Annotated in this window: 97 protein-coding genes (1 of these 97 cut by a window edge); 77 read left to right on the top strand and 20 right to left on the bottom strand. The window is 69.6% G+C overall.

Translation table 11 applies throughout. The features are described from left to right. Positions 1–143: 143 nt before the first annotated feature. Positions 144–1,421: a hypothetical protein gene (locus ABTW65_RS16585; RefSeq protein ID WP_350661924.1), complete on the bottom strand. Its 1,278-nt coding sequence runs from the start codon at positions 1,419–1,421 to the stop codon at positions 144–146. Between the two features lie 163 nt (positions 1,422–1,584). Here ABTW65_RS16585 and ABTW65_RS16580 point away from each other — a divergent pair, with 163 nt between their 5' ends. Continuing rightward, positions 1,585–2,250, top strand: coding sequence for a hypothetical protein (locus ABTW65_RS16580; RefSeq protein WP_350661922.1), 666 nt, complete (start codon positions 1,585–1,587; stop codon positions 2,248–2,250). Here the strand turns inward: ABTW65_RS16580 and cofC are convergent. After that, positions 2,247–2,888, bottom strand: a complete 642-nt coding sequence (gene cofC, locus ABTW65_RS16575) for a 2-phospho-L-lactate guanylyltransferase (protein ID WP_350661920.1) — start codon at positions 2,886–2,888, stop codon at positions 2,247–2,249. The genes ABTW65_RS16580 and cofC overlap by 4 nt on opposite strands. A 61-nt stretch (positions 2,889–2,949) precedes the next feature. On the opposite strand from cofC, the gene ABTW65_RS16570 reads away from it, so the two are divergent. Both ABTW65_RS16570 and ABTW65_RS16565 read left to right on the top strand, forming a co-directional pair. Further along, positions 2,950–3,714, top strand: coding sequence for a lysophospholipid acyltransferase family protein (locus tag ABTW65_RS16570; protein ID WP_350661918.1), 765 nt, complete (start codon positions 2,950–2,952; stop codon positions 3,712–3,714). After that, positions 3,711–4,715 carry an NAD(P)H-dependent glycerol-3-phosphate dehydrogenase gene (locus ABTW65_RS16565; RefSeq protein ID WP_350661916.1) on the top strand — a complete coding sequence of 335 codons (1,005 nt, stop codon included), beginning with the start codon at positions 3,711–3,713 and terminating at the stop codon, positions 4,713–4,715. The genes ABTW65_RS16570 and ABTW65_RS16565 overlap by 4 nt, the downstream gene beginning before the upstream one ends. Before the next feature lie 100 nt (positions 4,716–4,815). On the opposite strand, the gene ABTW65_RS16560 is transcribed toward ABTW65_RS16565, so the two are convergent. Then, positions 4,816–6,462, bottom strand: coding sequence for a glycosyl hydrolase family 18 protein (locus tag ABTW65_RS16560; protein ID WP_350661914.1), 1,647 nt, complete (start codon positions 6,460–6,462; stop codon positions 4,816–4,818). 175 nt (positions 6,463–6,637) lie between these two features. Between ABTW65_RS16560 and ggt the strand changes: the two genes are divergently transcribed. Beyond that, positions 6,638–8,455, top strand: coding sequence for a gamma-glutamyltransferase (gene ggt, locus ABTW65_RS16555; protein ID WP_350661912.1), 1,818 nt, complete (start codon positions 6,638–6,640; stop codon positions 8,453–8,455). Between the two features lie 7 nt (positions 8,456–8,462). Here ggt and ABTW65_RS16550 read toward each other — a convergent pair whose 3' ends face one another. Continuing rightward, complete coding sequence (locus ABTW65_RS16550; protein ID WP_350661910.1) at positions 8,463–9,530, bottom strand: trans-sulfuration enzyme family protein; 1,068 nt, start codon at positions 9,528–9,530, stop codon at positions 8,463–8,465. Between the two features lie 87 nt (positions 9,531–9,617). Between ABTW65_RS16550 and ABTW65_RS16545 the strand changes: the two genes are divergently transcribed. The 3 genes from ABTW65_RS16545 to ABTW65_RS16535 are packed head-to-tail and all read left to right on the top strand — an operon-like array spanning position 9,618 to position 13,005. Further along, entirely contained in the window at positions 9,618–10,355 is a 738-nt protein-coding gene (locus ABTW65_RS16545) for an alpha/beta fold hydrolase (RefSeq protein WP_350661908.1), read from the top strand. A gap of 23 nt (positions 10,356–10,378) precedes the next feature. Next, the gene (locus ABTW65_RS16540; RefSeq protein WP_350661906.1) at positions 10,379–11,869 is read left to right on the top strand and encodes a Mur ligase family protein; all 1,491 of its coding nucleotides are present in this window, start codon (positions 10,379–10,381) and stop codon (positions 11,867–11,869) included. Between the two features lie 20 nt (positions 11,870–11,889). After that, on the top strand, positions 11,890–13,005 hold the full coding sequence (locus tag ABTW65_RS16535) for a D-alanine--D-alanine ligase family protein (RefSeq protein WP_350661904.1): 1,116 nt from the start codon (positions 11,890–11,892) through the stop codon (positions 13,003–13,005). A 128-nt stretch (positions 13,006–13,133) separates the two neighbouring features. Here ABTW65_RS16535 and ABTW65_RS16530 read toward each other — a convergent pair whose 3' ends face one another. Together ABTW65_RS16530 and ABTW65_RS16525 are read right to left on the bottom strand one after the other, a co-directional pair. Beyond that, a complete protein-coding gene (locus ABTW65_RS16530) occupies positions 13,134–14,090 on the bottom strand; it encodes a D-alanine--D-alanine ligase family protein (protein WP_350661902.1) in 957 nt (318 codons plus the stop codon). Positions 14,091–14,127: 37 nt separating this feature from the next. After that, entirely contained in the window at positions 14,128–14,364 is a 237-nt protein-coding gene (locus ABTW65_RS16525; protein WP_091049571.1) for an Lrp/AsnC family transcriptional regulator, read from the bottom strand. A gap of 233 nt (positions 14,365–14,597) precedes the next feature. Here ABTW65_RS16525 and ABTW65_RS16520 point away from each other — a divergent pair, with 233 nt between their 5' ends. Further along, entirely contained in the window at positions 14,598–15,554 is a 957-nt protein-coding gene (locus tag ABTW65_RS16520; protein ID WP_350661900.1) for a thiamine-phosphate kinase, read from the top strand. Positions 15,555–15,743: 189 nt separating this feature from the next. On the opposite strand, the gene rpmB is transcribed toward ABTW65_RS16520, so the two are convergent. After that, on the bottom strand, positions 15,744–15,929 hold the full coding sequence (gene rpmB / locus ABTW65_RS16515; RefSeq protein WP_045550407.1) for a 50S ribosomal protein L28: 186 nt from the start codon (positions 15,927–15,929) through the stop codon (positions 15,744–15,746). 125 nt (positions 15,930–16,054) lie between these two features. Further along, on the bottom strand, positions 16,055–17,083 hold the full coding sequence (locus tag ABTW65_RS16510; protein WP_350661898.1) for a class I SAM-dependent methyltransferase: 1,029 nt from the start codon (positions 17,081–17,083) through the stop codon (positions 16,055–16,057). A gap of 238 nt (positions 17,084–17,321) precedes the next feature. On the opposite strand from ABTW65_RS16510, the gene ABTW65_RS16505 reads away from it, so the two are divergent. The 10 genes from ABTW65_RS16505 to ABTW65_RS16460 all read left to right on the top strand — a co-directional run bounded on the left by ABTW65_RS16505 (position 17,322) and on the right by ABTW65_RS16460 (position 29,356). Beyond that, positions 17,322–18,956, top strand: coding sequence for a DAK2 domain-containing protein (locus tag ABTW65_RS16505; RefSeq protein ID WP_350661895.1), 1,635 nt, complete (start codon positions 17,322–17,324; stop codon positions 18,954–18,956). Between the two features lie 13 nt (positions 18,957–18,969). After that, the gene (locus tag ABTW65_RS16500; RefSeq protein ID WP_350661893.1) at positions 18,970–21,234 is read left to right on the top strand and encodes an ATP-dependent DNA helicase RecG; all 2,265 of its coding nucleotides are present in this window, start codon (positions 18,970–18,972) and stop codon (positions 21,232–21,234) included. A gap of 9 nt (positions 21,235–21,243) precedes the next feature. Continuing rightward, the gene (gene rsmD / locus ABTW65_RS16495; RefSeq protein WP_350661891.1) at positions 21,244–21,807 is read left to right on the top strand and encodes a 16S rRNA (guanine(966)-N(2))-methyltransferase RsmD; all 564 of its coding nucleotides are present in this window, start codon (positions 21,244–21,246) and stop codon (positions 21,805–21,807) included. A gap of 35 nt (positions 21,808–21,842) precedes the next feature. Beyond that, positions 21,843–22,334, top strand: a complete 492-nt coding sequence (gene coaD / locus ABTW65_RS16490; RefSeq protein WP_350661889.1) for a pantetheine-phosphate adenylyltransferase — start codon at positions 21,843–21,845, stop codon at positions 22,332–22,334. Between the two features lie 60 nt (positions 22,335–22,394). Further along, positions 22,395–23,123 carry a class I SAM-dependent methyltransferase gene (locus ABTW65_RS16485; RefSeq protein WP_350661887.1) on the top strand — a complete coding sequence of 243 codons (729 nt, stop codon included), beginning with the start codon at positions 22,395–22,397 and terminating at the stop codon, positions 23,121–23,123. 108 nt (positions 23,124–23,231) lie between these two features. After that, complete coding sequence (locus tag ABTW65_RS16480; RefSeq protein WP_350661885.1) at positions 23,232–24,953, top strand: hypothetical protein; 1,722 nt, start codon at positions 23,232–23,234, stop codon at positions 24,951–24,953. Between the two features lie 45 nt (positions 24,954–24,998). Continuing rightward, positions 24,999–25,619 (top strand): helix-turn-helix domain-containing protein, encoded by a 621-nt coding sequence (locus ABTW65_RS16475; RefSeq protein ID WP_350661883.1) that lies wholly within the window; start codon positions 24,999–25,001, stop codon positions 25,617–25,619. Next, the gene (locus ABTW65_RS16470) at positions 25,616–25,840 is read left to right on the top strand and encodes a hypothetical protein (RefSeq protein ID WP_350661881.1); all 225 of its coding nucleotides are present in this window, start codon (positions 25,616–25,618) and stop codon (positions 25,838–25,840) included. Before ABTW65_RS16475 ends, ABTW65_RS16470 begins: the two co-directional genes overlap by 4 nt. A gap of 94 nt (positions 25,841–25,934) precedes the next feature. Then, positions 25,935–27,689 carry a hypothetical protein gene (locus tag ABTW65_RS16465; protein ID WP_350661878.1) on the top strand — a complete coding sequence of 585 codons (1,755 nt, stop codon included), beginning with the start codon at positions 25,935–25,937 and terminating at the stop codon, positions 27,687–27,689. Positions 27,690–27,811: 122 nt separating this feature from the next. After that, positions 27,812–29,356 carry a phospholipid carrier-dependent glycosyltransferase gene (locus ABTW65_RS16460; RefSeq protein ID WP_350661876.1) on the top strand — a complete coding sequence of 515 codons (1,545 nt, stop codon included), beginning with the start codon at positions 27,812–27,814 and terminating at the stop codon, positions 29,354–29,356. Here ABTW65_RS16460 and ABTW65_RS16455 read toward each other — a convergent pair. The 7 genes from ABTW65_RS16455 to ABTW65_RS16425 form a co-directional block, all read right to left on the bottom strand. Beyond that, the gene (locus tag ABTW65_RS16455; RefSeq protein ID WP_350661874.1) at positions 29,265–30,221 is read right to left on the bottom strand and encodes a hypothetical protein; all 957 of its coding nucleotides are present in this window, start codon (positions 30,219–30,221) and stop codon (positions 29,265–29,267) included. The two genes, ABTW65_RS16460 and ABTW65_RS16455, sit on opposite strands and share 92 nt — an antisense overlap. Next, complete coding sequence (locus ABTW65_RS16450; protein WP_350661872.1) at positions 30,218–31,276, bottom strand: glycosyltransferase family 2 protein; 1,059 nt, start codon at positions 31,274–31,276, stop codon at positions 30,218–30,220. Before ABTW65_RS16450 ends, ABTW65_RS16455 begins: the two co-directional genes overlap by 4 nt. A 201-nt stretch (positions 31,277–31,477) precedes the next feature. After that, positions 31,478–32,302: an enoyl-CoA hydratase gene (locus ABTW65_RS16445; RefSeq protein WP_350661870.1), complete on the bottom strand. Its 825-nt coding sequence runs from the start codon at positions 32,300–32,302 to the stop codon at positions 31,478–31,480. Positions 32,303–32,304: 2 nt separating this feature from the next. Then, complete coding sequence (locus ABTW65_RS16440; protein ID WP_350661868.1) at positions 32,305–33,918, bottom strand: acyl-CoA synthetase; 1,614 nt, start codon at positions 33,916–33,918, stop codon at positions 32,305–32,307. Positions 33,919–33,983: 65 nt separating this feature from the next. Beyond that, positions 33,984–36,764 (bottom strand): YfhO family protein, encoded by a 2,781-nt coding sequence (locus ABTW65_RS16435; protein ID WP_350661866.1) that lies wholly within the window; start codon positions 36,762–36,764, stop codon positions 33,984–33,986. An 89-nt stretch (positions 36,765–36,853) separates the two neighbouring features. Then, complete coding sequence (locus ABTW65_RS16430) at positions 36,854–37,636, bottom strand: class I SAM-dependent methyltransferase (protein ID WP_350661864.1); 783 nt, start codon at positions 37,634–37,636, stop codon at positions 36,854–36,856. Continuing rightward, positions 37,633–38,739: a glycosyltransferase family protein gene (locus tag ABTW65_RS16425; protein WP_350661862.1), complete on the bottom strand. Its 1,107-nt coding sequence runs from the start codon at positions 38,737–38,739 to the stop codon at positions 37,633–37,635. The genes ABTW65_RS16430 and ABTW65_RS16425 overlap by 4 nt, the downstream gene beginning before the upstream one ends. A gap of 94 nt (positions 38,740–38,833) precedes the next feature. Between ABTW65_RS16425 and ABTW65_RS16420 the strand changes: the two genes are divergently transcribed. The 16 genes from ABTW65_RS16420 (at position 38,834) to ABTW65_RS16345 (ending at position 60,948) form a co-directional block, all read left to right on the top strand. After that, positions 38,834–39,838 carry a lysylphosphatidylglycerol synthase domain-containing protein gene (locus tag ABTW65_RS16420; RefSeq protein WP_350661860.1) on the top strand — a complete coding sequence of 335 codons (1,005 nt, stop codon included), beginning with the start codon at positions 38,834–38,836 and terminating at the stop codon, positions 39,836–39,838. Continuing rightward, entirely contained in the window at positions 39,790–41,169 is a 1,380-nt protein-coding gene (locus ABTW65_RS16415; RefSeq protein ID WP_350661858.1) for an ArnT family glycosyltransferase, read from the top strand. Before ABTW65_RS16420 ends, ABTW65_RS16415 begins: the two co-directional genes overlap by 49 nt. A gap of 41 nt (positions 41,170–41,210) precedes the next feature. Then, positions 41,211–41,765: a YceD family protein gene (locus ABTW65_RS16410; RefSeq protein ID WP_350661856.1), complete on the top strand. Its 555-nt coding sequence runs from the start codon at positions 41,211–41,213 to the stop codon at positions 41,763–41,765. A 66-nt stretch (positions 41,766–41,831) separates the two neighbouring features. Beyond that, complete coding sequence (gene rpmF / locus ABTW65_RS16405; protein ID WP_008358292.1) at positions 41,832–42,017, top strand: 50S ribosomal protein L32; 186 nt, start codon at positions 41,832–41,834, stop codon at positions 42,015–42,017. A gap of 20 nt (positions 42,018–42,037) precedes the next feature. Then, the gene (gene rnc, locus ABTW65_RS16400) at positions 42,038–42,736 is read left to right on the top strand and encodes a ribonuclease III (RefSeq protein ID WP_350661940.1); all 699 of its coding nucleotides are present in this window, start codon (positions 42,038–42,040) and stop codon (positions 42,734–42,736) included. A 12-nt stretch (positions 42,737–42,748) separates the two neighbouring features. Then, the gene (mutM, locus tag ABTW65_RS16395; RefSeq protein ID WP_350661853.1) at positions 42,749–43,615 is read left to right on the top strand and encodes a bifunctional DNA-formamidopyrimidine glycosylase/DNA-(apurinic or apyrimidinic site) lyase; all 867 of its coding nucleotides are present in this window, start codon (positions 42,749–42,751) and stop codon (positions 43,613–43,615) included. Positions 43,616–43,943: 328 nt separating this feature from the next. Next, on the top strand, positions 43,944–45,140 hold the full coding sequence (locus ABTW65_RS16390) for a glycosyltransferase family 8 protein (protein ID WP_350661851.1): 1,197 nt from the start codon (positions 43,944–43,946) through the stop codon (positions 45,138–45,140). Between the two features lie 105 nt (positions 45,141–45,245). Next, on the top strand, positions 45,246–49,382 hold the full coding sequence (locus tag ABTW65_RS16385; RefSeq protein WP_350661849.1) for a glycosyltransferase: 4,137 nt from the start codon (positions 45,246–45,248) through the stop codon (positions 49,380–49,382). A gap of 34 nt (positions 49,383–49,416) precedes the next feature. Beyond that, positions 49,417–51,528 carry an acyltransferase family protein gene (locus ABTW65_RS16380; RefSeq protein WP_350661848.1) on the top strand — a complete coding sequence of 704 codons (2,112 nt, stop codon included), beginning with the start codon at positions 49,417–49,419 and terminating at the stop codon, positions 51,526–51,528. Positions 51,529–51,619: 91 nt separating this feature from the next. After that, positions 51,620–52,438: an FkbM family methyltransferase gene (locus tag ABTW65_RS16375; RefSeq protein ID WP_350661846.1), complete on the top strand. Its 819-nt coding sequence runs from the start codon at positions 51,620–51,622 to the stop codon at positions 52,436–52,438. Between the two features lie 38 nt (positions 52,439–52,476). Further along, a complete protein-coding gene (locus tag ABTW65_RS16370) occupies positions 52,477–53,676 on the top strand; it encodes a glycosyltransferase family 2 protein (protein ID WP_350661844.1) in 1,200 nt (399 codons plus the stop codon). Between the two features lie 84 nt (positions 53,677–53,760). Beyond that, positions 53,761–54,564, top strand: a complete 804-nt coding sequence (locus ABTW65_RS16365; RefSeq protein ID WP_350661842.1) for a DUF6576 domain-containing protein — start codon at positions 53,761–53,763, stop codon at positions 54,562–54,564. A 182-nt stretch (positions 54,565–54,746) separates the two neighbouring features. Next, positions 54,747–54,944, top strand: coding sequence for a hypothetical protein (locus ABTW65_RS16360; RefSeq protein ID WP_141803713.1), 198 nt, complete (start codon positions 54,747–54,749; stop codon positions 54,942–54,944). Between the two features lie 261 nt (positions 54,945–55,205). Continuing rightward, positions 55,206–56,321, top strand: coding sequence for a polysaccharide pyruvyl transferase family protein (locus ABTW65_RS16355; RefSeq protein WP_350661840.1), 1,116 nt, complete (start codon positions 55,206–55,208; stop codon positions 56,319–56,321). Positions 56,322–56,493: 172 nt separating this feature from the next. Beyond that, positions 56,494–60,033 carry a chromosome segregation protein SMC gene (smc, locus tag ABTW65_RS16350; protein WP_350661838.1) on the top strand — a complete coding sequence of 1,180 codons (3,540 nt, stop codon included), beginning with the start codon at positions 56,494–56,496 and terminating at the stop codon, positions 60,031–60,033. 222 nt (positions 60,034–60,255) lie between these two features. Further along, on the top strand, positions 60,256–60,948 hold the full coding sequence (locus ABTW65_RS16345) for a hypothetical protein (protein ID WP_350661836.1): 693 nt from the start codon (positions 60,256–60,258) through the stop codon (positions 60,946–60,948). Positions 60,949–60,967: 19 nt separating this feature from the next. Here the strand turns inward: ABTW65_RS16345 and ABTW65_RS16340 are convergent, their stop codons facing one another. Beyond that, complete coding sequence (locus tag ABTW65_RS16340; protein WP_350661834.1) at positions 60,968–61,162, bottom strand: hypothetical protein; 195 nt, start codon at positions 61,160–61,162, stop codon at positions 60,968–60,970. A gap of 26 nt (positions 61,163–61,188) precedes the next feature. Here ABTW65_RS16340 and ABTW65_RS16335 point away from each other — a divergent pair, with 26 nt between their 5' ends. Together ABTW65_RS16335 and ABTW65_RS16330 are read left to right on the top strand one after the other, a co-directional pair. Beyond that, on the top strand, positions 61,189–61,737 hold the full coding sequence (locus ABTW65_RS16335; RefSeq protein ID WP_350661831.1) for a CGNR zinc finger domain-containing protein: 549 nt from the start codon (positions 61,189–61,191) through the stop codon (positions 61,735–61,737). Between the two features lie 60 nt (positions 61,738–61,797). Further along, positions 61,798–62,754, top strand: coding sequence for an ATP-binding protein (locus tag ABTW65_RS16330; protein ID WP_350661829.1), 957 nt, complete (start codon positions 61,798–61,800; stop codon positions 62,752–62,754). On the opposite strand, the gene ABTW65_RS16325 is transcribed toward ABTW65_RS16330, so the two are convergent. Continuing rightward, complete coding sequence (locus tag ABTW65_RS16325) at positions 62,755–63,429, bottom strand: hypothetical protein (RefSeq protein WP_350661827.1); 675 nt, start codon at positions 63,427–63,429, stop codon at positions 62,755–62,757. It lies immediately after the preceding gene. A gap of 126 nt (positions 63,430–63,555) precedes the next feature. Between ABTW65_RS16325 and ABTW65_RS16320 the strand changes: the two genes are divergently transcribed. The 8 genes from ABTW65_RS16320 (at position 63,556) to ABTW65_RS16285 (ending at position 74,657) form a co-directional block, all read left to right on the top strand. Continuing rightward, positions 63,556–64,086: a COG4315 family predicted lipoprotein gene (locus ABTW65_RS16320; RefSeq protein WP_350661825.1), complete on the top strand. Its 531-nt coding sequence runs from the start codon at positions 63,556–63,558 to the stop codon at positions 64,084–64,086. 226 nt (positions 64,087–64,312) lie between these two features. Continuing rightward, complete coding sequence (locus ABTW65_RS16315; protein WP_350661823.1) at positions 64,313–65,389, top strand: glycosyltransferase; 1,077 nt, start codon at positions 64,313–64,315, stop codon at positions 65,387–65,389. After that, complete coding sequence (locus ABTW65_RS16310) at positions 65,386–67,122, top strand: glycosyltransferase family 2 protein (protein ID WP_350661821.1); 1,737 nt, start codon at positions 65,386–65,388, stop codon at positions 67,120–67,122. Before ABTW65_RS16315 ends, ABTW65_RS16310 begins: the two co-directional genes overlap by 4 nt. Beyond that, a complete protein-coding gene (locus tag ABTW65_RS16305) occupies positions 67,119–69,188 on the top strand; it encodes an acyltransferase family protein (RefSeq protein WP_350661819.1) in 2,070 nt (689 codons plus the stop codon). The genes ABTW65_RS16310 and ABTW65_RS16305 overlap by 4 nt, the downstream gene beginning before the upstream one ends. An 18-nt stretch (positions 69,189–69,206) precedes the next feature. Continuing rightward, positions 69,207–69,659, top strand: a complete 453-nt coding sequence (locus ABTW65_RS16300) for an acyl-CoA thioesterase (protein WP_350661817.1) — start codon at positions 69,207–69,209, stop codon at positions 69,657–69,659. A 118-nt stretch (positions 69,660–69,777) separates the two neighbouring features. Beyond that, entirely contained in the window at positions 69,778–72,924 is a 3,147-nt protein-coding gene (locus ABTW65_RS16295; protein ID WP_350661815.1) for a glycosyltransferase, read from the top strand. 20 nt (positions 72,925–72,944) lie between these two features. Further along, a complete protein-coding gene (locus ABTW65_RS16290; protein WP_350661813.1) occupies positions 72,945–73,565 on the top strand; it encodes a maleylpyruvate isomerase family mycothiol-dependent enzyme in 621 nt (206 codons plus the stop codon). A gap of 81 nt (positions 73,566–73,646) precedes the next feature. Then, the gene (locus ABTW65_RS16285) at positions 73,647–74,657 is read left to right on the top strand and encodes an FUSC family protein (RefSeq protein ID WP_350661811.1); all 1,011 of its coding nucleotides are present in this window, start codon (positions 73,647–73,649) and stop codon (positions 74,655–74,657) included. 273 nt (positions 74,658–74,930) lie between these two features. Here the strand turns inward: ABTW65_RS16285 and ABTW65_RS16280 are convergent, their stop codons facing one another. Continuing rightward, positions 74,931–75,974 (bottom strand): methyltransferase domain-containing protein, encoded by a 1,044-nt coding sequence (locus ABTW65_RS16280; protein WP_350661809.1) that lies wholly within the window; start codon positions 75,972–75,974, stop codon positions 74,931–74,933. 25 nt (positions 75,975–75,999) lie between these two features. Beyond that, the gene (locus tag ABTW65_RS16275) at positions 76,000–76,992 is read right to left on the bottom strand and encodes a glycosyltransferase family 2 protein (RefSeq protein WP_350661807.1); all 993 of its coding nucleotides are present in this window, start codon (positions 76,990–76,992) and stop codon (positions 76,000–76,002) included. 165 nt (positions 76,993–77,157) lie between these two features. On the opposite strand from ABTW65_RS16275, the gene ABTW65_RS16270 reads away from it, so the two are divergent. From ABTW65_RS16270 to ABTW65_RS16175, 20 genes are all read left to right on the top strand, one after another. Beyond that, positions 77,158–77,409, top strand: coding sequence for a hypothetical protein (locus tag ABTW65_RS16270; protein WP_350661805.1), 252 nt, complete (start codon positions 77,158–77,160; stop codon positions 77,407–77,409). 179 nt (positions 77,410–77,588) lie between these two features. Further along, a complete protein-coding gene (gene ftsY, locus ABTW65_RS16265) occupies positions 77,589–78,722 on the top strand; it encodes a signal recognition particle-docking protein FtsY (RefSeq protein WP_502890596.1) in 1,134 nt (377 codons plus the stop codon). 30 nt (positions 78,723–78,752) lie between these two features. Next, positions 78,753–79,958 (top strand): ROK family transcriptional regulator, encoded by a 1,206-nt coding sequence (locus ABTW65_RS16260; RefSeq protein ID WP_350661803.1) that lies wholly within the window; start codon positions 78,753–78,755, stop codon positions 79,956–79,958. A gap of 156 nt (positions 79,959–80,114) precedes the next feature. Continuing rightward, complete coding sequence (locus ABTW65_RS16255) at positions 80,115–82,244, top strand: PQQ-dependent sugar dehydrogenase (protein WP_350661801.1); 2,130 nt, start codon at positions 80,115–80,117, stop codon at positions 82,242–82,244. A 231-nt stretch (positions 82,245–82,475) separates the two neighbouring features. Then, entirely contained in the window at positions 82,476–83,738 is a 1,263-nt protein-coding gene (locus ABTW65_RS16250) for an ROK family transcriptional regulator (RefSeq protein ID WP_350661799.1), read from the top strand. Next, positions 83,735–85,294 carry a sugar ABC transporter ATP-binding protein gene (locus tag ABTW65_RS16245; RefSeq protein ID WP_350661797.1) on the top strand — a complete coding sequence of 520 codons (1,560 nt, stop codon included), beginning with the start codon at positions 83,735–83,737 and terminating at the stop codon, positions 85,292–85,294. The genes ABTW65_RS16250 and ABTW65_RS16245 overlap by 4 nt, the downstream gene beginning before the upstream one ends. Further along, the gene (locus tag ABTW65_RS16240) at positions 85,291–86,340 is read left to right on the top strand and encodes an ABC transporter permease (RefSeq protein WP_350661795.1); all 1,050 of its coding nucleotides are present in this window, start codon (positions 85,291–85,293) and stop codon (positions 86,338–86,340) included. The genes ABTW65_RS16245 and ABTW65_RS16240 overlap by 4 nt, the downstream gene beginning before the upstream one ends. Positions 86,341–86,420: 80 nt before the next feature. Next, entirely contained in the window at positions 86,421–87,458 is a 1,038-nt protein-coding gene (locus tag ABTW65_RS16235; RefSeq protein ID WP_350661792.1) for a substrate-binding domain-containing protein, read from the top strand. 82 nt (positions 87,459–87,540) lie between these two features. Next, positions 87,541–88,716 (top strand): Gfo/Idh/MocA family protein, encoded by a 1,176-nt coding sequence (locus ABTW65_RS16230; protein WP_350661790.1) that lies wholly within the window; start codon positions 87,541–87,543, stop codon positions 88,714–88,716. Positions 88,717–88,811: 95 nt separating this feature from the next. Next, positions 88,812–89,603: a ThuA domain-containing protein gene (locus tag ABTW65_RS16225; RefSeq protein WP_350661788.1), complete on the top strand. Its 792-nt coding sequence runs from the start codon at positions 88,812–88,814 to the stop codon at positions 89,601–89,603. Beyond that, a complete protein-coding gene (locus tag ABTW65_RS16220; RefSeq protein WP_350661786.1) occupies positions 89,600–90,766 on the top strand; it encodes an inositol-3-phosphate synthase in 1,167 nt (388 codons plus the stop codon). The genes ABTW65_RS16225 and ABTW65_RS16220 overlap by 4 nt, the downstream gene beginning before the upstream one ends. Next, entirely contained in the window at positions 90,763–91,611 is an 849-nt protein-coding gene (locus ABTW65_RS16215) for an SCO3242 family prenyltransferase (RefSeq protein ID WP_350661784.1), read from the top strand. Before ABTW65_RS16220 ends, ABTW65_RS16215 begins: the two co-directional genes overlap by 4 nt. Further along, positions 91,608–92,486, top strand: a complete 879-nt coding sequence (locus ABTW65_RS16210; RefSeq protein ID WP_350661782.1) for a sugar phosphate isomerase/epimerase family protein — start codon at positions 91,608–91,610, stop codon at positions 92,484–92,486. Before ABTW65_RS16215 ends, ABTW65_RS16210 begins: the two co-directional genes overlap by 4 nt. Continuing rightward, the gene (locus ABTW65_RS16205) at positions 92,483–93,091 is read left to right on the top strand and encodes an EboA domain-containing protein (RefSeq protein WP_350661780.1); all 609 of its coding nucleotides are present in this window, start codon (positions 92,483–92,485) and stop codon (positions 93,089–93,091) included. Before ABTW65_RS16210 ends, ABTW65_RS16205 begins: the two co-directional genes overlap by 4 nt. Continuing rightward, complete coding sequence (locus ABTW65_RS16200) at positions 93,091–93,948, top strand: TatD family hydrolase (RefSeq protein ID WP_350661778.1); 858 nt, start codon at positions 93,091–93,093, stop codon at positions 93,946–93,948. The genes ABTW65_RS16205 and ABTW65_RS16200 overlap by 1 nt, the downstream gene beginning before the upstream one ends. Further along, positions 93,945–95,129, top strand: coding sequence for a metabolite traffic protein EboE (eboE, locus tag ABTW65_RS16195; RefSeq protein WP_350661776.1), 1,185 nt, complete (start codon positions 93,945–93,947; stop codon positions 95,127–95,129). The genes ABTW65_RS16200 and eboE overlap by 4 nt, the downstream gene beginning before the upstream one ends. Continuing rightward, the gene (locus tag ABTW65_RS16190) at positions 95,126–96,499 is read left to right on the top strand and encodes an alkaline phosphatase family protein (protein WP_350661773.1); all 1,374 of its coding nucleotides are present in this window, start codon (positions 95,126–95,128) and stop codon (positions 96,497–96,499) included. Before eboE ends, ABTW65_RS16190 begins: the two co-directional genes overlap by 4 nt. A 17-nt stretch (positions 96,500–96,516) precedes the next feature. Beyond that, the gene (locus ABTW65_RS16185) at positions 96,517–97,524 is read left to right on the top strand and encodes a sugar phosphate isomerase/epimerase family protein (RefSeq protein ID WP_350661771.1); all 1,008 of its coding nucleotides are present in this window, start codon (positions 96,517–96,519) and stop codon (positions 97,522–97,524) included. A 41-nt stretch (positions 97,525–97,565) separates the two neighbouring features. Next, positions 97,566–98,531: a sugar phosphate isomerase/epimerase family protein gene (locus tag ABTW65_RS16180; protein WP_350661769.1), complete on the top strand. Its 966-nt coding sequence runs from the start codon at positions 97,566–97,568 to the stop codon at positions 98,529–98,531. Between the two features lie 188 nt (positions 98,532–98,719). Continuing rightward, on the top strand, positions 98,720–100,288 hold the full coding sequence (locus tag ABTW65_RS16175) for a glycosyltransferase family 2 protein (protein WP_350661767.1): 1,569 nt from the start codon (positions 98,720–98,722) through the stop codon (positions 100,286–100,288). 114 nt (positions 100,289–100,402) lie between these two features. Here ABTW65_RS16175 and ABTW65_RS16170 read toward each other — a convergent pair whose 3' ends face one another. Continuing rightward, entirely contained in the window at positions 100,403–101,449 is a 1,047-nt protein-coding gene (locus ABTW65_RS16170; RefSeq protein WP_350661765.1) for a class I SAM-dependent methyltransferase, read from the bottom strand. A gap of 196 nt (positions 101,450–101,645) precedes the next feature. Here ABTW65_RS16170 and ABTW65_RS16165 point away from each other — a divergent pair, with 196 nt between their 5' ends. The 13 genes from ABTW65_RS16165 to ABTW65_RS16105 all read left to right on the top strand — a co-directional run. After that, positions 101,646–101,984, top strand: a complete 339-nt coding sequence (locus tag ABTW65_RS16165; RefSeq protein WP_141803747.1) for a P-II family nitrogen regulator — start codon at positions 101,646–101,648, stop codon at positions 101,982–101,984. A 50-nt stretch (positions 101,985–102,034) separates the two neighbouring features. Beyond that, entirely contained in the window at positions 102,035–102,373 is a 339-nt protein-coding gene (locus tag ABTW65_RS16160) for a P-II family nitrogen regulator (RefSeq protein WP_008363338.1), read from the top strand. Positions 102,374–102,394: 21 nt separating this feature from the next. Continuing rightward, a complete protein-coding gene (locus tag ABTW65_RS16155; RefSeq protein ID WP_350661761.1) occupies positions 102,395–104,608 on the top strand; it encodes a [protein-PII] uridylyltransferase in 2,214 nt (737 codons plus the stop codon). Positions 104,609–104,717: 109 nt separating this feature from the next. Beyond that, a complete protein-coding gene (ffh, locus tag ABTW65_RS16150) occupies positions 104,718–106,280 on the top strand; it encodes a signal recognition particle protein (RefSeq protein ID WP_350661759.1) in 1,563 nt (520 codons plus the stop codon). Positions 106,281–106,292: 12 nt separating this feature from the next. Next, positions 106,293–106,655 carry an NYN domain-containing protein gene (locus ABTW65_RS16145; protein ID WP_350661757.1) on the top strand — a complete coding sequence of 121 codons (363 nt, stop codon included), beginning with the start codon at positions 106,293–106,295 and terminating at the stop codon, positions 106,653–106,655. 130 nt (positions 106,656–106,785) lie between these two features. After that, entirely contained in the window at positions 106,786–108,783 is a 1,998-nt protein-coding gene (locus ABTW65_RS16140) for a glycoside hydrolase family 3 protein (protein WP_350661755.1), read from the top strand. Between the two features lie 78 nt (positions 108,784–108,861). Beyond that, positions 108,862–110,568: an FHA domain-containing protein gene (locus ABTW65_RS16135; protein ID WP_350661753.1), complete on the top strand. Its 1,707-nt coding sequence runs from the start codon at positions 108,862–108,864 to the stop codon at positions 110,566–110,568. Between the two features lie 21 nt (positions 110,569–110,589). Continuing rightward, complete coding sequence (locus ABTW65_RS16130; RefSeq protein ID WP_350661750.1) at positions 110,590–111,663, top strand: amidohydrolase family protein; 1,074 nt, start codon at positions 110,590–110,592, stop codon at positions 111,661–111,663. A 164-nt stretch (positions 111,664–111,827) separates the two neighbouring features. Next, a complete protein-coding gene (gene rpsP / locus ABTW65_RS16125; RefSeq protein WP_350661748.1) occupies positions 111,828–112,310 on the top strand; it encodes a 30S ribosomal protein S16 in 483 nt (160 codons plus the stop codon). Between the two features lie 5 nt (positions 112,311–112,315). Continuing rightward, the gene (locus tag ABTW65_RS16120; RefSeq protein WP_008363327.1) at positions 112,316–112,558 is read left to right on the top strand and encodes an RNA-binding protein; all 243 of its coding nucleotides are present in this window, start codon (positions 112,316–112,318) and stop codon (positions 112,556–112,558) included. A gap of 218 nt (positions 112,559–112,776) precedes the next feature. Beyond that, positions 112,777–113,337 (top strand): ribosome maturation factor RimM, encoded by a 561-nt coding sequence (gene rimM / locus ABTW65_RS16115; RefSeq protein WP_350661745.1) that lies wholly within the window; start codon positions 112,777–112,779, stop codon positions 113,335–113,337. Then, positions 113,334–114,491 carry a tRNA (guanosine(37)-N1)-methyltransferase TrmD gene (trmD, locus tag ABTW65_RS16110; protein ID WP_350661743.1) on the top strand — a complete coding sequence of 386 codons (1,158 nt, stop codon included), beginning with the start codon at positions 113,334–113,336 and terminating at the stop codon, positions 114,489–114,491. Before rimM ends, trmD begins: the two co-directional genes overlap by 4 nt. 133 nt (positions 114,492–114,624) lie before the next feature. Beyond that, positions 114,625–115,014: the beginning of an ammonium transporter gene (locus ABTW65_RS16105; protein WP_350661741.1), read on the top strand. It continues 870 nt past the right edge of the window; only the first 390 of its 1,260 coding nucleotides appear in the window; its start codon is at positions 114,625–114,627; its stop codon lies beyond the right edge, outside the window.

Genomic DNA, 115,014 nt, shown 5'->3' with positions numbered 1-115,014 from the left:
GTCGTTTTTTTGGAGTTTAATATAGTGTTCGGGTGGGGGCCCGTCGTGCTCCCCCCCCCCCCCCACAACTGCGTTTTCGGCCGACGTAACTGACGTCTCGGCGTCCACAGGTGCCCATTCGGCCGACGCGGTTGACGTTTCGGCTAGGGGAGGTGGATCTGGCGGCCGTCGGCGCCGCGCTGGGTGCCGGTGATGCGGTCGCAGGAGCCGGTGTCGACCCAGCAGCGGAGGTACCAGGAGTCGGTGGCGGTCGCGGTGTGGAGGACGACGCTGCGGTCGGACTCGAAGCCGGCGACGCGGACCTTCTCGACGGAGTCGGGTACGCGCAGGTCGATGTGCTCGGAGGTGCTCATGTTGACCGCGATGCCGCGCTCGGCGCCGTAGCTGATCATCCCGGGGTCGCTGGGGTTGCGGGCGATGGCGACGATCGAGCCGTCGGGGGAGTCGGCGACCGATCCGGGCAGCGGCGCGTGGACGCCGGGTTGGGTGAGGCTGCCGTCGGCCTCGATGGCGGCGAAGCGGGCCTCCCACTCGCCGGGGTTGTGGAGGAGTACGCCGCGCCGCAGCGGGATCAGCTGCTGGTAGCCGAGCGGCAGCGAGATCCGCTGGGTGGCCTCGCCGGGATCCCAGGCGGTCACCGGCGGCCGGGAGACGGTCAGCTCGCCGTAGTTGCCGGGCACCGGCGGCGGTGTGGGCACGATGCCGGTGCGGAAGTAGGCCCGGGTGCGGTCGGTGCCGAGCACAGCGGTGGCGGCCGGGGCGCCCTCGAGCACGAGCCGGTCGGTCTCCTCGCCCGTGGTGGTGTCCACCGCGACGAGGGCGGAGGTGGCGTCGTCGGTCTGCTGGAGCGCGAAGAGCTGGTTGCCGTCCTTGCTCAGGACCGGCTGGGTCCACAGGCCGGGGACCTGGATGGTCGACCCACGCCGCGCGATCCACACCGGACCGGGCTTGTCGGCGCGCTCGTACATCAGCACCGTCCAGCCGGCCACGCTCATCTGGGAGCCGAAGACCTTCTGCGGCTTCGCGCCGAGCTGCAGCCGGCCGGCCTGATCCACGAAGGGCAGGGTCGTCGCGGGGCCGACGGGCAGATCGGCGTACGTCGCCGGGATGGCGGGCTCGCTGTTGCGGACCGTCGGAGCGGGCGGCGCCGGCGTCGGTACGTTGGCGCCGGTGCGGCCCTCGGCGAGCCGGGTCGTGTGGACGGCCAGCCAGGCCACGGAGGCGATCAGGGCGAGGATGATGCAGGCCGAGAACAGGATCCCGGCGCGGCTGTGCCGCACCGTGGTCTGCGGCTCCTCGAGCACCACGGTGGGCTGCTCCTCGTCGATGTGCACGTCGGTGATGGTCGTACCTTCCTCGTCCTGTCTCCCGAAGGCTGCGATGTCGAAGCGGTGCTGCGGACGTGCCCCGAGTCTCTCCACGGTAACCACGTCGAGACGTCGGAATCAGGAGAGATCAGGTGAACAATCCGTTTTCACATGCCGTCGGTATGTTCGGAAGTCCCGGAGATGGCCTAAGGTCGATCGCGTGGTGAGAAAACGAGTAGCTGATGCAAGCAAACAGGCCGGAAGAGTAGTCGGCGCGGTGCGGGAGACGGCCGGGAAGCTGGTCGCCGACGTGGTGTCCGGCAAGGTCCGGGTGCCGCGGCCAGGACGCAAGGCGCCGGCCAAGGCCGCTGGGCCGGTCGTGAAGCCGCCCGCCAAGCCGGTCGCTGAGCCCGTCGCCGAACCGGTGAAGGCCGAGCCCACCGAGGCGGTTGCGGACCCGGTGGCCGAGGCGGCTGAGAAGGCCGCGCCGGCGAAGAAGACCGCCGCCAAGAAGACCACGGCCAAGAAGAGCCCCGCGAAGAAGACGACGACCGCGGCGAAGAAGACGACGGCCACGAAGGCTCCGGCGGCGAAGAAGGCGCCCGCGGCCAAGAAGACCACCGCCAAGAAGACGACCGCGAAGAAGACCCCCGCGGCCAAGAAGACCACCTCCGCTGCGGCTACCCCGGCGAAGAAGACCTCCGCCCCGGCGACCGCCGCGGAAGAGACCCCCGCCGCGTCCACCCCGGCGAAGACGACGGTCGCGAAGAAGACGGCTGCCAAGAAGACCGCAGCCAAGAAGACGACGGCCAAGAAGGCGCCCGCGAAGAAGGCTGCGGCGAAGAAGACCACCCCGGCGAAGAAGGCACCGGCGAGCGGGACCTCAACGACGAGCCCGGCCACCGGGACCGAGACGCCGTCCAGCGACTCTAAGTCGTCCTAGCCGGGACTCCCGACGCGGACCGACGCGAGAGTCGTACGCGGCCCGAGCCCCAGGCTGCGTACGTTCTCGAGATCCTCGAGGGTGTCGACGTCGTGGCGCAGCGAGTGGAGGTCGCCCTCCAGCGGATGGGCGCCGCCGTCGCGATGGGCGGCGGCGGACCCGGGCCCGAACGCGGGCCGGAACCGGTCGTGGGGCGCGGTGTAGAGGGTGGTGCCCCCGCCCGCCGCGTCCTCGACGTACGCAGCCCCGAACCCCTCCGCGGCGCTCAGCGCCGCGTCCAGGTCGACCGAGCGGAGTGCCGGCAGGTCGCCGCACAGGGCCGCGGGGCGGAGCCCCGGCCAGCGGCGCCGGGCCTCGAGCGCTCCCTGCACCAAAGTCTCGTTGAGGTCACCGCTGACCCCGTCGGGGATGACGGCGGCGCCGAGGCGGGCGACGTCGGCGGCGAAGAAGGAGTCGTCGGTGATCACCAGCACGGCGCCGACGCCGGAGGCGGCCAGACACGACTCGGCGGTGTCGAGGGCGAACGAGCGGGCGAGATCGGCCCTCTCGTGCGACTCGATTCCGACCAGCCTGGACTTGCCGCGCGCCGGAGGCTTGACGGGCAGCAGTACGACGTAACCGGGTGCAGGTACAGGCATCAGGGTAGATCCTGACAGGTATCTCACAACGTCGCGGATACGGCCCGGTAGCCTGCCCTGCGTGGGAAAGTACCGAAAGTTCCAGGAGGGCAGGCTCGGCTGGTCGTGGGTCGTGGCCGTCGGCATCGTGAAGCCCGTCCTCCTCGCCACCACCAAGCACGAGTGGGAGGGCGGCGAGAAGATCCCGGAGAGCGGGGGAGCGGTGTTCGCGCTGAACCATGTCTCCGAGATAGACCCGTTCACTGCGGCGCACATCGTGTGGGACTACGGACGTCGCCCGAGCTACCTGGCCAAGGCCGCGTTGTTCAAGGGTCCGTTGGGCAAGTTCCTCCGGGCCGCCCGGCAGATCCCCGTGGACCGGACGGCCGGCGCGTCGGCGTTCGACGCGGCCGTCAAGGCGGTCAACGACGGCAGCATCGTGGTCGTCTACGTCGAGGGCTCGATCACCAAGGACCCGACCGGCTGGCCGATGCGCGGCAAGTCGGGTGCGGCGCGGATCGCGCTCGAGACCGGCGCCCCGGTCTACCCGGTGGGACAGTGGGGCGCCCAGGAGCTGCTTCCCGCGTACTCTCTCAAGCCGCACCTCATCGGTCGCAAGATGATCCAGATGAAGATCGGTGATCCGGTGGATCTGAAGGATCTCGAGGTCCAGGAGCACACGCCGGCGGTCGTCAACGAGGCGACCGACCGGATCATGAAGGCGATCGTCGGCCTGGTGGCCGACATCCGGGAGGAGGAGCCGCCCAGCGAGCTCTTCGACCCGAAGAAGGCCGGTGTGAATGCGACCGGCGACCCCCGCAAGACGAAGAAGAAGGACAGCAATTGACTAAGAAGGTAGCGGTCTTCGGAGCGGGCTCATGGGGCACCGCGTTCTCGGTCATCCTCGCCGACGCGGGCAACGACGTGACCATGTGGGCGCGGCGTGAGGAGGTCGCAGCGGCGATCAACGACACCCACGAGAACCCCGACTACCACCCGGGCACCGAGCTGCCGCACAACATCAGCGCCACCCACGACATCGAGAAGGCCGCGCACGGAGCCGACCTGGTCGTCCTCGCGGCGCCGTCGCAGACGCTGCGCGCCAACCTCACCGACTGGGCGCCGTTCCTGCCCCAGGACGTACCGCTGGTCTCGCTGATGAAGGGTGTCGAGCTCGGCACACTCGAGCGGATGAGCGAGGTGATCGCCCACGTCACCGGTGCGGGTCCGGATCGGATCGCGGTGGTCAGCGGTCCCAACCTGTCCAAGGAGATCATCCGTCGCGAGCCCGCCGCCGGTGTGGTGGCGTGCGCCGACGAGGAGGTCGCCAAGACGATCCAGGCGCGCGTGCACTCGCCCGCGTTCCGTCCCTACACCTCGACCGACGTCGTCGGCTGCGAGATCGGCGGGGCCTACAAGAACGTGGTCGCGATCTCCACCGGGATGGCCGCCGGGATGGGGTTCGGCGACAACACCCAGGCGTCGCTGATCACGCGGGGTCTCGCCGAGACCGCGCGGCTGGCGATGCAGTTGGGCGCCAACCCGATGACCCTGATGGGCCTGGCCGGCCTGGGTGACCTGGCCGCGACCTGCTCCTCGCCGCTCTCCCGCAACCGTACGTTCGGGGAGAAGCTCGGCAAGGGCATGACCACCGCCGACATCCTCGCCTCCAGCCACCAGGTCGCCGAGGGCGCCAAGTCGTCCCACTCGCTGCGCGAGCTGGCCGCGAAGGTCGGGGTGGATGTGCCGCTGGCGCAGTACGTCGATGACGTCGTCTCCGGCGCGAAGACCGTCAGCGAGATCTTGGACGAGATGCTCGAACGGCCGACGAAGGCCGAGACCGAGTAGGTCCCTTCGTCAAGGTATGTAGCCGAAGGCCCGCTTCCCGTGCGGAACTCCGCGCGGGAAGCGGGCCTTTCTCTGCGTACCTTGATGGAGGATCAGCGGACTAGGCGGTGCCGAGGTCCTTCCACGGGCCCCACTCCTCGGTGCCAGGAGTGTTGCCCTGGGTCCACCACTTGGCCTCCCACAGGTGACCGCCGTAGGTGACGCGGTCACCGGCGACGTACACCGTGGTCGCCGACCATGCAGCCGCCCCGGCGGGCGGGTCGGTCGGCGGGTCCGTGGGCTCCTCGGTGGGCGGGTCGGTCGGGTCCGGTTCCTCGACCGGGCCGCCGGTGCCGTTGCGCATGGCGTCGGCGAAGGTGCCGATCAGCTCGCCCTGGCGGTCGCCGGAGAGCTCCCACCACATGCCTCCACCGAGGCCCTTCGAGATGGCGTACGCCGCCTTCTGGGCGATCGTGCGGGTGTTGTCGTAGCTCCACCACTGGTTGCCGTCGTAGCGCCATGCGGCGCCGGTCGCGGCGTCGTAGTGGTCGGTGCCGCGGGACTTGAGCTTGTCGTAGTCCTCGTTGCCGGCCTCGTACGTCCCCGGCGCCGCGGCGGTCGCCGGACCCCACGGGGCGGAGGAGGTCGCACCCTGCCAACCGCGGCCGTACGCAGCCATGCCCAGACCGAGCTGGGCCGGTGAGACCCCGGCGTCGAGGTACTCGCGGACCGACTCGTCCACGCTGAACCGCTTGCCGTCGGGGCGCGGGTCAGCCGGGTCGGCGTAGAGGTTGCCCTGGTGACCGGTCAGCTTCGGGTCCCAGGCTCCCCACAGGTCATAGCCCTGAATGTTGCCGAAGTCGAGGGAGTTGAAGATCGCCGGGTCGTTCCAGCCGCCGGCCTCGATGTCCTGCGGGTTGGCCGGGAGGAACGCCGAGAGCTGGTAGTCCTTGCCCGTGGTCGAGCCCAGGGCGTCCAGTTGGGAGCGGAACTCGGCCAGGAGCGCCTTGAAGTTGGCGCGGTCGTTGACCGGGTCGACGTGGTTGCCGGCATTGCCGTTGGGCGAGCCCGGCCACTCCCAGTCGATGTCGAAGCCGTCGAAGACGCCGGCGGCGGCTCCGGCGCCGCCGCGGCCGTCGATCACCGGCAGGTTGCCCTTGATGTAGAGGTCGATGCAGGAGGAGACGAACTTGCGTCGCGACTCCGGCGTGGCCGCCGCGAGGGAGAAGTTCTTCGACCAGGTCCAGCCGCCGAGCGAGAGCAGGACCTTCAGGTCGGGGTGCTTCGCCTTGAGCTGCTTGAGCTGGTTGAAGGAGCCAGCCAGGGGCTGGTCCCAGGTGTCGGCCGTGCCGGAGACGGATGCGTCGGCTGCGTACGACATCCCGTAGTCGGCGTAGGCGTCACCGGCGCCGTCGGAGCCGTTGGGCCCCTCGCCCTGGGCCTTGTTGGCCTCGAAGCAGGTCAGCGTCTGGTGGTGGATGTTGCCGAAGGCGTAGTTGAGGTGGGTGAGGTCGTCGGCGACCCCGGACGTCTCCAGCTGCTTGAGCTTGAAGGCGCGACCGTAGACACCCCACTGCACGAAGTAGCCGACGTTGCGGTAGCCGTTGATCGCGGTCGGCTCCGCGGCGGCCGTCTTCAGCGATGCGCTGGACGGGGTGCTGGTGAGGACGAGCGTGCCGGTGAGGGCGAGCGCTCCGGCGAGTGCGCCGATGAGAAGGCCGGCAATCCGGCGTGATCTTCGCTGGGAACGGGGCAAGGCGACATGCATGGTGACACCTCCGAGGTGATGGCTGGCTCGGGCACCAGGCGCCCGAATCGCCATTTGATGGTGGCAGTCGGTTTGTTTGTAAGCAACCCTTACTAATTAAGGAATTTCAGAACGTAATTCGAGGTCGGCGCGGAAGTAGTACCTTCGACGAGCCGCCAATCTCTGGGAGATCGCCATGCTTGGACGCCGCCCTGCAGTTGTCGCAACACTGACCGGAGGGGCGCTCGCGCTGGCCACCCTGGTCCCGTACGCCGGGGCGGCCGCCGCCCCGGAGGACAGGCTCGCGCCACCACCGAAGATGCCCACCGCGGTCGGGTACGGAGGCGCGGTGGCGAGCGTCGACGCCGACGCGAGCCGGGTCGGGCTCGAGGTGCTGCGCAAGGGCGGCAACGCGACCGACGCGGCGGTCGCGACGGCTGCGGCGCTCGGCGTGACCGAGCCCTACTCGGCCGGGATCGGCGGGGGCGGCTTCTTCGTGCACTACTCCGCGCGCACCGGCGAGGTCGAGACGATCGACGGTCGAGAGAAGGCGCCGGCCGCGATGCCGCACGACGCGTTCATCGATCCCGAGACCGGGAAGGAGTATCCGTTCTTCCCCGACATGGTCACCAGCGGCGCCTCCGTCGGAGTGCCCGGCACGCCGCTGACCTGGGACAAGGCGCTGCGGAAGTGGGGAACGCGCTCGCTCGGCCAGTCGCTCGAACCGGCCGCGCGGCTGGCTCGGCGCGGCTTCGTCGTCGACCAGACCTTCCGCCAGCAGACCGTCGACAACGCGGAACGTTTCGCAGCGATCGATTCCACCGCGGAACTATTTCTTCCCGGAGGATCAGCGCCAGAGGTCGGCAGCCGGTTCCGCAACCCCGACATCGCCGCGACCTACGACCTACTCGCACGCAAGGGCGTGAAGGCGTTCTACCGCGGCCCGCTGGCCGCCGAGATCGCCGCGACGGTGGCCGAGCCGCCCAAGACCGACGACACCGACCTGCCGGTCCCGGCCGGCTGGGTGACCACCGAGGACCTCGCCGCCTACACCGCCCCCGACCGCGAGCCGACCCACTCGACCTACCGGGACCTGGACGTCTACGGGATGGCGCCGCCGTCCTCGGGCGGCACCTCGGTCGGCGAGGCCCTCAACATCCTGGAGCGCTATGAGCTGGCCGGGATGACCAACACCGAGGCCTACCACCACCTGCTCGAGGCGAGCGCGATCGCCTTCGCCGACCGCGGCGCCTACCTCGGCGACCCCGACCACGTCGACGTACCCGTCGAGGCACTCCTCGACGACACCTTCGCCGCCGAGCGGGCCTGTGGGATCGACCCCGCGGCGGCCCAGCCGAAGCCGGTGGCGGCCGGGGATGCGTACGACTTCGACGGGGTCTGCGACGGAGCGGCCGGCGCCGGCGAGACCGCGAAGGACACCGAGAACCTCGAGACCACCAACCTGACCGTGGTCGACCGGTGGGGCAACGTCGTCGAATACACCCTGACCATCGAGCAGACCGGAGGATCCGGGATCACCGTGCCCGGCCGCGGCTTCATCCTCAACAACGAGCTGACCGACTTCACGACGACCTACCGGGCCGACGACCCCAACCGGATCGAGCCCAACAAGCGCCCGCGCAGCTCGATGTCACCCACGATCGTCCTCTCCGACGGCCGGCCCGTCCTGGCGGTCGGTTCGCCCGGCGGCTCGACGATCATCACCACGGTGCTCCAGATCCTCGTCGAGCGGTACGCGCGCGACCGGACCCTGCCCGAGGCGATGGCGGCGCCGCGGGTCTCCCAGCGCAACGGGGTGAACACCAGTGCCGAGCCGGCGTTCATCGAGGCGTACGGAGGACCGCTGACCTCGCTGGGCCACACCTTCGCCTCGACCGCGGAGCTCGGCGCGGCCACCGCGATCGAGATCGGCCCCGACGGCCTGCTCACCTCGACCGCCGAGCCGTGGCGACGCGGTGGCGGATCCGCGCTGGTGGTGAGCCCGGTCGACTAGCTCTCGATCAGCTCTCGATGCGGTCCAGGGCCTGGAGCAGGTCGGCCCAGAGGTCGTCGACGTCCTCGATCCCGACCGACATCCGCACCAGCCCGTCGGGCACCGTCGCCGACTCGGTCTTCCAGCGACGACGGCGCTCGAAGGTGGACTCGACGCCGCCGAGCGAGGTCGCATGGACCCACAGCGAGGTCGAATGGGTGAGGAGGTCGGCCTGCTCCGCGGTGGGGAGGACGGCCGCGAGCATGCCGCCGAACCCGGGGTAGCGGACCTCGGCGACGGCGGGGTGTGCGGGCAGGCGCTCGGCGAGGATCGCCGCGTTGGCGGAGGAGCGCTCGACGCGCAGGTGCAGCGTACGAATGCCTCGAAGCGCCAGCCACGCCTCGAATGGGCCGGGAATCGCGCCGAGGAGGTCGCGACGCGCCTTGAGTACGTCCCACAGCGTGTCGTCGGAGACGACGACCGCGCCCATGACGACGTCGGAGTGGCCGGCGATGAACTTGGTGGCCGAGTGGATGACGATGTCCGCGCCGAGCGCGAGCGGCTGCTGGAGCAGGGGAGTGGCGAAGGTGTTGTCAACCACGACCCGCGCCCCGGCCTTGTGTGCGGCGGCGATGACGGCCGGCAGGTCGGCGAGCTGCATCCCCGGGTTGGTCGGCGTCTCGACCCAGACCAGCGCGACCTCGCCGTCGAGTTTCTCGAGCAGCTTCACGACCGCAGCGGTGTCGGAGAAGTCCGCGAGGCGGGCGGTCAGTCGACCGCGCCCCTCCAGATCGGCCAGCTGGCCGATGGTCCCCAGGTAGCTCTGCTCGGTCGCCACGACCACCGAGTCGTTGACCAGATCGAGGAGCGTCGCGATCGCCGCGAGCCCGGACGCGAACGACAGCGCCCGGCCGCCCTCGAGCCTTCCAAGCGCCTCCTCGAACGCCACCCACGCGTCGTTGGTGTAGCGCCCGTACTCCTTGTCCCCACCGGCCACATACGTCGAGGCCATCGTGATCGGTACGTTGAGCGGCTGGTCGGGCTCGTGGGCCGGCCGCCCGGCGTGGACGGCGATCGTGGCGGGCTTGTGATCCATGACTTCGACCCTATTGCCCGGCCTACAACCGGGCTCACGCGCCGCGCGGTTACGGGTCAGCGCATGGTCCCGGATAAGGTTGCGGCCGTGTTGACGACCCTGCTGGATGGACGTGCCTTCGGTGAGAAGCACGGCAAGGATGCTGCCACCGTCGTGGCCCTGCACGGCTGGGCGCGCAACCGCAGCGACTGGGGCTCGACGCTCGAGGGCCTGGACGCGCTCGCGCTCGACCAGCCCGGCTTCGGCGCGACCCCGGCCCCCGAGGAGGTCTGGGGAAGCAAGGAGTACGCCGAGTGGCTGGCCCAGATCCTCGAGGGTCTCGACCGTCCGGTGCTCGTCGGCCACAGCTTCGGCGGCCGGGTGGCCGTCCAGCTCGCCGCGACCCGCCCGGAGCTCGTCCGCGGCATCGTCCTCACCGGCGTGCCGCTGTTCCGCCCGAAGACCGGCGGCAAGCCCAAGCTCGCCTACCGGATCGGCCGCTGGCTCCACTCCAAGGGGCTGATCCCCGAGGCCAGGATGGAGGCGCTGCGGGAGAAGTACGGCTCGACCGACTACCGCAACGCCAAGGGCATCATCCGCGACATCTTCGTCAAGGTCGTCAACGAGTCCTACGGTGACCAGCTGGCGGCCATCCCGAAGAACCTTCCGGTCCGCCTGATCTGGGGTGAGAACGACACCGCCGCACCGGTCTGGATGCCCGGTGAGGCCATGGAGATCCTGGGGGACAACGCAACCCTGGAGATCGTGCCCGGCTCGGCGCACCTGCTCGATGCCGGGCTGGTCAAGAGCCTGCGAGGCTCGATCGACGAACTGCGTACGTTTTGAATCTGAGGGGCTGAAGAAGAAGCATGTGGATCGTCCTGGTCACCTCCGCGCTGACCCTGGTCTCCTACTACCGCTGGCTGCGGGTCGCTCAGCGTGAGCACTACGAGCCGACGCGGCTGTTCGCGATCGAGTGGATCTGGATCAAGGCACGCCCGGTCGAGGCGATCCTGCTCGGCGCGCTCGTCGTGGTCTGTCTGGCCTCGTTCGTACTGCCCTACGGCGCGCTCGTCGGCGCTCTGCTGTTCATCGGCTGGCCGGTCGGGATGAGCTTCAGCGGCGCCAAGCGGCTGGTGTGGACCGACCGCGTCAAGCGCCTGGCCGCTGTGCTCTTCGTGCTGCACGTGATCGTGACGGCCGTGATCGCGCTGGTCGTCCCGGCCGCCGCCGGTCTGCTCCCGATCCTCGCGGTCCCGCTCGCCGAGGCGGCGCTGGCGATCATGTGGCCGATCGAGAAGGCGATGGCGAAGAAGTGGCAGGTCCAGGCGGCCGCCACGATCAAGAAGGTCAACCCGCGGATCGTCGCGATCACCGGCTCCTACGGCAAGACCTCGACGAAGAACTACGCCACCCACCTGATGCAGGGCCGCTGGTCGACGCTGGCCTCGCCGGCGAGCTTCAACAACGCGATGGGCCTCTCCCGCGCGGTCAACGACCGCCTCCAGCCCGGCACCGACATCTTCGTGGCCGAGATGGGGACGTACGGCCCCGGCGAGATCGCCGAGCTGACCGAGATCTTCCCGCCCGAGGTCGCCGCCATCACCACGATCGGCGAGGCCCACCTGGAGCGGATGAAGTCGCGCGAGACGATCGTGAAGGCCAAGTCGGAGATCCTCCCGAAGGCCGGCACCGTGGTGCTCAACATCGACGTACCCGAGCTCGCGCTCATCGCCGAGAACCTCCGCGCCAGCAAGCGCGTCATCGCCTGCTCGGCCGTGCCGGGCACCACCGCCGAGGTCGTGGTGGCCGACAGCACCCTGCAGATCAACGGCGAGAAGTACGCCGTCCAGCTGCCCGACGAGGTCGGGCACCCGATCAACGTGGCGATCGCCGTCGGCCTCGCCCTCGCGGTCGAGGTCCCGATCGAGACGATCACCCAGCGGCTGGGGTCGATCCCCGGCACCCCTCATCGGGCCGAGGCCAACAAGACGCCCGGCGGCGTCTGGGTCATCGACGACACCTTCAACTCCAACCCGACCGGAGCCGCCGCCGCGCTCGCGAAGGCCAAGCGGCTGGCGGGGGAGTCGGGCACGGTGTGGACCATCACGCCCGGTATGGTCGAGCTGGGCACCGAGCAGGCCGCGCGCAACATCGAGTTCGCGCAGGCTGCCACGGCCTCCGACAAGATGCGGCTGTGCATCGTCGGTCGCACCAACCGAAAAGCGTTGCGCTCGGGGGAGCCAGCGCGAACCACTGCGTTCGAGAGCCGCAAGGCGGCAGCGGATCATGCTCTGACCGCGGCCAAGGAGGGCGACGTGGTGCTGTACGAGAACGACCTCCCCGACCACTACGCGTAGGACCCCCAGGAGCTTTCACCATGAGCGTAACCAAGGCCACCATCGTCTTCGGCGGTCCAAGCGCCGAGCACGACATCAGCATCCTCACCGGCCTGCAGGCCGAGCGGGTCCTCTCCGGTGCCGGCGTCGAGGTGACGTGCCTCTACTGGGCGCGCTCCGACAAGTGGTTCCTGGTGCCCGCCAAGCAGGAGGCGCGTGACTTCCTCGGCGGCGAGCCGAAGGGCTCCAAGGCCATCGAGTTCCGCCTCGGGTCCGAGAAGGGCGACGGGTTCTACACCGTCGGCGGCTTCGGCGGCGGCAAGCGCCTCGAGACCGGCCCGATCCTCTCCGCCTTCCACGGCGGCGCGGGCGAGGCCGGCGGCATCCAGTGGCTCTTCGAGCTCGCCGGCCTCAAGGCGACCGGTGCGACCCCGGCCGCGGCCGCGCTCGGGATGGACAAGCTCGCCTTCGGCGCGGTCATGCTCAACGCGGGCCTCCCGTCGCTGCAGCGCGAGCTGCTCTCGCGCTACGCCGCCCCGTCCTTCGAGGGCCCCTACATCGTCAAGCCGCGCTTCGGTGGCTCCTCGATCGGCATCGAGGTCGTCGACGACTACGAGACCGGCCTGGCGCTCCTCAACACCTCCCCGCACCTGCGTGCGGGCGCGGTCGTCGAGCCGTACCGCCCCGACCTCTTCGACCTCAACGCCTCGGTGCGCACCGCGCCCGAGGTCGCGGTGAGCGACGTCGAGCGTCCGCTGCGCTCGGACGAGGCGAAGATGTACGACTACTCCGCCAAGTACGTCCACACCGACGGCCTCTCCTCCTCCCCTCGCGAGTTCCCGGCCCAGGTCGAGGAGTCGATCACCAAGCAGATCAAGGACCTGGCCGTACGCGTCGTGGAGCTCACCGGCCTGACCGGAATCCTCCGCATCGACTTCCTCTCCGACGGCAAGGGCGAGGTCTACATCAACGAGGTCAACTCGATCCCCGGCGCCCTCTCGCTCTACCTGTGGCCCGACACCCCCGCCTCCGAGGTCCTCACCAGCGCCATCGCCGAGGCCGAGAAGCACATCCCCCAGGTCACCCGGAACTTCGAGGAGGGCGTCGCCCTCAAGGCCGCCGGCGGCATCGCAGGCAAGCTCACCGGCCTGAGCTGACGCTCCGCCGCTGGTCGAGCCGCGAGCGCTAGCGAGCGTGTCGAGACCAACACAGTCGCGTAGGCGACTGTGTTGGTCTCGACACGCCTCCGCCTAGCGGCTCCGGCGGCTCGACCAGCGGGTGCGGGTCAGCGGGACAGGGCGCGCTTGAGCAGGGCGAGGGTGACCTCGCCCATGGAGGTGCCGTCGTGCTTGGCGGCGAAGGGGAAGACGCTGGTCTCGGTGGCGCCGGGGGTGATGGCGACCTCGAGGACGACGAAGCTGCCGTCGGGGGTGACCATGAAGTCGGTGCGGGAGATGTCGCGCATGCCGAGCAGCTCGTGGGCGCGTACGGCGGTCTCGCCGAGCTCGGCGAGCAGCGCGTCGGGGAGGTCGGGGCGGCCGAAACCGACGAACTCGGCGGTGTAGCGCGCCGCGAAGTCGAACTCGTGGCCCTTGCTGAAGTCGATGGCGATCGGGGTCAGCGGCTTGACCCCGTCATCGGTCTCGTGGACGACCACGGAGACGTCGATGCCGGCGTAGAAGCGCTCGATGAGCGCCTCGTCGCAGTAGGCGTAGGTCTTGACCAGGGCGGCGGGGAGGGCGGAGAGGCCGTCGACGCCGGTGACGCCGAGCGCCGAGCCGCCGCGCGAGGGCTTGACCACGACCCGCTCACCCAGCCGCGAGATGACGTGCTCCATCAGCACCGGCGCGCCCACGTCGCGGAACGTCGTGGACGACAGCGAGACCGAGTCCGGCACGGGGATTCCCCCGCGGCGCAGGAGCTCGCGGGCGGCGGTCTTGTCGAACGCGACGCGGCAGGAGGTGGAGACGGTGCCGACGTACGGGATCCCGATCAGCTCCAGGAGCGTCTGGATCTCGCCGTCCTCACCGAACTGGCCGTGCAGAGCCGGCAGCGCCACGACCGCCTTGTCGCGCTCGAGGTTGTGCAGCAGCGCCCGGTCGAAGTCGTACGCAGCCACCTCCACGCCCAGCGCCGACAGCTCACGCACGAGGTTGCGGCCAGAGGCCAGCGACACGTCGCGCTCGTGGCTCAGCCCGCCGGCGATGACGGCGACAGGACCGGAAAGAGGAGGTGTGCTCATGAGTTCGTTGTAACAGACGGCCGGGTGCAGCCGTGAATCAGATGTGGACGACCGGGCAGGTCAGGGTGCGCGTGATGCCCTCGAGGCTCTGGACGCGGGCCACGACCAGCTTCCCGAGCTCATCGACGTTGCGGGCCTCGGCCCGGACGATCACGTCGTACGGACCGGTGACGTCCTCAGCCAGGGTCACGCCCTGGATCTTGCCGATCTCGGTGGCGACCTCTGCGGCCTTGCCGACGTCGGTCTGGATGAGGATGTACGCCTGTACGACCATGGTGCTGCTCCTGTTCTCCGTGCCTTCCTTGGCACAACGTCAGGCAAGTAACCTATCGCGTTATCTATCGATCGACCTACACCGACCCTGGGGATAAGACGACCGGAGTGAGGCCGAGCGGCGAGCTTGCTCGTCCGCTCGCGCCGAACGAGGGAGTGACCGAGCGAAGCTCGGAGACACGGTGATGCGTGTCCCGGTATCTCCGCGCGTCGCGAGGAGGGTTGGATGGAGCCATGGCTTTTCCGAGGGACACGACACTCGCCGACATCGGTGAGTTCGGGCTGATCACCGAGATGACCAAGCACTTCGCCCAGGGGGAGCAGGTGCTGGTCGGCCCCGGCGACGACGCCGCGCTGGTGCGGGTCAAGCAGGGTCATGTGGTGGTCTCGACCGACCTGCTCGTCGAGGGCCGCCACTTCCGCCGAGACTGGGCCGAGGCGTCCCACATCGGCCACCGGGCAGCGGGCCAGAACCTCGCCGACATCGCCGCGATGGGTGGCGTCGCCCACTCGATGACTCTCGGGCTCGCTCTTCCCTCGGACCTTCCCGCCGAGTGGGCGGTCGACTTCGCGGAGGGGTTCGCCGCGGAGTGCTCGCTGGTCGGCGCTTCTGTCATCGGCGGTGACGTCACCGGCGCCGACCAGATCGTCATTTCCGTGACCGCCATCGGCGCGGTCGCCCAAGCACCGGTCCTGCGTTCGGGCGCGGAGCCCGGTGACGTACTCGCGCTCTGCGGCCGCCAGGGATGGGCCGCGGCCGGCCTGGCGATCCTCAAGCGAGGGTTCCGGTCACCACGGGTGCTCGTCGACGCCTACCGCCGCCCGCAACCGCCGTACGCAGCCGGCCCCGCAGCCGCGGCCGCCGGTGCCTCGGCGCTGATCGACGTCTCCGACGGTCTCCTGTCCGAGGCCCGGCACATCGCCGATGCCTCGGAGGTCTCCATCGACGTGCACACCGCTGCGCTGACCATCCCCGACGAGCTCAACGCCGTTGCTTCGGCGACCGGCGCCGACGCGCTCGCGTTCGTGCTGGGCGGGGGAGAGGACCACTCGCTGCTTGCTGCTTTTCCGCCTGACGTCGAGCTGCCGGAAGGGTGGGTCGTGATCGGGACGATCGGGGAGCCTGGTGGGGAGCCGGTCACTGTCGACGGGGAGGTCTACGAGGGGTCTACGGGGTGGACGCACTTCTGAGCGTCTAGACCCGCGTCTGGGTTCGTTTCTCGGTCCGGCTTGCGTCGGGTTTTGCGCCGACGCGGCGCAAAGGTCCCTCCCCCGCTTCGCTCCTCCGGGACATTTGCGCCGAGTCGGCGCCGTTCATGAAATAGCAGAAGGGGCCCCGCTCAGCGCTTGCGCGCTGCCGCGGGGCCCCTTCGTGCTATTTCAGCGTGAAACCTTGCCGGCCTTGATGCAGGTCGTGCAGACATTCATGCGCTTCGGGGTGCCGTTGATGACGGCGCGGACGCGCTGGATGTTGGGGTCGAAGCGGCGCCTGGTCGCCTTCTTGGACCACGGCCGGTTGTTGCCGAAGCCCGGCTTCTTGTCGCAGATGTCGCAGACGGCAGCCACCGTGAACTCCTGAGGTTGAATAGATGATCGAGGTCGATTAGATAGTGTCGGCGGGCGCGATGAACGGCTGCCCTGCCGAGACAACCGAACAAGCGTAGCCCGTCCGACTGTGCCCGGCGAAATCGTCACTCCTCCGAGCGGCGATCCCGCCACTTGTCCAGCGGTGCGGCCAGTGCGGTGGCCAGCTTCCACCGCTTCGAACCGCGCAGATCGTCGATCTCGGAGCGCTGGCCGGCGAGCTGCTTGCGCTGCGACTCGAGCCGCCGCCGCTGGTCTGCGACGACCTTGCGGAGCTTGGCGACCTCGTCGCGCAGCTCGATGCCCTGCTCGACCCAGTCCGGGATGGCGGGCACGGCGGGGAGGTCGGGGGATAGGCCGCGGCGCAGGACGACGTAGAACTCGATGTCGTTGTCGGGCACGGGCAGGAGGGACTCGACCGACCAGCCGGTCAGCCCCAGGCGGCGCAGCTCGGCGATGATCTCGGGGAACGAGCGGTCGGTGTAGGTCCACACGTGGCAGTCGACGTACTCGCCCCGGCGGGCCCGCTCGACCTGGGTCCTGGTGTAGCCGAGGTCGTGGATGCAGGTCTCGGCCTCGCTCGGGCCGCGGTGGTGGAGCCGCTTGGGATCGTGGTTGACCGCGGAGCGGTGGTGGTCGAAGACGGCGCGTACGGACGGGGTGGTGTCGCCGGTCTCGTGAGCCTGCAGGATCTGGCCCATCGTCGTCGGCGGCCGATGGGCGTCGAAGGTGTAGCGCCGGTCGGGGACGACGAGGACCAGAGCCCCTTCCGGGGCGACGACGGCCTCGACCTGCGCCAGCCAACCGACCAGGTCAGGTACGTGCTCGACGACGTGGCTGGCCAGCGCCCAGTCGAACGGGGCGCCGTCCTTGGCGGCCTCCTCGAGCGTACGCATCCGGGTGCCGTCCCACATCGGATAGTCGATCTCGGGGATGGTGTCGTGGTTCACGCGGGAATGCTCGCCGTACGACTCGTAGAGCCGGTCGCGGTCGTAGAGGTCCAGATAGGCGACCTCCGCGGCATCTCGGGGGACGAGTGGCTGGTGCAGGGGTCCGATCTCCAGGCCGTGCCCGGCCGAGAAGTCGAAGAGTTCGTTGACGCGTTTCGCGCGTGGGGTCGGGGTCGGGATCGACATCCGTGAGTCCTTCGGCGTTGGGAGATCTCCACACTAGGGATGGATCGTCACCGGCGCAGGGGATGACTCGGTAGAAGTTGTTACTCGCTCGTGTCTTTGCTGCAGCCTCGGATTTGTTCACCCGTCGTTTACCCCGTACCCAGAGACCGCCTACCCTTGGGGCCGCGATACCGGGATTTGTGCCCGGCGTCACGGTGTCTGGGTGTATGCAGGGGTGTCGAGGTGTAGGGAGGGCAGCGTGGCCGAGGTCAAGCTCGATCTGTTCCGCCGGTTCGGCGACCTGGCGACCGATGCGCTCGCGTCGCACCGCGAGGAGATCGACGCGCTCAACGTCTTCCCGGTGCCCGACAGCGACACCGGCACCAACCTCTACCTCACGATCGCCGCGGCCCGTGACCGGCTGCGCGAGTTCACCGGCACCGACTGGCGCGAGGGGCTGCGCGCCTTCTCGCGCGGCGCGCTGCTCGACGCCCGCGGCAACTCGGGCGTGATCCTGGCCGAGATGATCGGCGCCCTGTTGCGCCGTCTGAACCAGGCCACCGAGGAGGAGCGCACCGCCACGGTCTTCGCCGACGCGCTGCGCAGGGCCGCCAACGCCGCGTACGCCGCGGTGGGGGAGCCCCAGGAGGGCACCATGCTCAGCGTGCTCCGCGCCGCCGCGGACGCGGCCGAGGCGTGCGTCGAGATCGACGAGGCCGCACGCACCCGCGACGTGATGTCGGTCGCCGCCAGCGCGGCCCGCGCCGCTCTTGTCCGTACGCAGGAGCAGTTGCCCATGCTCGCCGCTGCTGGGGTCGTCGATGCCGGCGGCCGCGGGATCTGCGTGCTTCTCGACGCCTTCGAGACCGCCCTGACCGGGCGCCGGCCCAGTCCGCAGGAACCCACCGCGCACATCCCGATCCCGATCCCCGCGGCTCTGGGCGGGGCTGACGGCCACGCGCTGGAGCCCGGTGGCCCGGCGTACGAGGTGATGTATCTGCTCGACGCCGAGGACGCCGCGATCCCCGACCTCCGCAAGCGGCTCCAGCCGCTGGGCGACTCGCTGGTCGTGGTCGGTGGCGAGGGCATCTGGAACGTGCACGTCCACGTCGACGACGTCGGCGCCGCGATCGAGGCCGGGATCAACGCCGGGCGGCCCCACCGGATCCATGTGACCCACTTCGCCGAGCAGATCGCCGGACAGGCCCACCGCCGCGCGACCCGTGGTGGCCGGGCGGTGATCGCGTTCGCGGCCGGGCCGGGGCTGGCCGAGCTCTTCCGCGGTGCCGGCGCGATCGTGATCGAGGGCGGCCCGCACCGCCGCCCGACGACCTCCGAGCTGCTCGAGGCGATCACCGCCTCCGGTGCCGCCGAGGTGATCGTGCTCCCCAACGACTTCCCGACCCGGCAGTCGGCCGAGGCCGCGGCCCGCACCGCCGAGGACGACCTCGACATCAACGTCGCGGTGATCCCGACCCGCAGCCAGGTGCAGGGCCTGGCTGCGATCGCGGTCCACGAGCCCGGCCGCAAGTTCGACAAGGACGTGCTCGAGATGACCGCCACCGCGCGACACGCGCGGCATGGTGCGGTCACCATCTCGAACACCCGAGCGATTACCATGGCTGGGCCGTGTATGCCGGGCGACGCGCTCGGGGTGCTCGACGGAGACTTCGTCAAGGTCGGCCAGGACCTCGAGAAATGTGCGACCTACGTGCTCGCCCGGCTCATCGGTGGTGGCGGCGAGCTGGTGACGCTGGTCTCCGGTCTCGAGGACCCCACGGGCGAGCTCGCCGGGGCCGTCGCGGCGTGGCTGGCTGCCAACCATCCGGCCGTAGATGTGATGGTGTACGACGGAGGCCAGGAGCGTTATCCCCTCCTGATGTCGGTCGAGTAGAGGAGAAGAGACGGTGCCGATCACCCTCGAGTCCCCGATCGAGGCCGTGCTGGGAAACAGCAAGCACGCCACGAAGTTCACCAAGGGTCTCGGGCTGCGCACCGTCGGCGACCTGCTCTACCACTTCCCGCGGCGCTACCTGCGCACCGCCGACCTCAGCCAGACGCCGCAGCTGCACGAGGGCGAGATGCTCACCGTGCTCGGCGAGGTGGTCCGCAGCGTCGTACGCCAGCACACCGACCGCCGCACCGGCCGGCCCGCCTTCCGCGTCGAGACCCAGCTCAAAGCCGGCAACGCCGACCTGCAGCTCACCTTCTTCTCCAAGTCCCAGCGGATCGCCGAGTGGCGCCGCGGCGTGCTCGCGCCGGGCGTCCGCGGTGTCTTCGTCGGCAAGGCCGGATCGTTCCGCGGCGAGTGGCAGCTGGCCAACCCGCAGATGGTCGTCTTCGGCGACCCGTCCGACTCCGAGAACGCCGCCGAGGCGGCCGACAACCAGATGGCGGTCGAGGAGCTGACCGAGCTCTTCCCGATCTACCCGCTCACCGCCGGGCTCCAGCACTGGGACGTGATGCGCGCCGTGCGGTTCGCACGCCAGGTCGTCGAGGACGTCACCGACGTGCTCCCGGAGCAGCTCCGGGAGACGTACGCCGTCCCGGGGCTGCGCGACGCCTTGGACCTGATCCACGCGCCCCATGAGCCCAAGGACGTCCAGCGCGCCCTGCACCGCTTCCGATTCGAGGAGGCGCTCGGGCTGCAGCTCGTGCTGGGGCGCCGGCGACGGGCGCTCCAGGCACTGGGCACCACCGCCCGCACCGGTGGGGTCCACCAGCTGCTCGAGGCCTTCGACGAGCGGCTGCCGTTCACCCTCACCAAGGGACAGGCGGAGATCGGGGACGAGCTCGAGGCGGCGCTGGCGCAGCCCCACCCGATGAACCGCCTGCTCCAGGGCGAGGTCGGCTCCGGCAAGACGCTGGTCGCGCTGCGCGCGATGCTGCGGGTGGTCGACTCCGGGGGCCAGGCCGCGCTGCTGGCGCCGACCGAGGTCCTCGCCCAACAGCACTACCGCTCGATCACCGCGATGCTCGGCGACCTGGCCGCCAGCGGCTTGGCCGGCGGGCTCTTCGCCGGCGACCAGGAGCAGACCCATGTCGAGCTGCTCACCGGCTCGATGACCAAGACCCAGCGCAAGGGGCCGCTGAGCCGGATCGCCACCGGCGAGGCCGGGATCGTCGTCGGCACCCACGCCCTGCTCCAGGACCAGGTGATGTTCGACGACCTCGGCCTGGTGGTCGTCGACGAGCAGCACCGCTTCGGCGTCGAGCAGCGGGCCGCCCTGACCGACAAGGCAGGCACCCCACCGCATCTGCTGGTGATGACCGCGACGCCGATCCCGCGCACGGTCGCGATGACCGTCTTCGGCGACCTCGAGGTCTCCACGCTCACCGAGCTCCCGGCAGGACGCGCCGAGATCCAGACCAACCTGGTCTCGCTCGTGGAGCATCCCGCGTGGATCGCCCGGGTGTGGGAACGCGTCAAGGAAGAGGTCGAGAAGGGCCACCAGGTCTACGTCGTCGCCCCGCGGATCAGCGGCGACGAGTCGGAGCAGGGCGAGAGCGACCAGCGTGACTTCGACGCCGACGGCAACGAGGTCAAGGCCGCTCCGGCCCAGCTCTCCGCCGTCGACGAGGTCACCGAGGAGCTGACCGCCGGTCCGCTGCAGGGGCTCAGTGTCGCCAAGCTCCACGGCAAGCTCCCCGCCGAGGAGAAGGAGCGCACCATGAGCGCCTTCGCCGCCGGCGACATCGATGTGCTGATCGCCACCACCGTGATCGAGGTCGGTGTGGACGTACCCAACGCCACCACCATGGTCATCCTCGACGCCGACCGCTTCGGGGTCTCCCAGCTCCACCAGCTGCGCGGCCGGGTCGGCCGTGGCGGGCTGCACGGGCTGTGCCTGCTCGTCTCCCACGCCGAGGCCGGCACCCCGGCCAGGACCCGCCTCGACGCGGTCGCCCAGACCACCGACGGGTTCGCGTTGTCCCGGGTCGACCTCGACCAGCGCCGCGAGGGAGACGTGCTCGGTGCCTCCCAGTCGGGTCGGCGATCGAGCCTGGAGAGCCTGCGTGTGCTCCGTGACGAGGAGACCATCCTGGAGGCCCGCGAGGCGGCCGAATCGCTGCTCGAGGCCGACCCGGATCTCGCCGCCGCACCGCTCCTGGCCGAGCGGGTCACCGAGATCGAGGAGTCCGCTTCCGCCGACTACTTGGAAAAGTCCTAAGGTGTCCCAATGACTCGGATCATCGGAGGTGTCGCAGGAGGGCGACGCCTACTCGCTCCCAAGGGGGTGCGGACCCGTCCCACCACCGATCGGGTCCGCGAGGCGCTCTTCTCGGCGATCGAGTCCTCCTTCGGATCCCTGGCCGGACTGCGCTTCCTCGACCTCTACGCCGGCACCGGCGCGGTCGGGTTGGAGGCATGGTCCCGCGGCGCCGGAGTGGTGACCCTGGTCGAGTCGGACCGGCGTACGGCCGGGGTGATCCGGTCCAACGCGAAGGAGCTCGGCTTCCCGCGGGCCGACGTGGTCGCGGCCACCGTGGCGAGCACCCTGGTGACGCCGCCGGTGGCCCCCTACGACCTGGTCTTCCTCGACCCGCCCTACCCGCTCTCCGACGACGCCGTCTCCGAGGACATCGCGCTGCTGGTCAAGCACGACTGGCTGGTCCCGGCTGCCCTGGTTGTCGTCGAGCGCTCCGCCCGCAGCCCCGAGCCGGTCTGGCCCGACGGGTTCACCGACCAGAAGTCGAAGAAGTACGGCGAGACCATGCTCTGGTACGGCATCGCGCCGGACTGACCGGCTGGACCGATCGAATGGGAGAAGAAGTGACAATGACGCGTCGTGCGGTGTGCCCGGGTTCGTTCGACCCGCCCACGTTCGGCCACCTCGACATCTTCACCCGCGCCTCGGCGATGTTCGACGAGGTCGTCGTCGCCGTCGGGGTCAACCCGTCGAAGTCGAAGCGCCTGTTCACTGCCGAGGAGCGGATGGAGATGATCACCGAGGTGACCGCTCCGCTGGGCAACGTACGCGTCCAGGGGTTCACCGGTCTGGTCACCGACTTCTGTGTCGAGATCGACGCCCAGGCGATCGTGAAGGGGCTGCGCGGGGCGCCCGACCTGGAGTACGAAGCGCCGATGGCGCAGATGAACGCCCACATGACCGGCGTCGAGACCGTCTTCCTGCTCAACGACCCGCGCTGGGCTGCGGTCTCCTCCTCGCTGATCAAGGAGATGGCCCATTTCGGTGGGGATGTGTCGGCTTTCCTGCCGCCGGATGTTCTTGCACGACTCACCAAGCGTTTGGCAGAACGTTCCGAGTAAGGGGCACCGTTCGCCGGTATCGTTTCAAGAACTCCCCGACAATCCCTTCCCTGGAGATCAATGTCCACCTCAGGCCGTTCCCCGCTTTCCTTGGCCAAGCAGTCCTACGCCGCTTCCCTCAAGGCCGTCGGTCGCGGGCTGACGAAGACGGGACTCGCGAAGGAGACCGCGCCGCCGGTCGAGCAGCGTTGGCGCCACTGGGCTCACTCGCTCACCAAGGTCTACGACTCCCTGGCGATGGCGAAGCTCGACGTGCCGTGGTGGACCTACGACGCGATCGCCGCCGTCGACGCCTGGCTGAGCGAGCGTGAGCGCCCGATCCGGATCTATGAGTACGGCTCCGGCGCCTCCACCATCTGGCTCTCCCGTCGCGCCGACGAGATCCACTCCGTCGAGCACCACAAGGGTTTCGGCGAGATGATGCAGGCCGAGCTCGCCGGCGAGGAGAAGATCTCGCTGCGGGTCATCGAGCCGGTTGCCAGCGACAACCCCGTCGTCCCCTCGCAGAAGGAGGGCCACGCGGGCCTCGACTTCGAGGCGTACGTCAACTCCATCGACGACGTCGACGGCGAGTTCGACCTCGTGGTGATCGACGGGCGTGCCCGTGAGGCGTGCCTGGAGAAGGCCAAGGACCGGCTCGCTCCCGGCGGGATCATCGTCTTCGACAACAGCCGCCGCAAGCGCTACGTCGAGGCCATCGCCGCCTCGGGGATGAAGGAGACCATCCACGCCGGTCTCACCCCGACCCTGCCCTACCCCGAGCGCACGTCGGTCCTGACCAAGGGCTGATCTCGTACGTTTCGTGAGCGGCGGCGTGGATTGTCCACGCCGCCGCTTGCGCGCTCTAAGGTCTGGCGCATGGCATCACCGGGGGAGCGAAACGAACCAGTCGGAGCTGTGCGTTGGGCGACGTTCGCCGGGGTCTGCATCGCGGCGCTGGTCTGGGCGGCCTACTCGGTCGGCGCCCAGAACGGCTCGTTCCTGACCCAGGACTTCGGCGCCCAGTACCACCTGGCCAAGCTCACCGCCCACGGCGCGATCCCGCTGGTCGACTTCGAGCACGGCTGGAACGCCGGCTCGTTCTGGGTCAATGCATCGCTCTACGCCATCGCCGGCGGCAGCCCGACGATCTGGTACTTCCTCTGGGGCCGCATGCTCGGAGCCGGCCTCGGCGCGGTCCTCGCCGCTGCCATCGGACTCCGTCTGCGCCTGCACCCGGCCGTGATGATCGCAGTCGCGCTCGGGGTTCTCCTGCTGGCCACCCCGCTGCACATCAAGTACACGATCTGTCTGCTGTGGGTCTTCGTCCTGCTGCCGACCGGTTGGCTCGAGTCACGCCGGCGCCTGGCCGCGGCCGCACGGGTGCTCCTCCCGGCCCTCGTCTTCTGGCAGTACGTCGAGCTGGCCGTGCTCCTCACCGGTGCCTCGGGGCTCTTCGAGCTGTTCGCGCGGCGCTCGGCGCCCTGGCGCACCCGGATCTTCAACTGCGTCCAGCTGGCTGGTGGATTCGTACTCGGGCTGGTCGTCCAGGCGGTGGCGTACAAGGTCTTGTGGGGGCTCTCCTTCGCCGACTTCAACCGGCAGGTGATCCTCGGGCAGACCGAGACGCACGAGGGTTCGCAGTACGCCGTCTGGAGCTTCTTCGACCTGCCGACCGAGTCGGGGCGCTTCTTCATCCTGGCGCTCTACCCGTTCGCGCTGCTGATTCCGTTCGTGCCGCTGGTGTGGCAACGGATCTCGGACTCCACCCGGCTGATCGCGCTGGCCGGGCTGGTCCTCGTCGTCGTCCCGATCCGGCGCGTCGACAACCCCCACACCACCACCGTCTCCGCCCTTGTCCTCCTCGCAGTCGTCCTGGCGGTCGCCGAGCTCTACGAGCGCCGCACCACCCCGCCGTCGGTTGAGCCGGATTCGCGAGGAACGAGTGAATCCGAGTCGAAACCAATACGGTCCGTCATCGCACTACCTCTCGCCGTGCTCGGCGGAGCCTGGGCAGCTGCCACCCTCTGGATCGGCTTCGGCCTGCAGAGCATGCTCGGCGCGATTCTCCTGGTGGCGCTGGCGATCGCCGGAGCGACCCTCGGCGCAGCCTTCCTAGGACGGGCCGTTGCGGCGGTCTCCGCCGGGGCGCTGGTCGTGCTGGGCGGCGTACCCGCTCTTGCCGCCGTCGACCACCTCGACGACATGCGCGGCGACGCGAAGTCCTTCGCGGTGAGCGACTCGATCGCCCGCTGGGCGGGCCCGGAGTACGAACGCTGCAGCGGCGGCACCCGCGAGGCGCTGGTCATGCCCAACTATCTCGAGCTCTACGACGCGCTGGCGATCACCAACCCGACCCCCTACTACCTGTTTCACTACGACTTCGCGCAGTACGAGGACGTGCTGGTGCCTCAGCTCGAGGACGGCTCGATCCCGGTCATCATCGAGACGATGCCGCTGCACACTCCGCAGCCGTGGCTCACCGATGCCCTCCGCGCCAACTACGTCCCATGCTCGGTCGTCAGGATCGAGAAGCAGACCACGACTGTCACGATCTGGACCCACAAGTCCCGCGGCGAGATCGCCCAGCGCGATCTCACCGTCCGCGACGGTGAACGCATCCCGACGAAGCAGGACTGACTCCGAGCGTTATCGGATCTGATAATACCCAAGTGGTATGCTGGCATGGTGCAGCCACAGAAGCCCGACCGCGACACCCAGGAGGTCATCGACGCCCTGGGCCGATCGGTTGCGATCAGTGGGCTGTCGCAGGCCGCGTTCGCGCGCGCGGTCGGGACGTCGGCGCCGCGGATGTCGACCTATCTGAGGGGCGCCACGAGGCCGTCTGCTTGGTTCTGTGCCCGAGCGAACCGGTTGGCCAAGGCCCTCGCGGACGCCGACGAGCGGCGGCTGATGTCGGCGCCCGAGACCGCCACCGACATCCGTCGTGCTCTGCGGGCGGGGAAGCGGGCCTGGGCATGGCGGATGTTGCTCCAGGGGCGCGATCATCTCCGCCTGATGCTCACCGACACCGCCTACGCCGACCTTGACCTGACGGGTTCTTGGGAGGCTGTCCCCGGACCGACCGGAGACACCGGTTTCGACGCCCTGCTTGCTGCGCTCGCATCGCACGAGTTCGAGAAGGCTGGCCACCTCGCGCCGGAGTGGACGCAGATCGAACCGCTCGACGAGGAGTGGCAGCCTCCCCATCCTTTCCTCAGCCCGGAGCGGGTCGTCGACCGGACCCCGCTCTGGCTCCGACGCCTCCGCATCTACGTTCCCGAGCGTGACCTGGCCACGGCATGAGTATCGACCGGCGACACGAGTTCACCGCGGCCGAGATCCAGGCGTTGCTATCGGTGCTCGACGAGCGACTGCGGGACCAAGGAGTCGCGGCGTCGGTCTTCGTGGTCGGCGGCGCCGCGATTGCCGCGAGCGGGATCCGGGAGAATCGCGTCACCGTCGATGTCGATGGCATCACCCGCCAGCCGGTGGTGATCGAGGAGGCTCGCGCGCGTCGCGACTGATCAAGCATCGCGCTGAGCAGATCTGACGGGGCTTCAGGACGTAGGTCCCAGCGTTCCGCGCCCAGTTGGATGCGACAGCGCGTACTTTCGGAGCATGCTCGATGCGTCGGCCACGACAGGGGTCCCCTCGCAGGCACGTCGAGGGCGTGAACACATCGGCCCGGTCAGATGGGCGACCTTCGCGGTGATCGTCGTCGTCGCCGTCGTACATGCCGCCTACACCCTCACCGCGCAGCTGGAGCCGCTGACTGGGGACAGGGGAGCGCAGTACTACCTCGGCAAGCTCACGGCCGAGGGTGCGGTCCCGCTGGTCGACTTCCAGCACGGCTGGAACGCCGGTTCGTGGTGGGTGAACAGCCTGGTCTATCGCCTGGCCGGTGGCGATCCTCTGTGGTGGGAGTTCTTCCTGGGCCGCTTCTTCGGCGTGACCCTGGCTGCCATCCTCGTGGCCGCGATGGGGCTGCGCAGGCGCGTACATCCGGCTGCGATGGCCGCAATGGCGCTGGCCGTCCTGACGCTCGCGTCGCCCGCTCAGGTGAAGTACGTCCTCCCTGTCGTCTTCGCGTTCATCCTCCTGCCCGGCGGTCGGCTCGACTCCGGACGCTGGTCGTTGGCCGTGCGGGTGCTGGTGCCGGCGGCCCTCTTCTGGCAGCACGTCGAGCTGGCGATCCTGCTGACCGGTGCGGCGGGACTGTACGAGCTCATCGGGCGGGAGAAGGCAGCGGTGCGGGAGAGGCTGACACGATGTGTCGCCCTCGCCGCCGGACTCCTGGCCGGAGTCGTGTCGGAGGTGCTGTTCTACCGGATCGGCTACGGAATGAGCCTCGCCGAGTTCAACCGCCAGGTCGTCTTCGGTCAGGCCCAGCAGTTTCCGAACCACTTCGGCTGGCCCTTCTTCGACGTGCCGTCCGACGGGGAGGGCTACGAGATCGTCGCTGTCTATCCCTTCCTCCTGCTGCTGATGTTCGTGCCGGTCATCTGGCGTCTGTCGAGCGACCCGACGCGGTTCCTCGCGTTGTGCGCTCTTCTTCTCGCGACCGTCCCCATCCGGCGTCCCGGGCCCGGGCACGCCGAGACCGTGAGTGCCCTGGTGTTCGCGGCGCTGATCTTCGTCCTCTGCGACGTGTACGACCGCAGGGACCAGATCTCGTTACCGAGCCGGCCGAGGTCCATGTCCAGTTTGCAGGCGGTGACCGCGGTCGTGGGGTTCGCGACGGGGGCGGCGTGGGTGGGTGCGGCTCTTGCGTTCGGATTCGGTGCCCACAGCCTGATCGGTCCGCTGATCCTCGTGCTCGTCGTCAGCGTCATGATGATCGGCGCGAGGCTGCGCGCGAGGCTGGTCGCCGTCTCCGCGGGTGCCTGCCTCGTCCTGGGGCTGGTTCCGCTGGCCGCAGCCATCGAGCACGTCGACGACCTGAGCCGGGACAGTCGTCAGCTCGAGGCCGCCGAGATCTGGGGAGACGCGATACGACCCGAGATGACACGGTGCTTGAAGGGTGGCCGTACCGCTTTCGTGCTGGGCAACCAGCTGTCGCTGTATGACGCCCTCGATGTCGAGAACCCGACGCCGTTCTACCTGTTCCACTACGACTTCGGTCGCAACGAGAAGCAGCTGACGGCGATGATGGCCAGCGGAGAGGTCCCGGTGGTGCTGCAGACGACCGCGATGGCCCGCGGCGGCTGGGTGGAGACCGCGATCGAGAAGGACTACGAGCCCTGCGCCGAGATCTCGATCGCGGAAGAGCACCTGCGCTTCCGCATCTGGGCGCACCGCTCGCTCGAGCCTTTCGAGAAGCGGGCTGTCACGGTCCAGCCCGACGGCACCAGGACTTCCAGCAGGTTGCCCTAGTCGTCAGGGCACGTACGGCCGAGGACAAGAGCCAACTCAAAGGACACGCGGCCAGCTCGCGAGAGCACCGGAGAACCTGACATAGGATCTCGATCGCCCGCAAGCTCATCCGAAGGTCGTGAATGCTCCGCTCTCCCAGTGAGGACCGCGCCGAGGTACGACTCCAGAAGCGGCTGCTGGCGGCGATGGTGCTGATGGCGTTCTTCGCGCTGAGTCTGAGCAGCTACGTCGCGCTGACCCGGTCGCTCCAGTACCAGACCCGGGACGAGGGGCCGAACGCCGGCTATGCGGTGGAGCTGGCCTCGGGACGGCTGCCGACTATCGACACGCCCGTCACGACCGATGCCCGCCGCTATCCCCAGGTCGTCAAGGGCCTGGAGACCATGGCGGATGAGCCGCACCGGCACATCTGGACCGCCAACCACCCTCCGCTCTACTACCTGATGTCGCTGCCGTTCGTGACCGCGGCCGGGGCGCTCGACGCACCTCAGGTGATGATCGCCGGGATGCGGCTCATCAACGCCGTCGGCTCCGCGCTGTGCGTACTGCTGGCGGGACTGATCGCCTTCGAGGTGACCCGGCGGGCGGCGGTCGCGTTCCTGGCAACGGGGATCAGCGCCTCGTGTGCGGTGCTGGTGACCGCCGGCGGGCACATCGCCAACGACGGGGTCGCGGTCGCGGCGTCGTCGCTGACCCTGCTGGCCACGATCCGGATCCTCAACCGCGGTTTGTCCCCGAGGCGCCTGGCGCTGGTCGCGCTGGCCGGAACCGCCGCGGCGGCGGCGAAGGCGCCGGGGGTTCTGACCGTCGTCCTGTGTGGTGCGGCCATCGCGGTGGCTCTGCTCCTGAGGGACCACTCCCGTCGCGGGGTGATCCGCGCCCTGGCTGCCTCGGCCGTGGCCACCGGTGTGCCGGCGCTCGCCACCGGCTGGTTCTACGTCCGCAACATCGTCCTCTACGGCGACCCGACCGCCTCGGATGCGCTGCTGGACAAGTTCGACCGGGAGCCGAACGGGACCTGGTGGCAGATCCTGACGGACGGCTCGCTCTGGATGGACTGGTACGAGCGCCTGTGGGCACCGGTGCTGGCCGAGGGGTACGCGGCGGCGGCCGACGTGCTGGCCGTCGTCGCGGTGATCGGCCTTCTCGTGCTGCTCGTCCGCCGCAGGGCGACCGGACCGACAGACCTGCCCACCTCACGCGCTGGCTGGCTGCTGCTCACAGTCCACGCGGCCGTCATCCTGGCGAACCTGGTCGGGTTCGTCGCGGGTGGAGGGAACCCGAACGACCGCTATCTGATGCCGCTCATGCCGCTGCTGGCCACGGCGCTCGCCCTCGGCGTGATGACGCTCGTCGACCTGATCCCACTCGGCCGGCGCAAGCCTCGGGCCGACCTTGCGGCATCCGTCATCACGTTCGCGCTGGGTGGCTATGCCCTGCTGATCTTCGGCTGGTTCGTCGACTCGGTGACGTACGTCGGCCGCCTGCCGAACTCCGAGTCGCGTGGCGCCGGGCTCGTGGTCGCCGTGGGCGTGGCGTGCGGTGTGCTCGCCGTCTGCATCGCGGCCCGCCCGGCTAGGACGTACGCCGCCCGAGAATCGCTCCCAGACCAGCCAGCACCACATCGGCAAGAAGCAGGAGGACCCGCGAGGCGAGCGCGACGGTGAGCGCCTCGGGGACCCCGATGATCGGGCCGAGGGTGAGGGCGAGCAGCGCCTCGCGGATCCCCGCGCCGGCCGGGGCGGGGATGAACGCGATCCCCGCGGCCCAGGCCAGGGCCATCCCACCGGTCGCGGCCGCGACCTCGACCAGCCCGATCGAGGCGTACGACTGCATCATCACGGCCAGGTGGAGGCCGAAGGCGACCCAGGCGAGCACCGCCCAGCCGATCGCGGTGAAGAGACCCCGCGCGGTGAGGCGTACGCCGAGAGGTTCCCGGCCGAGCCGGTCGAAGAGCCAGTCGAGCACGCCCGGGACGACGCGCGGGTGCAGGCAGATGGCCAGCGGCACCAGCAGGAGCAGCAGCCACCAGTAGCGGTCGAGGCCCTCGGACGAGGACCAGGGGAGCAGGAGCGCGCCGACGCCGATGCCGCTGGCGACGACGACGCCCATGAAGAGGATGTTGGCGCCGAGCATCGTCCGGCGGGCGACGCCCCAGCGCAGCCCGAACTGCATCTGCGCGACGACCGGCCACACCGACCCGGGCAGGTATTTGCCCAGCTGGGAGACGTAGAAGACCGAGTGGGACTCACGCAGCGACGGCCGGATGCCCATGCCGTGCAGGATGGCGACCCAGATCTGGCCGATCAGCATGGTGCCGACGATCGCCAGGACCCCGGCGATCGCGACACGGCCGAGGCTCAGCTCCTGGACCGCGATGGCCAGGTCGGCGCGCTGGCGCCAGACCAGATAGGCGCCGCCGAGCACGACGACGAGGGCAAGCACGATCTTCAGCAGCCGCTTCTTCAGACTGGGCGTAGCCGACGACCCGGCCTCCGTTGCGGAGACCGGGTCGGAGTGGGTCGTTGTCACAGGCTGGTCGTCCACGTCTCGCCGGACTGGGCAGATGACTTGCTCGCGCGGGCCTGGGTGTGCGGCAGGTCGAACTCGGCGACCGAGGTCTGGTCGCGGAGCATCTCGGTGCCGGACTTGCCGAAGCGAGCCTTCTTGGTGTGCTCCAGGTCGTCCTCGATGAGCACCCGGTTGGTGCGGATCAGGTCGGAGATCACGCCGAGCATCGCGGACATGAAGGCCAGGTTGATCAGCACGCCACCGAGCAGCAGCGACTGGATGTGGTTGCCGTTGTCGCCGCTGATCCACAGCACGAGGTAGCGGAAGAACGGGATCGCCCCGAGGACGAAGAAGAAGGCGGTGAGCCAGACGAAGATGGCGTACGGCTTGTACATCATGTAGGAGCGCACGATCGCCGCGCCCGACTTCATGATGTGCTCCGGCATCGACTTGAACAGCCGCGACTCACGCGTCTTGGCGTTGGTCTCGATCGGCACCGAGGCGATCTTCATCCGCTTGTTGCCCGCCTGGATGATCGTCTCCATGCAGTAGGAGAAGCGGGTCACGGTGTTGAGCAGCATCAACGACTCGCGCGAGTAGGCGCGGAAGCCGCTGGCCGCGTCGGGCAGGTCGGTCTCGGCGGCCATGTTGACCACCTTGGAGCCGACCTTCTGCAGCTTCTTCTTCAGCCCGGAGAAGTGCTCGATCTGGTCGACCTGCCGGTCGCCGATGACGATGTCGGCCTGGCCGTGGATGATCGGCTGGACCAGGTCGGTGATGCGGTCCTGCGGGTACTGGTTGTCGCCGTCGGTGTTGACCACGATGTCGGCGCCCAGCTCGAGCGCGCGGACCACACCGTCGTGGAAGCTCCGGCCGAGACCCTGGTTGCGGGAGTGGTGCACGAACTCGCGCACGCCGTGCTCCTTGGCCACCTCGACCGTCCGGTCGGTGCACCCGTCGTCGACGATCAGGATCACGATCTCGTCGATTCCGGGGATCTGCTTCGGAATCGACTCCAGCACGGACGGGAGCGTCTCCTCCTCGTTGAGGCAGGGGACTTGTACGACAAGCTTCACAGGGACCTCAGGCAAGTAGTGGGACCGAACACGGAATTCGGGCAGATGAGGGGCTTCTGAGCCGCCACATTACCGCGTGGATTCTGCGGCCCCACGCCCCCTCGCTGGTGTCATCCGGCGTATGTGCTAGGGAAACCTGGTGTTCAACACCGGTCTATGCCGTGTCCGCTCGTTCGCCCGTGAGCCGGGCAGGTCGGTGGGCTATGGACGGGCCGGAGGTCGGGGCAGGTCGTCGCGGAAGCGTGCCGGCCGCCCCTCCTTGCGGGCGCGCGTGGCTTCCTCGAAGTTGTCGGTGAGCAGCCGCAGGTAGAGCTGGCCGATGCCCTCGATCGGCATGTAGCTCTCCATCGAACCGGCTGCGATCCCGGCATGGAGCGACTTCTTGGTCAGCTCGATGCCCGGTTGGGAGAGCTCCGCGATCCGCGTCCCGATCGCGATGGCCTCCTCGAGCACCGGGTCGGCCAGCCGCGAGACGAGCCCGATGCGGGCGGCCTCCTCAGCACTCAGGTCGCGGCCGGTGAACATCAGATCCGCCGCATGGCTGGAGCCGACCGCCCGCGGCAGCAGATAGCTGAGCCCGAGCTCGCTCGCGGTGAGGCCGTTGTTGATACCGGCTGCACGGAAGTACGCCGCGGTGGAGGCGATCCGGATGTCGCAGGCGAGAGTCAGGCAGAGCCCGCCACCGATGGCCGCACCGTTGACCGCCGCGATGACCGGTTGGTGCAGGCGGCGGATCGTTCCGATCACGTCCTCCAGGAGATCCAGCGACCGTAACGCGTAGCCCGGTCGGGCGAGCCCCTCGGTGTGCGGTGGCCGTCCCGCCGACTCTTGGTCCGCGCCGGCGCAGAACGCACGGCCGGCGCCGGTGATCACGATCGCCCGGACGCTGTTGTCGTGGCCGATCTCGACCAGCTGGTCGCGTACCGGCACCATGACGTCGAACGACATGGCGTTCATCCGCTCGGGACGGTCCAGGGTGACGACGGCGACGCCGTCGGCGGGGCAGTCGACCGTGACGTACGACATGGTCAGCTCACCTTCTCGGCGCAGAGGGCGTCAGAGATCTCCCGGGCGCGGCGATAGTCGGCCTTGCCGGTCACGTGTCGGGGCACCTTCTCGACGACGTGCACGGTGCGCGGGACCTTGTAGCCCGAGAGCCGGGTGCGCAGGTGCGCGCGGACGCCCTCGACGTCGAGTGCGACACCTGGCCGGGGCTCGATGAGGGCTGCGACCTGCTGGCCGTAGGTCGGGTCGGGGAGCGCGAAGACGAGGGTATCGAAGACTCCCGGATGCGACTTGAGAGCGACCTCGACCTCCTCGGGGAAGACCTTCTCGCCGCCGGTGTTGATACAGCCCGTCCCGCGCCCGAGCAGGGTCAGCCGATGGCCCTCCTCGATCTGGACATAGTCGCCGGGCACTGCGTACCGGATGCCGTCGATCTCGATGAACGTCCGCGCGGTCTTCTCCGGATCGCCCAGGTAGCCGATCGGGATGGTGCCCGAGCGTGCCATCAACCCGATCGCACCGACCTCGCTCGGATCGATGATCCGGTGTCGTTCGTCGACCACGGCCGTTCCCGGGCCGAGGTGCACCAGCGACCCCTTGTCCGCCAGCGTCTCGTGCTCGATCCGTCCGTTGCCGGTCATCCCGGTCTCGGACGAGCCGATGACATCGAGCACCACCGCGTCCGGGAACGCCTTGATCCACCGCTCCTTGACCTCGACGGAGAAGAGCGCGGCCGCGCTGGTCGCGGTCGTCAGCGTGCTGCCGTCGTAGGCGCCGCGCTCGAACTCCTCGATCAGCGGACGTGCCATCGCATCCCCGACCAATGAGATCGTGTTGATCCGTTCGGCCTCGAAGGTCCGCCAGATCGTCGGCGGGTCGAACTTGGGAAGAAGTACGTTGGTCTGCCCGGTGATGAACCGCATCAACATCGCCCACTGCCCGCTGGCGTGCATGATCGGCCCGAGCTGGAGCGAGACCAGTGGCGACGGATTCTCGGCCGCGGCCCGTGACGGCGCGAACTCCTCGATCGGCTCCCGGGTCGCGAAGTCGGTGCCGCCTCCCAGCGCCCGCCAGGCATCCTCCTGCCGCCACACCACGCCTTTGGGGTAACCCGTCGTCCCGCCGGTGTAGATGATCAAGACGTCATCAGCGCTGCGCTCGCCGAACCCTCTCGTCGCGGGTTCGCGATCGAGCGCCGTCCGCCAGTCGATCGACTCGTACGCCGCGCTCTCGCCGCTGCCGTCGCGGATCGACATCACATGCCGAAGGTGCTCATGCCCTGACACGACTCCCGCCAGCACCGGTGCATAGCGGTCCTCGTGGACGAGGCCGACGATCCCGGAGTTCTCGAAGAGATGGTCGAGCTCGGCCTCGAGGTAGCGGTAGTTGACGTTGATCGGCACCACCCGCGCCTTGAAGCACCCGAGCATCGCGACCACATGCTCGGCCACGTTGCGGGCCATCAGACCGACATGCTCGCCCGGCTCGATCCCGGCACCGAGCAGGTGATGAGCGAAGCGATTGGCCTCCGCGTCCAGCTCGGCGTACGTGTAGCGCACCTCGCCGGCGATCAACGCCGGTCGCTCCGGGACGACATCGACAACATGCTCGAACAGGTCGGCGATCTGAACAGCCATGAGCGAGACCTTGGTACCTCGGCGGACCGGTGTCACGCCTGCGGTGTCGCTGGGTGGAACGTGTTCTAGATATCGACATCCTTCGGGGCCAAGGAGTCGTTCCTGCTTCGCCGCCACCTGCGGAACACGGTCGGGATGAACAGGAGGGCGAGAAGAACAAGAACGCCGACCGCGGAGATCACCGCCCCAGCCCGCAGACCGGGTGCGTCATAACGGAGGGTGACGGTGTGTTCGCCGTCGGGGACCGGTACCGCGGCGAAGGCGTGGTTGCCGGCGACCAGGTCCACCGGGCGGCCGTCGACGGTCGCCGACCAGCCCGGGCGGGCGATCGAGTCGGCGACGACCAGGTAGCCGTCTCCGTCCGCGGTGACCTCGGCCGAGATCGTCTCGGCCTCGTCGCGGCGTACGTCCACCTGGGCGGTCGAGCCGGACGCGGCCGGGGTCGAGTCGTCGTCGAGGAGCACCGTGCCGGGGGCGACGCCCTCGGTCAACCGCTGCACTCGTGTGGGCCCGTCGGTCACGACCTCGCTGGTGCCGGCCCAGCGGATCCGGGGCAGCGCGCTCGCGCGCTCATAGACGACCGCGCCGGCGGAGGCGTGCACCACCCGGAGGCCGTCGCCCTTCTCCGGCCGGACCGCCGTGCAGACCGCGGACCCGTCGGCGCGGCCGGCCAGGTGGACAGGCTGCCGCTTCCCTTCGAAGGAGACGGTGACCGGCACCGGACCGGAGGTGAAGCGGTGGTCGGGGATCGCGACGCGCAGCTTCTCGCCGCGCTTGAGCGGGCGGTTGACGGCGATGGCCCGCTCGGACGTGACCTTCTCGGCGCCGGCCCCGACGCTCACCCGGACGAGCGTCGGCATCTGCGCCCGCGGCTTCAGGCCATTGGGCACGGTGACCTCGACCCCGCGCAGGCTGCCCTTCGGGACCTGGCACGTCGCCTGCTGGTCGGGCATCACGGTCAGCAATTGCCGCTGCGCGGTCGGCACGGGCGTCGGCTCGGCGGCTCCGATGTCCTCCATCGGCTGGGTCACCCAGTAGCGGACCGAGAGCTGGTCGAGCACCGGCTGACGCCCCGGCGTGGGGATGTTGGCGGGGAAGTCGCTGTAGGTCGGGGACAGCTGGGCATCAGGGCTGACCGCCGCGATCAGCGCCTTCCACTCCGGCGAGGTGAACTCATGGCCCGTCGGCGTACGCAGCCGGTAGTGGTCGGCGACGCCCGTGTGCTCCCAGCTCGAGGCGCCGTAGCGCTCCTCGCCCAGGTTCTCCTTCAGGAACTCGTGGGCCGGCGTCACCGGGTAGAACTCGTCACGGTCGGTGAGCGGCAGCACCTCGCGCGCGAACATCGTGCTCTGCGCGAGCACGGCCAGCACGAGCACCAGCGGGCCCAGCAGCCGCAGCCGGCCGCGCAGCAGCAGCGTCGCCGCCACCGCGATGACCGAGACCACTCCCAGCAGCGCGGGTACCCGCAGCTTCGCGGCGACGTCCGGGATCGGCCGCGGGGCGCCGTCGATGTAGGCGTACGCCGCAAACAGGAAGTACGCAGCCACCCCGGCGGCCGCCAGCAGCACGACCAGCGCCACCACCAGACGCGGACGCCAGGACCGACCCTCCCCATCGGAAGACTTGGACGCCTCGGCCCGCTGGACCAGACGCTCCAGCCCGATCCCGGCCAGGACCGCACACAGGAACCCGAAGATCGAGTTCGCCCGCCCGAAGCTGTTGGAGCTGTAGCCGGGCAGCTTCTGGAGCAGCTCGAGCGGCAGCCCGCCGATCCACAGCAGCCAGACGACCGCGGCCAGCACGACCGCGAGCAGGGCAGGCGTCGAGGGGCGGCGTCCGCCGGGGAGCCTGACGATCAGGGCGCACAGGACCAGGATCAGCGCCGCGACGCCGATGAATGAGATCGACTCGATCGGATTGTCCTCGCCGGCCCAGAGCCCGTCGACACAGGTGCCGTAGACGTCGGGGGCGACGGTGGTCAGCACGAGACTGGCGGGCTTGACCTGGTTGGGGACCCGCTCCTCGAGCCCGAGAGCGCTCATGTTGAGCGCGAAGGGGAGCAGCTGGACCGCGGAGAGCGCGACCCCGAGCCCGACCCCGCCGGCGGCGATGCCGCCCGCGACGAGCGTGCGGCGCGTGTCGCCGAGCGCGAGCGCCCGGACGACCACGTAGATCCCACCCAGGGTCAGCGCGAACATCGTCACCGCCGGGAACCCGCCGAGCAGCATCGCGGCGACGACCACGCCCACGGCGGCTAGATCGCGCGCACCGCGCTCCCGCACCGCACGGTCCAGCGCCCACAGCAGCAGCGGGATCAGGCAGGCGACCTTGGTGTGCGGCCAGTTGGTCCACATCATCATGAACCCGGAGGTGAAGAAGACCAGCCCGGCGACCAGCGCGATGCTGCGCCGTACCCCGAGCCGGCCGAGGAACAACACCATCCCGGCCAGCACCAGAACCAGCTCGGTCAGCTTCACCCACGCGGGCGCCAGCCACAGAGGCATCACCCAGTAGGGCCACGAGACCGGGCTCAGCACGGCGTGGTTCGGCAGCGAGGCCAGCGGCGTGCCGCCCACCTCGTAGGGCGCCCAGGTCTGCCAGTTGCCGTGGCGCGCGCCTTCGACGATGTTCTCGACGCCAGGCAGGTAGTAGTCCCAGGTGTCGCCGCGGCACCACAGCGTCCCTTGCGGGATCGGGCCGTCGGCGGCGTACGGCATCATCGCGTGCAGCCATCCGGTGTCCAGCAGCATCCCCTGACCCACGAGCGCGGGACCGAAGGTCACCGCGACGAAGAGGGCGAGGAGTGCCAGTACGACGCCCGAGCGCCACCGATCGGATGGGATCACAGCCGGAAATCTATGAGTAGTCGGGAACGGGCGCAGGTAGCGCGCGCGGTAGATCGCTCAAGTTGTCTTTCGGTCGGCCGCCCGGCGGGTCAGTCGCGCTTGGTCGCGACGGCCACCAGCCCGGTGCCGGTGTCGGGCCGTAGCCGCTGCAAGGCCATGAACGGGCTGGTCGCGAGCGCGATGGCCGCGCCCTTGAGCTGGCCGCTGGGCTGGAACGTACGCCCGGTCGCCCGGGTGAGCTCCTCGGGTGTGAGGTCGCCCACCTTCTCCAGCTTCCTGGCGTCGATCCGGTTGCGGACCGCCTCCAGGGCGTAACCGAGCGGCCAGCCGTAGACGGTGATGTCGACCTCGCCCAGACCGGCCTCCTCGAGCCGGTTGGACAGCTCCTCAGGGCTGTAGCGACGGAAGTGCCCGGCATGCCGATCCATCGGCCCGAACCGCTCCTGGAAGGCCGGCACCGAGAGCACCAGCTGCCCGCCGGGGCGGATGTGGGTGACCCACTCGGCCAGCGCCCCCTTGTCGTCCTCGATGTGCTCGAGCACCTCGAAGGCGCAGACCATGTCGTACGTCCTGCCCGACTCCAGCTCCGAGGACATCGCGTTGAGCACCGTGCCGCCCATGCACGTGATCCGCTCGTACGCCACCGCGAACGAGTCCGCGTCGGGCTCGACCCCGAGGTAGTCGGCGCGGGTGGCCAGGCGGGCGCCGAAGGCACCTTGGCCGCAGCCGATCTCCAGCGCCGTCGCCGGAGCCAGTCGGTCGATGATGCGGCTGACGACGTCGTAGCGGAGCCAGGCGCGGGGTGCGAGCGGAGGCAGCGGGCGGTCGGTGGCGTTGAGCGTCATCTGGTTCCTGGGTCGGGTTCGGTTCACGTAAGACATTCGAGGATGGGGGAGGCGACGGCCTGCGGGGTGTAGTGCTCCCGGGCCTGCTCGTAGGCGGCCTCGCGCAGGCGCTGGGCCTCGTCCGGGTCGTCGGCGAGCTTGGTCAGGGCGGAGGCGAGCTCCTCCGCGCTTCCGGGGGAGACGAGCATGGCCGCGCTCTCCAGCATCCGCCGCTGGGGCGCGGTGTCGGAGGTGACGACCACGGCGCCGGCCGCGGCGCCCTGGAACGCCTTGTTGGGCACCACTCGGCGTGCCTGCGGGACGGTGCCGAAGATGCCGAGGCTCACGTCGAACCCGGCGACGAAGTCCGGCAGCTCATCGGCGTCGACCCAGTCGACCCAGGAGACTCGTGGGTTGCCGGCGGCGAGGCGCCGGGCCTCCTCGTACTGCTGGCCCTGGCCCACCATCGTCACCTCGATCCGCTCGTCGTCGGCGAGGATGTCGAGGGCGTCGGCGATCACCGGCGCGCCGTGGGTGGGGGAGAAGAGCCCGACGAAGACTGCCTGCAGCGGCGCCTCGGTCGGCCGTTCGAGCGCCTTGGCGCCCGCGTCGAACCACTCCGTGGTTGCACCCACCGGGCACACGACCGAGTGCCGGCGTACGTCCTCGGGCAGTCCCTCCTGCTGCTCGACCGTGTCCACGATGACCACGTCGGCCTGCTTCAGCGCCATCGCGTCGATCGCCTTCATCAGGCGCAGCTTCAACCCGTCCGAGCCGGCCAGCCGCCGGTTGGTGGCGACGCCGGCCGCCGAGACCATGTGGTCGAGCAGGATGGTCGAACGCGGATGGAGGAGACGGGCCAGATGTACGTCGAAGTGGCCCAGATAGCCGACCAGGACGGCGTCGGGACGCCCGCGCCGACGCCGTCGCAGCGACTCGGCGACGAGCCCGCTCCAGCAGGTCAGCAGGCGCAGCACGAGCAGCGGAAGCCGCCACGGTTGTCGCAGGATCGCCACCCTCGCCGCGGTGTCCAGGCCAAGCGGCCGATTGACCTCGGTGACCTCCGCGCCACAGGCGCGTAAGCCCTCGATGAGTACCGCGACCCGCGGATGGGAGGCCACGTCGTAGGTGCCGAAGGCGACGATGTGCATCACCTCAACGTTAGGGTCGAGGTCAAGGAAAGATCGAGCAGCACACCCCGCATCTGAGATGTCGGCACCCGAAAAGTGCTGCCAAGGAGGACCCGTGGGCCGAGGTTGGACGAAGGCGGTGCCGCTCAAGGCGGTGGTCGTCGCGATCGTCGTCCTCGTGGCGGCGTACGCGGTCCACCGCAACTGGGACGCGCTCGTGCGGGGCTTCGAGGAGCTGCCGCTGTGGGTGCTCGGAGTCGCCTTCACGCTGACCGTGCTCGCCCAGGGCGTCGCGCTGCTGATGTGGCGGGTGGTGCTGGCCGATCTCGGCTCGCCGCTCCCGCTGGTGCCCGCGGCCAGGATCTTCTACGTCAGCCAGCTGGGGAAGTACCTGCCCGGCTCGGTGTGGACGATCGTCGGGCAGATGGAGCTCGCCCGCGCCGAGCGGGTGCCGCGGCGTACGTCCCTGACCCAGGGCGTCCTCGTGCTGGCGATCGCCGTCGGCGCCGGGGTGATGGTCTCGGTGCTGCTGATGCCGTTCCTCGGGCAGGAGACGTTCGCGCGCTACTGGTGGGCGATTCTGCTCCTGCCGCTGATTCTGGTGGCGCTGCATCCGCCGGTCTTCGCGAAGGTGGTCGACACCGGGCTGCGGCTGCTGCGACGCCAGCCGCTCGAGGTGCTGCCGACCTGGCGGGGGATCGGCACGGCGCTCGCACTGCAGGGCGTCGTCTGGCTCCTGCTCGGCCTCCAGATCTGGGTGGTCGTGGTCGGCCTGGGTGGCGATCCGCTGCCCTCGTTGCTGGCCAGCGTCGGCGGCTACGCGCTCGGGTTCAGCCTGGGCATGGCCGCGATCGGGCTCCCGGCCGGCGCCGGGCTGCGCGAGGCGGTCCTGGTCGTCGCCCTCTCCGGCGTCCTCTCGCCCGGGCTGGCGCTACTGGTCGCCCTGCTGGCCCGCGGCATCGCCGTCCTGGTCGATGTCGTCGTCGCCTTGGGCGCCGCCTTCCTGACCCGTCGCGCCGGCGACCTTCCCTCACCAGCCTCCTCACCCAACGAACCACTCGGGAGACCTCTGTGCCCACCGCACGGCCCACCGCACCACAGCTCTGGACCGCCGGCCTGATCGCCAACCTCATCACCTGTGCCGGCGTGTGTGCCGGCTACGCGCTCTCCTCGCCGCTCTACGGCACCAAGGACGAGGTCGCTCACGTCGACCACGCCTACCAGCTCTGGCACGGCACCCTGATCAGCATCGGCGACCCGATGCGGATGCCACAGATCTGGGGCTACACGCTGCCCTTCGACTGGACCGGCCAGCATCCACCGCTCTTCTACCTGCTGCTGGCACCCGCGGTCGGACCGCTCACCGACGCCGGCCACCTGCTCGCCGCCGGGATGGCTGCACGCGGCATCGCCCTCGTGATCACCTGCCTGGTCGTGGCCGCGGTGATGTGGACGACGCGCCAGATCGTCCCCAGCCGCCCCGAGGTGTCGATCGCGGCCGGGCTGGTCACCGCGCTCAGCCCGGCGCTGACCAGGCTCGGCGGCGTCGTCTTCAACGACAACCTGTTCGTGCTGTGGGCCACCCTCCTGGTCGGCCAGACCGTCTGGCTGCTCCGCAACGGGCCCCGGACCTGCGGGTTGGTGCTCTTCGGCCTGTACGCCGCAGCCGCCCTCGGCACCCGGCTCCCCGCTGTCGTCTTCATCGGCCTGTGCGCGACGACCCTCGGCCTGGTCTGGCTGTTCGGCCCGCGCCGGGACTGGGCGGGCATCCTGCGTCTGGGCGTCGCGGTGCTCCTCGCCGTCGCCGTCAACGCATGGTTCTACATTCGCAACTTCCGCGCCACCGGCAACTGGTCCGGCATGCAGACCGACCTGGTCGGCAAGCCCGGCAGCCCCCTCGAGGAACGGGAGGTACGCCCCGTGCTCGACGTCGCCACCGACCCGGACATCTGGCGCCAGCTCCTGATCCCGCCGGCTCTCCAGCAGCATGTCACCATCGGCGCCGTGCTCACCCTCGCTCCGCTCGTGCTCGGCCTGGTGGTCGGCCTCCGCGCCTTGTCCCGGCCGCGACGCGAGCCCGTACGGGTGGCGACGGCGCTGCTGCTGCTCGCCCTGACCGCGGTCATCGTCGGGATCCAGCTCAACTACGCGGCCGGTGGCGGGGGAGCGTACTGGCGCTATCTCATCCCGCTCACCGTCGTGACGAGCCTGCTCACCGCACTCGGGCTCGCCGCCACCCCACGCCTGGCGGGGCCGGCGGTCGCGGTCTGGGCCGCGGCGGCGTTCGCGGTCTTCGCCGCCCACATCGCCCCGCCGAACCCCGGCGGTGGCGACCTGGCCACCGCGCCTGTCTTCCAGTCGGCGGCCTGGGTCGCCGCGGGCGTCGCCGGTGTGGCGTGCGTGATCGGTGTGGTGACCGTCCTTTTGGTCGCCGTCGTCCGGTCCCGGTAAGATCTCATCTGATCTGTCGTGCCCTCATCCGGAAGTGAAACATGACTGCCCTGGACCCGAGAGCGCCGCTCGTGCTCGATACACGCGAGCTCGGCCGCCGCCCGGGGTCCGAGCGTCACGTAGAGCTGACGGTGCCGGCGCCGGCGGATCTTGGTATTGAAGTCCTCTCTGTCCCTGAGGGTTCGTCGGTCGAGTTCGACCTGCGGCTCGAGGCGGTCATGGAGGGTGTGCTGGTCACGGGGACGGCTTTTGCTGTCCTCGAGGGCGAGTGCGTGCGGTGCCTGGAGCCGATCGAGGATGAAGCCGAGGTCGACATCCAGGAGCTGTACGTCTACAACGACTCTCGTGACGGCCAGGCCCCTGACGAGGACGACGAGACCAGCCGGACCGAGGGCGACCTGATCGACCTCGAGCCGGTGCTCAGGGATGCGGTGGTGCTCGCACTGCCGTTCCAGCCGATGTGCCAGGACGACTGTCCGGGACTGTGCCCCGAGTGTGGGGCGCGGCTCGCGGATGATCCCGGGCACAACCACGGCGACAAGGTCGACCCGCGCTGGGCGGGGCTGGCTTCGCTGAAAGATGAGCCCAGCAACTAGAGTTCGCCAGTAACTAGGCTTCAGTAGCCGGTCGAGATCCGACCGGCCGAATAAGAGGAGAAAACAGTGGCTGTCCCGAAGCGGAAGATGTCGCGCAGCAACACCCGCCACCGCCGCTCGGCCTGGAAGGCCGTTGCGCCGACCCTGGTGACGTGCGCGAACCCCGCCTGCGGCGCCAAGCACATCCCGCACCGTGCGTGCGGCGAGTGCGGCCAGTACGGCGCTCGCGCCGAGCGTCGCCAGGTCCTCTGATCTGACACGCGGTTAGTCTCCTGACCAACTACGCCGAGCTTCGCAAAGCGCTCGGGGATCCGATCCTGGACCCCGAGCTGCTTGAGCGTTCGCTGACCCATCGGTCCTACGCCTACGAGAACGGTGGCCTGCCCACCAACGAGCGCCTGGAGTTTCTGGGCGACTCGGTGCTCGGCGTCGTTGTCACCGAGACCCTCTACCGCATCCACCCCGACCTGCCCGAGGGCAAGCTGGCCAAGCTGCGGGCGGCAGTTGTGAACGCCCGCGCCTTGGCCGAGGTCGGTCAGGCCATCGGCCTCGGCCAGCACATCAAGCTGGGCCGTGGCGAGGAGGCCACCGGTGGGCGCGAGAAGGCGTCGATCGTCTCCGACACCGTGGAAGCGGTGATCGGAGCGGTCCACCTCTCCGGTGGCATCGAGGTCTCCACGGTCCTCGTCCACCGACTCTTCGACCCCCTCATCGAGGCGGCCTCCGACCTCGGTGCCGGGCTCGACTGGAAGACCTCCCTGCAGGAGCTCGCCGCCGAGCGTGCACTCGGTGTGCCCGAATACGTCATCACCGACGAGGGCCCCGACCACATGAAGACCTTCACCGCGAAGGTCCGAGTCGGCGACCAGCTCTACGGCAACGGCGTCGGCCGCTCCAAGAAGGAGGCCGAGCAGGCCGCCGCGGAGACGGCCTACGGCGAGATCCAAGCCGCCGCCTCCTCTTCCGCCTGAGACGGACTGTCCTTGCCTGAGCTCCCCGAGGTCGAGGTCGTACGCGCCGGCCTCGAGCGCCACGTTCTCGGCGCGAGGATCGTCGCCGTCGAGGTCCTGCACCCCAGGCCCGTACGCCGCCACCTCGCCGGTGCCTCGGCCTTCGCCGAGGAGCTGAGGGGCCGCGTTCTCACCGGTGCCCGCCGCCGCGGCAAGTATCTGTGGCTGCCGCTGGACTCCGGCGACGCCCTCATGGCCCACCTGGGCATGAGCGGGCAGATGCTCGTCCAGCCGCCGGAGTCGCCCGACGAGCGGCACCTGCGCGTCCGCATCCGCCTCGACGGCGCCGCGGAGGGCCGCGAGCTCCGCTTCGTCGACCAGCGAATGTTCGGCGGCCTCTCGATCAGCCCCGGCGGAGCCGAGCTCCCGCCCGAGATCGTCCACATCGCCCCCGACCCGCTCGAGGCCGCCTTCGACGCGGAGGCGGTCGTGGCCCGCGTACGCCGCTCCTCCAGCGGCATCAAGCGCATCCTGCTCAACCAGAGCGTGATCAGCGGCGTCGGCAACATCTACGCCGACGAGGCGCTCTGGCGCGCGAAGCTGCACGGCGAACGGCCGGGGGACCGGCTGACCGGCCCGAAGGTGCGCGAGCTGCTCGGCCACGTACGCGACGTGATGACCGAGGCGCTGGCCCAGGGCGGCACGTCCTTCGACGCGCTCTACGTCAACGTGAACGGCGAGTCGGGCTACTTCGAGCGGTCGCTCGCTGCGTACGGACGTGAGGGCGAGCCCTGCGACCGGTGCGGTGCGCAGATGCGTCGCACCGCCTTCATGAACCGCTCCTCCTACTTCTGCCCCACCTGCCAGCCGGCACCTCGAGTCCGCCGAATCCAGGGGTAAATAGTCCATTTGGGCTATTGCCCACAGCCCCTTCGGATCCTCCGAATGTTGCGGCCATATGACAGTTCCGACGATCCTCAGCGTTGGTTAAGGAAACCGGATTCCAGTGGGTTAATCTCTGGTCCGTTCGTCTCCGTTCGTCCTGGGTGCAGCTCTGCTCCGGGCGGGGGAGCGGACGATGCACCGCCTTGTTCGGGCTGGCGGTTTTGCCGGGTGGCGACGTGGTCATCCGGATCTCGGGGAAGACAAACCACGGCCCACCCATACCGCACAGGCGTGAACCACACGCCCTGCCATCGGTTGGTCAACAGCTCGACAAGGACAACAGGTGGCTCCCCACAAGCTCGCCGTATCCGATCATGCGCCCACAACGCGCCCGCAGGATCTGGAACTACCGCAACCCCGCGTAGCCAACGCTCAGGCCGAGCAGACCCGAACCATCCCGGTCGCCATGGCCGCCGACCTCAACTACGCGAAGCCCATGTCGGTGGCGATCACGTCGATGTTGGAGAACTCGGGAACCGACACCAGGTACGACCTCAAGATCCTGGTGGCGGAGGAGTACCCGGCGGACGTACGCGACCAGATCCTCAGCTTCGAGAGTCGCTACCCGGGCAACACCGTTACGTTCGTCGTCGTCGAAGGCTTCGCCGACGTCAAGGTCAGCACCTCGCACCTGACGGCACCTGCGTACTTCCGGCTCAAGCTGCCCGACCTCTTTCCGGACGTCGACAAGATCATCTACCTCGACGTGGACACCATCATCGAGAACGATCTGTCGCCGCTCTACGCGCAGGACGTGCATGACGTGTACGTCGCCGCGGTGCCGGCGGCCGCGTACCACCTTCGTTCGGCCGAGGCCGCGCGAGCGATGGGCCTCCCTTCCTTCCAGCGCTACGTCAACTCCGGCGTCATGGTGATGAACCTGAAGAAGATGCGTGAGGAGGGTCTGGTCGAGAAGTTCCTCGAGCTTTCCGCCAAGGAGTTCGACTCAGACGACCAGGACATCATCAACATCGTCTGCTACGACGGCATCCGCCATCTTCCGCTCCGCTTCAACCTGATGACGAAGTACGGCCCCAAGAACGTAGAGGAGTTCTGGAGCAGGCCGGCCGTCCAGCGGGTCTGGTCCCAGGACGAGTACGACGAGGCGATGAGCTCGCCGGTCATCATCCACTTCGCGGACAAGCGCAAGCCATGGATGGATGTCTCGGCCGACTTCGCTGAGCGATGGTGGCAGTACGCGGCGATGAGCCCGATGTGCGCCGAGATCGTGGCGACGTATCTCGCCGACGCGGTCGCGGCGGCAGCCGGGGTCACCTCAGCCGTACGCAAGCGGTTGCGAAACCGTGTGGTCACCCTCGAGCAAGAGCTCCAGGGCCGTGATCGGGAGCTCGCCGACACGCGCAGGTCGGTGTCCTTCAGGATCGGGTCCTTGATGACCTCCGGACCTCGTGTCATCCGCAACTCGTTCAAGCGGGATGCCCGTTCGCCACAGCTGCGAACCCAGGTCATCGAGAAGTAGCCCGCATCGCGGCGGGCCGTGAGAGCCAGCTCGATCGAAACCAGACCCACCGCAGGCCGACTCGAAGGCCCGCACTGTCGTCACCCAGAAACACAAGGAGGAACCATGCCTGCCGGTATGGGCGAGGAACCGACCAACAAGCTCGGGCTGCGTCATCGGATGGTGCGCGTCGCAGAGGTGGACGGCGAACACAAGCTGGTGTTGTTCGGTCGTCCGACCAGCGGCGGTCCGGTCGTGTCCCGCTACACCCGGCTCCTGGACCGGCAGTCGGGTCTGAACGCGAAGATCGAGCGCCTTCGCGCGCGGCTGGGAGAGCCCGATGGCACCGAGCTGGAGAGCGGGCGGCCGTACTACCTCAAGCCCGACAGTGCTGAGCGGCTCAGCGTCGAGGAGATGGTCGAGACCCTGGCCGCGTACGACGTCGTCTCGTTCGATGTGTTCGATACGGCGCTGTACCGAGCGGTGGAGTTCCCGAAGGATGTCTTCCGGATCTTGGGGTCGAGGCTCGGCATCGACAGGTTCCCGAGTATCCGCAAGCAGGCGGAGGAGCACGCGCGTCGGGAGAACGACAACTACAAGGGGTCCCGAGAGGTCACCCTGCGTGAGATCTACGCCGTGATGGTGGAGCGATACGGCGCGGAACCGGAGTGGGAGGTGCTCGAGCGCGACCTCGAGATCGAGCTGGCCGAAGCGAACCCGTTCATCAAGGACGTCTTCGACCGGCTCCTCGCCAAGGGCAAGACTGTCGTGTTCACCTCGGACATGTACCTTTCACGGGAGGTCATCGAGGAGATGCTCGTCCGCAACGGATATGCGGGCTACGAGAAGATCTACCTGTCGAACGAGTACCTTCGCCGCAAGGGCGACGGCACGCTGCAGCAGGTCCTCCTGGAGTACTACGGCAGTGAGACGTCGATCGTCCACGTCGGCGACAACCTCGAGGCAGATGTCGAACAGTCCGAACGGGTCGGTCTTCCGGCCGTGTACAACGAGGACCAGCGACGACTCGTTCGGGAGCCGTACATGGAGACGCTGGCGGGCAGCTTCTACGGCGCGGCCGTCAACAACTCGATCGGCTCCGGCACCTGGACCGAAGGCCTGCACTACACGCACGGCTACCGCGTCGGCGGTGTCCTGGCCGCGGGGTTCTGCGAGTTCCTCGAGTCGGTCGTACGCGAGAAGGGCATCGACCGGATCCTGTTCTGCGGCCGCGACTGCGACGTGATCTCGCGCGTCTACGACCGCTTCTACGGCAGCGCAGAGGGCGTCTACATCGACATCTCCCGCTATGCGGCCGCCGGGATCACGCTCGACCTGAACTTCGACGACTTCGTCGGGCGCTCCTTCTTCCGCTGGTTCAACGAGTCCAACAACACCAAGACCATCGAGCAGCTCCTGATCGACACGGGGTTCGACTACCTGCTGCCGTACCTGGACGAAGCGGACATCGAGCGGTTCCTGTTCCCGGCCAGCGCCACGCGGCGACGTCTGGATCGGTTCTTCTGGGACCACAAGCACGTCATCGAGGAGCACAACCGCACCAGCGTCGACGCGGCGAAGGAGTACTTCAGTGCGGCCGTCGGCGATGCCAAGCGGGTGCTGATCGTCGACATCGGCTGGAGCGGCACCTGTATCACCGCCCTTCGGCATTTCTTCCGCACCGCGTTGGCTGACCGAGCTCTCGAGGTCTCCGGCGCGCTGATGTGCACGAGCCGCACCGAGCAGGTCACCGACATGGTGTCCGACGGCTTCATCAGCGCATATGCCTACTCGCCGATGGCAAACCTGGACCTGACCAGGTTCATGATGCCCAGTGGACCGAAGGCAGCACGCAAGACGGACCTGCTGCACCACCCGCTCGAGTACCTGTTCACCGAGGTCGCCTCCAGCGTTGTGGGCTACGGGTTCGAGGATGGCCGAGCTGTTGCCGTCCGCGGGAACAACGCTCCGCGCAACGTCGAGCAGATCACCGAGATGCAGCGCGGGATCGTCGACTTCGTCGAGGCGTACCTGGCCCGCTCCAAGAACTACCAGGACATCCGCCCGATCTCTCCGTATGTTGCGTTCAACCCGTTGAAGGCGGCGATCGAGAACGAGTCGTACTCCCACGAGGTCTACAAGGACTTCCTCTACGACGCCACACCGGCTCTGTTCGGCGAGGAGACGCACACCGAGCGATTCGGTGACCTGTTCGACCTCGGTGGGCCGATCCGGGCCCTCGAGCCTGCTGGCGAGTCGAAGGACTCCGCCCAGGTCTCGCGCTCGCGGCGCATCGTGTTCGTGTCCCCGGAGATGACCTACACCGGCACGCCCCGGAGCCTGCACCGGATGTGCAAGGTCGCGATGTCTCTGGGGTACGAGCCCGTGGTCTGGACCGCGAAGCCCGGCCCCTTCTCGAAGGAGTTCGCAGCTCTCGGCGTCTCCGTGAAGGTGATGCGCGCCGGCCAGCTGGGCCCGAAGCGGATCAGCAAGCTCATCGAGAGCGGCGTCGAGCTCGTCGTGTGCAACACGGTCGCGACCGACGACTACGTGCGCGCCCTGGAGGGCCGGATCCCGCTCGTCTGGTACGTGCGTGAGGCGACCAACCTGCCTGACTTCTTCGCCGCAGCCCCGGAGCGCCAGGAGACGCTGCGTCAGAGCCGCAGCATCTGCGTGGTCAGCGAGTACGCGGCTGCAGCCGTCGCGGAGCACGCCGACGGGCCCGTCGAGGTCGTGCGTAACAGCGTCGTGGACGTCTCCGAGTACGCACAGCCGTACGAGATCGCGGCCGGCGGCAAGTTCAGGTTCGTCCAGCTCGGCACCATCGAGCACCGCAAGGGATTCGACGTCTTCATCGCCGCCTACAAGGCCATGCCGGAGGAGTATCGGGCTCGCGCAGAGCTGCACTTCGCAGGTGGGTTCATCAACAGTGGTACGTCGGTCAGCTCCTACGTGTTCGGCCAGATCGCAGACGAGGAGAACATTCACTACCACGGTGTGATCTCCGACGAGCGAAAGAAGATCGAGCTCCTTTCACAGATGGACACCGTGGTCGTCGCGTCGCGCGACGAGTCGTGCTCCCTCGTCGCACTCGAGGGAGCGATGCTGTCCAAGCCCTTGATCGTGACGGAGAACGTCGGCGCCAAGTACATGGTCAGCAACGCGAACGGCCTAGTGGTCGACACCGGCGACGTGATGTCCCTCCGCGACGCCTTCATGGCCGTGATGGACAAGAAGGCCTCGACGCTCGAGAAGATGGGCAAAGCATCCCGCCGGGCGTATGACGAGCGGGCCAGCATGGACGCGTACACCAAGGACCTCGCCGGTCTGTTCGAGCGCCGGATCGCCGCCGGGGCCGGCCGCAGGATCCAGCCGGCCACGTCGAGGGCCGATCGACGCCGTGGACGAGTTCCTTCTGCCACCCGCGACGTCGTGGTCTCGCTCACCTCGATTCCTCACCGGATGCTCACCATCGGCCCGTGCATCGACTCCCTCGTGGACCAGACGAAGCGCCCCGACAAGGTGCTCCTGTGGCTCTCCACCGAGAACTTCCCCAACCGAGAGGCCGATGTCCCGAACGAGGTCCTGGAACGTCAGGACGACTGCTTCCGGATCCGCTGGGTGGACGGCGACATCGCGCCGCACAAGAAGTACTTCTACGCGGTACAGGAGTATCCCGACGCACTCGTCGTCACCGTCGACGACGACGTCGTCTACGACGAGAACCTCGTCGAGACCCTGTACGAGGGTCACCTGGCGAACCCCCACGCCATCATCTGCCAGCGTGCGAACCTGGCCATGTTCCGGCCCGAGGGCACCCTTCGTTCCTACGACGGGTGGATCTACGACTGCAACTATCTGCGTGGCAAGGCGAGCTATCAGCTCCTTCCGACAGGCATCGGAGGGGTGCTCTACCCGCCGCACTCGCTGCCCACAGCGACCTTCGACCTCGACGCGATCTCCGAGACCGCGCTGTACGCCGACGACCTGTGGCTCAAGGCGATGGCGACCGCCAACGGCTACCCGGTCTGGATGCCGCGCGAGCGGGCCGGCTACCAGCAGATCCAGGAGGCCCAGACGGTCGCTCTGTGGCGCCGCAACGCTTTCCAGGGCAACAACGACCTCGTGCTGGAGAAGGTGTTCGATCATCTCGAGCACGGCGTGGGAGTCTCCCGCGATGCCTTGCTGCAGCGCATCCGAGGTGTCGCGGACGACGGTCGCGTGATCGGCCCGGACGACGTCGACACGGCGCCGCTTCTCTGACGGCCATGACGGTGCATGTGGACGAGGGAGTTTCATGACGACCGCGACGAGCACGCGGTCGGACGATGCGCGTACGGCATCGAGTGCACAGCCGCGGCCTGGTGTGTTCCGGCCAGACATTCAAGCGCTGCGCGCGATCGCGGTCCTTTCTGTGTTCGCCTACCATCTCGCTCCGGGCCGACTGAGTGGCGGGTACGTCGGCGTGGACGTGTTCTTCGTCATCTCCGGGTTCCTCATCGGAAGTCACCTGCTCCGCGAGATGGAGACGACCGGCCGCATTCGCCTGGGCGCGTTCTGGGCCCGGCGTGCGAAACGGCTTCTACCGGCGTCGCTCCTCGTCCTGCTGGCGAGCGCCGTCGCGACGTTCATCTGGGTGCCGCGAAGTCTCTGGTCGCAGTTCCTGACGGAGATCGCCGCCTCGAGCCTGTACGTCGAGAACTGGCGGCTCGCCTGGGCGAGCGTGGACTACCTCGCCGCCGACAACAAGCCCTCTGCGGTTCAGCACTTCTGGAGCCTCTCCGTCGAGGAGCAGTTCTACGCGTTCACGCCGCTCCTGCTACTCGCCGTCGTGCTGCTGTCCCGGTCGATCGGCCCCGGCTCGTATCTCACCACCCGACGACTCGCCGGATTCCTGTTCGCGCTCATCGTCTGTGCATCTTTCACCTACGGCGTCTGGCTCACTGCGAACAGCCCAGAGGCATACTTCTCCACCTTCACCCGGGCGTGGGAGTTCGCCGCCGGAGTTCTCATCGGGTTCTTGCCGGCGATCGCGTCGAGGACGGCGCGCACTCTGTGGGTGGCCCTTGGCCTTGCCATGATCGCGACAGCAGCGACGCAGTACACCAGCGCCACGCCATTTCCAGGAGTCGCTGCCCTCGTTCCGGTGAGCGGCGCTGCCCTCGCCATCTGGCTGGGCCGCGGGACGTTCCTCGCGCGAGTCGGGTCGTGGCGACCCGTGTCCATCGTCGGAGACACCTCGTACGCCATCTACCTCTGGCATTGGCCGCTCATCATCCTGGTGCCCTACATCACCGGTGCGCCTCTGAACGTGGGGACAAAGCTGCTGATCCTCGGCGTGACGTTCCCTCTCGCATGGCTCAGTACGACCCAGTGGGAGAACCGTGTGCGTTTCTCCACGAGGCTTCTTGGCGGACGCTCTCCGGTTTCGGTCGGACTGTGGAGCGCTGCGGCAATGGTGGTCGTGCTGGCCGTCGCTGCGGCTGGACTGACGGCGCAGGCGATCAGCGCAGCTGAGTCGGAACAGAAGGCGAAGACCCTGCTCGCCCGGAACCTGCCATGTCTGGGCGCAGCCGAGCTCGCCGATCCGACGTGCGAGAACCCCGATCTGGAGGGTGTTCTCGTCCCGAACCCGTCCGACCTCGTAACGGACCAGGCGAACCGAGCCGAATGCTGGTCGAGCTCGGCCGCCAAGACCGGTGACGTCGTCATGTGCCAGCTCGGTCCGAAGACCGGCTACAGCAGGCGACTGCTTGCGGTTGGCGACTCCCACAACGACCAGATGGTCGGGGCGTACGAGGACATCGCGAACGAGTTCGGGTGGCGGATCGATGTCGCTGGTCGAGTCGGCTGTTACTGGACGGAGTCTGACCTCCAGAAGGACAGCACCGCAGACCACCGGATGTGCCAGGAGTGGCGACGTGGCATCAGCGCGTACGTCGAGAAGGCTGATGATCTGGACGCGATCCTCACCTCCAAGGCGCGAAACTCCTCTCCGATCGTGGCCGGTGACGATGTGACGACCTCGGTCGATGAGACCGCTGACGGGCTGGCCCGCGCGTGGGCGCACCGGCCGGCCCCTCGAAAGGTGCCCGTGATCGCGATCGAGGACAACCCGGCGATGCCGGAAGGAACGATGGCTTGCGTGGAGGCGCAGCGGCTTGACGCAGCTTCAGCGTGTGCGCAGCCGCGCCGGAAGGTCCTTCCGCCGTCGGGACTGGCAGAGGCCGTGGCCATCGACCCGAACGCGGTGCTGGTGGACTTGACGGATCTCTACTGCGAACCGAAGTTCTGCCGGCCGGTCGTCGGTCACGTCATCGTCTACCGTGATGACGGTGAACACCTGACCCTCACCTACACGCGCACCCTTGCGCCGTACCTGGGCCGCGCCATCGAAGACGCCTTGTGACAAACCTGGAGCGTCGCGGAACCAGTTCCGTCCCATCCTTGCGCTGCGAAAGTGATCACGAATGATTGACAGGACGACATCCCCGGCTCAGATGACGGCGATCGAGGTCGCGGGGCGGAGTTACGCGGTCTGTGTCCCGCATGCCGCAACGGACTACATCCAGTCGAACCTGGTGAAGACCGGCCGCCCTTACGAAGAACAGATGCTCGAGGCGATGGTCGCTGCTCTCGAGCCAGGAGACCTCGTGGTCGATGTCGGGGCGAACATCGGCAACCACACCCTGTACCTGGCGGTGGTCGGACGGCTCCAAATAGTGGCGTACGAGCCGAACCCCGAACTGGTCGCGGGAATCAGAGCCAGCATCGAGGCCAACGACCTCGGTGAACGTGTCGTCGTCCGTGAAGTCGGCGTCCACGCGAAGTCCGCACGCGGCACCATGGCAGACCTCGACGCGACGAACTTGGGGGCACAGTCCGTCGCGGTGGCGGACGACGAGGGCGACTTCGAGGTCGTCGCGCTCGACGACGAGCAGTTTCCGGCCCGGGTGGCGGCGCTCAAGATCGACGTCGAAGGAGCCGAGATCGATGTGCTCCATGGCGCGGCCGATCTCATCGCCCGCGACCGCCCTCTCCTGTACGTCGAGTGTGGAACGCTGGCGGGATACCAGAAGGTCTCCCCATGGATGAGCCGAATGGGCTACGCCCAGACAGGCACCTACAACCTCACACCGACCCATGTCTTCCGCCCCGCCACGGGAACACCCGAGGAAGCAGAGGTGGTTGCGGCGCTGGTCGCGGCGACCGAGGAGATCTACGGCCTCAACGCATTGAAGCGGTCGCTCCGTGACCGGATCAGCGAGTACGAGCAGCGGGACCCGCAGTTGGCCGCAGAGAAGGACCTCCCGCTGTGAGACCAGTTCGGGGGCGTTCCGTCGGAGAACGGACCGGCGTGACGGACTGGCGCCATCGGACCGAGGCCGGGGTCCGTCGGGCCAGGGGGCTGCTGCGTGGCAGGCCGACGCTCAGCGTGGTCGTACCGGTCTACAACGTGGCGGAGTACGTCGAGAAGAGCCTGCGCAGCGTCCTGGACCAGCCGCGGAGCGAGATCTCGAAGCTCGAGGTGATCGTCGTCGACGACGGCTCGACCGACGGGTCGGCGCAGATCCTGCGGCGGCTTGCCGCCGAGGAAGCCTGCGTCACCGTCATCACCCAGCCGAACTCGGGGGTGTCGCGAGCGCGTCACACCGGGATCGACGCGGCGACCGGCGAGCTGCTGACGTTCGTCGATCCCGACGACACCCTTCCGCAGGATGCGTGGTCGGCGATGGTGCGGTCGCTGCGGCGTACGGGCTCGGACTTCGCGGTCGGTGCGGCAGAGCGGGTCGCGGTCGATGACGGGGTGGAACGCAGGTTCATGACGCCGCTGATGCGTCGCAACCACGCGGAGGAGCGGCTCAGGTGCCGGATCGAGGACGCGCCGCTGATGCTCGCCGACATCTTCGTGTGGAACAAGATCTTCCGGCGGTCGTTCTGGACGGAGAACGCGATCGCGTTCCCCGAGCGCACCCGCTACCAGGACCAGGTCGCGCTCACCCAGGTGTTCCTCGCCGCCGACTCCTTCGACGTCATGACGGAGATCGTCTACGACTGGCAGGTCCGCTCCGACCGGTCCTCGGCGACGCAGAAGCGTGCGCAGATCGCGAACCTCGTCGAGCGGATCGACACCAAACGTCAGACCATCGACCTCGTTCGCGCGGCCGGTTCGGCGAAGCTCATGGAGACCCTGCTCGTCGAGGTCCTGCCGATCGACATGTGGGAGCACTTCCGCGCGGCGGTTCACCCCGACACCGAGGACCCGAGCCGCTACTGGAAGCTGCTGCGCGGCGCCGTCCTGGAGTTCTGGTACGACGCCGGGGTGCCGTTCGAGAACACGGCGGTTCCACGTGCTCAACGGCTGATGGCGTGGCTGGTCGCCCAAGACCGGGCCGAGGACCTCACCGCTCTGATCGCGATGATCGACAGGTACGGCGCCCGGGCGGCCTTCAGGCAGCATCCGTGGCGCAACGATCCGGCGCTGCCGCCTGATCTGGGCAACATCGAGAAGGTCGGTGGGAGTGCCCTGCTGACGCGGCAACCAATGCGTGGATAGGCTCGCCCCGTGCGAGAACGTTTCCGGTTGACCCCAGGCGGTCGTTACCCCCACGAGCCTTGGTTCCACATCGGTTCATTGGGGGTGACCACGACGTGGCTCGTGGTCTTCACGAGCATCGTCGGGCTGATCCTCTTCGCCGTGATGGGCAGCCAGGGTGTGTTGGCCGGGCTGGCCCTGATCCAGCCCAACCTCGCCGAGCTCAAGCTGTGGACGCTGGTCACCTGGCCGTTCGCCTACCCGCAGTTCAGCATCTTCGACGTCCTGGCGATCTTCTTCTTCTGGTACTTCGGCTCCGACCTCGAGCGCAACGAGCTCGGCAAGGTCCGGTTCGCCTGGCTGCTGGTGGCCTTCACCGCGGTGCTCTCGTTCCTGACCGTCGTCTTCGGCGCAGTGCTGGACCCGAACTACCTCCTCGCCGGCCTCGGGATGCTGGAGATGATGGTGGTGCTGCTGTGGATCGCGCAGTGGCCCGACCGGATGTTCATGTTCAACATCCCGGCCTGGCTCTTCGGTGTGATCCTGGTCGGCATCCAGCTGATCCAGTACCTCGGCTACCGCAGCTGGGTGATGCTGCTCGTCTTCGTCGTCGGCCTCGCCGTCAACGCCTTCGTGGCGCGCCAGTTCGGGCTGCTCGACCGATTCCCCTGGATCCCGCAGGTGGCCGGCAGTCCAGGCCAGCCGAAGCCGGCCAAGCCCGCCAAGGCGAAGAAGCGCAAGTCGGGCCCGACCGTTGTCACCGGCCCCTGGGAGTCCTCGACCGTCTCCAAGGACGACCAGCGGATGGACGAGCTCCTCGAGAAGATCCACGCCGAGGGCGCCGACTCGCTGACCAGCAAGGAGAAGAAGGAGCTCATGCAGCTGCGTGAGCGCCGCCGCCGCGGCTGAGCCGGAAATGAGCCGAAGTTGAGTGCGATCCACTCACATTTCGGCCGTATTCGCGGTGAATGCATGGTCGGAGGTCCCGGCTTTGGACGCGCGACGTTGACGCTTGTCGATAACGGTGTCACCCTTGTAGACGGCCCGGTATCGCGGGAACTTCTAGTGATTCCAACGAAGGAAACGTATTCATGGCGAAGGCGCTGATCGGTTACATGAGCAGCGACCTGCGGACTCCCGCCCACCTCACAGCCGAGAATGCTCGGCTTCGTGCGCGTGTGCGTGAGCTCGAGGATCTCGTTCTCACTCTGAAGACGGAGAACGACGCTCTGGTCGCGGCTCACACCGCAGACCTGGACACCTCGATGCAGGAGATGCAGCCCGCCTGACCTGCGGGCAACTCTGCAACACCACGAGCGAGAGCTATTTCGTGTTTCGCGGCTAGCTTCGTTCAGGGGGAACCGACTCTGATTCTCAGGGTCGGTTTCGACCATTTCGGGGTCTCGACCAGCTCGACCACCGGGGTAGATGGTCGCCGAGCGTTCACCTGAGGTTCGGCCGACGGGCGCCGGGGACAACCCAGCGTCGCTACGCTCGCGCGGTTCGCCACCGTCGGTGGCCCGTTTCGTGATCCCCCCAGGAGCTCTCCGTTGTCCTCGTTGCGCCATCACCCGGTCCTGCGGTCCGCGGCCCGCCGCCTTCCCGACCCGCTCAAGGAGCAGATCAGGGCGGCGCTGGCCCGCCGGGAGCGCCGCGGGCGCAAGCCGGTCATCGGGCTCGCCGGGTTCTTCGGGGCCGGCAACTACGGCGACGAGCTGTTCCTGTCGGTCTATGAGCAGTACTTCGGCGAGGAGTTCGAGCTGCGGGTGCTCGCCGACAACATGACCAAGCCCTACTACGACCGGCCGCTCGCGGAGATCGTCGACGAGGTGGACGCCATCCTCATCGGCGGCGGGGACATCCTTCAGTCGTGGCAGGCGGACCCGCGTTACTTCAACCACAAGATGCTGGCCAAGCCCGTCTTCGTGGTCGGTATCGGGGTGCCGATCTACCGCAACACCGAGATCAAGCCGCATATCATCGAGAGGCACAAGAAGTTCCTCGAGCACCCGAACGTGAAGTTCATCGGGGTCCGCGACCAGCCGACCGCCGACTGGATCCTCGAGAACATCTCCGCCGGCCTGGACATCAAGGTCGCCCCCGACATGGTCTGCGCGCTGGACCTTCCCCCGGCGACCAAGCCCGAGGGGGCGCCGATCCTCGGCGTGGTCACCCGCTACCGCCCGAACCTGGACGAGCCCGACGACTACTCACGCGTCGAGGAGATGGCCGGCAAGGCGATCGCGGAGGGGTGGCGCGTACGTCATCTCATCCTCGGCACGATGGACGTCGGCCGCCGCGACGTGGCCAACGCCGACGACCTCGACATCCCGGGCAAGGAGGTCGTCTACACCGAGGACCTCGACGAGCTCACCCGGGCGATCGGGGAGTGCACCGCGTTCGCGAGCATGAAGTTCCACGGCTCGGTGGTGGCCACGATGTACGGCGTGCCGTCGATCGTGATGATCGCGACCAACAAGAACCGCAACTTCATGAAGCGCATCGGCCTGGAGGCCAATGTCTCCGCTTTCGACGCCGCCGACCTGGCCGAGCGGTTCACCGAGCGGGTCATCCCGGATCCTGAGGCGGTCGCCGGTCTGCGTACGGCCGCGGACGCCCATCTGCAGGAGCTGCGGGCCGAGGTGAAGCAGACGCTGGGGCTCTGACTCCGGCCGTCGGTGGGGGCCGAGGTCCCCAGATCTACAGCCCCGGCGGGTTATCCTCGACCCGCTGGGGTTCCCCTGAGCAGCGGCGATTAGATTTGCTGGCTCACCTCAGCCACGCTGATGTGTTGCGAACTGTGTACGACCACGTGGTCCTGAGCCGGGGGAGAAGCCGATGTACCTCAAGCGTCTGACGCTGAAGGGTTTCAAGTCGTTCGCCTCCGCGACGACCCTCGAGCTCGAACCGGGGATCACCTGCATCGTCGGCCCCAACGGCTCGGGCAAGTCCAACGTCGTCGACGCGCTCGCCTGGGTCATGGGTGAGCAGGGCGCCAAGAGCCTGCGCGGCGGCAAGATGGAGGACGTCATCTTCGCCGGTACGGCCGGCCGCGCCCCGCTGGGCCGCGCCGAGGTCTCGCTGACGATCGACAACACCGACGGCGCGCTGCCGATCGAGTACGCCGAGGTCACCATCTCGCGCACGATGTTCCGCAACGGCGGATCGGAGTACGCCATCAACGGCAGCCCGTGCCGGCTGCTCGACGTCCAGGACCTCCTCTCTGACTCCGGCATCGGCCGCGAGATGCACGTCATCGTCGGTCAGGGCCAGCTCGACACGATCCTGCGCGCGACCCCGGAGGACCGCCGCGGCTTCATCGAGGAGGCCGCCGGCGTCCTCAAGCACCGCAAGCGCAAGGAGAAGGCGCTCCGCAAGCTCGACTCCACGCAGGTCAACCTGGACCGGCTCCAGGACCTGCTCGTCGAGATCCGCCGTCAGCTCAAGCCGCTCGGCCGCCAGGCGGAGGTCGCCCGGCAGGCGCAGACGGTGCAGATGGACGTACGCGACGCCAAGGCCCGCATCTACGCCGACGACCTGGTCACCGCGAAGACCGAGCTCGACAAGGAGCTCGCCGACGAGGGTGCGCTGCTGGCCCGGCGGGCCGAGGTCGAGGAGACCATCGCGGAGGGACGCGAGCAGGAGGCTGTGCTCGAGGCCGCGCTGCGTGAGGACCTGCCGGCGCTGGCCGCCGCACAGGAGACCTGGTTCGCGCTGAACTCCCTGCGCGAGCGGCTGCGCGGCACCCAGTCGCTGGCCTCCGAGCGGGTACGCAACGCGGCCGGCTCCGAGGACCTGGAGGTGCGCCAGGGGCGTGACCCCGAGGAACTCGAGGCCCAGGCCGAGGTGGCCCGCGAGCAGGAGGAGACGGCCGACGCCGAGGTCGAGGAGCTTCGCTACTCCCTCGAGGAGGCCGTCGAGTCTCGTAAGGAAGCTGAAGATGCCGCCGCGGAGGAGGAGCGCCGGGTCAAGGGGCTCGAGCGCGCCGCCGCGGACCGTCGCGAGGGGCTGGCCCGGTTGACCGGTCAGGTCAACGCGCTCAAGTCGCGCGCCGCTGCCGCCGATGACGAGGTCGGGCGCCTGACCGCTGCTCGTGAGGAGGCGCTGGCGCGCGCCGAGCGGGCCCAGCGCGACTTCACCGCCCTGGAGACAAAGGTCGCCGGGCTGGACGCGGGGGAGGAGGGCCTCGACGCCGAGCACGAGGCCGCTGCTGCCGCGCTCGAGGACATCGAGGAGCGTCTGGCCAAGCTGCAGGCCGAGGCTCAGCAGGCCGACCGGGACCGCTCGACCCTGGCCGCCCGCAAGGACGCCCTGGAGATGGGTCTGAACCGCAAGGACGGCGCCGGTGCGCTGCTCGGTTCGGACCTTCCGGGAGTGCTGGGGTCGGTTGCCTCCCTGCTGGCGGTGCGCTCCGGCTACGAGGCCGCGATCGCGGCGGCGCTCGGCACCGCTTCGGACGCGGTCGTCGTCGAGTCCGCTGAGCGTGCCGTCGGGGCGATCGAGCACCTCAAGACCGAGGACCTCGGACGGGCCGGGCTGCTGCTGGGCGGTTCTCCCGAGGAGACCGGTGGCTGGCCGGCGCTGCCTTCCGGCGCCGAGTACGCGCTGGACGTGGTCGAGTGCCAGCCGGTGCTGCGGCCCGCGGTGGCGCGGCTGCTCGACAAGGTCGCGGTGGTCGAGGACCTCGCCAACGCTCAGGCGCTCGTGGCGGAGGACCCCGAGGTCACCGCGGTGACCCGTGAGGGCGATCTTATCGGCGCCCACGTCGCCTCCGGCGGCTCCTCCAGCGTACCCAGCCTGATCGAGGTGCAGGCCGCGGTCGACGAGGCCACCGCCCAGCTCGCCGAGGCCCACGCGGTCTCCGAGCGGGCCACCTTCGAGACCTCCCGGCTCGAGGCCGAGCGGCTGGCCGCGCAGAAGCGGGTCGACGTCGCGCTGGCCAAGCTGCACGAGTCCGACGCGACTCTGGCCGCCGTGGCCGAAGAGCTCGGCCAGTTCGGCGCCCAGTCGCGTGCTGCTCGCGGCGAGGCCGAGCGGCTGCTGGCCGCCGTCGAGCAGGCGCAGGAGGCGCGTGAGAACGCCGTCGCCGGGCTCGCCGAGCTCGAGGAGCGCCTCGCCATGGCCGAGGAGGACCCCGAGGACGAGCCCGACCTCAGTGCCCGCGACGGGCTGGCTCAGGCCGCCCGCGACGCACGACAGCGCGAGATGGACGCGCGGTTGGCGCTGCGTACCTCCGAGGAGCGAGCCCGCGCGCTGGCCGGCCGTGCCGAGGGGCTGCTCCGCGCGGCCCGTCAGGAGCGCGAGCAGCGCGCCAAGGCGGCCGCCCGCCGTGAGCAGATGCGACGCGAGGGCGAGGCCGCGCGAGCGGTCGGGACCGCGGTGGCGTACGCGCTGGACCGTCTGGAGGTCTCGGTGCAGCAGGCTGCCCGGGCCCGCACTGAGATCGAGGAGTCCCGCGCCGGGCGCGAGCAGGCGCTGCGCGAGTGCCGCTCGCTGCTGCGCAACCTCGGCAAGGAGCTCGAGGAGCTGGTCAACTCCGTCCACCGCGACGAGATGGCCCGCGCCCAGCAGCGGATGCGCATCGAACAGCTCGAGGAGCGGATCCTCGAGGAGCTCGGCCTCGACGCCGAGGCGATCGTCAAGGACTACGGCCCCGACCAGCTGGTCCCGCAGCACCCCGACGAGGACGGCAACGAGCGCGAGCCGATCCCGTACGTCCGTGCCGAGCAGGCCAAGCGGCTCAAGATCGCCGAGAAGAACCTGCGCGCGCTGGGCAAGGTCAACCCGCTCGCGCTGGAGGAGTTCGCTGCTATGGAGGAACGCCACAAGTTCCTCACCGAGCAGCTCGAGGACCTCAAGCAGACCCGCAAGGACCTCCTCGACATCGTCAAGGAGGTCGACAACCGCGTCGAGCAGGTCTTCACCGAGGCCTGGGAGGACGTACGCGTCGCCTTCGACCACGTCTTCGCGCGGCTCTTCCCGGGCGGTGAGGGCAGGCTCGTGCTCACCGACCCGGACAACATGCTCACCACCGGCATCGAGGTCGAGGCGCGGCCGCCGGGCAAGAAGGTCAAGCGGCTCTCGCTGCTCTCCGGCGGCGAGCGGTCCCTGGTGGCCGTCGCGTTCCTGGTCTCGCTCTTCAAGGCGCGCCCCTCGCCGTTCTACATCCTCGACGAGGTCGAGGCCGCGCTCGACGACACTAACCTCGGCCGGCTCCTGGAGATCTACGAGGAGCTGCGCGAGTCCTCGCAGCTGCTCGTCATCACCCACCAGAAGCGCACCATGGAGGTCGGCGACGCCCTCTACGGCGTCACCATGCGCGGCGACGGCGTCACCACCGTCATCTCGCAGCGCCTCCGCGACGCCCAGCCTGCCTGAGTGCTCCCGCTCGTCGAGCCGCGAGCGGGGAGCGAGTACGACGCATGATCATGAAGGGCCGACCAGCGGCGACTGCGAGACCGTCCTCAACATCGAGGAGGCACGGCTGCACCGACCTCAAACGGCTGAATGGCATGCTTCCATGAGCGCGTGAAACCGGGACACCGCGGCGCACGCGCGCTCACCTCAGCCGCACTCGCCGGCTCAGGGGTTCTTGCCTACATGGCAGCGTGGCAACGCTGGTCCGGGGTGTGCCCGCGTGGCGGCTTCGACGAACCTGCCTGCCTCAAGCGGCAGGACCACCTCTACGACTACCAGTGGCCGGCCAGCCCGTGGGATTCGATCGGGCATGCGGCTGAGCTCTACGGGCTCTCGGTCCTGTTGCTGGCCGTCGCGGCGTTCGCACTGCCGTTTCTGCTGATGCCCGCCTTTCATCGCCTCATCTTGTGGCCGCTCGCCGTCATCCCGGCTGCCGTGCTCGCCGGCACCGGCGTGCTGGTCTTGGCATCTGGGATCGCGGGCAGACCGGTCACCGTTCCCCACTTCGATCTGACGGCGCTCATCGTCGTTGGCGTGCTGTGGCCCACCGCGCTGACCATTGCTGCCGCGATCGCAGCGGGTGGGTACATCCCGACTGAATGGCCCGAGGCTTCCGAAGACCGGCCGTCCATCGCACGGTCCGTGAGCATGGTGGTGACAGCGCTGCTGATCGCCGCGACGACTGTGCTGCCGACATATTTCCTCGTTGGTCCAATCGCTGCGGGCCATGTCTCCCACGACACAGCCCCCTGGTCTGAAGCTCCCGCTGGCGCGCTCCTCGTCCTTGCCGCCATAGTCATGTGGCCGGCGACGACGCGTGTCACGGCTCGGAAGTCGACCAGAGGTGCTCAGTCTGAGACGGCGCGCGTGTCTTGATTGCTGCCCGCTCCTCCGCTCACCTGTGCTCGCGGCTCAGCGCCCGCGGCGGTAGGAGCGGATGGGGCTGGAGGTCGACGCGCCGTACGCCGCAGAGTGCGCAGCGTACGTAGACGACTCGGCCCTCCGAGGTCTGATGGCTGGACTCCGTGAGCCAGCCGTGGTCGTGGGTGGCGTCCGCACGCCGGGACTCCTCTGTTGCGCTGTCGGTCATGGTCGCCACTCTGCTGTAATGGTCTTATGCATCTCAACCCTTACGGCGAGTACGCCGTGCTCCTGGCTGCCTCGCTCGCCGACGACTGGCCAGCGGACCGGGTCGGCATCGAGGCCCGGACCCGGGAGTTCGGGATGACGATGGACTTCGCCGAGTCTCCCGACGACCACGCGCGTACTCGGTACGTGATCGATGAATGGCTCCGCGTCGTCGATGCGTCGGAGCCGGGCGAACGGGCGCGGTTGCTCAACGAGCTGATGGCGCAGGCGACCGCGTACCCGAGGCTGACCGATCACGGTCGCGAAGGGTGGCACATCCACTACCGCGACGACACCAACGATTCGCTTCCCGACGTGCTGCGAGCGGTGATCAGCGTGGGCACGGCGCTGCACCTGACCACTCGGGGCATCCATCGGCTGAGCCGGTGCGAAGCCGGGAAGATGGAGGGGGACCCATGCTCCGCGGTGGTCGTAGACGTCACCCGCAACGGCCGCCAGCGCTACTGCTCGGTCCGCTGCGCCAACCGCGCTGCGGTCCGCCGGCACCGCGCCCGACACTCAATGGCTGCTCACTGATCGGCGCACTCCGAGGTTCAATCGGTGACGGCCGACGCGAACGCGAGGCACACTGACCCCATGATGTCCGTGCCCGACGATGGCCGTCCTGAGCTGCGGGTGCGCCTCGCCGCTGAGACCGCCAGCGTGCCGGGCGCGCGCAGATTCGTCACCGACGGTCTCGTGGAGTGGGGCCGTGAGCATCTCGTCGACGATGCCGCCCTGTGCATCACCGAGATGGCGGCGAACTCGGCCCTGCACAGCGGCAGCCCCTACATGCACATTCGCCTGCGTGACCTCGAGCCGGCCGTGCGGCTCAGCGTCGAGGACGACGGCGCACTGGTCCCGCTCCCCGCCGTGGCCCCGCCTCCTGTCGAGAGCCAGGGCACCACCGGGCGCGGGTTGGTGATCGTGTCGGTGCTGGCGAAGTCATGGGGGATCGAGGAACGTGTCGACGGGCGCCGGATCTGGGCCGAGCTCGCCGGCGACGGCGTCGAGCACGACGTACGGCCTCCGATGGTGGAGTACGGCGAGCAGGCGATGCCGGAACCGGCCGCCGTTCCGGCGGACTGGGTCACCGTGCGGCTTCCCGGCTGCCCGGTGCAGCTGGGGCTCCAGATCGACCAGCGCCTCGACGATCTGGTCCGTGAGCTCCAGCTCATCGACTCCGAGGACGGTCCGAACCCGCCGCGCGAGCTCGGCGAGCTCATCGAGCAGCTGGTGACTCGACCGGCCTTCGCGCGGCACATGGGCCGTCGTACCGCTCTGGACGCGGCCGCGGCGGGGCTGGAGTACGTCGACATCGAGATGACCCTTCCCCGCGAGATGGGCGCCGTGGTGCGTGAGCTGCTGGCCGCGGACAACCTGGCCGACGAGCTCGGCGAGACCCACCAGCTGCTCACCCTGCGCTCCACGCCGGAGATGGTGTCGCTGCGGACCTGGTTCACCGACAGCATCGTCGGCCAGGCTGAGAACGACGCCGACCCGGTGCCCTACGACGAGTGGGTGAGGGCGAGAGCGGCGCTGGGTGACGGTTGATCAGGCCTTTGGGACGGACGGCGCGGTCCCCGGGATCTCTCGGACTCGGGCGATCTCCGAGTCTGGCGCGGGGCAAGCCGCGATGCCGGCCTCGAGCAGAGCGCCGAGCCGTTCGTCGTGATCGGGGCTGGCGCTCGCCACGACCCCATCGACGGCGCACCGGACCATCGTCGGCGCGCAACGCCTGGCGAAGGTCTTTGGGTCGATCCGGCTTCGGATCCCAAGACGATCGACCCAGGCAACCGCGCCAGGAACCATCGCGAGCGCGAGCTGGGCCTCCCGCCGGGTGTCCGCCAGATCGGGTTCGGCATCCGCGCACAAGCGCTCAGCTTGAAGCAGGCCAGCTGCCAGCGGGCGCTGCTTCGTTTCGGGGACGTCGGAGATGGCCTGCGCCGCTACTGCAACCGCGACCGCGAGCCACGTCCGGTCGTTTCCGCGTCGGCCCACGACCGAGGGGATGAGTGGTGCCAGCTGCTGGCGTCCGTCGTCGCTGGTGTGATCGTTCACCAGCCTTGCCAGATGGGCGAGCAAGGGATGAGTGCAGGACGGATGATCGCTCCACCGCTCACCGGCGAGCACCGAGGCGAGCTCCATGAAGCATGCGCCGCGTCGTGGTGTTCGATGTCGGCCAGGTGACAGGACCGGGATGCCGTCGGGAATGCGTGAGGGCTTCATCGCAACCTCCTACTCCGAGCATGCGCCGACGTGCGACCGCGATCAACCCCGGCTCTCAGGGTCGGTTGTCACCGGCGCAGCAGGGGTTTCGATGAACCGCGGTGCGGGTTGGCCCGTATACCTGGTATGAGACCTTCTACTTTCTTCCTGGCCAGGGCCGTACTTGCGGCTGCTGCCATGGCGCTCTTCGCCGCGGGTTGCGGCAGCGACGACGGCGCAGATGGATCCGACGCCGGCGGCGGATCAGCGCTCGTCTCTGTGGCCGAGGTCGACGACACCGACGTGCTCACCGATGCCGAGGGGCACACGCTCTACACCGCAGAGGTCGAGAAGGATGGACAGATCCACTGCGTCGACACCTGCGCGGATTTCTGGGAGCCGATCGTCGCGTCCGACGCTGACGTCGACGCAGCGAACTCCACGCTTGACGGCAAGTTCGGGATGGTGGAGCGTCCCGACGGATCGTCACAGCTGACGTACGACGGCCTGCCGCTGTACACCTTCGCCGAGGAGGGCGCCGGCGAGCTCCAAGGTGACGGCTTCACGGATGATTTCCAGGGCACCCAGTTCGTGTGGGCGGCGGCGCGGACCGACGGGTCCTCGGCCCCGTCGGAATCGTCCACGCCGGATGACAACGGAGGCGGCTTTGGCTACTGACGTGTAGCCAAGGACGGACGTCCGCTCGAGGGCCACCAGGAGGGGTGGGTTCGATGAACCATCGGTGAATCCGTGATGAAGGCATGCAGGGAAGCCGTCTGAGTGGTCAAGGTGGGTTCTTTTGCCTGCCTAGAATCCAGCGGTCACCGGCCAACCGGGGCACCGGCGAGACATGGTCTCGGCGTTCGGGGGATCGTCACGGTTAAGTACTTTGAGGACCCCCCACATGCCTTCGACCCTGCTGTCGTTCCCCTACTACCGCAGCAACCCCTACCTCACGATGCTCACCGTGGCACCGCGAGCGGCGGGCTGGGACGTGGTCGAAGGAGTGCAGGGGCTGCACCGGCTCGAGGCCCGCGCCGAGCACTTGGGGCCGGGGGACGTGCTCCACGTCCACTGGACCTCGCCGGTGACCGCCGGCTGCGAGAGCGTCGAGGAGGCCTGGGCCAACGAGGCCCGGTTCGAGGACGTACTGAGCGGACTGCGCGACCGTGGCGCCGACGTCCTGTGGACTGTGCACAACTCGATCGCCCACGAGGCCGACTACGTCGATGTCGAGCTCGCGGTCGCCAAGGCGCTGGCGAGCTACGCGACCCGGATCATCCAGCTCAACCCGGCCACCGTCGAGGAGACCGCGGACTACTACGCGCTCCCGCCGGACAAGGTCGTCGACCTGCCGCACTCGTCCTACCTCGGCGTCTACCCCGACGGCGGTGACGACGCCGCCTCGCGCGAGCGCATCGGGGTCCCGCAGGGTGTCCCGACGGTCGGCTTCATCGGTCAGATCCGGGCGTACAAGGGCCTCGACGTGCTCTGCCGGGCGGTGGAGATCGCCGCTGAGCAGGTTCCCGACCTGACCTTCGTCGTGGCCGGCAAGGTGGTGCCCGCCTCCGACGTGGAGACGGTCGAGGAGATGCTCTCGGCGTCCAACATCGTCAAGCGGCTCGGGTTCGTCGAGACCGCCGACTTCTCCGACTGGATGCGGGCCAGCGACGTGGTGGCGCTGCCGTATCGCCGAATCCTCAACTCCGGCTCGCTGCTGGCCGCCGGCACCTTCGGCCGCACCGCCCTCATCCCCGAGGACACCCCGGTCGCGCGCCAGTTCGCCGACCAGGCGTGGGTGGTGACGTACGCGCCGGAGCCTGATGAGCCGGTGGCACTGGCCGCGGCGATCCTGGAGGCCCTCGACGGGCAGGAGGCGCGGCATCGGGCCGCCCATGAGTTCACCCGTGCGTACACGCCCTACGACATGTCGCGCGACTACCTGCGGCTGCTCGACGGGCTGAAGGAGGAAGCCCGATGACCACCCCTGAGCTCTCCGTCGTCGTACCGACGCACGACGTCGGCCTGTGGGTCGGCGAGCTGCTCTCCTCGATCCTCGAGGACCAGTCCACGCCTGCCGATCCGGTGGACCTGGAGGTCATCGTCGTCGACGACGCCTCGACCGACGAGACGTTCGAGATCGCCGAGGCGTACGCCGCCCGCGACCCGCGCCTGACGGTGGTCCGCTCGCCCGGGAAGGGCGGGGGACAGGCGCGCAACCACGGTGTCTCGCTGGCGCGGGGCCGCTTCCTCGCGTTCGCGGACGGCGACGACCTGGTGCCCCGCGGGGCGTACGCCGCGATGCTGCGCAAGACGCGGCAGACCGGCTCGGACATGGTCGTCGGCCGGTTCTTCAAGCTCTTCAGCGACCGGGTCTGGTGGCCGGTGCGGGCGTGGCCGGCGTTCGACGAGGAACGCACCCTGGTGACGCTGGCCGACGCGCCGTCCGCCCTGCGTAACCGGGCCTGCTGGAACCGGGTCTTCCGGCGCGACTTCTGGGACGCGGCGCAGATCACGTTCCCCGACGCCTCGCGCTCCAACGACATCGAGCCGATGGTGCACGCGCTGACCAGGGCCCGCTTCGACATCGTGACCGAGACGGTCTACGTCTACCGCGACCGGCCCGGACCGGGATCGATGACGGCGAAGTCGCACTCGCCGGCGGGGATCATCAGCTACCTGAAACAGGAGCTGCGCTGTGCCCGCCGGATCGTCGCGCTCGGCGACCCCAAGGTGCGCGCGGAGTATGCCTCGCTGATCTTCGATGCCGACGGCTGGATGGCGATCGTCCGTGCGCTGCGAGGTATGTCCGTGATCGACCCGGTGGCGCTGGAGCCGGCGCGGGCGCTGATCGCCGAGCTGGTCGCGCTCTTCGACGACGGTGTCGTCGACGACCTCGAGCGCGACAAGCGGTGGGGCTGGCGCCTGGTCGAGTCGGGCCAGTGGGCCACCGCCGCCCGGCTGATCGGCGAGGACGTCCGCTGGGGCGACCGGACGGTCGCCGACATCCTGGAGACGCTGCAGCTGGTCGCCGACAGCGGCGTGGTGCCGCTGCGTACGCTCCGGCGGCCGCTCGTCAACGCCGTCGCGACGATCTCGCTGGGCGACGAGACGCTCGTCGGCGACGACCTCGCCGACCTGGTGCTCAAGCACCGCGACCTGTTCACCGTGGTCGCCGAGGCAGTCAAGGATGGCGACGCCGGAGAGGCGCCGGGCTGGCGGCTCGGCCGGATCATGGCAGCCCTCGACGAAGGCCCGGAGCTGTTGCGCCAGGTCGTCTCGGGTGCGACCGACCCGGTGACCGCGACCTCGCTCGCGCTCGTGGACGGGCGTGCGCACCTGCACCTGACCCACACGATGGTCGGGCCCGATACGCTCCGCGTCGTGTTCCTTCACGACCGCCGGCGCCCGACGCTGGAATATGACGCCGCAGAGCTCGCCTCGGGCAGCCTCGAGGTGGCGCTGCCGACCGCTGCGCTCTCGGGTGGTCGCTGGCGGGTCCGGTTCGAGGGCCGCGACGCGCTGGGCGAGTTCGACGGGCCGGTGATCATCCACGAAGACGTCATCGGCGAGCGGATCGGCGAGCGTGCGCAGATCGTCCAGCTCGACGGTCGCCCGCGCCACGGGATCGAGATCCCGCTGACCTTCGGCGAACGGGGTGTCCGCAAGGCCCGCCGCGTCGCCGGCCGGATCGCCCGCAGGGTGCGCCGGTGACCGCTGTCGCCGTCGCGCCCGCCAAGGATGGGCAGCCCGGGCAGGCCGGGCAGCCGGTGCGGGACAAGCGGCTGGAGATCCAGGCACTGCGTACGGCTGCGGTGCTCGGCGTCGTCCTCTTCCACCTCTGGCCCGGGGCGATCCGCGGCGGGTACGCCGGCGTCGACGTCTTCTTCGTCATCTCGGGCTTCCTGATCACCTCCCACCTGGTGCGTGAGGCCGCCAAGCCCGGCGGGGTGCGGCTGGGCACCTTCTGGGCGCGCCGGATCCGGCGGCTGCTCCCCGCGGCGCTGCTGGTGCTCGTGTGCAGTGCGGGGGCGACGTACGTCCTGGTGCCGGAGGCGCTCTGGCAGCAGTTCCTGCGGGAGACGGTCGCGGCCGCGTTCTATGTGGAGAACTGGCAGCTGTCCTGGGCGGCGGTCGACTATCTCGCCGCCGAGGACCCGCCATCGCCGGCGCAGCACTACTGGTCCCTCTCGGTCGAGGAGCAGTTCTACTTCATCTGGCCGCTGCTGGTCGTCGCCGTGGCTCTCCTGACCCGGCGACGGCCGAAGGTGCGGCTGACGGTGATCCGGGCGGTCTTCCTCGCCGTCTTCGTGGTCAGCTTCGTGGCCTCGGTCTATGTCACCGCGACGGACGGCGCCGACGCCTACTTCGTCACCTACGCGCGCGCCTGGGAGTTCGCGGTCGGCGGTCTCATCGCTGTGCTGCCGCTCTCCCTCGAGCGCGTGTCCGGGCGCTGGGCGCCGTACGCAGCGGTGGCCGGCTGGCTCGGGGTGCTCGGCGCGCTGTTGCTCTTCAACGACTCGCTGCCGTTCCCGGGCTGGGTGGCGCTGCTGCCGGTCGTCGGCACCGCGCTGGTCATCTGGGCGGGCGCGCCCCGCGGCCTCGGGCTTCGGGTCGTCGGCCATCCGGTCGTGCAATGGATCGGGACGGTCTCCTACTCGCTCTATCTGTGGCACTGGCCGCTCGTGGTCGTGCTCCCCGAGACTGGCCCAGTGCTCGGCACCTGGCTCCGCGAGCCGCTGATCCTCCTGGTCACCATCGGCCTCGCGGCCCTGACCTACCGGTTCGTGGAGACGCCGTTCCGCACCGGACCGATCTTGGAGACCACCCCGCGGGCCTTCCTCTTCGGGGTGCTCGGAGCGGCCCTGGTCGCCGCCGTCGCGGTCCCCGGGATCCTGCACGGGCGCAACCTGGTCGAGGAGAGTCGCGCCCAGGCTGAGGCGCTCGCATCGGGAGACACCGAGTGCTTCGGCGCCGCCGCCCTGATGGAGGGGTGCCGGAACCCGGAGCTCGACGGCGTACTTCTCCCTGCGCCGATCGCCCGCAAGGATGACACCGGCCAGGCCTACCGGTGCTATCTCCCCGAGATCGAGACGTACGCCGCCGACGCCCGCCCCGAGGTCTGCCACCTCGGCTCCGACGACCCGGATGCGCTCCGGGTCGCGCTGGTCGGTGACTCGCACGGCGCTTCGCTGATCCCCGGCCTGACCCGGGTCGCCGAGAGCTCAGGATGGTCGGTCGACACGTTGGTCGCCAACGGCGGTGGGCTGCTCCCGGCCACCGCGGGTGACCCGCGCCGCGCCTACCGCGAGGCGCTGATCGAGCAGCTCGACCAGGAGGCGTACGACGTCGTGCTGGTCACCCAACGCCGCAATCCGAACCTCGCGGCCGGCGAGCCGAACCCGGCCGTCGACCAGCTCGCCCAGGCCTGGAAGCCGATCCTCGAGCGGGGCACGAAGATCGTCGCGCTCGCCGACAACCCGTACCTCACCCCCGAGGCGGCGACCTGCCTCGACGAGATCGAGACGCTTGCGGACGCCGGCGCGTGCGAGATGACCCGCCAGGAGGCGTACGCCACCTCTGACCCGCTCGCCGAGGCGGTTCGCCTGGCAGGGCCGGGCGCTTCGCTGATAGACCTCTCTGCGGCCTACTGCGACGAGGACCGGTGTCCCCTGGTGGTCGGCCACGTGCAGGTCTATCGCGACCGGAGCCACATCACCGCGACCTTCTCGATGACGCTGGCGCCCTATCTGGTCCGTGCGGTCGAGGACGAGCTCTAGGATCTAAGATCAGCGGCGATGAGCACTCCTGACCGCAAGACCCCGACCCGCGCCGACTACGTGCACTGGCGCACGATCACCACCCGCTGGCGCGACGACGACGCGTACGGTCACCTCAACAACGCGACCTACTACGAGTACTTCGACACCGCCGTCAACGCCTACCTCTTCGAGACGACCGGCGTGAACGTACGGAAGCTGCCCAAGATCGGGATCGTCGCGGAGACCTCGTGCCGCTACCTGCGCGAGATCGGGTTCCCCGAGCCGGTCGAGGCCGGGCTGGTCGTCGACAAGGTCGGGAGCTCGTCGGTCATCTACCGGATCGGGCTCTTCCAGGGGCCGGGCGAGGAGGCCGCGGCCGAGGGGCGGTTCGTGCACGTCTACGTCGACAACACCGACCCGTCGCGTCCGGTGACGCCGATGCCCGACGAGATCCGGGAGGCGGTCATGCCGCTGTGGCGGCAGAATTGACCTTGACAGTTGGGTGAACGTGCGTGGCGCCGTTCACCGCCACCCGGCACTGTGACAGTCTGACCCACTGCCGAAGCACGATCTAGAGCGTCTTGGGGGACCTTTAGTGGACGAAGAGTTGAAGCGCATCGCACGTGGCGGACTGCGCAGGGGGCGAGACCTTGCCCGCAAGGTCTACAACGACTCGCCCCTCTACAGCCGGGCCGACGACGTACGTCTGCTCGTCGACTGCCCGCTGTTCGACCATGAGTGGTACGCCGAGCAGGTCGGCCAGCGCCTCGACCGCAAGCGGGCCGCCCGGCACTATCTCGAGCAGGACCGCGCCAAGCCGCTGGCACAGCCCAGCCCGCTCTTCGACCCGGAGTTCTTCGTCGCGCGGCTGACCCCGCGCCTGCGCAAGCAGATGGGCGACCAGGACCCGTTCCTCTACTGGCTGCGCGCCGAGCTGTGGCTGCAGCCGACCCACCCGCTCTTCGACACCGACGGCTACACCGAACGGCGCCAGACCGAGAACTTCTACGGCGGCGCGATCGGGCACTACGTCGACCGGGGCGCCCGCAACGGACGCCGCGCCAACGACTGGCTGGAGCAGGTCGACGGCCGCTTCCCCGACCTGCGCGACTGGATCCGGGACCGGCGCGCGGAATGGCAGGCCCGGCAGGGCGTCCCGCAGACCTGGCGGCCGGCCATCGACCGCGCCCCGGCCGCCTCGGCCGGTCGTGAGCCGGTCGGAACGGTCAGCGTCATCGTCGACCTCGGCGCCTCCGACGAGCTCGCCCGGGCGACGCTCGACAGCGTCGCCGCCCAGACCGGGTTGAGCACCGAGGTCATCGTCATCGACCGCGGTCTGACCCCGTCGGCTGCCGAGGTCATCCCCGAGGTCGTCCCCGGTGCCCGGGTGGTACTCGGGGACCCGGACCGCGGTGAGCCTGGCGTCGTCGCGGCGTTCTCGCAGGTGAGCGGCGACTTCGTCGCGTACGTCGCCGGGGGAGAGGTCTGGCGGCCCGGTCGGCTCGCGCGGCTGGCCTCGGTGGCCGAGGCGGCAGGGAGGCCGCTGGTCGCCGATGTGCTGGAGCGCCCGTGGCAGGCCGAGCAGCGGTTCGCCGTCGACGTGCCTCCGGCCTCGCCCGGGCCCGACGTGCCCGGCCCGCTGATGCGGACCCTGCTTTCGCGACTGCTGATCTCGGCGCCGCTGCTGGCGGAGGTCGGTGGCCCCCGTGACGACATCGGCTTCGGCTGGGCCTACGACCTCGCGCTGCGGCTGACCTCCCGGGCGGTGGTCGAGGTCGTGCCGGAGGTCGGCGTCGAGCGCCGCCAGGGCGTCAACCCGCGCCGTCCGCGCCAGGACCGGCTCCCGCTCGACCCCAACGACTTGGAGTCGTGGGAGGACGTCGTACGCAACCGGACCTTCATCGACTGGGCCGCGCTCGGCTCGCGCGCCCCTGACCCGGACGTGGTCTCGGTGGTCATCCCGACCTACGACGACTCGCTGCTGACCGTGGGCGCGGTCGAGGCCGTGATGGAGCACGGGGCGGGCGAGAAGCGGCTCGAGATCGTGGTCTGGGACAACGGCTCCTCGGCCCGTGTCTCGGCGGTGCTCGACTCGCTGCCGCTGCGGTTCCCCGAGGTGAAGGTGGTGCACAGCACCGTCAACCACAACTTCGCGCTCGGCAACAACCTCGCCATCCCGTACGTCACCGGGGAGACCGTGGTCTTCCTCAACAACGACACCACGGCGCTGGCCGGCTGGCTGGAGCCGCTGGTCTCGGCGCTCGAGGATCCCGAGGTGCTCGCGGTCCAGCCGCTGCTGCTCTACCCGAGCGGGTCGGTGCAGTCGGCCGGGGTCGTCTTCCCGCCCTACGGCGGGCTGCCCTACAACATGCTCGCCGAGTACCCGCCCGAGGATGCTGCCGGCCTCGACGGCCACCGGTTCTCCGCGCTCACCGGCGCGGCGCTGGTGATGCGCTACCGCGACGTCGTGGCATGTGAGGGGTTCGACCCGATCTTCACCAACGGGATGGAGGACGTCGACCTGTGCCACCGGCTCGCGGCGCTGCGACCGGGATCGTTCCGGGTCGTGACCTCCTCCGAGGTCGTCCACCACGAGTCGAAGTCGAAGGGCCGCTTCGCCCGCGCCCCGCGCAACCGGCTGATCTACCTCGACCGCTGGGTCGGACGCACCGAGCCACGCGACGACTTGGCCGCCTGGGCGGCCTGCGGCTACCAGGTCGTCGGCCGGGCCACGGCCGGGAACCCGACCGGTCCTGCGAAGACGTACGCCGCGACCCGCCCGATCCTCGCCCCGATGCCACGCGCCTCGGTCGTCGAGGGCGTACCGCAGCTGCGCTGGTCGATCAAGATCTCCGCGCCCGGGGCGCCGGAGGGGGAGCGGTGGGGCGACACCCACTTCGCCCGTGCTCTGGCCCGCTCGCTGCGCAGGCTCGGCCAGTCCGCGGTCGTCGACCACCACTACGAGTGGGAGCGGCCGAGTGCGCTCGACGACGAGGTCGTGGTCACCCTGCGCGGCCTCTCGCGCTACTTCCCCGCACCCGACGGCCGGATCAACATCGGCTGGGTGATCTCCCACCCCGACGCGGTCACCCGCGCCGAGGCGGTCTCGTTCGACCGGCTGCTGGCGGCCGGGCCGATCTGGGCCGAGCGGATGTCGGCACGGTGGGGGATCCGCATCGACCCGCTGCTGCAGGCCACCGACCCCGAGCTGTTCAACCCCGACCGAGCGCTGCCCGACTCCGGTCACGCGGTCCTCTTCGTCGGCACCTCGCGCGACGTCGAGCGCCCGATCATCCACGACGCGGTCTCGGCGGGGCTGCCGCTGTCGGTCTACGGCCATGGTTGGGAGCCCTACATCCCGCGCCACTACGTCAAGGCCCAGCACATGTCCAACACCCGGCTCGGTGCCGAGTACCGGGCCGCCGGGGTCGTGCTCAACGACCACTGGGCCGACATGCGCGACTACGGCTTCATCTCCAACCGGCTCTTCGACGCCGTCGCCTCCGGTGCCCGGGTCATCTCCGACGACGTCGTCGGCCTCCGCGACGTCTTCGGTGACACCGTGCAGGTCTACGAGACCCCCGAGGACCTGGTGAAGTGGTCCTCGATGCCCGACCCCTCGGTCGTCTTCGGCACCGACGAGCACATCCGCGCCGAGGCCGCCCGCATCCACCGCGACCACGGCTTCGACGCCCGCGCCCGCTCCCTCCTCGATATTGCGCTCGAGGAGCGTGCCAAGCGCGACCGCCGCTAGCGACCTGTCAGAGTGTCCGCATGACGAAGCTGTCGGTGATCCAGCTGCGCGAGCGGGACGCGCTGGTCGATGACCTGAGGTCGCTCTCTCCCGAGCAGTGGCGCTCGGCCACCCTCTGCGGGGAGTGGGACGCGGAGGAGGTCGTGGCGCACCTCGGCGCGGCCTCACGACTATCGTTCCCGGCTTGGCTGCGCAGCATGATCGGGGCGCGGTTCGATCCGGCCGTACACAACCGCAGGCGGCTCGAGGAGTTCCGCGGATCCTCGCCGGAGGAGACGCTCGAGATGTTCGCCGGGATCGGACCCATCGGGCTGCCGCGGAAGGAGAGCGTCGGCGGGCTGGGGGAGATCATCGTGCACGGCGAGGACATCCGGCGACCCCGTGGCATCCGGCACGACCCGGATCCCGAAGGACTCTCGGCGGTCGCCAGGTTCTTCGCCACCAAGGACTTCGCGGTCAACAGCAAGTCGCTGGTCGAGGGGTTTCGGCTCCGAGCGGTCGACGCCGAGTTCGTGGCCGGCGACGGTCCCGAGGTCCATGGGCGCCTGCTCGACCTGGTCATGGCGATGGCCGGAAGGCGCGAGGTGCTCGAGGATCTCAAGGGCGACGGCGTACCCGAGCTACGACACCGGCTGGGCTGAGCACTCCGAACCATCTGGGTTCGCACAGGCGGCCGTATGGTGTCTGATGCGATGACGGCACCACGGCATGGGGGAGACGGGTTGGGCAGCGAACGGAGCCGGCTCGAGCGGTTGATGCAGGAGTCCCTCCGGATCTCACCGGCGCCAGGAAGCCACTCGCCCGCCTGGCGCGCGAGCGTCACGCTGCTCGTCGGGCTGGTGGCGCTGGCCGGCATCGGACACATCGAGCTCGCCGCGTACGCCTGTTTCGGCACCTTCGCCTCGATCTACGGCGGCCGCCAGCCGCTGCGAGGACGCTGGCGTACCCAGGCAGCGGCCGGGGCGCTGATGTCCTTCGCGGCCCTGTGCGGCGCACTCGTGGCGACCTCCTCGCACCGGGCCTGGCTCGTCATCCCCGTCGCCGCGGTCTGGGCCGCGGCCGGGTCGATGCTCTCGGACCGGTTCGTACTGCGGCCGCCGGGTCCGATGTTCCCGGTGTTCGCGGTGGCGACCTGTGCCGCGCTCCCGGTGACCCTGTCGGGGGTCGCGGTTGCCGTCGGCGTAGCGGCGGCCGCGGCCCTGATCGCGGTGTTCCTCGGCCTGCTCGAGGAGCGGCTGGCCGGCAGCGGAGCCTCGGTCGAGGCGAGCCGTGGTGAGGTACGCCTCGACCACGCGATCGCGGTCGTCGTCGCGGTCGTGGTCGCCGGGACGGTCTCGACCGCGCTCGGGCTCAGCCACACCTACTGGGCGATGGTCGCCGCGGCCGTACCGTTCGGCGTCACCGGGCTGCTGGCGCAGACGACCCGCGGGCTGCAACGCGTGGTCGGCACCTTGGTCGGCCTGGTCCTGGCCGCCGTGCTGCTCTCGGTCTCCCTCCCTGCCCTCGTCGTCGCGGTGGTCGTCGCCGCGCTCCAAGGCATCACCGAGCTCCTCATCGGGCGCCACTACGGCCTCGCCCTCATCGCCATCACGCCGCTCTCGCTGCTGATGGTCCAGCTCGGCCACCCACAGCCCGTCGATGCCCTGCTCTGGTCTCGCCTCGCCGAGACCCTCCTCGGCGTCGTCGTGGGCCTCGCCGCCGCCCTCGCCCTCCGCGAGTTCCGCCGCCGCTGACCCGCCGAGACGTCGCGTACGTCGGCCGAGACGTCGCGTACGTCGGCCGAGACGTCGCGTACGTCGGCCGAGACGTCACTTAGGTCGGGCGAGACGTCACGGCAGTGCCAAGTCGGCCGACCCAAGCGACGCTTCGGCCGTCCGGGGTGACGTCTCGGCCCACGGGGTGCTGACCTAGAGGATTGCGTGCCGAGTCGGCGCAACCGCACGCCTCGCTCGCTTCGCTTTGCTCCAAGGCGTGCAGTTGCGCCGACTCGGCTACACCAGGCTCGGCTACTTCTCGAAGACTGCCTGGTCGAGTACGCGGCGCTCGTCGTCGGCCAGGACGATGAGCTCTTCGCGGGTGAGGCCGGTGCCTTCGCCGGTGGGGGAGAGGTTGATGAAGAACTCGTGCTTGACGGTGTCGTGGAAGGAGGTCTCCCGCATCGAGATGAGGTCGAGGTCGGCGAGGTCCTGGAGCAGGAGGCGGAGGTGGTTGGGGGTGCAGACCCAGTTGTGGGTGTCGATGTAGCGCTCGCCGCGCTGGGCCTCCGCGCCGCTCGCCTTCACGGCCTCAAGGCCGTGGGCGAAGGTGTAGTCGCCCTTGTGGCGCGGGCCCCAGGCGGTGATGCCGCCGTGCTTGGCTGCGTTGAGCCGCTCCTCGATGACCGCGCCCATGGTGTGCACCGACGACGGGTAGAGCGAGGCGTCGATGACGCGCGAGAGCGAGGCGCGCTCGCGGAACCGGTCGAAGCAGTAGCGGTGGTCGGGGATGACCAGGGCGAGCACGCCGTCGGGGTTGAGCAGCTTCTCGCACTCGTTGAGGAAGTCGATCATCGACGTGGTGTGTTCGATGACGTGGGAGGCGACGACGAGGTCGAAACGCTCCGGAATCATCTCTGACCAGGGAGTTCCCGGCCGGAAGACGTAGTCGACCTCCTCGATGTCGTCAGGGTTGTACTGGGAGAAACCGGCATAGCGCTGAACCAGACCCTCGCGGTCGAGATAGTCGACGATGCGTACGTCATAGCCGTCCCGCTTGGGCAGGATCGCGTTGTGCGCGGGGCCGATCTCCAGGATCAGGGCGTCGGGCTTGACCCCGGCGAGCACCTGCTCGCGACGCAGCTCCAGCCGGTCCAGGCCGGGGATGGCCGGCACCGCGGTGGTGCGGTTTCGGTCGCCCTGCAGCCCCTCGACCTTCGTACGCAGCTTCTGGTTGCGCTGCTTGAGCTCGTCGATCCGGTCGTGCAGGCGCGCGGCCTCGGCATCGGCGGCACGGACGGTCTGCAGACCTGCGGCGGCGAGGCCGCGGCGTACGGCGCCCCTGAAGGTGGGCAAGACAGGTCCTCCTGAGAAGAGAGTTTCAGCTTTTGCGGGGTGGGATGTACGGCTCGGCGGCGAGGGCGGCCCGGCCGCGCTCGGCACCGAGGGCGTGCTCATCGTCGGGCACGGCCTTGTCGTTCTCGGGGTCGAGCACGTCACGCATGAGGTCGGGGATGAGCGAGCGGCCGAGCACGATGTGGAGGTGGTAGGTCAGCCAGTCGTCGAACGAGTAGTCGCCCGAGAACGCGCCGGCGGCGAGCTCGGCTCGGGTGGGCGTGCGCGCGAGGTAGGCGTCCTGCAGGGTGCCGTTGAGATAGCGCTGGTAGTCGCGCATCCCGTGGTGGCGCGGGCTCGGCTTCAGGTCCGGGTTGGCCTCGTAGCCCTTGCCGGCGTTGATCACCTTGCGCTCGAGCTGAGCCCAGGAGCGCCAGGGGAGGTGGAGCACCTCGAGAGCGACCTCGTCGGCCGGCTGGCCGTTGCTCATCAGCGAGACGAAGTGGTTTCCCTGGACGACCTTGATGTCCGATTCACCGCGGTGGATGGCGTTGGGCGTCGGGTGGGCGTGGAGCCCGACCGCCTCGAGGCGCTCGTCGGTACGCCGGTCGCGCCACTGGAGCCGGTTGATGCCGCCGCCCTTCCAGGCGGGCGGGCCGACGAGGTTCTCCACCTCGACGGTGAACGCGTTGAGCGAGAGGGGAGTGGCTTCGAGCGCCTGGCGTACGGTCTGGCCCTTGTCCTTCGGGACCAGGAACTCGTCGGCGTCGAGGTTGAGGACCCAGTCGGCGCGGAAGTGGGTGCGGGCACGTCGGGCCATCGAGGTGACGACCTTGCCCTGCTGCTTCTCGTGGACGGGGTCGTGGTGGAGCTCGACCCGTCCCGTGGCGGCGTAGCGCTCGAGCACCTCGGTGGTGCCGTCGACCGACGCGTTGTCCGTGACGATCAACGTGTCGACACCCTGGTCCAGGTGGTGCTCGATCATCGCGGCGACGATGTCGACTTCGTCCCGGACCATCATTGTCCCGATGATCCTCATGCCGTGAAACACTACCGGCCCGGTGTACGTTGTCGAGATCCCGCGCCGTACGACGGGACACCCCGGGCGCGCGTGCCCGCGCGTGCCGTTGTGTGCTCCGGGGTCCGGGTATGCAAGGGTGGACGCCGTCCGTGCGTATCCAGAAGGGGGCTGGCCGAGCCAGTGTTGACCATCGTTGTCATCTTCGTGGCGATGTTCCTCATCGTCGCGCTGGCCGGACTCGTGATCGTCTACACGGTCTTCCCCCACCGCGGACAGAAGATGCCGTACGCCACCAAGCTCGGCACGGCGATGGAGCGGGCCGTCGACACGGCCCCCACGCTCAGCCCGGCCACGCGCCTGCAGACCCGCCGCGAGGACCACCTCACCGAGCTGTTCGGTGAGCGCAAGCCAGGAACTACGGAAAATCAGGGGTAGCGTCCCGCACCTCGATTCCGAGCCGCAGGCCGCACGCTGCGCACGCACCTCGCGGCGTTGGCGCCGCTCGGAAGACACCCGGTATGCCGTCGCGACGCCGCCTTGCGATGCACGCACGCATCGCACGGCCTACGACACGGACTCTCGGTTTGGGCCGCTAGTTTGATTGGATGTGGCCCATGGAAATGGTCACCCTCATCGTCATCATCGCGGTCGCCGCTGTCGCGATCATCGGCGGCGGCATCGTCGGTCTGGTCGCCAGCAACCGGCGCCGCAAGGACCGTTCGCTGCCGACCGAGGCGGGGACCGATGTCATCACCCGCCCAGAAGAGCCGACGGTCGGGGAGGCCGAGCCGGAGACGGTGCCGGCGGAACCCGCCGCGCCGGTCATCGAGAAGCCGGAGAGCACCGCCTCCCGCCTGGTGCGGCTGCGCCAGCGCCTGGCCGGGTCCAACGCGCTGGGCCGTGGCCTGCTCAACCTGCTCTCGTCCGACCGGCTCGACGAGGACACCTGGGAGTCCATCGAGGATCTGCTGCTCACCGCCGACATCGGCGTCACCCCGACTCAGGAGCTGGTCGAGGGGCTGCGCACCCGGCTGCGCGTCGAGGGCGGCAAGGTCGACGTCAAGGCGGCGCTGCGTGACGAGCTGATCAAGCTGGTCGACCCCGGCATGGACCGCCGGCTCCAGGTCACCGGCGCGGACGGCGCCCCCGGTGTGGTGCTGATGGTCGGTGTCAACGGCACCGGCAAGACCACCACCACCGGCAAGCTCGCGCGGATCCTGGTCTCCGAGGACCGCAAGGTCGTCCTCGGTGCCGCCGACACCTTCCGTGCCGCCGCCGCCGAGCAGCTCACCACCTGGGGCGAGCGCGTCGGTGTCGAGGTCGTACGCGGCCCGGAGGGCACCGACCCGGCCAGCGTCGCCTTCGACTCGGTCAAGGAGGGCCTCGACACAGGTGTCGACACCGTCATCGTCGACACCGCCGGACGGCTGCAGAACAAGGCCGGCCTGATGGACGAGCTCGGCAAGGTCAAGCGCGTCATCGAAAAGCAGACCCCGGTCACCGAGGTCCTGCTCGTCCTCGACGCCACCACCGGCCAGAACGGCCTCATCCAGGCCCGCGTCTTCAGCGAGGCCGTCGCCGTCAGCGGCATCGTCCTCACCAAGCTCGACGGCTCCGCCAAGGGTGGCATCGTCGTCGCCGTGCAGCGCGAGCTCGGGGTTCCGGTCAAGCTCGTCGGCCTCGGTGAGGGCCCCGACGACCTGGCCCCGTTCACCCCTGAGGCATTCGTCGACGCGCTCCTGGGCTAACAGTCCGTGCCACATGGCAGGATCGCCGGTATGCGCCATTCACTCGCCGGCCGGGCCGAGACCTCCATGCAGGCACGACTGCTCGCCCAGCTACGTGACGAGGGCCCGCTGTCGCGGGTTCAGCTCGCCGACCGGCTGAACGTCTCTCGCACCACGATCGCGGCTGAGGTCGGCCGGCTCACCGAGCTGGGTATGGCCCACGAGGTGGGGCCGGCGGCCTCTCGCGGTGGCCGGCGCTCGACCCTGGTCGACCTCGCGCCGGACATCCGGTTCGTCGGCATCTCCATCGGCGCCACCAGCATGTCGGTGGGCCTCACCGACGGGCGGCTGTCGGTGATCGGCACCCGCACCCGGGCGTGCGACATCCGCAGCGGCCCCGAGAAGGTGCTCGCGACCGCGCTCGACGAGGTGCGCGCGCTCCTGGACGAGCACGACGTCAGCGAGCCGATGGGCGCGGGCATCGGCGTACCCGGACCGGTCGACTTCCACCGTGGTGTGTCGGTGTCCCCGCCGATCATGCCGGGCTGGGACGGCTACCCGGTGCGCGACGCGGTCGCCCGGGAGCTGGGCTGCCCGGTCGTGCTCGACAACGACGTGAACGTCCTCGCGGCGGGTGAGCAGCACGCCGGTGTCGCCCGGACCGCTCGTGACTTCCTCTACGTCAAGATCGGCACCGGCATCGGCTGTGGGATCGTCGTCGACGGGGAGCTCTACCGCGGCGTCGACGGCTGTGCCGGCGACATCGGCCACATCCGCGTCGAGGACTTCGGGCCCACCTGTGCCTGCGGCAACACCGGCTGCCTGGAGGCCTTCTCCGGAGGGGCGGCGCTCGCCCGCGAGGCGCTCGCCGCGGCCCGTTCCGGACGCTCTCCGGTGCTGGCCGAGCTGCTCGCGGAGAAGGGCGAGCTGAGCGCCGAGGACATCGCCATCGCGGTGGCCCGCGGTGACGCCCAGGCGGTCCAGCTCATCCGGGAGAGCGGACACCGCATCGGCCAGGTGCTCGCCAGCCTGGTCTCGTTCTTCAACCCCGGCCTGATCGTCATCGGCGGCCGGGTCAGCAAGCTCGGTCACGGGCTGCTCGCCGAGATCCGCAGCGTGACCTACCGCCGCTCGCTGCCGCTGGCGACCGGCAACCTCCCGATCGTGCTCAGCGAGCTGGGTGACGAGGGCGGCGTCATCGGCGCGGCTCACCTGATCAGCGCCTCGGTCTACGCGCCGAGCAGCGGCGAGGCCTAGACCCGACTCCCGACCGCTCCAGAGGCGCACTATCGTCCCATCTTTCGAAATCATCTTGCGAAAGTACGCAAGTCACTTGACGTGACCGGCGTCACATCGATACGTTCGCGGACGATCTCGCTCCCCTCCCATGACAGCGAGAGAAGGAGATGGACCGTGCGCAGATTCACCCTCTGGAGCGTCGCCACCACCGTGGTCTCCGGCCTCCTGGTTCTCCCCCTCACGACGTCCGCGGACGCGGCGCCCACGGCCGCCCCGCCGCCGGACACCGACTTCGAGAAGGTGACCCTCAACGACCGCCCCGGTGAGCCGATGGACCTCGCGGTCCTGCCCAACGGGGACGTCCTCCACACCACCCGGGCCGGGAAGGTGTGGCTCAACGACGCCGACACCGGCGTCAACAGCGTCGCAGCCCAGTTCGACGTCTACCAGCACGACGAGGAGGGTCTGCAGAGCATCGCTCTGGACCCCGGATACAACGGCCGGACCAACAAGTGGGTCTACGTCTACTACTCACCGCCGATGAACACCCCCGTCGACGACCCGGCCACGCCGGACGTCAACGAGGGCGACGCCCCCGAGTACGGCTCGCCCGCCGACTTCGAGCCCTTCAAGGGTGCGATCCGGCTCTCGCGCTACCAGTACGCCGGCGGCAAGCTCGACCTGTCCACCGAGCAGCAGATCATCGACGTACCGGTGGACCGGGGGCGCTGCTGCCACGTCGGCGGCGACATCGTCTTCGACTCGGCGGGCAACCTGATCCTCGCCACCGGCGACGACACCGACCCGTTCCAGTCCGACGGGTACGCCCCGCTCGACGACCGCGAGAACCGCAGCCCCGCCTTCGATGCGCGGCGTACGGCCGCCAACACCGACGACCTGCGCGGCAAGCTCCTCCGGATCAAGCCGAAGGCAGGCGGCGGCTACACCGTCCCCGCCGGGAACCTGTTCGCGCCGGGCACCGACAAGACCCGCCCGGAGATCTACGCGATGGGCCTGCGCAACCCGTTCCGGATCGAGATCGACCCGCAGACCGACCGCGTCTACGTGGCCGACTACTCGCCCGACGCCTCCGCCGCGAACCCCGACCGCGGGCCGGCGGGTCAGGGCAAGTGGACTGTCGTCACGGAGCCGGCCAACTACGGCTGGCCGCTGTGTGCGACCGCCGAGATGCCCTACCGCGACTACGACTTCGCGACCGGGACCTCGGGGCCGGCGTTCGACTGTGACGCCCCGGTCAACGACTCTCGGCACAACACCGGTCTGACCGAGCTCCCGCCGGTCACCCAGCCGACCGTCTGGTACACCTACAGCCAGTCGGAGAAGTTCCCGGAGCTCGGTACGGGCGGCATCGCCCCGATGGCCGGCCCGGCGTACGACTTCCAGAAGTCGGCGACGAAGGACCCGCTCTCCGGTGCCTGGCCGGAGTACTACGACGGCGTTCCGCTGTTCGCGGAGTGGGGCCGGGACTACATCAAGGGCATGCGGCTCGGCGCCGACGGCGAGCTCACCGGCATCGAGTCCGTGCTCTCCACGTTCGCCACGGACAACGTGATGGACCTGGAGTTCGGCAAGGACGGCTCGCTCTACATGCTCGAGTACGGCGACGGGTTCTTCAGCGAGAACGAGGAGGCCCAGGTCTCCCGGATCGACTACATCGCCCGCACCGGCAACCACAGCCCGAAGCCGGTCATCAGCGCCGACAAGACCGCCGGTCAGCCGCCGCTGACCGTCGCCTTCGACAGCGCCGGGACGACCGACCCCGACGGCGACCGCCTCGTCTACCAGTGGGACTTCGACGGTGACGGCACCTTCGACGCCACCGGGAAGACCGCCACCCACACCTACGAGGAGCCGGGGGCCTACCGAGCGACCCTGACCGTCACCGACAAGGGCAAGGCGGGACGCGGCAAGCATGCTTCGGCTGACGTCGACGTCGTCGTCGGCAACGACGTTCCGGTGGTCACCCTGACCACCAGCCCGGCGCCTGGCGAGGCGTTCCACTTCGGTGACACCGTCCAGTTCCAGGTCGAGGTGAGCGACGACCAGGCCGTGGACTGCGACCGGGTCTCGGTGACGTACGTCCTGGGCCACGACGAGCACGGGCACCCGCAGTCCACCGCGAACGGCTGCAGCGGCTCGATCGTGACGACCGTCCCCGGTGGTCACGACCCCGGGCAGGACGACCTCAACGCCGTCTTCGTGGCTGAGTACACCGACCCCGGTGACGGCGACATCCCGGCGCTCACCGGCACCGACGAGGTGGTGATCGCACCCAGCGAGTGACCCTCGCGATCGACCCGAAAGGGGCATCCGGCCAGTCGTGGCCGGGTGCCCCTTTTCGGGTACTTTGTCCAATTACTTTTCAAAGTTCGACAGAAACTTTGCAGAAACCGCCGCGAAAGGGTTGTACAACGTGAGCGGGGTCACTAGTTTGTCTCTCAGTCACCGAATTCTGTGACTGCCATCACAGGCTGCGCCCGCGATGGGCGACCCCACCCCGGACAGGAGGCAACCGTGCGCGACGCAGACATCACCGTGCGGGTCTCCGCCACCGCCGACCCGGCCGCCGTCCGGGCCGCCCGCATGGGCCTGCTCCTGCGGTCGCTGCGCGACCGCGGGCCGCGCTCGCGGGGCCGCCTGGCCGTGGAGACCGGACTGACCCGCACGGTCGCGACGGGACTGGTCGACGAGCTCGCCGAGCTCGGGCTGGTCTCCTGCGAGGACGCCGACCGCCGCGGGGCAGGCCGCCCCGGCGTCCAGGTCCGGCTCGTCGGCAGCTCGGTGTGCGGCGTGGGTGCGGAGATCAACGTCGATCACCTCGCCGTCGTCGCCGTCGACCTCGCCGGGTCAGTGATCGCCGAGTTCCGCCGCGGCATCGACGGCCGCAGCCTTCCGCCCGAAGGCGTGCTGGCCGAGCTCGCCGGCCTCGTCGACGACGCCCTCGCCGAGGCACGGACCGCCGGCGCCACCGTCGCGGGCATCACCGTCGGCGTCGCGGGCCTCGTCGACACCGCCACCCAGCGCGTTACCCTCGCCCCCAACCTCGGCTGGCGCGACATCGACGCCGCCGAGGACGTACGCCGCCGGCTGGCCACCACGGCCACGCCAGTGCCGCCGGTGCGCGTCGCCAACGAGGCCACCCTCGCCGCCACCGCCGAGCTCGACCCCACCGACGCCGACCGCGCCGACATGGTGGTGCTCTACGGCGAGGTCGGCCTGGGCGGCGCGATCGTCAGCGGCGGCCGGGTCGCCCCGGGACGGCACGGCTGGGCAGGCGAGATCGGCCACCTCCCGGTCGACCCTCGCGGGCGTCTGTGCGGCTGCGGCCGCACCGGCTGCTGGGAGACCGTGGTCGGGCTGCGGGCGCTCCTCGAGGCAGCCACCGACCCCGACGACCCGGTCCGCGACCCCGTACTGACCCTGGAGGAGCGGCTCGCCACCCTGGTCGAGCGCGCCCGGCTCGCCGACGGCCGCACCCTGGCCGCGCTGGACGAGGTCGGCACCTGGCTCGGCACCGGCGCCGCCATCCTCGTCAACACGCTCAACCCCGGGACCGTCGTGCTCAGCGGCTACTTCGCCGTGCTCGGCGAGTGGCTGCGACCGGCCGTCGAGGCACGGCTCGCCGCCGACGTCCTCGCGCCGCGTGCCGGTGGCACCCGGGTCGCGATCTCAGCCTTCGGCCCGACCGCCGCGGTTCGCGGCGGCGCACTGGTCTCCCTGGAGCCGGTGCTCTCCGACCCCACCGCCCTCGCCGAACTGCACGGAGGAACCCGATGACCCAGACCCCAACGCCGTCGCCGGACGGCCCCGCCGCCAGCGCAGACGGGGGTGACGTACTGCTCGAGATGACCGGGATCGTGAAGCGGTTCCCCGGCGTGCTCGCCCTCGGCGGCGTCGACCTCGACGTCCGCGCGGGGGAGGTGCACTGCCTGCTCGGACAGAACGGCGCCGGCAAGTCGACCCTCATCAAGGTGCTCTCGGCGGCGTACCAGCCCGACGAGGGGGAGATCCTCTGGGAGGGCGAGCCGGTCCGGCTGACCACGCCGGTCGCCGCCATGAAGCGCGGCATCTCGACGATCTACCAGGAGCTCGACCTGGTGCCCGGGCTCACCGTGACCGAGAACATCTTCCTCGGCCACGAGCTCGCCACCGCCGGGTTCAGCCGCCGTGCGGAGGCGACGCAGCGGGTGCGTACGCTCCTGGCCCGGCTCGGCCACAGCGAGGTCGACCCGAACCGTCTGGTCGGCGACCTCTCGCCGGCCGGTCAGCAGATCGTCAGCATGGCGCGGGCGCTGTCCCACGACACCCGCCTGCTCATCCTCGACGAGCCGTCGGCGGTCCTCGACCAGGAGGAGGTGGACAACCTCTTCCGGGTGGTCCGCGGCCTCACCGCGGAGGGCGTCGCGATCATCTACATCTCCCACCGCCTCGAGGAGATCCGCCAGATCGGCGATCGGATCACGGTCCTCAAGGACGGCCGCACCGTGGCCACCGGGCTCTCGGTCGAGGAGACTCCGACCCGGGAGCTGATCACGCTGATGACCGGCCGCCAGATCGAGTACGTCTTCCCCGAGCGCCCCGCGATCGCACCCGGTCGGGACGGCACGCCGGTGCTCGAGGCCACCGGCCTGTCCGGCGACCGCTTCCACGACATCGATCTCCGCGTCCACGCCGGCGAGATCGTCGGTCTGGCCGGCCTGGTCGGCTCCGGCCGCTCGGAGATCCTCGAGACTGTCTACGGCGCCCGCCGCTCCAGCTCGGGCACGGTCACCGTCAACGGCCGCCGGCTGCGCCGCGGCTCGGTACGCGCTGCGGTGGCGGCCGGGATCGGCCTCGCTCCCGAGGAGCGCAAGAGCCAGGCGCTGCTGCTCGACCAGGCGGTCTACCGCAACGTGACGGTCTCGTCCCTGAACCGGTTCTCCAAGGGCAGCTTCCTCGACAGCGCCGCCGAGCGCCGCGCCGCCGAGGAGCTCAGCCGCTCGCTCGACGTACGTCCGGCCGGGGTGGACCGGCCGGTCCGCAACCTGTCGGGCGGCAACCAGCAGAAGGTCGTGCTCGCCCGATGGCTGCTGCGCGACTGCAAGGTGCTGCTCCTCGACGAGCCCACCCGGGGCGTCGACGTCGGGGCACGCAGCGAGATCTACAACCTCGTCCGCCGCCTGGCTGACGAAGGTGTCGCCGTGGTCGTGGTGTCCAGCGAGGTGGAGGAGGTGCTCGGTCTCGCCGACCGGGTCCTCGTCATCAGCGAGGGCTCCGTCGTCCACGAGGGACCCGCCACCGAGATCGACGAGTCGAAGGTCCTGGACCTCGTGATGGAAGGAGAGGTCGCATGAGCGACACACCGACGGGCGCCGCGACGCAAGCGGACACCGCCCGGGTGGAGAAGGAGGCGGCCCGCCGGGCCGAGCCCGGTGGCCTCGGCCAGCTGCTGCGCAGCGGCGCGGGCCACAACCTCGGCCTGGTCCTGGCCTTGGGCCTGCTGGCCGTGATCGGCATCGCCACCGGTGGTGAACGGTTCGCCTCGGTCGACAACGTGATGACGATCCTGCGCCTCGCCGCGGTGATCGGCGTGGTCAGCATCGGGATGACGTTCGTCATCACCGGCGGTGGCATCGACCTGTCGGTGGGCGCGCTGGTCGCGCTCTCGTCGATCTGGTGCACGACGGTGGCCACCCAGACGATGGCCAACGACATCCACTGGATCATCATCGTCACCACCGCGCTCCTGGTCGGCGCCGGCGCCGGGCTGATCAACGGCCTGCTGATCGCGTACGGCGGCGTGGTGCCGTTCATCGCGACGCTCGCGATGATGGCCAGCGCCCGCGGTCTGGCCGAGATCATCTCGGCGCGCAAGACCCAGATCGTCAGCGTGCCGGGCTTCACCGACGCGCTCTCCCGCGACATCTTCGGGATCTCGGTGCTGATCTGGATCTTCGCCATCGTGGCCGTGATCGGCTGGATCCTGCTCAACCGCACCACCTTCGGCCGGCGCACACTGGCGATCGGCGGCAACCCGGAGGCCTCGCGCCTGGCCGGCATCAACGTACGCCGCCACACCGTGCTCCTCTACGTGCTCGTCGGCCTCTGCTGCGGCATCGCCGCGGTGATGCTGGTCAGCCGCACCACGACCGGGAGCGCCACGCACGGTCAGCTCTACGAGCTGGACGCCATCGCGGCGGTCGTCATCGGCGGCACCCTGCTCGCCGGCGGTCGCGGCACCATCGTCGGCACCGTCTTCGGCGTGCTGATCTTCGCGACCCTGTCCAACGTCTTCGTGATCAACAACCTCTCGATCTCCGCTCAGGCCTTCACCAAGGGCCTGATCATCATCGCCGCCGTGCTGCTGCAGAAGCGGTTCTCACGACAGCCAGGGTCATGACCGCCCGACGCCATCCAGCCAGCCGTCCACGGCTCTCGGACCAATCCCTTCTCCACCTCGCACGATCTAGGAGCACTTCCATGAAACTGAAGTCCACAGCAAGAATCGTCGTCGCCGGCCTCTCGGTGCTCGCCCTCTCGGCCTGCATCAGCAACACCCCCGAGAAGTCCGAGAACGTCGGTGGCACCTCCAACGCCAAGGCCGGCTCCAACGACGAGAAGGGCGACACGGTCGTCATCGGCTTCTCGGCCCCCGCCGCCGACCACGGCTGGATGGGTGCGATCAGCGAACAGGCCAAGACCGCCGCCGACTCCTACGAGGACGTCGACCTGCGCCTGGCGGAGGGCACCAACGACGTCGGTCTGCAGATCAGCCAGGTCGAGACCTTCATCAACGACAAGGTCGACGCCATCGTGCTGCTGCCCTTCGACGGCGCCGCCATGACGCCGGTCGCGCTCAAGGCGATGGAGGCCGGCATCCCGGTCATCAACGTCGACCGTGAGTTCAACGACCCCAACGCCGCCCGGGTCACCGTGCTCGGCGACAACTACGGCATGGGCGTCTCGGCCGGTGAGTACGTCTGTGGGCAGGCCGACGGCAAGACGGACGCCGTCGTCGCCGAGATCGCCGGCATCGACTCGCTGCCGCTGACCCAGGACCGAAGCCGGGGCTTCAAGGACGCGCTGGGCGAGTGCGGGCTCGACGTCGACAACCGGGTCGCTGCCGACTTCACCGTCGAGGGCGGCGAGAAGGCGGCCTCCAACCTGCTCCAGGCCGCGCCGAAGATCGACTTCCTGTGGAACCACGACGACGACCAGGGTGTCGGCGTCCTCGCCGCGATCAACAACGCCGGTCGCGACGAGTTCACGATGGTCGGCGGCGCCGGCTCGGCCAACGCGATGCGCGAGATCGAGTCGGACAAGGGCGTCCTCAAGGCGACGGTCATCTACCCCTCCACCCAGGCCGCTGACGGCATCAAGCTCGCCCGGCTCCTGGCGCAGGACAAGGCCATGTCCGACCTGGTCGAGGTGACCGTGCCGCGCACCATCCAGCTGGACGCGCCTGTCGTCACCAAGGAGAACGTGGAGGAGTTCCTCCCCACGGCCTTCGAGTCCTGATCGAGCCCGACCCAGTCAGACCGCAAGATCGCTCCGCGCTCGGGCGCGGAGCGACACCACCGAAACACAGGATCGAGTTCCGATGACCGAGCAGAACGCCACGCTCGGGGTGGGGATGATCGGCTATGCCTTCATGGGCGCCGTGCACTCCCACGCCTGGCGAAGTGCCCACCGCTTCTTCGACCTTCCCCTGACCCCGCGGATGCAGGTCCTCTGCGGCCGTGACGCGACTCGCGTGGCGGAGGCCGCCACCCGGTTCGGCTGGGAGGAGAGCGTCACCGACTGGCGCGACGTGATCGCCCGCGACGACGTCGACCTGGTCGACGTGTGCACGCCCGGCGACACCCACGCGGAGATCGCGATCGCCGCGCTCGAGGCGGGCAAGCACGTGCTGTGCGAGAAGCCGCTGGCCAACAGCGTGGCCGAGGCCGAGCGGATGGCCGCGGCCGCCGCGGTGGCCGCCGAGCGTGGAGTGCGCGCGATGGTGGGATTCACCTACCGCCGGGTGCCCGCCATCGCCCTGGCCCGGAAGCTGGTCGCCGACGGTCGTCTCGGGGAGCTCCACCACGTACGTGCGCAGTATCTCCAGGACTGGCTGGCCGACCCCGAGACCCCGCTGAGCTGGCGTCTCGACAAGACCAAGGCCGGCTCGGGTGCGCTCGGCGACATCGGCGCCCACGTCATCGACCTGACCCAGCACATCACCGGTGACCGGATCCTGGAGGTCTCCGGGATGCTGGAGACCTTCGTCAAGGAGCGCCCGGTGGCCGAGACCTCGTCCGGGCTCTCCGCCACAGCCGGGGCCGAACGCGGTCCGGTCACCGTCGACGACGCCGCGCTCTTCCTGGCGCGGTTCGCCGGGGGAGCGGTCGGCTCCTTCGAGGCCACCCGCTTCGCCACCGGCCGCAAGAACGCGATCCGGGTCGAGATCAACGGGTCGAAGGGCAGCCTGGCCTTCGACTTCGAGGACATGAACGTCCTGCACTTCCACGACGCGACCCTGCCGGACGCCGAGGGCGGCTTCCGCCGGATCGTCGTCACCGAGCCCGAGCACCCGTGGGTGGGGGCCTGGTGGCCGCCGGGCCACGGCCTCGGCTACGAGCACGGCTTCACCCACCAGGTCGTCGACCTCGTCCGCGCACTCGGCGAAGGCACCGAGCCGACCCCGACGTTCGCCGACGGACTACAGGTGCAGCGCGTTCTCGCCGCGGTGGAGACCAGCTCCGACACCAGGACGTGGCAGGAGATCCCCACCTGATCCACCCGGGGCCGCTCGGCCGATTCCAGCCTGTTCAGACCGTTGAGCACAGAAGGGATACGCACATGAAGCACGGATCGAGAAGGTTCCGGACATTGATTGCGGGAGTCGGGCTGGTGGCAGTGGCCGCCTTCGCCCCGGGCCTGTCACCGGCGCCGGCAGCGAGTGCCGACCGCTCCGACATGAGCGAGGCAGGCGGGACGTACGACGTCCTGGTGTTCTCCAAGACCGCCGGATTCCGGCACGGCTCCATCCCTGACGGCATCGCGGCGATCGAGAAGCTGGGGGCCGAGAACGGCTTCACGGTGACCGCCACCGAGGACGCGGCGGTGTTCAACGACACCGACCTGGCGGCGTACGAGGCGGTGCTGTGGCTCTCCACCACCGGTGACGTGCTCGACGCGGGTCAGCAGGCCGCGTTCGAGCGCTACATCCAGGACGGTGGCGGCTATGTGGGCGTGCACGCCGCCTCCGACACCGAGTACGACTGGCCCTGGTACGGCGGCCTCGTCGGTGCCTACTTCGCCGGTCACCCCGCCCAGCAGACCGCGACGGTGAAGGTGCACGCGCACAACACCGCGGCGACGGCCGAGCTGCCGAAGCGGTGGACGCGCTGGGACGAGTGGTACAGCTTCCGCGACCGTCCGGCCGACTCGATCCGGGTCCTCGCCGACCTCGATGAGACCAGCTACAACCCGGGCCGGTTCGCCATGGGCGACCCGCACCCGATCGCCTGGTGCCACCGCTACGACGGCGGCCGCGCCTTCTACACCGGCATGGGCCACACCTCGGAGTCGTTCACCGAACCGGAGTTCCTCTCCCACGTTCTCGGCGGCATCGAGATGGTCGCCGGGGTCGAGCGGTTCCGCTGCGAGGCGGACAGATGAGCGGACAGGTGAACGAGCGGGTCGGGCTCTGGCTGGTCGGCGCCTGCGGCTCGGTGGGCGTCACGACGACGGTCGGCGCGCTGGCCGTACGGGCCGGGCTCTCCGGCCGGGTCGGGCTGGTCGCCGAGCAGCCGGAGATCGCCGCCGCCGGGCTGCCCTCCTTGGACGACCTGGTGATCGGTGGGCACGACCTGCGGGCGGACCCGTTGCTGAAGCGGGCCGAGCGGCTGGCCGCGGGCGGGGTCGTTCCCGCCGGGATCCTGCCGGCGATCGCCGGTGAGCTGGAGGAGGTCGAGGGTCGGCTGCGTACGGGCTATGACCCGGCGGGCGCAGAGCCACAAGGCGCTGCGGTCGAGCGCCTGACCGCTGATCTGGTGGCCTTCCGCGAGGAGCACGGGCTGGAGCGGGTGGTCGTGGTGGACGTGGCGAGCACCGAGCCGCCGGCCGAGGTCGTGGACGGCGGACCGCTCGCCGATCCCGACGCCCTCGACGCGGCGCTGGCCGCGGGGGAGTCCCCGCTGCCGGCCAGCTCCGTCTACGTCTTGGCCGCCTACCGGGCCGGCTGCCCGGTCGTCTCGTTCACACCGAGCCCCGGGCCGCGGCTGCCGGTGCTCGTCACGCTCGCCGAGCGGGCCGGGCTCCCGTGGGCGGGCTCGGACGGGAAGACCGGGGAGACGCTGCTGAAGTCGGCGCTGGCGCCGATGTTCTCGACGCGGGCACTGCAGGTCAACGCCTGGGCCTCCTACAACATGCTCGGTGGCGGTGACGGCGCCACGCTGGCCGACCCGGCCAACGCGCAGAGCAAGCTCGTCACCAAGGCCCAGGGGCTGGAGGCGATGCTCGGTCACCCGGTCGAGGGGCCGATGCACATCGACTACGTCCCCGACCACGGTGACTGGAAGACCGCCATCGACCACGTCTCCTTCGAGGGCTTCCTCGGGGCGCGGATGTCGCTGCAGTTCACCTGGAGCGGCTGCGACTCGGCGCTGGCCGCGCCCCTGGTGCTCGACCTGGCCCGGCTCGTCCTGCGCGCGCAGGAGGTGGGTGAGAGCGGACCGCTTCCGTTCGGGTTCTTCTTCAAGGACCCGGCTGGCTCCACCGAGCACCGGCTCGGCACGCAGTGGGAAGAGCTGGTCGCGTGGTGCGCTCGGGTGGGCGCATGACATCTCGCGCCCGAGCCTTCGCCGAGCTGGTCCGGCTGCCGGCGGCCCTCACCGTGCCAGGGGACACCCTGGCCGGTGCGGCCGCGGCCGGTCCGCTGCGGGCGCGCGCGGTCGCGATGCCGGCCGCCTCGGTGGCGCTCTACTGGGCCGGGATGGCGCTCAACGACTGGGCCGACCGGGACCTCGACGCCGTCGAGCGCCCCGAGCGGCCGATCCCGTCGGGCCGGGTCAGCCCGCGGCAGGCGCTGGGGGTGGCCGTCGGGCTGACCGCAGCGGGTGTCGGGCTGGCCGGGCTCGCCGGCGGACGTCCGGCCGCGGTCACGGCGGCCGCCCTGGCCGGGACGGTGTGGGCCTACGACACCGTCCTCAAGGACACCTCGGCCGGACCGGTCGCGATGGCCGCGGCCCGAGGACTCGACGTGCTCCTCGGGGCGAGTGCGAGCGGACGTACGCGGGCCGGGCTGGTGCCGGCCGGCCTGCTCGCCGCCCACACCGCCGGGGTCACCCTGCTCAGCCGGGGCGAGGTCCACGGCACCCGGCCCGTCACCGCGAGCCTCGCCGGCGGCGTCACGGTCCTGACCGCGGCCGCTGCGGCAAGCCACGGGCGGGCGGCGCTTCCCGTCGCCCTCGCTGCGACGTACGCACGCAGTGTCGGTTCCGCCCAGCTCGCCGCGGTCTCCTCGCCGGATGCCGGTACGGTCCGGCGTGCCACCGGCGCCGGGATCCGCGGGATGATCCCGCTCCAGGCCGCCCTCGTCGCCCGCCGCTCGCCGCTGGCCGCGGTCGCGCTGCTGGCGGCCGGCCCGATCGTCAAGGCCGCCTCGAAGGTGGTGTCACCGACATGAGCACGACGAGCACGTTGCGGTTCGGCTACGGCACCAACGGCATGCACAGCCACCGGCTCGAGGACGCGCTGAGCCTCCTGGCCGCGCTGGGCTATGACGGGGTCGCGCTGACCCTCGACCACCTCCACCTGGACCCCTTCCGGCCGAACCTGGCAGGCCGGGTCGCCCAGGTCGGCCGACGGCTCGACGAGCTCGGTCTGTCGGTCGTGATCGAGACAGGAGCTCGCTACATCCTCGATCCGCTCCGCAAGCACTACCCGACCCTGCTACACCCGGGCCCGGACGCGAGCCGTCGCGTCGACTATCTGCACCGGGCGGTCGAGGTGGCCGCCGACCTCGGCGCCGAGGCGGTCTCGTTCTGGTCGGGCACCCTGCCGGACGGCGTGGACGAGGACCGGGCCTGGGGACGCCTGTGCGACGGCGTGTGGCGCGTCCTCGACCTCGCCACCCGCCGCGGCGTCGTGTGCGCCGTCGAGCCCGAGCCCGGGCACTTCGTCGACACCCTCGACTCCGTGCTCGAGCTGCGCCGGCGCCTCGACGACCCGGAGCTGCTGCGGGTCACCCTCGACCTGGGTCATGTGGTGTGCAACGAGCCGCGGGGGATGGCCGAGACCATCCGCCGGGCCGGTCCGCTGCTGGCCAACGTGCAGGTCGACGACATGGTCGAGGGCGTCCACGAGCACCTGGAGCTGGGCACCGGCGAGGTCGACTTCGCCGCCGCGCTCGGCGCCCTCGTCGAGATCGGCTACACCGGGCTCGCCGCGCTCGAGCTGCCCCGCCAGTCCCACGCTGCCCCGGTCGTCGCCGAGCGCTCGCTCGCGTTCCTGCGCGAGACCCTCGAGGGCCTTCCCACATCTGAGGAGGTGGGCGCATGAACGAGAAGCTCCTCGCCGAATGGTGCGCCGAGATCGAAGCCGCCCCCACCCGGATCAGGACCCGCTTCCCGGCCGCGGCCAGGGAGATCGGCCGCACGCCGGGCACTTCGCCGGAGCCGGGCGCTGAGCGGGTCGAGGACGACGTACGCGTGAGTCTGCTGGCGGCACTCGGCCGTGGCCTCGCGGGTGACGCCGACACGTTGAGCACCGAGGTGCACGACCTCTACCGCTTCGGTGACGCCGACGAGCGGCGGGCGGTCCTGCTCGGCCTCGGCCACCTCGAGGACCTGATCGGGGACCGCGCCGTCGACCTGCTCCACGACGCGCTGCGCACCAACGACCCGCGCCTGGTGGCGGCCGCGCTGGGGACGTACGCCGCTCGTCTCGATCCCGCCGCATGGCGCCAGGCCGTCCTCAAGTGCCTCTTCGTCGGCGTACCTCTTCGGCTGGTCGCCGGTCTCGACCCAGCCGACGATCCAGCCGACGACGAGCTGCGCCGGATGGTCGCCGACTACGCCGCCGAGCGGCGCGCGGCGGGCCGCGAGGTCCCCGCCGACGCCCTGCCCTTCCTTCCCGCCCCCACCCAGACCACTCGGGAGTCCTGATGCGCATCTTCGACCCGCACATCCACATGAGCTCGCGTACGACGGATGACTACGAGGCGATGTACGCCGCCGGCGTCCGCGCCCTGGTGGAGCCGGCGTTCTGGCTCGGCCAGCCGCGGACCAGCGTCGACTCGTTCGTCGACTACTTCGACGCGCTGGTCGGCTGGGAGCGGTTCCGGGCCTCGCAGTTCGGCATCGCTCACCACTGCACGATCGCGCTCAACCCGAAGGAGGCCAACGACCCGCGCTGCACGCCCGTGCTCGACCTGCTGCCGCGCTACCTCGCCAAGGACGGGGTCGTCGCGGTCGGCGAGATCGGCTTCGACTCGATGACCGAGGACGAGGAGAAGGCGTTCAGCCGTCAGTTGGAGCTGGCCCGCGAGTTCGCGCTGCCCGCGATGGTGCACACGCCCCACCGCGACAAGCTGGCCGGGACCCGCCGCACCCTCGACCTCGTCGAGGCGGCTGGGATGGAGCCCGGGATGGTCGTCGTCGACCACCTCAACGAGGTGACCGTCGACGTCGTCGACGAGGCGGGCGCCTGGATGGGCTTCTCGATCTATCCCGACACCAAGATGGATCCCGCCCGGATGGTCGCGATCCTGCAGCGCCGTGGTCTCGACCGGGTGCTGGTCAACTCCGCCGCCGACTGGGGGAAGAGCGACCCGCTGCGCACCCGGGCGACCGGCGAGGCGATGCTCGCGGCCGGCTTCACCGAGGACGACGTCGACCGGGTGTTGTGGCGCAACCCGGTGGAGTTCTTCGGCCAGAGCGGACGGCTGCTGCTCGACGTACCTGCGGCCGACCAGGGCGCGACCTTCGCCGGCAACTCGCTGCTGCGAGGTGAGCGGGCATGAGGTTCCGGCACCGCGACGGCACGGTCGTCCACCTCGGATACTGCAGCAACGTGCACCCCGCCGAGGACGTCGACGGCATCCTCGACCAGCTCCGCCGCTACGCCGGCGAAGTGCGGGCCCGGCTCGGCGTGCAACGGCTCGGCCTAGGTCTGTGGCTGCCCGCCGCGACGGCGCACGAGCTGGCCGGCGACCCCGCCACGCTCGACCGGTTGCGCGCCGGCCTGGACCGCCACGGCCTGGAGGTCGTCACCCTCAACGCCTTCCCGTACGCCGGGTTCCATGCCCCGGTCGTGAAGCGCGACGTCTACTCCCCGGACTGGTCGACCCGGCGCCGCCTCGACTACACCTTCGACTGCGCCCGGGTGCTGGCGGCGCTGCTGCCCGACGATGCCGTACGCGGCAGCATCTCGACCCTCCCGCTCGGCTGGCGCACCCCGTGGTTCACCGACCGCGACCGGGCGGCGCGCGAGCTGATCGGCGAGCTCGCCGACGGCCTGGCCGGCATCGAGGCCGAGCACGGCAGACTGATCCGGGTCGGGTTCGAGCCGGAGCCCGGCTGTGTCGTGGAGACGACCCGGGACGCGGTCACCCGGCTCGCCGGGCTGGCCCCCGACCACCTCGGGATCTGCGTCGACACCTGCCACCTCGCCACCCAGTTCGAGGACGCCACCGAGGCGCTCGACCGGCTGCGGGTGGCCGGACTGCCGGTCGTCAAGGTCCAGGTCTCCGCGGCCCTGCACGCCGACGACCCGAGCGACCCTGCGACGCGGGAGGCCCTGGCCTCCTACGCCGAGGACCGCTTCCTGCACCAGACCCGCGAGCCGCGCGGAGCGCGGGTGGACAGCCGCGACGACCTGCCCGAGGCGCTCGCCGGCCATCGTCCGCTGCCGGCCGAGCATCCGTGGCGGGTGCACTTCCACGTACCGCTCCACGCCGACCCGGCCCCGCCGCTGCGCAGCACCCGCGACCACCTCGCGGGAACGCTCGACGCCCTCCTCGGCGGCCCGGTGGCGCATACCGACCATCTCGAGGTCGAGACGTACACCTGGGGAGTCCTGCCCGAACAGGTCCGCCCCGACGGCGACGCCGGCCTGGTCGCGGGCATCGCGGCCGAGCTGGCCTGGACACGTGACCGGCTCCTCGAGTCCGGCCTCGAACAGCTGCAGGAGGCATCGGCATGAGCGAGGACCTGGGTGAGAAGCTGCTGGTCATCGATGTGGTCGGGATGACCCCCGAGCTGCTCCAGCACATGCCCCGGGTGCGGCAGGTGGGGGAGTCGGGATTCACCGCGGAGCTTGGCACGGTGCTGCCCGCGGTCACCTGCTCGGTCCAGTCGACCTTCCTGACCGGCGCGCTGCCGCGCGACCACGGCATCGTCGGCAACGGCTGGTTCTTCCGCGACCTCGGCGAGGTGCTCCTGTGGCGCCAGCACAACGCGCTGGTGCAGGGCGAGAAGCTGTGGGACGTCGTACGCCGCCGGCGCCCCGGCGCGAAGGTCGCCAACATCTGCTGGTGGTACGCCATGGGTGCCGACGTCGACACCACCGTCACCCCGCGCCCGGCCTACCACGCCGACGGCAAGAAGTCGCCGGACTGCTGGACCTGGCCGCCCGAGCTCCACGACACCCTCACCGCGGAGCTGGGCCCGTTCCCGCTGTTCACCTACTGGGGTCCCACGGCCTCGATCAAGAGCTCGGCCTGGATCGTCGCGGCCGCCCGCAAGGTCATGCCCGACCACGACCTCACCCTCGTCTACGTCCCGCATCTCGACTACGACCTGCAGCGGTTCGGCCCGGACAGCCCGCAGGCCGTCCAGGCCGCCCGCGACGTCGACGCCACCCTGGCGCCGCTGCTCGACGACGCCGAGGCCGCGGGCGTACGCGTCGTGCTGCTGAGCGAGTACGGCATCACCCGCACCACCCGCCCGGTCGACGTCAACCGGCTGCTGCGCCGCGAAGGCCTCCTGCACGTCCATCACAACGCCACCGGCGAGCTGCTCGACCCGTGGACGTCGCGTGCCTTCGCGGTCGCCGACCACCAGATCGCCCACGTCTACATCAAGGATCCCGCCGACCTGGACCGGGTGCGCGACCTGCTGCAGGGGCTCGACGGCGTGGCCGAGGTCCTCGACCGCGCCGGCCAGGCGGCGTACGGACTCGACCACGAGCGCGCCGGCGAGCTCGTCGTAGTCGCCGAGCCGGATGCCTGGTTCACCTACTACTACTGGCTCGACGACGCGAACGCGCCCGACTTCGCCCGCGGCGTCGAGATCCACAAGAAGCCCGGCTACGACCCCGCCGAGCTGTTCCTCGACCCCGAGGACCGCTGGGTCAAGCTGCGTGCCGCCACCACGCTGGCCCGTAAGACGGCCGGGCTGCGCTACGCCATGAGCGTGGTGCCGCTCGACCCCGCCCCGGTCTCCGGTAGCCATGGCCGGCTGCCGGACGACCCCGAGCACGGCCCGGTGCTCGTCTGCTCCGACGCCTCCGTCAAACGCGACCGGTTCGAGGCCACCGAGGTCCGCGACCTGCTTGCATCTCTGCTCCCCTGAGGAAGGACAACAACATCATGACCCGACCGATCACGCTCTTCACCGGACAGTGGGCCGACCTGCCGTTCGAGGAGGTCTGCCGCCTCGCCTCCGAGTGGGGCTACGACGGCCTCGAGATCGCCTGCTGGGGCGACCACCTCGACGTCTGGCAGGCCGCCGAGGACGAGACGTACGTCCAGGCGAAGCTGGACCTGCTGGCCAAGCACAACCTCAAGGTCTTCACGATCTCCAACCACCTCAAGGGCCAGGCGGTCTGCGACGATCCCATCGACCAGCGCCACAAAGACATCCTGCCCGCGAAGATCTGGGGCGACGGCGACCCCGAGGGCGTACGTCAGCGGGCAGCCGAGGAGATGAAGATGACCGCCCGGGCGGCGAAGAACCTCGGGGTCAAGACGGTCGTCGGCTTCACCGGCTCCTCCATCTGGAAGTACGTCGCGATGTTCCCGCCCGTCTCCCAGGAGGCGATCGAGGCCGGCTACCAGGACTTCGCCGACCGCTGGAACCCGATCCTCGACGTCTTCGACGAGTGCGGGGTGCGGTTCGCTCACGAGGTCCACCCCTCCGAGATCGCCTACGACTACTGGTCGACCGTCGCGACGCTGGAGGCGATCGGCCACCGGGAGGCCTTCGGGCTCAACTGGGACCCCAGCCACATGGTGTGGCAGCAGGTCGACCCGGTCGGGTTCCTGTGGGACTTCCGCGACCGGATCTACCACGTGGACTGCAAGGACACGAAGATGCAGACCGGCAACGGTCGCAACGCCCGGCTCGGATCCCACCTCTCCTGGGCCGACCCGCGCCGCGGCTGGGACTTCGTCTCCACCGGCCACGGCGACGTCCCGTGGGAGCAGTGCTTCCGGATGCTCAACTCCATCGGCTACGACGGCCCCATCTCGGTCGAGTGGGAGGACGCCGGCATGGACCGCCTCATCGGTGCCCCCGAGGCGCTCGAGTTCGTCCGCCGGCTCGCCTTCGACGCCCCCGATGCCTCCTTCGATTCCGCCTTCAGCACCACCGACTGACTCGACCCCCGAGAGTTCGACAACCCCGAGAGGAAACCCCCATGTGTTACGGATTCGATGGTGAGGGCGCGCTGCGCCGCTCGCTGGAGGAGCGCGGCCTGAGCCGTCGCTCCATGTTCAAGGGCGCCCTGGGCGCCGTCGCCGGCGGCGCCGCACTGGCGGCCGTGCCGGGTCTGCTCTCCCCGGCCGGCGCTGCCGTGGCGGCCAAGCGGGGTGCGTGCCGGGTGCCTCCGGGCCGGATCAGCATCCAGCTGTGGACGGTCCGCGACGCCCTGTGGGGCGACCCGGGCTTCGACGCGACGCTGACCTCGATCGCGGAGATGGGCTACCCGCGGGTGGAGCAGGCGCTGGGCTACTTCGACAAGACCGCGGCCGAGCTGCGGGCGTTCTACGACGGCCTCGGCATCCGCGCCTCCTCGTCCCACGACGGCATCAGCGCCACCCCCGCCGAGCTGCAGACCAAGCTGCAGAACGCCGCCACTCTCGGCCAGCGCTACATGGTGGTGCCCTACCTGGCCTCCAACTCGCTCTCGGACTGGCAGACCTGGGCGGAGCAGATGAACGTCGAGGCAGCGGCCGCGAAGCGCTACGGGATCGCCTACGGCTATCACAACCACGCCCACGAGTTCACGACCGATCTCGGCGGCGGTGTGACCCCGTGGGACATCCTCACCACCGAGCTGGACCCGGGTCTGGTGCACCTCGAGATCGACATCTACTGGGCCGTCACGGGCGGGGTCAACCAGGGCCTGTCCAACGACGACGCGATCGACTTCGCGATCGACACCATCAAGTCGGGCCCGCAGCGGGTGCGGCAGTACCACGTCAAGGACCGCAACCCCACCACCGGCGACCACGTCGACCTCGGCACCGGCTTCATCGACTTCGCCAAGGTCTTCGCGGCCCACGAGGTCGAGGAGTACATCGTCGAGAACGACACCCCGGAGATCAGCCCGCTCCACACCGCGGATGTCGGCTACTCCTACCTGCGTGCCCTGCGCTACTGACGTACATCTCTGAAGTACGCCACACCTGACGCGGCAGCCGCCCCCGTCCCTCCCTCCGGGGCGGCTGCCGTCTCCTTCCAGACGCTCGGTGAACCCTCCGAGAAGTTGAGATGACGACCATCCCCAAACGGTCGCGCGCCCCGTGTCGGGTTCCGCGAACCTTCGCGGAGGGTCATAGGCTGAAGACCATGCCATCGCCCCGGGTATCGCTGATCACCGCTGTCTACAACCCGCCCGCCGATGCCTTCGAGGACACGATCGCGTCGGTTCTCGGCCAGACCCACGAGGACTGGGAGTGGGTCCTCAGCGACGACCGCTCGCCAGCGCCCTGGGTGCTGCCGAGGCTGCGCGAGCTGGCCGCGAAGGAGCCGCGAGTACGCATCGTGGAGCGCGCGGAGAACGGCGGCATCGTGGCCGCCTCGAACTCGTCCCTGGCCGAGGCGACCGGCGAGCTGATCGCGCTGCTCGACCACGACGACGTACTCGAGCCGAACGCGCTGGAGAAGATGGTCCGCGCCTACGACCGGTTCGAGGACCTCGACTACGCCTACAGCGACCAGGATCTGATGAGCGACGCGGGCGAGCTTCGCGACGCCTACTACAAGCCCGACTGGTCCCCGGAGCGGCTGCGCCACCACAACTACTGCACCCACTTCTCGGTGCTCCGCCGCTCCGTCGTGGAGGAGGTCGGCGGCTTCCAGGAGGGCTTCGACGGCTCCCAGGACCACGACCTCGTCCTCCGGGTCAGCGAGCGCGCGCGGCGCATCGTCCACGTCCCCGGCGCGCTCTATCACTGGCGCCAGGTGCCGGGCTCCGCCGCCGCGGACAACCAGGCCAAGCCGTACGCCTGGGACGCCGGCGTACGCGCCGTCCAAGCTCACCTCGACCGGCTCGGGATCCGGGCCACGGCCTCGCACGGCGTCTCGCCCGGTCTCTACCGCGTCGAGCGCGAGCCCGACCTGGACACCCCGGTCAGCGTGATCATCCCGACCATCGGCACCAGCGCGATCGTGTGGGGTGAGAAGCGCGCGATGGTCGTCGAGACCGTACGCTCCGTCGTCGCCTCCACCAAGCACCGCAACGTCGAGTTCGTGATCGTCTACGACACCCCGACCCCGGCCCCGGTGCTGGAGGCGCTGCGGGCGATCGAGGGCGCCGACATCAAGCTCGTCGAGTTCACCGAGAAGTTCAGCTTCAGCGCCAAGTGCAATGTCGGCGCCGCCCATGCGACCGGTGACGTCCTGGTCTTCCTCAACGACGACATGGAGGCCTACTCCGAGGGTGTCATCGAGAACCTGATCGCGCCGCTGCGCGAGCCGGACGTCGGCATGACCGGCCCGAAGCTCCTCTTCGAGGACTACCGCATCCAGCACGCCGGCCTGGTCTACGGCAGCGGCACCATCACCCACGCCTACTACCGGGCGCGCCCCGAGGAGCGGGGCAACCACGGCGAGCTCCACATCAACCGGGAGACCTCCGCGCTGACCGGCGCCTGCGTCGCGATGCGGCGCGAGGTCTTCTTCGACGCGGGCGGCTTCAGCGAGCGGCTGCCGGTCAACTACAACGACGTCGACCTGTGCCTCAAGGTGCGTCGCTCACTGGGCCTGCGCCTGGTCTGGCTCCACGACGTCACCCTCTTCCACTTCGAGTCCGTCAGCCGCGACAACGCGGTCCACGACTGGGAGAAGGACTTCATCAACAACCGCTGGGGCAACTACAAGGACGTACGCGAGGCCTACTCCAACGGAGTCCGCTGACCGGCTCTGATCGCCGAGTCGGCGCAAACTGACCGAAAATCCCGCCGAGTCGGCGCGTTCTAACGAGCCGACTCGGCGGAGATCTTGGTCAGGATGAGCCGACTCGGCGGGGGCTCAGCCCTGGGCTGCGCGGCGGAGGCGGCGTACGACTCGTCGGCCGAAGTTCCGCACCGGGTGGCGGGTGGCGTACGTCAGGTCGGCCTCGAGGGCACCGACCTTGCCGCGCAGCCGCTCGATGCGCTCGCGGCGGCGCCGGTTGACCTCGCGGGCCTCGCGCAGCTGCTTGGACAGGGTTCCGACCCGGGCCTGGGCGGAGTTGGCGGAGGCCTGGATGCCGAGGATGTGGTCGCGGGTGGCCAGCCGGGAGCGGGTGACCTCCTCGAACTTCTGGGTGTGTACGTCGCGGAGCCGGACCTCGTCCGCAGGGGCGGCCTGGACGAGCTCGGGCGCGGCCGGTGCGGACTCGCCCTCGGCGAGGGGCCGGGCGGCCAGCTGGAACTGGTAGACCAGCGCGTCGGGCTGCTGGCGTACCCACTCCACGGCCACCTCGGGAAGCAGGCCGGGGTCGACCGAGACCTCGACGTTGAGCGGGTCGGCCGTGGTGCCGCGCAGGTCCTCGATCGCGTAGCCCGCCTCGGTGAAGAGGTCCAGCAGTCCCTCGCGGGAGTAGAACTTGATGTGGGTGCGGTCCAGGAGACCGGTGTCGGTGGTCTGCCAGCGGCCCTGGAGCAGGGCGAGGCGGACCGAGCCGTGGGTGACGTTGGGGATGGAGATGACCACCCGCCCGCCGGGGGCGAGCAGTTCACGGGCCTGCTCGAGCGCCGCCCGCGGGTCGACGAGGTGCTCGAGTACGTCGGCGAAGATCACCACGTCGAAGGAGCCAGGCTCGACGATCTCGGTCAGCGAGGTCGCGTCGAGGTCGGCGACGACCACCCGCTCCAGGACCTTCTCGGCCAGGCTCGCCGCCTCGGGGTCGATCTCGATGCCGGTGACGGTGCAGCCGCGCTCGGTGAGGATCCGGCCGATCTCACCGGTCCAGCAGCCGACATCGAGGACACGCTTCCCGCCGCCCGCCGATGCGGCGGACTCAGCCAGGTCGAGGACCTGCACATGGCTGGTGTTGCGGTGATCGAGGTCGATCTCGACGGCGTAGTGCGACATGCGACGAGGGTAGCGACCTTTGGTGGCGCCGCGCGGCTTCGGCACGGGTGATTTACGGGCTGTTTCGATGCTTCGGCGACGTACGGGGAAATGGTCTGTTACACAGTGGAAACAGACGCTTCGGGGTGTCGAAACGTCCCCGGGTGAAGGTGGCGGCGAAGATGACAGGATCAAGGACCTCTGGAGGCGCCCTCTCGTGAAGCTCGTGACCGCAGTGATCAAGCCCCATAAGTGGGAGGACGTGCGCGAGGCCCTCGAGGCCTTCGGCGTGACCGGCATGACCGTCTCCGAGGTCTCCGGCTACGGCCGGCAGAAGGGTCACACCGAGGTCTACCGCGGTGCCGAGTACGACATCGCCCTGGTACCGAAGATCCGCATCGAGATCGTCGTGGAGGACGAGGATGCCGCGGACGTCGTCGGCATCGTCGTGAAGACCGCACAGACCGGACGGATCGGCGACGGCAAGGTCTGGCTCAGCCCGATCGAGTCCGTTGTCCGAGTACGGACCGGTGCGCGCGACGCCGAAGCGCTCTGACTAGGCTTCAGTTCGAGTGCCGGTCCATCGAATCCCACCGGAGGAGAGAAATGAAGCTCGTCACCGCAGTGATCAAACCCCACAAGTGGGAAGACGTACGCGTCGCCCTCGAAGCTGTCGGTGTCACCGGCATGACCGTCTCCGAGGTCTCCGGCTACGGCCGGCAGAAGGGTCACACCGAGGTCTACCGTGGCGCTGAGTACGACGTCGCCCTGGTGCCGAAGATCCGCATCGAGATCGCCGTGCCCGACGAGGAGGTCGAGTCCGTGGTCAGCGCCATCGAGACCTCGGCGAAGACCGAGCGCATCGGCGACGGCAAGGTCTGGGTCTCTCCGTTGGAGACCATCGTGCGGGTCCGTACGGGCGACCGCGACGACGCCGCGATCTGAATCCATGAATGAGGCTGACGCGTGACCGCTGAGGGCCGGGCGGAGCGCACAGCCGAGGCAGACGAGCAGTGTGCCAAGGCGTACGCCGCGGCGGGCGGCCCCGAGGTCGGGGTCGCCCTCGTCGCGGTCGGGGGATACGGGCGCGGTGAGCTCGCGCCCTTCTCCGACTGGGACGTGGTCCTGGTGCACGACGACGCCGTCTCGCCGGGGTCGGTGGCCGAGCAGGTCTGGTATCCGCTCTGGGACACCGCGCCCAAGCTCGACCACTCGGTGCGGTCGTTCTCCGAGATGCTCTCCTCCTCGACCGGTGACCTCCGGGTCGCTCTGGGGCTGCTCGACATCCGGCACCTGGCCGGCGACCGCGGACTGGTGCTGCGGCTGCGTACGACGATGCTGGCGCACTGGCGCAAGCACGCCCGGGCCCTGCTGCCCGAGCTGAGGACGATGAGCGTGGAGCGACACCGGCGTGCCGGTGAGCTCGCGCACGCCTCGGTTCCGGACCTGAAGGAGATGTACGGCGGGCTGCGGGACGCGGTCGTGATCAAGGCGATCGTGGCGACCTGGCTGGTCGACGTGCCCGCGGTAGACCTGGAGAAGTCGCGACGCGCCCTGCTCGACGTACGTGATCTCGTGCAGGAGATCGGCGGCCGGGCCACCGACCGGGTCGTGCCGGAGATGTGGAACGAGCTCGCCGAGCGGCTCGAGCTGGCCGATGCCCGCACGGCACAGGCCCACGTACGCACCATCGGCCGCCGCCTCACCCACCTCTCCCGCCTGGCGTGGCGGCGGGTGGACGGGGTCCTGGAACGCTCGCGACCCGGAGCACCGCGCCGTCCGCGGCTCGCGCCGCTGGGCAACGGTCTGGCGCTGGCCTCGGGCGAGGTCGTGCTCGGGCCAGGCGCGCGCCCGTCGCGGGATCCGCTGATGCTGCTGCGCGCCTCGGCGCTGGCTGCCGAGCACGGGGTCGCGCTGGCGCCACCGACCGCCGCGCGACTGGCCCGGGACACCCCGGCGCTGGCCGAGCCGTGGCCGGAGGAGGCGCGGCATCTCTTCGTACGGCTGCTGGGTGCCGGGCGCGGGCTGCTCGCGGTCTGGGAGACGCTGGAGGAGACCGGCGCGGTCTCGCGGATCCTGCCCGAGTGGGAGCGGATCCGGCTCCTCCCGCACGCCTCGATCATCCACCGCTTCACCGTCGACCGGCACACCATCGAGACCTGCATCGAGGCGGTCGCGCTGCTGCCGCGCGTGGCCCGACCCGATGTGCTGCTCGTGGCGGCGATGCTCCACGACATCGGCAAGGGGTCGCTGACCGAGCACAGCGTCGCGGGCGAGCCGATCGCCCGCCGGATCGCCACCCGGATGGGCTTCCCGGAGGAGGAGGTCGACCTGATCTCGCTGCTGGTGCGCTGGCACCTGCTGCTCTCCACGACCGCGACCACCCGTGACCCCGACGACCCGGCGACCGTCGACCTCGTGGTGGACACGATGGGCGACGCCGAGGCGCTCGCCCTGCTCACCGCGCTCACCGAGGCCGACGCGCGGGCGACCAACACCCAGGCCTGGACCAGTTGGCGGTCCCGGCTCATCCTCGATCTCGCCCACCGGGCCGCGCGGGTCCTCGACACCGGCATCGCGGCGGGGGAGCGGCCGCAGGCCGCGGTGGAGATCCCCGAGAGCGTACGTTCGGGCTCGACCTCCTTCCGTGCCGAGCCGCTCGCCGACGGCGCCCGGGTGTGGGTGATCGCGCCCGACCGGCTCGGCCTGCTCGCCGACCTGGCCGCCACCTTCGCGGTCGCGCGGTTGCCGGTCAGGGCGTGTCGTGCCTGGCAGCAGGGGGGTTTCGGGGTCAGCGTGTGGGACCTCGACGACTCTTATGTCGACGCCGCGGTGCTGCGCACCCGGTTCTCCGCCATCACCGAGGGCCGCCTCGACCCGGCGACCCGGTTGGCGCCGAGCGCGGCCGCGCGGAGGAACGAGCCCTCGGTCGTCGTACGTCCCGAGGCATCCAGCAAGGCCACGGTCCTCGAGGTGCGCACCATCGACCGACCGGGGGTCGTCTACACCGTCGCGGTCGCGCTGGCGCGGATGGAGATCGCGGTCCGCTCCGCCCACATCTCCACCCTCGGCCCGCAGGCCGTCGACGTCTTCTACCTCCAGGAGGCCTCGGCCGGAGCCCTCGCCGAGCATCGGGCGGCCGAGGCGGCCCATGCGGTCCGCGCGGCCCTCGAGAGCTGACCGAGGTAGCTCGGCGAGCGTCGTACCCCCGATGGCGCCTGCCGAATAGCACCCCACACACAACAGTTCGTTAGTCTTGGCAGGACAACCACTCTGCTGAAGGACCGCTTTGTTCGCCACGCTCTCCGACCGGCTCGCCACGACGTTCAAGAACATTCGGGGCAAGGGCCGCCTCACCGATGCCGACATCGACGCCACCGCTCGCGAGATCCGCATCGCGCTGCTCGAGGCCGACGTCGCGCTGCCGGTGGTGCGCGAGTTCGTCGGCCGGGTCAAGGAGCGGGCGCGCGGCGAGGAGGTCAGCCAGGCGCTGAACCCCGCCCAGCAGATCGTCAAGATCGTCAACGACGAGCTGGTCACGATCCTGGGTGGCGAGACCCGCCGGCTCCGCTACGCCAAGACCGGCCCGACCGTCATCATGCTCGCGGGTCTGCAGGGTGCCGGTAAGACCACCCTGGCCGCGAAGCTCGCGCTCTGGCTGAAGGAGCAGGGCAAGGCGCCGCTGCTTGTGGCCGCCGACCTGCAGCGCCCCAACGCGGTCAACCAGCTCCAGGTCAACGGTGAGCGCGTCGGCGTCCCCGTCTACGCGCCCCAGCCCGGAAACGGTGTCGGAAACCCCGTCGATGTGGCTCGTGACGCCGTCGAAGAGGCCAAGCGCAAGCTTCACGACGTGGTCATCGTCGACACCGCCGGCCGCCTCGGCATCGACGAGGAGCTGATGAAGCAGGCCGCCGACATCAAGGCGGCGGTCAACCCCGACGAGGTCCTCTTCGTCGTCGACGCGATGATCGGTCAGGACGCGGTCAACACCGCGCAGGCATTCCTCGACGGCGTCGGCTACGACGGCGTGGTCCTCACCAAGCTCGACGGTGACGCCCGCGGTGGTGCGGCGCTCTCCATCGTCCAGATCACCGGCAAGCCGGTCATGTTCGCCTCCAACGGCGAGAAGATGACCGACTTCGACCTGTTCCACCCCGACCGGATGGCCGGCCGCATCCTCGACATGGGCGACATGCTCACCCTGATCGAGCAGGCCGAGAAGACCTTCGACCAGGGGCAGGCCGAGAAGGACGCGGCCAAGCTCGCGACCGGCGAGTTCACGCTCGAGGACTTCCTCAAGCAGATGCAGCAGCTGCGCAAGCTCGGCTCGATGTCGAAGCTGATGGGCATGTTGCCGGGCATGGGCCAGTTCCGCGAGCAGCTCGACAACTTCGACGAGCGCGAGATCGACCGGATCCAGGCGATCATCCAGTCGATGACCCCGGCCGAGCGCGCCAACCCGAAGATCCTCGACGGCTCCCGCCGCGCCCGCATCGCGAAGGGGTCGGGCCGGCAGGTCTCCGACGTCAACCAGCTCATCCAGCGCTTCACCGAGGCGTCGAAGATGATGAAGCAGCTCGCCTCCGGTGGCGGCATGCCCGGGATGCCCGGCGCGCCCGGTGCCAGCTTCGGCAAGCGCGCCGGCGCCAAGCAGGTGGCCCAGAAGAAGAAGGGCAAGGGCGCGCGCAAGTCCGGCAACCCCGCCAAGGCCGCCCAGCAGGCGAAGGCGGATGCCGAGAAGAAGCCGGCCGCAGCCAACCCGTTCGGGATGCCGGGTGGCGAGGAGATCGACTACGAGAAGGCCGCGGCCGAGCTCAACCTGCCCACGGACTTCTCCAAGTTCCTCAAGTAAGAGTCCTTCCAGGTGAGCACGGTGCTCGTCGTCGACGGCGCCAACGTCGTCGGCGCCCGCCCGGACGGCTGGTGGAAGGACCGTGCCGGCGCGGCGCGCCGGCTGCACGAGGCGCTGCTCGTCGCCGATCTCCCGCAGGACCGGATCGTGCTGGTCCTGGAGGGACAGGCCAAGGGCGGCGTACGTCCCGGCAAGGACGCCCACGTGCACACGGTCCACGCGCCCAAGGACGGTGACGCCGCGATCGTCGGTGTCGTCCGTGAGGCGCTGGAGAAGGGTGACCGGGTGACGCTGGTGACGGCCGACCGGCTGCTCCAGGCCCGTTGCGGCGGTGCCACGGCCCTGGGACCCTCCTGGTTGCTTGACCAGATCTGAGGATTTCCCGGGGTTACGCACGCGTAGCCATTGACCGCGATTGTGATCGCCGTCACGCTGGGAGCGCTCTCACGAGCCGCGGCACCCCAACGCCGAGGTGCCGACAGATCACTCTCAGGAGGCCTGTCCCGTGCGATCACACAGACAGCGCGGCGCGATCGGCGGAGCCTCGGCTCTCGCCGGCCTGCTCTGCGCCACGCTCCTCGTAGCCCCAGCGTCCACCGCAGCATCACCCACCGTGTCCACCGATGCGCTCACGCGCTCGGACCACACGCTGCCCTACAAGAACCCACGCCTCGCCACCAAGACCCGCGTCGCCGACCTGCTGGCCCGGATGACGCTGGCCGAGAAGGTCGGCCAGATGGCCCAGGCCGAGCGCGCGGACGTCGCCGGGAACCCCGGCCAGATCGCCGAGCTCGGGCTCGGCAGCGTACTCTCCGGCGGCGGCTCGACCCCCGCCGAGAACACCCCGGAGGCCTGGGCCGACACGGTCGACGCCTTCCAGGAGCAGGCGCTCTCGACCCGGCTGGGCATCCCGCTGCTCTACGGCGTCGACTCGGTCCACGGTCACGGCAACCTCAACGGCGCGACCGTGTTCCCGCACAACATCGGCCTCGGCGCGACCCGCGACCCGAAGCTCGCCGAGCGGATCGGCCACATCACCGCGGAGGAGACCCGCGCCTCCGGGCCGCAGTGGACCTTCGCCCCGTGCATCTGTGTCGCGCGCGACGACCGGTGGGGGAGGACGTACGAATCCTTCGGGGAGAGTCCGAAGCTCGCCGCCCAGATGGCTCAGATGATCGAGGGGTTCCAGGGCGACAAGGGTGAGCTCGACGATCCCGACCGCGTCCTGGCCACCGCGAAGCACTTCGCCGGCGACGGCTTCACGACGTTCGGCACGGGCGAGGGCGACTACACCATCGACCAGGGCATCACCCAGGCCTCGCGCGCCGAGTTCGCGAAGCTGGCGCTCTCGCCGTACGTCACCGCCATCAAGAAGCACGACGTCGGCTCGGTGATGCCGTCCTTCTCCAGCGTCGACTGGACCGAGGACGGTCTCGGCAACCCGCTCAAGATGCACGCCCACGAGGAGCTCGTCACCGGCTGGCTGAAGGAGAAGCAGGGCTTCGACGGCCTGGTGATCTCCGACTGGCGGGCGATCCACCAGATCCCGGGGACGTACGCCGAGCAGGTCGCCATCTCGGTCAACGCCGGCGTCGACATGTTCATGGAGCCCTTCTCCGGTGACACCGTCGGCTATCCGCAGTTCATCGACACGCTGACCGCTGCGGTCGAGGACGGCGCCGTCCCGATGGCCCGCATCGACGATGCGGTCTCCCGGATCCTGACCGCCAAGTTCGACCTCGGCCTCTTCGAGAAGCCGTTCACCGACCGGCGCAACATCGACGAGATCGGCAGCGCCGCACACCGTCGCGTCGCGCGCGAGGCGGTGGCGAAGTCGCAGGTCCTGCTCCGGAACAGGCACACGCTGCCGCTCTCCGGTGGCGACGACGTCTACGTCGCGGGCAGCAAGGCCGACAGCATCGGTGACCAAGCCGGTGGCTGGACGATCACCTGGCAGGGCAACTCGACCCATCAGATCCCCGGCGACACGATCCTCGACGGCATCGAGTCCGCGGCCCGTGGCGAGGTGACCCACTCGCCCGACGCCTCCGCGCCGGTCCCGGCCGGGGCACACGGCGTCGTGGTCGTCGGCGAGCACCCGTACGCCGAGGGCTTCGGTGACATCGGCGGCCCGCGCTGGGGCTACGACCCGGGCGAGGGCGGCGTGCAGCGGCCGGCGCTGACGATGCACTTCAGCGATGCCGACACCGCGGCGATCGAGACGGTCTGCGCGGCCGCGGCGACCTGCACGGTGCTCGTCGTCTCCGGGCGCCCGATGATCATCCCGCCCGCACTTCTCGGGCAGATCGACGCTCTGGTGGCCTCCTGGCTGCCGGGCAGCGAGGGCAAGGGCGTCGCCGACGTGCTCTTCGGCAAGCGCCCGTTCACCGGGAAGCTCCCGGTGACCTGGCCCCGCACGATCGACCAGGAGCCGATCAACATCGGCGATTCCGACTATGACCCGTTGTTTGCCTACGGACACGGCCTGAAGACGCGCCGATAGAGAACTGGCCCGGTCCGAGTTCGGCGAATCGTCGATTCGCGACGCTTGGATCGGGCCATTTCGGTGCATGATTCGTGCATGCAGACGCTTCGCGTAGACGTATCGGGACGAGCGCTCAGCTTCCCGCCCGACAAGATCGTCCGAATAGGGCGTTCGATTGATGCCGACGTGGTGCTCTCGTCCTCCTCGGTCTCCCGCGCTCATGCGGAGCTGCGCCCGGACCCGTCCGGGTGGAAGCTGGTCGACGTCGGCTCCGCCGGAGGGACGTACGTCTCCGGCAGCCGCGTCACCGAGGTGCCGTTGACCGGGGCGACCGAGATCCAGCTCGGCCCGGTGGGGCCGGGCTCCACGATCACCGTCACCCTCGACGACGCACCGGTGGCGGCGGGTGCTCCGCGTGCCCAGGCGCCGGCGCCGCCGCCTCCGCCGGCGATGCCGGGCGCCACGGCCGCCCCGCCCTCGGGAGTGCCGGCAGCGGCCCCCGCGGCGTTCAGCCATCAGCCGCCCGCACCCCCGGCGCCCGCGGGGCCCGACGACATCTCGGAGATGACGATCGCTCCCGGGATGGCACGCCCGTCAGCTCCCGGGCAGCCGCCGACCCAGCCGACCGGCCCCGACCTGCTGCTGGTCGCCGAGGGCAAGGAGCACCGCTTCCGCCACCCGGTCACGGTGACCATCGGCCGCGCGGCCGACAACTCGGTCGTACTCGAGGACCAGGGCGTCTCGCGCCAGCACGCCCGGCTGGTGGCCACGCCCGGCGGCTGGACCTTCGAGAACGGCTCCCAGACCGGGTCGTTCCTCAAGGGGAAGCCGCTGGTCAGGCACGAGATCGACGAAGAGACCGAGATCCGCCTCGGTCACCCGGTCGCGGGCGAGATCCTCAAGGTCATTCCGATCTACGCCGCCGAGGTCGAGGTCGCCCGTGCCGCCGCCAAGCGCCGCAACAAGCTGCTGCTGTGGGGCGGGATCGGCGCCGCGGCCGCGGTCGTGGTCATCGGGCTGGTGGTCGCGATGTTCGTCGTGCCCGGCGGCGAGTCGGCCGCCCAGGACACCGGCCTGACCAAGGACGAGCTCAACAGCGCGCAGCGGGCCGCCGTCTGGATCACCTATGCGCCGACCGAGGACACCATCGCGATGGGATCCGGGTCGATCGTCACCGAGGACGGCAAGATCCTCACCAACGCCCACGTCGCCGACCCGGCGAAGATCCCGGAGTATGCCGCCAAGGGCGAGGTCTCGCCCGAGGTCGTCAACATCCACCTGACTGACCCGGCCGAGGGCTACAAGGTCGGCGAGCCCGACTACATCGCCAAGGTCATCGAGTCCGACGGCGAGGTCGACAGCGCGGTCGTGCAGATCATCGCCGACGGCGAGGGCGACCCGGTGAACCCGTCCTCGCTCGACCTGCCGACGATCTCGCTCGGCGACTCCAACGCGGTCGACCGCGGTGACTTCATCGCCACGATCGGCTTCCCGATGCTGCCGAAGGAGAGCTTCGCGGACAAGGAGGGCGTGCTCTTCCAGCCGCCGACCGTCGCCGAGGGCAACGTGGCGACGATCCTCTCGTTCGAGGGGGAGGAGCGGGCCGTCTTCGACGTCACCGCCCGGATCTCCAGCGGCAACTCCGGTGGCGCCGCGGTCAACGACGACGGCGAGCTCGTCGGCGTACCGACCTCCATCGGGTGGGACGAGAGCAACGTCGTCACCGGCCAGGTCATCCCGCTCGCCCAGCACTTCCCGATCCTCGAGGCCGCCGGCGTGAAGGTGCCCGCGTCGAACAACTAGCAACTAGGTAACCTGCGTCACATGACTGCTCTGCGCTTCTCCGGCCCGGTCCTTCCCGATGGAGAGGTGCGGGACCTCTACGTCCTCGACGGCCGCATCACCTACGAGCGGCCGTCGGGGGTGGAGACCGGCGCGTCGGGCTGGATCGTCCCCGGTCTCGTCGACGCGCATTGCCACATCGGGCTCGGGCCCGACGGCGCCGTCGACCAGGAGACCGCCGAGGCCCAGGCGATCGCCGACCGCGACGCCGGCGCGCTGCTCCTCCGCGACGCCGGCTCCGCCGCCGACACCCGCTGGGTTCAGTCCCGCGAGGACCTGCCTCGGCTGATCCGCGCCGGCCGCCACATCGGACGTACGAAGCGCTACATGCGCAACTACGCCGACGAGGTCGAGCCCGACGGCCTGGTCGAGGCCGTCGAGCGGCAGGCCCGCTCGGGTGACGGCTGGGTCAAGCTCGTCGGCGACTGGATCGACCGCGCCGAGGGGGACCTGAAGCCGTCCTTCCCCGCGGAGTCGTTCGCCGAGGCGATCAAGGTGGCCCACGACAACGACGCGCGGGTCACCGCGCACTGCTTCGGCCACGAGGTCCTGCCCGGCCTGATCGAGGCCGGGATCGACTGCATCGAGCACGGCACGGGCCTGACCCCGGACCTCGTCGAGGCGATGGCCGAGCAGGGCACCGCCCTGGTCCCCACCGTCGCCCAACTGGAGATCTTCCCCGACCTGGCCGCCGCCGCGGCACCCAAGTTCCCGACGTACGCCGCCACCATGGAGGACCTCTACGCGCGCCGTCGCGAGACGATCATGAGCGCCCACGAGGCGGGCGTCGCCCTCTACGCGGGCTCCGACGGTGCGGGGGACCAGCTGCACGGCGTACTCCCCACGGAGGTCCTCGCCATGCACCGGCTCGGTCTTCCGGCCGACGTCGTCCTCGGCGCCGCCTCCTGGCGTGCCCGGGAGTGGCTCGGCCACAACCCCGGCCTCGCCGAGGGCGACCCCGCCGACTTCGTCGTCTACGACACCAACCCCCTCGACGACCTCACCGTCCTCGCCCGTCCGGCCGCCGTCGTACTCCGGGGGAAGGTCTACGCCTGAGATTTCGCCGCTTCCGGGCACCTCTGGCAAACTGAGTTGTGTGTCCTGTGCGCAGGGACCCTCTCACCCAGCGCAACAGTGCCCGCCGAAGTTGCCTGACGGGTGTCCCCACACCGACACGGGCCTCTTCACCCATATTCGATTCCGAAGGAATACCACCAACAGTGGCTGTCAAGATCCGCTTGAAGCGCCTGGGCAAGATCCGGGTTCCGCAGTACCGCATCGTCATCGTCGACTCGCGCAAGAAGCGCGACGGCGCTGTCATCGAGGAGATCGGTCTCTACCGTCCCAAGGAGGAGCCGAGCTTCATCCAGGTCGACTCCGAGCGCGCCCAGTACTGGCTCGGCGTCGGCGCCCAGCCGACCCCGGCTCTCGAGGCGATCCTCAAGGTGACCGGCGACTGGCAGAAGTTCAAGGGCCTCCCGGGCGCCGAGGGCACCCTCCGCGTCGCCCCGCCGAAGCCCGACAAGCTTGAGCTCTTCAACAAGGCCCTCGCCGAGGCTCACGCCTCCGCCGGCGCCGAGGCCGTGACGAAGAAGTCCGCCAAGAAGGCCGAGGAGCCCAAGTCTGAGGAGCCCAAGGCCGAGGAGGCTCCGGCCGAGGAGCCCAAGGCCGAGGAGACCCCGGCCGCTGAGGCCGAGGCCTGAGCAGCATGCTCGCCGAAGCTCTCGAGCACCTCGTCCGAGGAGTCGTCGACAACCCGGACGAGGTGAGTGTGCGCGACAAGCAGCTTCGTCGCGGCTCCGTCCTCGAGGTCCGGGTCCACCCCGACGACCTCGGCAAGGTGATCGGCCGCGGCGGCCGCACCGCCACCGCGTTCCGTACGGTCATCTCTGCGCTGGCCGGCAAGGGCGGCGCGCGGATCGACTTCGTCGATGTCGACGGCGGTCGCTGAGCACCGGCTGCACCAACGCACAACAGGCGCCACCCCCGCTGCGGGGTGGCGCCTGTTGCACGTTTTCGGGCGGCGGATCCCGTGTAACACGTCGTTCGTAGGACTACTCGCCCTATTGGAGCGACCGGATAGTCCTACGAACGACGTGTTACACGGCCCGGGGCTGGGTCCGCGGTGAGGAGTTCGGCCCGACGTACGCCACCCTCTAGGCTCACCTCGTGGAGTTGATCGAGGTGCTGGTCGGACGGATCGGCAAGCCGCATGGCATCCGGGGGTTCGTGACCGTCGAGGTGCGCACCGACGAGCCCGACCGGCGGTTCGCCGAGGGCACGGTGCTGCGAGCGCAGCCGCCGAAGGGATCGGCGTACGCCGCCAAGCAGCTGACCGTGGAGGGCGCCCGTTGGCACGGGCAGGTGCTCCAGATCGCCTTCGAGGAGCTCACCGACCGCAACGAGGCCGAGGCCGCTCGAGGCACGCTGCTCTTCGCCGACGTACCGGCAGAGGAGACTCCGGAAGACCCCGATGAGTACTACGACCATCAGCTCGTCGGCCTGACCGCCTTCGACGAGGAGGGCCGCGAGCTGGGCACGGTGAAGGCGCTGGTCCACGGGGGAGCCCAGGACCTGCTGACGATCCGTACCCCTGACCGGCGCGATGCGCTGGTGCCGTTCGTGAAGGCGCTGGTGCCGGTCGTCGACCTCGCCGAGAGGAAGGTCGTCATCGCCGACCGCCCCGGCCTGGTCACGCCGTTCGCCGAGGACGAGGACGACGCCCGGTGAGGCTCGACTACCTCACCATCTTCCCCGACTACCTCGCGCCGCTCCGGCTGAGCCTGCCGGGCAAGGCGATCGAGTCGGGGCTGCTCGAGATGCACGTCCACGACGTACGTGACTGGACCCGCGACCGCCACCGCACCGTCGATGACACGCCTTATGGCGGTGGTGCCGGGATGGTGATGAAGCCGGAGCCGTTCGGTGAGGCCTTCGACGAGCTGGCGATCGACGGTGCGACCGTGATCGTGACGACGCCGAGCGGCGAGCCGTTCACCCAGGCCCTGGCTCGTGACCTGTCGACCCGGGAAAGGCTGGTCTTCCTGCTCGGCCGCTACGAGGGCATCGACCAGCGCGTGCTCGATCACGCCGCCACCCGTGCCGAGGTCCGCGAGATCTCCCTGGGCGACTACGTCCTCAACGGGGGAGAGGTCGCCGCGATGGCGATCACGGAGGCCGTCGTACGCCTGCTCCCCGGGTTCATGGGCAACGCCGAGTCGCTCGTGGAGGAGTCCCACGAGGACGGTCTGCTCGAATACCCGGTCTACACCAAGCCCGCCTCCTGGCGTGACCTCGAGGTCCCGAAGGTGCTGCTCAGCGGCGACCACAAGCGCATCGCGCAGTGGCGCCACGACCAGGCGGTGGCCCGGACCTCCGTACGCCGCCCCGACCTGCTCCACGCATCCCAGGCAGCCACGGAGTGGGAGATCCTTCCCGCCGTACGCGCCGATGTCCCCGAGCTGCACACGCTGCAGCTCGCCTGCTGGGTGCAGGAGATGCACGACAACCCCGGCGTCGCGATCCCGCCGCTGCACGAGTCGCTGGAGGACACCATGCGCGCGCTGGAGACGCACGACGTCTATGTGGTGCGCTCCGCCGGGCGGCTGGTCGGCTCGGTCCGCGCCCGGCTCGACGGCGACGTGTGGGAGATCGGCCGGCTGATGACCGCCCTCGACATGCAGGGACGTGGTCTCGGTCGTCAGCTGCTGGACCACATCCAGGCTGTGGCCCCGGCGACCGCGACGACCTACTCGCTCTTCACGGGAGCCAAGAGCGAGCGGAACCAGAAGATCTACAAGAAGGCCGGTTTCCGGCTTCGTCGCGATCTCGACGCGCCGCCCGGAGCTGTGATCCTCACCAAACCCAGGCGAGCAAGTAGATAACAAGTCACATACATCAGTGGCCTGTTACGTGTCTGTAACATAAAGAGTTTGTTACCGAAACGAGGGCTCGACAGGATCCGGCGAAACGTGTGCTCGGCTCACGCGATCCGAACCCCGACCCTATGAGGTACGAATGACTACCGATCTTGCATGGCAGCTGCTGTGTACGGCACTCGTGCTCTTCATGACTCCTGGTCTTGCCTTCTTCTACGGCGGCCTCGTGAAGTCGAAGAGTGTCGTGTCGATGATGATGTTGAGCTTCGGCTCTCTCGGCCTGATCACCCTGCTGTGGGTGCTCTACGGTTTCAGCGGCATCGGAACCATCTCCGAGTCCGGCATCACGAACTTCTTCGGCAACCCGTTCCAGGACTTCGGTCTGACCAGCGCCTTCAGCGACCTGGTCACCGAGTTCGACGACGGTACGCCGGTCGAGGAGTCGACCAACTTCTTCGGCGGCCTCGCCTTCGGCGGCTCGTTCGCCATCATCACCGTGGCGCTGATCTCGGGTTCGATCGCCGACCGG

The sequence above is a fragment of the Nocardioides sp. NPDC127503 genome (assembly GCF_040302165.1).
GTDB lineage: Bacteria > Actinomycetota > Actinomycetes > Propionibacteriales > Nocardioidaceae > Nocardioides.
The sequence above is the reverse complement of the archived record's forward strand: the minus strand, read 5'-3'. Positions and strand labels throughout refer to the sequence as shown.

Coding starts and splice junctions, on each gene's coding strand:
- ABTW65_RS16260 (WP_350661803.1), top strand. CDS start 78,753: ATGCGCCATTCACTCGCCGGCCGGGCCGAGACCTCCATGCAGGCACGA.
- ABTW65_RS16275 (WP_350661807.1), bottom strand. CDS start 76,992: ATGAGGATCATCGGGACAATGATGGTCCGGGACGAAGTCGACATCGTC.
- ABTW65_RS16220 (WP_350661786.1), top strand. CDS start 89,600: ATGAGCGGACAGGTGAACGAGCGGGTCGGGCTCTGGCTGGTCGGCGCC.
- ABTW65_RS16245 (WP_350661797.1), top strand. CDS start 83,735: ATGACCCAGACCCCAACGCCGTCGCCGGACGGCCCCGCCGCCAGCGCA.
- ABTW65_RS16300 (WP_350661817.1), top strand. CDS start 69,207: ATGAGCACTCCTGACCGCAAGACCCCGACCCGCGCCGACTACGTGCAC.
- smc (WP_350661838.1), top strand. CDS start 56,494: ATGTACCTCAAGCGTCTGACGCTGAAGGGTTTCAAGTCGTTCGCCTCC.
- ABTW65_RS16380 (WP_350661848.1), top strand. CDS start 49,417: ATGACGACCGCGACGAGCACGCGGTCGGACGATGCGCGTACGGCATCG.
- ABTW65_RS16135 (WP_350661753.1), top strand. CDS start 108,862: ATGCAGACGCTTCGCGTAGACGTATCGGGACGAGCGCTCAGCTTCCCG.
- coaD (WP_350661889.1), top strand. CDS start 21,843: ATGACGCGTCGTGCGGTGTGCCCGGGTTCGTTCGACCCGCCCACGTTC.
- ABTW65_RS16170 (WP_350661765.1), bottom strand. CDS start 101,449: ATGTCGCACTACGCCGTCGAGATCGACCTCGATCACCGCAACACCAGC.
- ABTW65_RS16325 (WP_350661827.1), bottom strand. CDS start 63,429: ATGAAGCCCTCACGCATTCCCGACGGCATCCCGGTCCTGTCACCTGGC.
- ABTW65_RS16240 (WP_350661795.1), top strand. CDS start 85,291: ATGAGCGACACACCGACGGGCGCCGCGACGCAAGCGGACACCGCCCGG.
- ABTW65_RS16510 (WP_350661898.1), bottom strand. CDS start 17,083: ATGTCGATCCCGACCCCGACCCCACGCGCGAAACGCGTCAACGAACTC.
- ABTW65_RS16230 (WP_350661790.1), top strand. CDS start 87,541: ATGACCGAGCAGAACGCCACGCTCGGGGTGGGGATGATCGGCTATGCC.
- ABTW65_RS16475 (WP_350661883.1), top strand. CDS start 24,999: ATGGTGCAGCCACAGAAGCCCGACCGCGACACCCAGGAGGTCATCGAC.
- ABTW65_RS16445 (WP_350661870.1), bottom strand. CDS start 32,302: ATGTCGTACGTCACGGTCGACTGCCCCGCCGACGGCGTCGCCGTCGTC.
- ABTW65_RS16530 (WP_350661902.1), bottom strand. CDS start 14,090: ATGAGCACACCTCCTCTTTCCGGTCCTGTCGCCGTCATCGCCGGCGGG.
- ABTW65_RS16175 (WP_350661767.1), top strand. CDS start 98,720: ATGCCATCGCCCCGGGTATCGCTGATCACCGCTGTCTACAACCCGCCC.
- ABTW65_RS16215 (WP_350661784.1), top strand. CDS start 90,763: ATGACATCTCGCGCCCGAGCCTTCGCCGAGCTGGTCCGGCTGCCGGCG.
- cofC (WP_350661920.1), bottom strand. CDS start 2,888: ATGCCTGTACCTGCACCCGGTTACGTCGTACTGCTGCCCGTCAAGCCT.
- ABTW65_RS16540 (WP_350661906.1), top strand. CDS start 10,379: ATGTGGATCGTCCTGGTCACCTCCGCGCTGACCCTGGTCTCCTACTAC.
- ABTW65_RS16375 (WP_350661846.1), top strand. CDS start 51,620: ATGACGGCGATCGAGGTCGCGGGGCGGAGTTACGCGGTCTGTGTCCCG.
- ABTW65_RS16340 (WP_350661834.1), bottom strand. CDS start 61,162: ATGACCGACAGCGCAACAGAGGAGTCCCGGCGTGCGGACGCCACCCAC.
- ABTW65_RS16315 (WP_350661823.1), top strand. CDS start 64,313: ATGCCTTCGACCCTGCTGTCGTTCCCCTACTACCGCAGCAACCCCTAC.
- ABTW65_RS16205 (WP_350661780.1), top strand. CDS start 92,483: ATGAACGAGAAGCTCCTCGCCGAATGGTGCGCCGAGATCGAAGCCGCC.
- rsmD (WP_350661891.1), top strand. CDS start 21,244: ATGACTCGGATCATCGGAGGTGTCGCAGGAGGGCGACGCCTACTCGCT.
- ABTW65_RS16320 (WP_350661825.1), top strand. CDS start 63,556: ATGAGACCTTCTACTTTCTTCCTGGCCAGGGCCGTACTTGCGGCTGCT.
- ABTW65_RS16550 (WP_350661910.1), bottom strand. CDS start 9,530: ATGGATCACAAGCCCGCCACGATCGCCGTCCACGCCGGGCGGCCGGCC.
- ABTW65_RS16485 (WP_350661887.1), top strand. CDS start 22,395: ATGTCCACCTCAGGCCGTTCCCCGCTTTCCTTGGCCAAGCAGTCCTAC.
- ABTW65_RS16535 (WP_350661904.1), top strand. CDS start 11,890: ATGAGCGTAACCAAGGCCACCATCGTCTTCGGCGGTCCAAGCGCCGAG.
- ABTW65_RS16185 (WP_350661771.1), top strand. CDS start 96,517: ATGACCCGACCGATCACGCTCTTCACCGGACAGTGGGCCGACCTGCCG.
- ABTW65_RS16520 (WP_350661900.1), top strand. CDS start 14,598: ATGGCTTTTCCGAGGGACACGACACTCGCCGACATCGGTGAGTTCGGG.
- ABTW65_RS16210 (WP_350661782.1), top strand. CDS start 91,608: ATGAGCACGACGAGCACGTTGCGGTTCGGCTACGGCACCAACGGCATG.
- ABTW65_RS16335 (WP_350661831.1), top strand. CDS start 61,189: ATGCATCTCAACCCTTACGGCGAGTACGCCGTGCTCCTGGCTGCCTCG.
- ftsY (WP_502890596.1), top strand. CDS start 77,589: ATGGAAATGGTCACCCTCATCGTCATCATCGCGGTCGCCGCTGTCGCG.
- ABTW65_RS16130 (WP_350661750.1), top strand. CDS start 110,590: ATGACTGCTCTGCGCTTCTCCGGCCCGGTCCTTCCCGATGGAGAGGTG.
- ABTW65_RS16330 (WP_350661829.1), top strand. CDS start 61,798: ATGATGTCCGTGCCCGACGATGGCCGTCCTGAGCTGCGGGTGCGCCTC.
- ABTW65_RS16525 (WP_091049571.1), bottom strand. CDS start 14,364: ATGGTCGTACAGGCGTACATCCTCATCCAGACCGACGTCGGCAAGGCC.
- ABTW65_RS16200 (WP_350661778.1), top strand. CDS start 93,091: ATGCGCATCTTCGACCCGCACATCCACATGAGCTCGCGTACGACGGAT.
- ABTW65_RS16425 (WP_350661862.1), bottom strand. CDS start 38,739: ATGCACATCGTCGCCTTCGGCACCTACGACGTGGCCTCCCATCCGCGG.
- ABTW65_RS16465 (WP_350661878.1), top strand. CDS start 25,935: ATGCTCGATGCGTCGGCCACGACAGGGGTCCCCTCGCAGGCACGTCGA.
- ABTW65_RS16190 (WP_350661773.1), top strand. CDS start 95,126: ATGAGCGAGGACCTGGGTGAGAAGCTGCTGGTCATCGATGTGGTCGGG.
- ABTW65_RS16345 (WP_350661836.1), top strand. CDS start 60,256: ATGGCAGCGTGGCAACGCTGGTCCGGGGTGTGCCCGCGTGGCGGCTTC.
- ABTW65_RS16360 (WP_141803713.1), top strand. CDS start 54,747: ATGGCGAAGGCGCTGATCGGTTACATGAGCAGCGACCTGCGGACTCCC.
- ABTW65_RS16385 (WP_350661849.1), top strand. CDS start 45,246: ATGCCTGCCGGTATGGGCGAGGAACCGACCAACAAGCTCGGGCTGCGT.
- ABTW65_RS16440 (WP_350661868.1), bottom strand. CDS start 33,918: ATGGCTGTTCAGATCGCCGACCTGTTCGAGCATGTTGTCGATGTCGTC.
- ABTW65_RS16460 (WP_350661876.1), top strand. CDS start 27,812: ATGCTCCGCTCTCCCAGTGAGGACCGCGCCGAGGTACGACTCCAGAAG.
- ABTW65_RS16470 (WP_350661881.1), top strand. CDS start 25,616: ATGAGTATCGACCGGCGACACGAGTTCACCGCGGCCGAGATCCAGGCG.
- ABTW65_RS16560 (WP_350661914.1), bottom strand. CDS start 6,462: ATGCATGTCGCCTTGCCCCGTTCCCAGCGAAGATCACGCCGGATTGCC.
- ABTW65_RS16180 (WP_350661769.1), top strand. CDS start 97,566: ATGTGTTACGGATTCGATGGTGAGGGCGCGCTGCGCCGCTCGCTGGAG.
- ABTW65_RS16410 (WP_350661856.1), top strand. CDS start 41,211: ATGACTGCCCTGGACCCGAGAGCGCCGCTCGTGCTCGATACACGCGAG.
- ABTW65_RS16290 (WP_350661813.1), top strand. CDS start 72,945: ATGACGAAGCTGTCGGTGATCCAGCTGCGCGAGCGGGACGCGCTGGTC.
- ABTW65_RS16235 (WP_350661792.1), top strand. CDS start 86,421: ATGAAACTGAAGTCCACAGCAAGAATCGTCGTCGCCGGCCTCTCGGTG.
- ggt (WP_350661912.1), top strand. CDS start 6,638: ATGCTTGGACGCCGCCCTGCAGTTGTCGCAACACTGACCGGAGGGGCG.
- ABTW65_RS16310 (WP_350661821.1), top strand. CDS start 65,386: ATGACCACCCCTGAGCTCTCCGTCGTCGTACCGACGCACGACGTCGGC.
- eboE (WP_350661776.1), top strand. CDS start 93,945: ATGAGGTTCCGGCACCGCGACGGCACGGTCGTCCACCTCGGATACTGC.
- ABTW65_RS16160 (WP_008363338.1), top strand. CDS start 102,035: ATGAAGCTCGTCACCGCAGTGATCAAACCCCACAAGTGGGAAGACGTA.
- ABTW65_RS16120 (WP_008363327.1), top strand. CDS start 112,316: ATGCTCGCCGAAGCTCTCGAGCACCTCGTCCGAGGAGTCGTCGACAAC.